Genomic DNA, 97,181 nt, shown 5'->3' on the forward strand with positions numbered 1-97,181 from the left:
GCGAACGGCGAGTACAGCATCGCCAACCTCGTGGCGGGCGACTACACGGTGCAGTTCGATGCGTTCGGCGACGACCTCGTCGACGAGTACTGGGACGGGGCGTTCGATCAGGCCTCCGCGGCGAAGGTGAGTGTCGGCGTCGGCGAGAGCCGTGCCGATATCGATGCGTCGCTGCGTGGAGCGGCGACGATCTCCGGCCACGTGACGCGGGCCTCCGATGGCACGCCGGTCGCCGGCTCCGTCGACATCTCTTCGACGGAGGGCCACTGGAACGTGGCGATCTCTCCCGCCGGGGACTACAAAGCGGTGATCGTCCCCGGAGACGTCACCATGAAGTTCACGCCGTTCGGATCGGGTCTGAGGCCCGAGTACTGGAACGACGCGGTCGCGGAGTCCGACGCGACCGTCCTCACGGTCGCACCAGGACAGAACCTGACCGGGATCGATCCGCAGATCGATCAGGAGGTGGCGATCACCGGCGTGGTGACCGCCGACGGACAACCGCTCGCGGATGCGGTGGTGGAAGCGTACGCCGACGGCGAATCCGCAGGGATGGCCTACACGAACGCGAACGGGGAGTACCGACTCATCGTTCCCGCGGGTGAGTACGTCGTCAGCGCGTGGGGTCTCGCGTACGACCCGGTCTACGCTCGCGAGTACTACTCCGACGCAGACAACCCGGCGGACTCGACGCCCGTGACGCTCGGCGCCGACACGGACCGTCCCGGAGTCGACTTCGACCTGTCGCGGGGTGGGAACATCCGCGGAACGATCGCAGCAGGCGAGGAGGGGCTTCCCGAAGGCGGAGCCATCGTCACCGCGTACCGGCTGGCGGACGACGGGTGGAAGGCGATCGCTTCGGTGGTCACCACCGGCGACTTCATCTTCGGCGGTGTCGACCCGGCCTTCCCCATCGAGGGTGGTCCGCTCCCCGCAGGCACCTACACCTTCGGTGTGGAGGCCGACGGATTCTGCACTCAGTACTACGGAGGGGTCACCTCGCTCGACGACGCCACCCGGTTCCCGCTCGCTTCGGGCGAGACCTTCTCCGCGATGAGAATGACCTTCGCCTCCGAATGCCCTGGGCCCAAGCCGACGCTGACGGTGGCCACGCGTACCGTTCGTGCGGGTGCAGAGATCTCCGTCACCGGAGTCGATTTCGCTCCCGGCGCGGATGTCGTGTTCGAGCTCTACTCCCACCCGGTGTACCTCGGCACCCTGAAGGCCGATCAGAACGGGCGTGTGACGGGGACGGTGAAGATCCCCGCGACCATGCCGGTGGGATCCCACACGTTGGGCGCTCTTGTCGCGGGCTCGCTCCAGGCGACGGTTCCGCTCGAGGTCACTGCTGCCTCCGACGGGCAGACGCCCGGAGGGACGGGCGCTTCCGGCACGGGAGGGGACCGGGCAGGTGGAAAGCTCGCGAGCACCGGTGCCGATCTTCCGATCGCGGCAGGTGTGACGGGTGCGTTCCTGGCAGGTGCGGGATTGCTCCTGCTGGCACGGCGTCGGCGCTCGATGAGCTGAGCGGGAGTGCCCTGCGGGGACGTGCCTTCTCGATGACGCGTGCGGATGCTCGGCTGCCCTCAGCCGAGCATCCGCTCGATCACCCGCGCCACCCCGTCGTCGTCGTTGGATCGTGCGACCTCGTCTGCTGCGTCTCGCACGACATCGTCAGCCCCGGCCATCGCGACCCCGTGGCCGGCCCAGCGGAGCATCTCGACGTCGTTGAGCGCGTCGCCGAAGGCGATGACGTCGGACCGTGCGACGCCGAGATGTGAGCACAGGCGCGCGAGCCCCGTGGCCTTGGTCACGCCCTCGGCCATGACCTCGACGAAAGGGGCACCCGACAGTGTGGCCTCGAAGCCGCTCAGCCCGAGGTCGCGGAGGGTGTCGTACAGCACGGTCGGCGTGAGCTCGGGATGCCGGATCACGAGCTTGAGCGTCGGCGCGGCGAGCACCAGGTCGAGCGGCACCCCGCCCATCGTGAGAGGGTCGCGCTTGTGGTCGGAGTAGTCGGCGACCTCGGCGTAGCCGTGCTGGGCGACGAAGGTCTCGCCGCCCTCGCGCACGCTGGCGAACAGCAGCCCGGGGATGCTGGACCGAAGAGCCTCCGCGAGCGTGCGGATCGTGTCGGGCGGCAGCTCCTCGGCGAACAGCATCCGTCCGTCGGCGAGATGGATCGCGTAGGCCCCGTTGCCGCACAGCGCCCAGCCGTCGAAGCCGGCGTCGGCCGCGATGGCCCGCAGACCGATCGGCTGCCGGGCGGTCACGGGCACGACGTGGATGCCGCGGGCTCGGGCCGCATCGAGAGCCGCGCGCGTGCGCGGAGTGACCGCGGGCGAGGAGTCGAGCAGCGTGCCGTCGAGATCGGTCGCGATCAGTCGGATGGTCATGGACGTCCTTCCTGTCAGCGTGCGTCGTCTCTGCGTTTCGTCTCTGCGTTGCGTCTCTGCGTTTCGTCTCGCTTCGCTCGCTCAACGACCGGGTTGCGAGTCTCGCTCAACGACCGGGTTGCGAGTCTCGCTCAACGACCGGGTTGCGAGTCTCGCTCAACGACCGGGTTGCGAGTCTCGCTCAACGACCGGTGTGGGCGACGACCGGGCGGGTCAGGAGAAGATCATCGGCAGGTCGCCGTCTTCATCGGCCGAGCCGAAGTCGAGGTCGACGACCACCGGGACGTGGTCGCTGGGCTGCTCGCCCTTGCGCTCGTCGCGGTGGATGGAGGCCCCGGTGACGGCATCCGCCAGGGTCTTCGATCCGAGGATGAAGTCGATGCGGATGCCCTCGTTGCGGGGGAACTTGAGGCGCTGGTAGTCCCAGTACGTGTACCCCTCAGGCAGCAGCGGCCGCACGACGTCGGAGACGCCGGCATCCGTCATCGCGAAGAACGCGTCGCGCTCCTGAGGGGAGACGTGCGTCGAGCGGCCCACGACGATGTCGGGGTCTCCGTTGTCGGCGTCGAAGGGGATGATGTTGAAGTCGCCCACGAGCGCCAGCGGCAGCGCCGGATTCGCCTGCAGCTCGGCGGCGGTGGACTTCTTCAGCTCCTCCAGCCAGTGCAGCTTGTAGGCGTAGTGCGGGTCGTCGAGCGCGCGTCCGTTGGGCACGTAGAGGCTCCACACGCGCACCCCGTCGACCATCACGCCGAGCGCGCGGGCCTCGAGCGGAGCATCCGGGCCCTCGTGCCCCTTCGCGAAACCGGGCATCCCGTCGAATGCCGTGCGGACGTCGGTGACGGGCAGGCGGCTCGCGATGGCGACGCCGTTCCACTGGTTCAGGCCGTGGACCTCGACGTGGTACCCGGCCTCTTCGAACGGCCCGTACGGGAACTGCTCGGGCTTGCACTTGATCTCCTGCATCGCCAGCACGTCGATGTCTTCGCGGACGGCGAATTCGACGGTGCGGGTGACGCGGGTGCGGATGGAGTTGACGTTCCAGGTGGCCAAGCGCATGAGAACAGCCTAGTTGCGGTGGCAGACATCGAACTCTCGAGCCGACGTTTTGAACTTTAGTTAGCTTTATGTCATTAAAATAAAGTATAGTAATCTCCGTAACGAGGAGCTCATCATGGACAGCGTGTCGAACCCCTACACCCCGAATGCGGGTGCGTCGCCGGACATCATCGTCGGAAGAAACGAACAGACGAAGGCGTTCGAGACGCTGCTCCGTCGACTCTCGCGAGGACGGACTCACCAATCGATGATCATCACCGGTCTTCGAGGAGTCGGAAAGACCGTCTTGCTCAATGAATTCGGTGATATCGCGCGGGTTGAGAGCTGGGAGGTGCTGGAGCTCGAAGCGAGCAAGCACGACGACGCACGGTTCCGACAGACGATGGCATCCCTGCTCAAGGCTGCGTTGCTGAGATTGTCTCCGCGCGTCAAGTGGACGGAGAGGGCGCGCAAGGCGGCTGCCGTCGTGACATCGTTCGCGCTGTCCGTAGATCAGCAGGGCACGTGGTCGCTGGCCTGGGACGTGGAGCCAGAAGAGGGATTCGCTGACCACGGCGATCTGGGTATGGACCTGACCGATGTCTTGGTGGCGATCGGGGAGATCGCGAAGGAGCGGGAACGCGGGGTCGCGATTCTCATCGACGAGGTGCAGTTCCTCAGCGCCAGGCAGCTGGAGGCTCTGATCCAAGCGATTCACAAGACCGTGCAGCGAAAGCTGCCCGTGACGTTCGTCGGCGCGGGGCTGCCGCAGATCGCCGAACTTGCCGGCGACGCGAAATCGTACGCCGAACGGCTCTTCCAGTTCCCGAAAATTGATTCCTTGGGCGACGACGATGCGGCGGAAGCCCTGACCGAGCCGGCGATGGCCGAAGGAGTCGTGTACGAACCCGATGCAGTGGCATTGGCAGTGGAGATCACGAAGGGATACCCCTTCTTCATTCAGGAGCTGGGCTATCAGGTCTGGGAGATCGCCGAACGCTCGCCCATCACTGCCGAGGACGTCGAGATCGCGCGGGAAGGATACGAAGCCAAGTTGGACAGCTCATTCTTCCGAGTGCGGCTCGATCGGGCCACGCCGCTGCAGACCGCCTACATGCGCGCCATGGCAGAGCTCGGTCCGGATGCGCAGAAGGCGGCGGATGTCGCGCGGATCATGGGGCGGGAGTCGACGCAGCTCGGCCCGACGCGTGCGGAGCTCATCGACATGGGGCTTCTTTACACTCCGGAGCACGGGTACGCGGCGTTCACGGTGCCCGACTTCGACAAGTTCATGCTCCGCGCCGTACCGAGTCTCGTCGTACCGGAAGTGCAGAGACGTAGGAAGAAGACGGCTGGCTGATCGGGTGAGCAGGCCGCGGAAGCGGCGCCGGGCGTAGCGCGCCTTCCGCGCTCGGTACCCCGCGGCTCAGGCCTGCTCGGCCTTCTTTTCGCGACGCAGGCCGTGCAGCAGCGGCTCGGTGTAGCCGCTCGGCTGGGCGGCCCCCTCGACGATCAGGCGGCGGGCCGCCGTGAACGCGATGCCGGGCTCCGCGCCCTCGGCGAACGCCAGCGGCTCGTAGTTCGGGTCTCCGGCGTTCTGCGCGTCGACGACGGGCGCCAGTCGGCGCAGGCTGTCGTCGATCTGCTCCTCGGTGATCACACCGTGGGTGAGCCAGTTGGCGAGCAGCTGGCTGGAGATCCTCAGCGTCGCGCGGTCCTCCATGAGGCCGACGCCGTTGATGTCCGGAACCTTCGAGACGCCGATGCCCTGATCGATCCACCGCACCACGTAGCCGAGGATCGACTGCACGTTGTTGTCGATCTCGTTCGCGACGATCTCCGGGGTGAGGTCGCCATCGCCCGCCAGCGGCGGGACCAGCAGGGCGTCCAGCGCGCTCTCGCCCACGGCGGGCAGCGTCGCGCGCACCGCGAACGCATCGACCCGGTGGTAGTGCAGGGCGTGCAGGGTCGCGGCGGTCGGAGACGGCACCCAGGCGGTGGATGCTCCGGACTGCGGGTGCGCGATCTTCTTCACGAGCATGTCGTGCATGAGGTCGGGCTCCGCCCACATGCCCTTGCCGATCTGCGCGCGCCCGTCGAGACCGGAGGCCAGGCCGATCGCCACGTTGCGGTCTTCGTAGGCCTTCATGAACGGCTGCGCCTTGATCGCTGCCTTCGGCAGGAACGGCCCGGCATGCAGCGAGGTGTGGATCTCGTCGCCGGTGCGGTCGAGGAATCCGGTGTTGATGAACACCACGCGATCGGATGCCGCGGCGATCGAGGCCGCGAGGTTCGCCGAGGTGCGACGCTCCTCGTCCATGATCCCGATCTTCATCGTGAGGGCGGGCAGCCCGAGCAGCTCCTCCACCCGGCCGAAGAGCTCGGCGGCGAAGGCGACCTCCTCCGGCCCGTGCATCTTGGGCTTCACGATGTACATCGACCCGGTGCGGGAGTTGCGCCCGGCATACGCTCCCTCGAGCTCGGGGAGGGAGCCGAGCGCGGTCATGATCGCGTCGAGGATGCCCTCGAAGATGGGGTCGCCGTCGCGGTCCAGCACGGCATCCGTGCGCATGAGGTGACCGACGTTGCGGACGAACAGCACCGAGCGGCCGGGAAGCGTGACCTCGCCGCCGTCGGCGGTGCGATACGTGCGGTCGGCGGCGAGCGTCCTGGTGAACGTGCGTCCGCCCTTGGTGACGGTCTCGGACAGGGTGCCGTCCATGAAGCCGCGCCAGTTGCGGTAGCCGAGCGCCTTGTCGTCGGCGTCCACAGCGGCGACCGAGTCCTCCAGGTCGAGGATCGCGGTCAGAGCGGACTCCAGGATGATGTCCTGCACACCGGCGCCGTCGGTGCGGCCGATGCGTCCGTCGTGGTCGATCACGATCTCGGCGTGCAGGCCGTTGTGCACCAGCAGCACGGCGGAGGGCGCATCCGCGTCGCCGGTGTGCCCGACGAAGGCCGCAGGCGACGCCAGGCGACGATCACCGGATGCCGTCTGCACGATCAGTCCGTCGGCGTCGACGCGATAGCCGGTCGCATCGCGGTGCGAGCCGGTCTCCAGCGGGGCGATCTCGTCGAGGAGCTCGCGGCCGAACGAGACGACGGCGGCGGCGCGGGTGACGTTGAACTCCGCACCGGGCGCGAGGTCTCCGGTCTGATCGATCGCGTCGGTGCCGTACAGCGCGTCGTAGAGGGAGCCCCAGCGGGCGTTGGCGGCGTTGATCGCGAAGCGCGCGTTCAGGAGGGGGACGACCAGCTGCGGGCCGGCGATGGTCGCGATCTCGGGATCCACGTCCACCGTGGTGACCGCGACCTCGGACGGCACGGGAACCAGGTAGCCGATCTCCGTGAGGAGCGCGCGGTACGCATCGCGGTCGGGCACGCCGGGATTCGAGCGGTGGAACTCGTCGATGCGCTGCTGCAGTTGGTCGCGCGTGCGCAGGAGCGCGGCGTTGCGGGGGACGAGGTCGTGCACGATCGCACTCGCCCCGGACCAGAACGCATCGACGTCGCGTCCGGCATCGGAGAGCGACGCCTCGGCGAACTCCACGATCGGGGCGGCCACCGAGAGGTCGGCGCGGGTGAGGTACTCGGTCATGATTCCATTCCTTCTACTCGTGCGCCGAGGCGCCTCAGAGTCTCGAGTGCGATGTCCGCATCCTGGGCGGGGCTGCCGCCGGCGACGCCGAGCCCGCCGACGAGGTCGTCGCCGAAGAAGATCGGCACGCCTCCGTCGATCGTGGTCAGCGCTCCGCCTGTGCCCAGCGGCAGGGTCGTCGTGAGCGCGTCGGGGATCCGCCCGGTCCGCCGGCGCGTGGACGCCGAGGTCGCGGCCTTGCGGCGGCTGGTCTCCGAGCTGTGCGGCGTCGCCCCGTCGGCCATGCCGTACGCGATCAGGGTCATCGACGGGTCGGCGACCGAGACCACGGTCTTCACTCCGTGCCGCTCACCGACCTCCATCGCGATGGACACGGCGCGCACCGCCGTCTCGTAGGTGATGGCGACGATCTGGCGGTGGGTAGACATCGGCGTCTCCTCGTGTCGGGCAGGTCGGGGGCGTGCGTTCTGATTCTTCACATAGCGAATATTTGATTTCGCATGATGGAATCATATGACATGACACCGAATCCTGTCCAGACGCGCGCCGCAGCACCGCCCTGCAGCATCGCATCGGGGCGGATGGGTCGTTCAGCGCTCCGACGGGTCGGCCGTCCCCACGAGGACGCCCCGGGCCAGCGTGTGGAAGTGCCGGTGGAAGCCGAGGGTCCCCGGGGTCTCGTCGCCGGTGAGGTCGAGGTGATCGACATCGAGCGCGTCCACCACGAAGAAGTAGCGGTGCACTCCCGTGCCCGCAGGGGGAGCGGCGCCGATGAAGCGCTGCAGCCGGGCCTCGTTCGGCATGACCTTGGCGCGGGTCGGAAGGCTCGCCGCCGTCCCGTCGATCGAGTCGAGCTCGGTCAGATCGGCGGGGAGGTCGAAGGCCGCCCAGTGCCAGAACCCCGAGCCCGTCGGCGCATCGGGGTCGAAGCAGGAGATCGCGATGCTCTTCGTCCCCGCAGGGGGAGTCGACCACTGCAGCCGCGGCGTGAGATCCGCGCCGCCGCGCTCCGACGACCAGGCGAAGACGGGCAGTGCGCCTCCGCCTACGAAGTCGGGGCTGGACAGTTCCAGGGCGGCGGTCGGACGCAGCTCGGCGAGGGCGGCATAGGGGTCGTATGCGAACACGGGGTCTCCTTCGAGTCGGTCACGGCCACGATAGGCGGATGCCGCCGGCGAATCCATACCCGCCGCATGCGGTTCTCGGCTCCGCTCCTTCTACACTGGATGCCGTGACCGCACTCGACGCAGACCGCCAGACACTTCTCGACCTGATCACGGACGAGGCGGTGTTCCACGGCGACTTCACCCTCTCCAGCGGCAAGAAGGCGACGTACTACGTCGACATGCGCAAGCTCACCCTCGATCACAGGGCCGCGCCCGCGATCGGCCGCATCATGCTCGATCTGATCGGCGACCTCGACGTCGTGGCGGTCGGCGGCCTGACCCTCGGCGCCGACCCGATCGCGAATTCGGTGCTGCACGCGTCGGTCGCCGCCGGAACGCCGCTCGACGCCTTCGTCGTGCGCAAGGAGCCCAAGGACCATGGCCGCGGCCGGCAGATCGAGGGCGCCGATGTCAAGGGCAAGCGCGTGGTCGTGCTGGAAGACACGTCGACCACCGGGCAGTCCGCGCTCAAGGCGGTCGAGGCGCTGCGCAAGGAGGGCGCCGAGATCGTGGCCGTCGCCGTCATCGTCGACCGCAAGACCGGTGCGCAGGCCGCGATCGAGGCCGAGGGCCTGGAATGGCGCGCGGCGTTCGATCTCGACGACCTCGGACTCGACCCCCAGTGACTCGCTACGCGCTGGCCGTCGATGTCGGCGGCACGAAGATGGAGGCCGCCCTCGTCGGCGAGGACGGCACTCTGGTCGACGGCAGCCGCAGCCGTCAGGCGACGGGGCGAGAGGCCACGTTCGCCTCGCTCACGGATGCCGTCTCCGCGATCGTCTCGCATGCGCTCGCCGTACTCCCCGCAGGCGCCGAGCTCGTGGGCGCGGGCGTCGGCAGCGCCGGCCCCATCGACCGCGCAGCGGGGGCGATCATGCCGGTGAACATGCCGCTCGCCCGAGGCTTCGGACTCGCGGAGGCCGTGCACGTCGCGGCATCCCGAGTGCTCGGACGTGAGGTTCCGACCGTGCTCGGGCACGACGGAGGAGCGCTCGCGCTCGCCGAGTCGTGGCTGGGAGCGACCCAGGACGCTGGTGCGTCTCTGTCGATCGTGGTCTCGACCGGGGTCGGCGGGGGGTTCGTCGCGAACGGCGCGTACATCCCCGGGGCCACCGGCAACGCCGGTCATCTCGGTCAGGTGCGCCGCGAGGGCGGGCTCACGCTCGAGGAGATCGCCTCCGGGCCGGCGAGCGCCGCATGGGCGCAGCAGCAGGGCTGGACCGGAGCGACCGGCGAAGACCTCGCCAGGGACGCCGCGGCCGGCGACACCATCGCGCGCGCGGCGATCGAGCGCTCGGCGCGCGCCGTGGGCGATGCGCTGGCGGATGCCGCGACCCTCGTCGACCTCGACACGATCGCGATCGGCGGAGGCTTCTCCCGCGTCTCCGCGGACTACATCGACCTCGTACAGCAGGCCCTCACCGCGAGCGCGGCACACGAGTACTCACGTCGCGCGCGGGTCGTGCGCTCGGGTCTCGGCGACGAGGGTCCACTCATCGGCGCCGCGGCTCTCGTTCTGCGCTAGCGGCTCGCTCGCCGCCGACGGTTCCGGCTCAGCGGCCTGCGACGACGAGGTGCCGTGGCGGGCCTTCGAGGCGCGCGACGGCGATCTTCACCTCGACGACATCGCTCGCGAGCGCATCGATGCGTGCGGTGAGTGTGGTCTCGACGTCGTCGATGCGCGCGGTGAGCTTGCTCTCTACGCCGTCGATGCGTGCGGTGAGTTTGGTCTCGACGTCGTCGATGCGCGCGGTGAGCTTGCTCTCTACGCCGTCGATGCGGTGGGTGAGTTTGCTCTCGACCCCGTCGATGCGGCGGACGATCCATCCCGCGCCGGCGAACATGCTGGCGCCGATGCTCACCACCGCACCTACGGCGCCGATGAGGACAGTCAGGGTGTCGAGGGACATCTTCGCCTCCGTTTCGAGATGGGTGGACGAGGACGAATCTACGGATCCGCGACTCCAGCATCCCTCCGTCTCGCGCCGTCGTCCACGATCTGGGGAGAGATCCGTCAGATCGATCGTTGAGGACGACAGGTCTCATCGGCCGGCGGCGGACGATTCCGTACGCTCTCCTTACAAATTCGTCGTACCCTCGTAGAAGACCCCGGAAGGAAGCGCATGCGCGTACTCGGCCTGCTCTCTGGCACCTCTCATGACGGCATCGACGTCGCCGTCGTCGACTTCGCCGCCGCAGACGGCGCGCTGCACGGCACCGTGCTGCACGAGGACAGCGTCCCGTACAGCCCCGACCTCCGTGCGCGACTCGTCGCCGCGCTCCCGCCGGCGCCCACCACACTGGCGGAGGTGTGCGAGCTCGACACCCTGATCGGGCAGGAGTTCGCAGAGGTCGCGGCATCCGCTGCGGCATCCGTCGGCGGAGTCGACGCCGTGTGCACGCACGGCCAGACGGTCTTCCACTGGGTGGATGCCGGCCACGCCCTCGGCACCCTGCAGATCGGCCAGCCCGCCTGGATCGCAGAGCGTGTCGGGGCGCCGGTCGTCTCCGACGTGCGGATCCGCGACATCACCGCGGGCGGGCACGGCGCGCCCCTCGTGTCGTTCCTCGACGAGCTGCTCCTGCGCGGCCGCCCCGGCGTCTCGGCCGCCGTCAACCTCGGCGGCATCGCGAACATCACCATCACGGGGCCCTCGGGTCTCGTCGCCTACGACATCGGCCCCGCGAACGCCCTGGTCGATGCGGTCGTCGTCGCCGAGGGCTTGAACGAGCGCGGCTACGATGCGGATGCCGAGATCGCCCTCGCCGGCACCGTCGACGAGACTCTCCTGGCCGCGCTCCTCGATGATCCGTACTACGCGCTGCCCACCCCGAAGAGCACGGGCAAGGAGCACTTCCACCTCGACTACGTGCGTGCGCACGTCGGCGACAGGGACATCGCGGACGCCGATCTCGTGCGCACCCTCACGGAGCTGACCGTCCGCACCGTGGCGCACGATGTCAGTGCCGCGGGCATCGGCTACCTCGCGGTGTCGGGCGGCGGGTGCCACAACCCGCTGATCATGAGAGGCCTGCGCGACGCGCTGCCCGGAGTGGAGGTGGTCCTCGCGGACGAGCTCGGGGCATCGGCTGACAGCAAGGAGGCGATCCTCTTCGCACTGATCGGCTGGTGCACCATGCACGGGGTCGCCGCGGTGATCCCCGGCGGCACGGGAGCGCGGGAGCCGCGCATCCTCGGAACGATCACGCCGGGTGCGGGCCCGCTGCGGATGCCGGAGCCGGTCGCCCGCGTGGAGAGTCTGACCCTGAGCTGATCGGCTCGCTCCGGGTCAGCGTCGTCGGTCGTCGTCGTCCCAGGGGCCTTCCCACCAGCCGGCGCGGCCGTCGTCCGACCCTCCGCGTCGTCGTGACCGCGCGAACTGCACGATGATCACCACGAGCGAGGTCACGAGGATCAGCGTGACCACGAGGAACAGCAGATCGCTCTGATTCACGGTCGCCTCCCTTCTGCGGCATCGGCCACGATCTTCGCGATCCGGGCGCGACGGGTCTCGTCCCGCTTGGCCATCGCGATGTTCGTGAGCCCGAGCTTCTTCACCGACTTCGGGAACGCGTCCCAGTTCTCCCTGGCGGCGGGAACGGCGTCCAGCGCCTGGGTGAGCTCGGGCGGCTCGATCCCGGCCTCCGGGCCGTCGAGCACGCTCCACGAGCCGTTCGCCTTCGCCGCCTCCAGCACGCGGATGCCGACCGGGGCGAGCAGCCCCTCGGCCTCGAGCTCTGCGATGCGCGCCTTGTTCGTCGCCGCCCAGCCGCTCGACGGCCGCCGCGGAGAGAACCACTGGCCGACGGTCCGATCGTCGAAGGTCCGCACGGGCCCGTCGATCCAGCCGAAGCAGAGCGCCTGGCGCACCGCGTCTTCATAGCCGACGCCGACGTCGTTGTTGCCCCGCACGCTCAGCAGCCAGACGCCCGCCGCGCGCTCGTGGTTCTCCTGGAGCCACGCGCGCCAGACGACGGCATCGGCTGCGGTGACGCGCTCACCTTCGTCGAGGACGCCCATCGCTCACTTCTTCGTCTTGACCGTCGTGATCGTCTCGGTGATGCGCGGGAGCAGGTCGGCCACCGACTGCACGATCTCATCCGGACGGAACGGGTACTTCTCGATCTCGACCTGGTCGCTGATGCCCGTGAGCACCAGCACCGTGTGCAGCCCCGCCTCGATGCCGGCGACGACATCGGTGTCCATGCGGTCGCCGATCATGCCGGTGCGCTTGGAGTGCGCTCCGATCTTGTTCAGCGCCGAGCGGAACATCATGGGGTTCGGCTTGCCGACGACGTAGGGCTCCTTGCCCGTCGCCTTGGTGATGAGCGCGGCGATCGCGCCGGTCGCCGGGAGCGGTCCGTCGGCGCTGGGGCCTGTGGCATCGGGGTTCGTGACGATGAAGCGCGCACCGTCGTTGATGAGTCGGATCGCCTTGGTGATCGCCTCGAAGGAGTAGTTGCGCGTCTCGCCGACGACGACGAAGTCGGGGTTGGTCTCGGTCATGATGAACCCCGCGTCGTGCAGGGCGGTGAGGATGCCGGCCTCGCCGATCACGAAGGCGGACCCGCCGGGCAGCTGCTGCTTCAGGAAGTCGGCGGTCGCGAGGGCGGACGTCCAGATGCGGTCCTCCGGCACGTTCAGGCCGCTGGTGCGCAGCCGCGCGGAGAGGTCGCGGGCCGTGAAGATCGAGTTGTTGGTCAGCACGAGGTAGGGGATGCCGGAGCTCTCCCATCCGGCGAGCAGTTCTGACGCGCCCGGGATGGCGTCGTTCTCATGGACGAGCACGCCGTCCATGTCGGTGAGCCAGCATTCGATGTCGTCGCGTTGGGCCATGTGCACAGCCTATTGGGCGCGTGTGTCGCGCAGGTGACGAGGTCTGCCGCATCGGGTCGGGGGAGTGCGCGGCGCCCGATGGTCGAAGGCCGCCCTCCGGGGGAGCGGAGGACGGCCTTCGTCGGGGAGGTGCGACGGCGGGCCGGGGTCGGCCGTCGCACCGGCTCAGTCGGCCCTGTTGCGGCGGTGGCGGGCAGCGGCGGCGACCGCTGCGGCGGCGGCGCCGGCGGCGAGGAGTCCTCCGCCGATCAGCAGGGCAGCGGTGGGCGCGGTCCCACCCGTCGTCGCCAGAGCGCCGTCACGGGAGGGCGACGAACCGCCGGCGCCCGTCGCCGGGCCTGCTGGACCCGCGGGATTGACCGGGTCGACCGGATCGACGGGGTCGACGGGGTCGATCGGATCCACCGGGGCGGCGGCGGCGACGGGAAGGCTCTCCACCGCGGCGGCGTCCAGCGCGGTGACGACCCAGGTCTCCCCGGCGGCGGCCGCGACGGTCGGCGGAAGATCGTAGCCCAGCTCGGCGGACCCTCCGGCCCAGAACGTGTCCACGAGCGTGCCGCCGGTCGCGACGACCTGCGCGGGAGTCCCGGTGCCGCGGTAGATCGCGTACTGGCGCGCCTCCGCGGCATCCCCGGCCTTCCAGGTGATCCGACCGTCCTTCAGCGTCACGTCGGTCGGGGCGGCGACGACGCCGTCCGACAGCCAGGGCTTGGCGGGGACGATCGTCGGCCGCGCGAAGGCCTCGGACTTCAGCAGGGCGATCGCATCGTTCTTCGCCTGGTTGCGCGGCTGCTGATCGGCCGGGAGCGCGGCGACGGCGCTCGGCTTCATGTCGTTGTAGCTGAAGAGCACGCTGCCGTCGATCCCGTCGAGGGTCTGGTTGAACCGGATCTGGTTGGGGACCTCTTCGGGGTTCATCCATGCGGGGTCGAAGCCCCCGTTGCTCACGTGCTTGTACAGGGCGTGGCCGGTGTAGATCTGCGTGCGGCTGTCGGCGGTGGTGTTGCTCCACCACTGCGCGAGCTCTCCGTAGGGGGCGGCTGCCTGGTCGAAGCTCCAGTAGATCTGCGGGGTGAGGTAGTCGACGAGCTCGTCCTGCACCCAGCCGCGGGTGTCCGCGAAGATCGACTTGCTGTAGCTCTGGGACGAGCCGGTCGGGGTGTGCGACCCCGCGGGGTCGAGGGCGCTGTGCTCCCAGATCCCGAACGGGCTGACACCGAACTGCACGGCGGTGCCGTCCTGGTCGTTGTGGTCGTCGATCGCATCCCCGACCTCGGTGATCAGCGCCGTGACGTTGTCGCGTCGCCACTGCTCGACGCCGGCGACGGTGTCCGCGTAGCCGGCGGCCAGGCCGTACTGCTCGAACGTCGCCCTGTCCTCCCCGGCGTCGCCGAAGAACACATTCGCTCCGTTGACGCTGATCCGATACGGATAGAAGTAGTCGTCGAAGTGGATCGCGTCGACGTCGTAGTTCGCGACGATCTCCGCCACGGATGCCGCGACGTAGTCCCGGACCTCCGGTCGCCCCGGATTCAGGAAGAGCTTCTCGTCGAACGACAGCACGAGGTCGGGATGCTGCACGGCGAAGTTGTCATCGGCCAGGACTCCGGCCGCGTTGAGCGCGGCGATGTACTCGGTCGTCGTGAGCGCCTTGACCTGATCCGCCGTCAGCTTCAGCGCCGACAGGATGCTCGCCGCCGTCATCTTGGTGTTCGTCACGCGGTAGGGGTTGAGCCAGGCGTGGTACTCCATGCCGCGGGCGTGTGTCGCCTCGACCATCCGGGCCAGCGGGTCGTAGCCGGGGTCCGTGCCCTGGGCGCCCGAGACGAACTCGGACCAGGGGTTGATCTCCGAGGGGTAGTACGCATCGAGGAGCGGGCGCACCTGGAAGATCACGGCGTTCATGTTCCACGCCTCGAAGTCGTCGAGCACCGCGTCGTACTTCGCGTCGAAGTCGGCCGCGCTCGTCGGCTTGCCGAAGTTCAGGTTGCCGATCGTCGCGACCCACGCGCTGGAGAAGCGACGGTTCTCCGGGGTGAGGGCGGTGGGGACCGCGACCTGGGTACCGGAGCCCGGATACGTGTACACCGGCTTGTCGCCGTAGCCGTACGTGCCGTCGGCGTTCTTGACGTAGGAGTAAAGGAGTTCCGTGTCGGGGGCTGCCGCCGCCATGGCAGCGGGCGCTCCGACCATCAGCAGCGCAGCTGTCGCGGCGACGAGGGGGCGTCTCTTCATCGAGTCCTCTTTCGAGCGGGGTGATAATTGTTTTCAGAGTCTTGCACAAAAGTGGAAACAATTGACACCCCCTGACCTGACGGTGCTCGGGGTTCTCGGGCGCGGTCTCAGGACGTGAGCCAGATCACATCGGCCGCGTGCGCGATCTCGGCCTCCGTGCCGTCGACGGAGAAGCCGCCGGCGGTCACCGACACCTCGACCCCCACCGCGACGCCCGCGGCCTCGACCGCGCGCAGGATCTCCGGGTCCTGGTCGCTCACCCGGAGGACGCGACCGACGTGGCCCTCGACGGCATCCGCGAGCAGGACGAACGGTTCGCGGATGACCGCGCCGTCGGCATCCGGGATCGCGTCGCCGTGCGGATCGAACCGCGGGCGTCCGAGCCGCGCATCGATGCCCTCGAGCAGCCGGTCGCTGATCGTGTGCTCGAGCACCTCGGCCTCGTCGTGGACCTCGTCCCAGCCGTAGCCGAACTCCCGCACCAGCCAGGTCTCGATCAGTCGGTGCCTGCGGATGATCGACAGGGCGCGTGCGGTGCCGGCATCGGTCAGCCGCACCGCTCCGTAGGGCACGTGCGAGACGAGGCCCGCCGCCGCGAGCTTCTTGACCATCTCGGTGACGGACGAGGGGGCGATCCCGAGCTTCGCGGCCAGCACCGACGGCGTGATGGGAGCATCCTGCCACTCGGTGTGCGCGTAGACGGTCTTCAGATAGTCGTCAGCTGCCGGGGATGCCACGGTCTCAGCCTACGCGTCGGCGGTCAGTTCGCGACGTCGACGAGGATGCCGAACGCGACCTGTCCGGCGAAGAACACCACGAGGAATCCGAGCAGTGCGGCCGCGAGCGACAGGCGTCCGTCGAAGCCCTCGATGTCGGCGATGCCGATCTTGCGCGCGCGGAACGCCAGCACGAGCGTCGCGATGCCGAGTCCGAGCTGCACCCACGGGCCGCCGACCGGGAGTGTCTTCGGGAAGGCGATGAGGAGTCCTCCGGCCAGGCCGGTCGCGATGCCGATCCAGGTGAGCAGGCGGACCTTGGCTTCGGCAGTCATGGCTTCGAGCCTAACCGCCGTGCGCGAGCCGGACTCACGCCCCCGTGAGCACCAGCCAGAGCAGTGCGCCGTTCAGCGCGATCAGGAGCACGGATGCCGTGACCCCCGCGGCCGTCGTCCACACGCGGTTGGCCCACGGGCCGAGGGTGCGCCGCTGCGCGGTGAGCGCCACCAGGGGGATGAGCGCGAACGGGATGCCGAACGACAGCACCACCTGGCTCAGCACCAGGGCGAGCGTCGGGTCGACCCCCGCCCACAGGATGGCGAGCGCGGGGATGAGCGTGACGAGCCGTCGGGCGAGCAGCGGTACACGCACGTGCAGCAGACCGTGCATGATCTCCGCACCCGCATAGGCGCCGACCGAGGTGGAGGCGAGACCGGAGGCGAGGAGCCCGACCGCGAAGAACGTCGCGACGACGGGGCCGAGGCTCGCGGCGAGGGCGGCGTGCGCTCCCTCGAGGGAGTCGGTTCCTGCGACGCCCGCGAGATTGGCCGCGGCGAGGAGGAGGATGCCGAGGTTCACCGAACCGGCGATCACCATCGCGATCGACACGTCCCAGCGGGTGGCGGTGAGCAGCCGCCGGATGCGCGAGGTCTCGGTCCGGACCGCCTCGGTCTCGGCGTGCGACGCCGCGGAGCCGAACCGGTCGCGGGCGAGGGAGGAGTGCGCGTAGATCGCGTGCGGCATGATCGTCGCGCCGAGGATGGATGCGGCGAGGAGCACCGAGCCCGTGCCCTCGAACCGGGGGACCAGTCCGCCCACGACCCCCGCCGGGTCCGGGGGTGCGACGAACACGCCGGCGACGAAGCCGATGGTGATGATCGCCATGAGGCCGATGATCACGAACTCGAAGTGGCGGGGCCCTCGACGGCTCTGCACCGCGAGCAGGACCATCGAGACCGCGCCGGTGATGAGACCGCCGAGCAGCAGCGGCACGTTGAACAGGAGGTTCAGCGCCACCGCTCCGCCGATGACCTCGGCGAGATCGGTCGCCATCGCCACGAGCTCGGCCTGCAGCCAGTACGCGCGCCGCGCCCACGGTCGACGCAGGCGGGCCCCCAGCATCTCGGGGAGGCTCTGCCCCGTGACGACGCCGAGCTTGGCGGACAGGTACTGGATGAGCCACGCCATCACGTTGCCTGCGATCACGACCCAGACCAACAGGTACCCGTACTGGGCACCCGCGGTCATGTTGCTCGCGACGTTGCCGGGGTCGAGGTACGCGACTCCGGCGACGAAGGCGGGCCCGAGGAGCCAGAGGCTGCGCGGAGCGGTGGTCCGTACGGCGGGGGCATCGTCGATCGCGGAATTTTTAGGCATGCCGAAATCGTAGCGGATTTTTCGGTCCACCTAAATAGTCGGTCGTCGCGGGACGTCGACGGGCTCAGTGCCGGATAGCCTGGCGGGATGGACGAGCAGAGCGCCGAGACGCCGACAGGATCGGCGACGCAGCCGGGATACGGCGTCGGACCGTGGCCGGGTGGCGAGTCGGCGTGGCCGGCGGGGGAGCAGTACGACCCCGAGCTGCTGGCCGTCGGCGACACCCGCAACGTCGTCGACCGCTACCGCTACTGGCGTATGGAGGCGATCGTCGCCGACCTCGACACGCACCGGCATCCGTTCCACGTCGCGATCGAGAACTGGCAGCACGACATGAACATCGGCTCGATCGTGCGCAGCGCCAACGCCTTCCTCGCAGACACCGTGCACATCATCGGACGTCGCCGCTGGAACCGGCGCGGAGCCATGGTCACCGACCGTTACCAGCACGTGGTGCATCACGAGGACGTGCAGGCCTTCACCGCCTGGACCGAGGCCGAGGGCCTCCCGATCATCGCCGTCGACAACGTCGACGGCGCCGTGCCCGTCGACCACGCCGAGCTTCCCGAGCGGTGCGTGCTGCTCTTCGGGCAGGAGGGGCCGGGGCTCTCCGCCGAGGCGCTCGCCGCGGCATCCGCGCACATCGAGATCACCCAGTACGGCTCGACGAGATCGATCAACGCGAGCGCCGCGGCCGCCGTGATCATGTACGAGTGGTGCCGGAGGTACGCGGGCTGAGCCACCTCGCCGGAATCAGTCGCGGTCGATGCCGAAGGTGTTCTTCATGAGCGAGTTGACATCACGGTCGAGGGTGCGGATGTCGCCGCGCAGGGAGGCGATGTCGCCCTTCACCTCGGCGCGGAGCTCGTTCATGTCACCGCGGATCTCGGCGCGGAGCTCGTTCATGTCACCGCGGATCTCGCTGCGGAGTCCGCCGATCTCGGTGCGGATGATGCGGACGAACATCGTGGACATGATCGTCAGCATCCCGAACAGTCCGGCGGCGAAGACGCCGATCAGTGTCCAGACCTGAGGTTCGTTCATCGCGAGCACCCTCCCATTCTGTTGCGCTCACGACGAGCGTGCAGGGATGCGCGGTACACAGATGTGACGGATTCCGGACATCCGCGAGCGTGTGGAGAAGTCGTGCGTCGGCCCCGGCTGTGGGCGAGGAGTCGGGGACTCAGGCGTCCACCGCGACCCAGCGTCCCGACCGCACCCGCCAGCCCAGCGTGCCGAGGCGGGCGAGGAGGTAGACGCCGAAGAACGCGACCGAGAGCCAGACGAGCCCGGCGCTGCCGGCGACACCGCTCGCCGAGATGATCCACAGCGCGGGGAGGAAGGGCACGAGGTTGAGGCCGCCCGCGACCGCCAGATACCTGGCGTCGCCGGCGCCCATCAGCACGCCGTCGAGGACGAAGACCACCCCGGCGATCGGCTGTGCGACGGCGAGCACGATGAGGGCGGGCTGGACCAGGGATGCGACCTCCGGGTCGCCGGTGAACAGGATCCCGAGCACACCGGACAGCGCGCCGATCACGGCGCCGACGATCACGCCGAACCAGGCTCCCCACGCGACGGTGCGCGCGAGCACGCGATGCACCCTGCGGTCGTCTCCGGCGCCGAGCTCCTTGCCGATCAGGGCCTGAGCGGCGATCGCGAGCGCATCGAGAGCGAACGCCGCGGCCGAGAAGATCGTGAAGACGATCTGCCAGCCGGCGAGCTCCGTGGTGCCGATGCCCGTCGCGATGCCCACGGTGGCGAGCAGGGCCACCCGCAGGCTCACCGTTCGCAGGAACAGCCAACCGCCCGACCTGGCCGTGCCGCGGATGCCGTCGCGCTGCGCCCGCAGGGAGGCGCTGTGCCTCGTCGCGAGGCGCCGCACGACCAGCACGTAGGCGGCGACCATCCCCCACTGCGCGGTCACCGTGCCGACGGCCGATCCTGCGATGCCCCAGTTGAAGCCGTAGATGAAGAGGACGTTCAGCAGGGCGTTGGCGCCGAACCCGAGCCCCGCGATCCACAGCGGCGTCACCGTGTCCTGCATGCCGCGCAGCAGCCCGGTCGCGGCGAACACGATCAGCATCGCCGGCAGACCCCACATCGAGATGCGGAGGTAGTCGTCGGCCTGAGCCGCGACGGCGTCGCTCGCCCCGAACAGGGACACCAGCCAGGGCGACGACACGGCGCCGATCACGGCGAGCACGGCTCCGAGTCCGAGGGCCAGCCACATGCCGTTCACGCCCACCGAGACGGCGTCTCCCGGCGCACCAGCGCCGAACCTCCGGGCGACGGCGGGGGTGGTCGAGTAGGCGAGGAAGACCATGAGCCCGACGATCGTCTGCAGGACGGCTCCCGCGATGCCGAGCCCGGCGAGCGGTGTGGTGCCGAGGTGGCCGACGAGGGCGGCGTCGACGATGAGGAAGGCCGGCTCGGCGATCAGCGCGCCCAGCGCGGGCACCGCGAGCCGCAGGATGTCGCGGTTCAGAGAGGCGGGCCTGGTCACCCTCAGAGCCTAGGCGCTGGCGGGGACACCGCATCTCCGCGCCCTGACTGCGCGGCCGTCGTACGCTGGAGAGCAGTCGGAGGTGCGCATGAGCGATCCACGAGAAGCGGCAGCGAGATATCGAGCGCGTCAGCAGAGCGGCGAGGCGGACGCGGATGCCGAGGCTGACACCGGTACGCCCCCCGGAGCCGCCGCGGCGGTCGACCGGGCCGCCTACATCGAGAGCGCGATCCAGGTCGCGATCCGCCGGGGCGACTTCGACGATCTCCCGGGCGCGGGGAAGCCGATCGAGGGCCTCGGCGACCACCACGATCCGGACTGGTGGATCCGCCGGAAGATCGAGACCGAGAACCTCACGGGGCTCGGCCCTCCCGCCATCCTCCTCCGCGCCGAGGACCGCGAGCTGGACGATCAGCTCGACCTCCTCGGCCGCGAGGCCGACGTGCGCGACGTGCTCGCGGACTTCAACCGCCGGGTGCGGGAGGCGAGACGGCAGCTGCAGGGCGGCCCGCCCGTGGTCACGCAGCCGCGGGACATCGATGCGGAGGTCGTCGCGTGGGCGGACCGAAGGGCGGCGCGCCCGATCCCCCAGGCTCCCGCGATGCCGAAGCGCCGCCGCTTCGGCATCCGGCGCAGGGGCTGAGCGCTCAGTCCGGGTTCCGTCGAGAGGCGTTCCGACGTCTCCGCCACCAGCCGTCGACCCCGAACCGTCCCGCCGCCGGCAGCACGAGCACGAGCGCCGACAGCAGCACCATCACGGGATACTGGGCGATCAGCTGGTCCGACGCCCAGTAGAGCATCAGCGTCCCGATCGACGCCAGCGCGACGGGTCTCGTCATCAGGCCGACGAGGAGAAGCGCGCCGAGCAGCGTCTCGAGCGCCGGTATCACCACCCCGAAGAGGCCCGCCGCGCTGTCCATCGCGCCGCCGAGGGGCGCGAACCACCAGGGCGTCCTGCTGTTGCCTGCGGTGCTCCTGGCGACGAGCTCGATATCGGCCGCGCCGAACCCCGCGCGGTACTTCAGGATCCCCTCCAGGAGCCAGAGGACCCCGACGGCGACCCTCGCCGCGCCGCCGAGCAGCGACGAGGCGAGGGCGAAGGGCCGTCCGGCGCCGTTCATGACAGCTTCGCGGCGCCGAACACCGCCTTGGCCTTGTCGCAGTGGATCACGACGTAGGTGTAGTCGGCGACGTCGGCGTCCTTCAGCGTGAAGGTCTGCGATGCGGTGTCGAAGGACACCGCATCGACCATCACCCCTGCCGAGACGGCGGCCTCGTCGGTCCCCTTCGTCAGGTAGACGTGCAGGTCGGGTCCCTCGTCGGAGGAGAAGTCCGACAGGACGAGCATCCCGTCTGACACCGACACCGAGCCCTTCACGGTCTTGTCGTTGAGGCCGGCGAAGTCTCCGGTCCGCTCCATCCCCATGGAGGCGCTCTGCGACATCGAGGGCTCCGGCTTCGTTCCGCTGTCGGCGCCTGGCGAGCTGCAGGCGCTGAGCGAGAGGGCGAGGGCGAGTGCCGCTGTGGCGGCGAGAGCGGTCGTGCGCATGGGATTCTCCTGTTCGCTGTGCGGCGGGTGCCGCGGCTGATTGCACTGCCGAGCACGCTACGGAGCGAGGTCGCGCGAAAGGGGAGTCCTTTCAGGATCGTAAGGAACAGGCTGGCCGTGCTCGCCCCGCGACTAGTGTCGACCGCATGGAGGAGGCCGCCCGCGTCGTCGTCGTGGAGGACGACCCGACCGTCAGAGGAGCGGTCGACGCCTACCTGCGCGCCAACGGGTACGCCGTCGCCGCCTACGGCGACGGGATCGCCGCGAGGAGGGCCATCTCGGCCGGCCCTCCCGACCTCGTGATCGTCGATCGGATGCTGCCGGGCATCAGCGGCGACGAGCTCTGCCGTGAGATCCGCTCGATCTCCGACGTCCCGATCATGATGCTGACCGCGCTGGGGCAGGTGGAGGACCGCATCGACGGGCTCGAGGCCGGCGCCGACGACTACCTCGCGAAGCCGTTCTCCCTGCGAGAGCTGCTGCTGCGCGTGGGCGCGCTCGTGCGTCGCGCTCGCGTCGCGGGATCGGCGGCGGAGATCGTCGCCGGGGATTTCCGGGTCGACCCCGTGCGCCGTCGCGTGTGGGTGCGCGGGGTCGAGGTCGTCCTCACGGCGCGCGAGCACGACCTCCTCGTGTTCCTCGTCCGCAACCCGGACCGCGTGATCGGTCGCGACGAGATCCTGCGCGAGGTGTGGGGGTGGACCGTCGGCGACGGCGCCACCGTCACCGTGCACGTGCGGCGCCTCAGGGAGAAGATCGAGCCCGATCCGCAGAGTCCGCAGCACCTGCACACCGAGTGGGGCGTCGGCTACTTCTTCTCGCCGCAGGGGAGGGCGGGATGATGGGGCTCGCGGCGGGAGACGTCGCCCTCATCGTGATGACCGGCATCCTGTGCGCGGCCGTCGTGGCCGCCGTCGCGCTCCTGGCGCTCCGACTGCTGCGTCGCCGCACCACGACCGCCCAGTTCCTCGTGGTGGCGTGCGCGGGCACGGCGGCGATGACGGCATCCGTCCTCGCGATCTCGATCGAGATGTACATCTCCGTGCACGACCTGACGGTGCTCGTCGTCGTCCTCGGCGTCTCCCTCGCGCTCGCGCTCGCCGTGGGATGGATCGTCGCCCGCGCGGCGCGGTCGTCGCTCGGCAGGTTCGCCGCGTCGCTCGATCGCGTGGGCGGCGGCGACGTGGTGGAGGCGGAGCCGTCGGGGTGGATCGAGATCGACGATCTCTCCGCCCAGCTCGCGGCCGTGTCGGCGAAGGTGGAGGCTGCGCGCACGGAGCTGGAGCAGCTGGACTCAGCGCGGCGACGGTTCTTCGCATGGATCTCGCACGATCTGCGCACGCCGCTGACGGCCGTCCGCGCGCTCGCGGAGTCGGTCGAGGCGGGGGCCGCCGATGCTCCGGAGCGCTTCGCCGGAGAGGTGAGAGCGCAGGTGGAGACGATGAGCCGCATGGTCGACGATCTCTTCGAGCTGTCGAAGCTGACGGCGGGCGCGGTGCAATTGCGCACCGAGCAGGTGGGGCTCCTGGACATCGTGTCGGATGCCGTCGCCGATGTCCGCGCGGCCGCCGAGCGTCGAGGGCTGCGCATCGTCGAGCGGGGGATCGCCGGTCAGGTGCTGTGGGCGGATCCGCACCAGCTGGGGCGGATCATCGGCAATCTGCTCACGAACGCCGTCGCCCACGCCCCCGCAGGGACCGATATCGTCATCACGGCGTCGGAGGGAGCCGGCCGCGGCCTGGTGCTCGGGATCCTCGACCACGGGGCGGGGGTGGCCGTCGAGGATCTGGACCGGATGTTCGACATCGGCTGGCGTGCGGATGCCGCGCGCACGACGTCCGGCGACGGTCTCGTGTCGTCCGGGTCGGGGATCGGGCTCTCGATCGCCCGCGGTCTCGCCCGCGCCCACGGCGGGGACGTCGTCGCCGAGCTGACCGCGGACGGGTTCCGCATGAACGTGCTGCTGCCGTACGGGACGGCGCAGGAGCGGGACTGAACGGCGCCCGATGTCGGCGTCGCCGCATAGGCTGTTCGCATGACAGACGTCCTCCCCTCTGGCCTGGCCACCGAAGAGTTCAGCTCCGACATCCGTCCGCAGGATGACCTGTACCGCCACGTCAACGGCGCGTGGCTGTCCCGCACCGAGATCCCTGGCGACAAGGCGCGGTGGGGGTCCTTCCACCTCCTCGCCGAGCAGGCCGAGAAAGACGTCAGGGCCATCATCGAAGAGTCGCAGGATGCCGCCGACGGCACCCTCGCACGCAAGATCGGCGACCTGTTCGCGAGCTTCATGGACACCGACCGCATCGCCGCGGCGGGCGTGACCCCGCTGGCCGACACCCTCGCCGAGATCGACGCGATCGACGGCATCCCCGCGTTCCTGCGCGTCGCGGGCGCGTACGACCGCGACGGTCGCGCCCACCTGATCGGACTGTACGTCGACGGCGACCCCGGCGACCCCGAGCGCTACGTCCCCGTGCTGCTGCAGGGTGGTCTGTCGCTGCCCGACGAGAGCTACTACCGCCTCGACACCTTCGAAGACACGCGGGCGAAGTACCGCGAGCACCTCGAGCGCCTGCTCGCTCTCGCCGGCGTCTCCGACGCAGCGTCCGAGGCGGAGCGCTCCATCGCCCTCGAGACCGAGCTCGCGGGGCACCACTGGGACAACGTGCGCAGCCGCGATGCCGTGGAGACCTACAACCTCAAGACCTGGGCCGAGCTGCAGGAGCTCGTGGGCGTCGATCTCGGCGCGTGGCGAGACGCGGTCAGCCCGTCCAACCCGGTCGCGCTCGCCGAGGCGGTCGTCTCGCAGCCCAGCTTCTTCGAGGGACTCGGCGCGCTGCTGACCGACGAGCGCCTCGACGACTGGAAGGCGTGGCTGCGTGCGCAGGTCGTGCACGCGGCCGCCCCGTACCTGACCGACGACCTCGTGCAGGAGAACTTCTCCTTCTACGGCACCGAGCTGTCCGGCGTCCCGACGATCCGCGAGCGCTGGAAGCGCGGAGTGTCCGTCACCGAGGGCGCGCTGGGCGAGGCCATCGGCAAGGTCTACGTCGAGCGGCACTACCCGCCGACGGCCAAGGCCGCGATGGACGAGCTGGTCGACAACCTGATCGAGGCGTACCGGCAGAGCATCGCCGAGCTCGAGTGGATGACCGCCGAGACCCGTGAGCGCGCCCTCGCCAAGCTCGACGCCTTCACCCCGAAGATCGGACACCCCGAGGTGTGGCGCGACTACTCCTCCCTCGCGATCGACCGCGCCGACCTGTTCGGCAACGTCCGCCGCGCCGCGATCTTCGAGCACGACCGCCACATCAACAAGGTCGGTACGCCGATCGACCGCACCGAGTGGCACATGCCTCCGCAGATGGTGAACGCGTACTACAACCCGTCGATGAACGAGATCGTGTTCCCCGCGGCGATCCTGCAGTACCCCTTCTTCGACGCCTCGCGCGACGCGGCGGCGAACTACGGCGGCATCGGCGCGGTCATCGGCCACGAGATCGGCCACGGGTTCGACGACCAGGGCAGCCGCTACGACGGCGACGGCAAGCTCGAGGACTGGTGGACGGATGCCGACCGCTCGGCGTTCGAGGAGCGCACCAAGGCCCTCATCGCGCAGTACGACACGCTCGTCCCCGAGGGACTCGACGCCGAGCACCACGTCAACGGGGCGCTCACGATCGGCGAGAACATCGGCGACCTGGGCGGACTCGGCATCGCGCTGAAGGCGTACGAGCTCTCGCTCGGGGGTGCCGAGGCGCCCGTCATCGACGGGTACACCGGCGTGCAGCGACTGCTGCTGTCGTGGGGCCAGGTGTGGCAGCAGAAGAGCCGCGAGGCGGAGACGCTGCGCCTGCTCACGATCGACCCGCACTCGCCGAACGAGTTCCGCTGCAATCAGATCGTGCGCAACATCGACGCGTTCTACGAGGCGTTCGGGGTCACCTCCGACGACGCCCTGTGGCTGCCCGAGGGCGACCGCGTCACCATCTGGTGAACGCCCGCGTGCGCAGCGTCACAGACTTCTGACGCTGCGCGCGCCGCGCATGTGACGATCTGATGACCAATCTCCGGAGTTTGTGAGGGTTCCTCGCTCGCGGGGGTTACGATATCCGTGCTGCGGGGGAGTGCATCCCGCGGCTTCCCGCCAATCCACCCCCCGTAAGGATCACGCGTGGGCGCTCCCGAGCCTGTCGAAGGGCCGTCGCAGGCGATGCTGCGCCGCTCTCAGCGCACCAGTCGGCGCCTGCCGCGTCGTGCCGCCGCCGGTCGGCGGTCGTTCACCTCGACGCTGCGCGCGCTGGAGGCGCTGGCGGATGCCGGGGCGCAGGTGTCGGTGCACGTCGTCGACCTCGACAGCCACGTGCACGTCCTCTCCGGAGACGACCATGTGACGATGCCCGTGGCCGGGCTGGGCGTGGTGCCCCTGCTGATCGAGGTCGCCGCGGGGTTCGAGGCCGGAACGCTCGACCCGCTCGAGATCGTCGATCGCACCGCGGTGGATCAGGTGTCGACCTCGGGGCTGTGGCGTCATCTGCACGCCCCCGCCCTGCCGCTGGAAGACCTCGCCGTGCTCGCCGCCACAGCCGGTGACCCGATCGCCGTGAACGCGCTCCTGCAGAAGGTCGGACACGATCGGGTGCGCGAGCGCATCGAATCGCTGGGGCTGCGTCGCACGGCGCTGCTCGACCGGTTCCGTGATGAGCGGGGCCCCGATGACGCCCCGCATGTGTCCGTCGGCTCGGCGCGCGAGCTCGCCGGGCTCTTCTCGGCTCTCGTGAACTCCCAGGTGGTCGATGCGGCCGTCAGCGCTCAGGTGTCGGAGTGGCTCAGCCTCAACCAGGACCTCAGCCTCGTCGCTGCGTCGACGGGCCTCGACCCGTTCGCCCATGACCACGACGCGCACGGCCTGCTCTTCATCAACAAGACCGGGCGCGATCGCGGCGTCCGCGCCGAGGCCGGAGTCCTCGCGGGGCCCCGCGCCGGCGTCGCCTATTCGCTCATCGTCTGCTTCGACGATCTCTCGATCGCGCACCGGCTGAGGGCGCACGACGCCTTCCGCGTGCTCGGCGTCGAGCTCATGGAGTACACGCACTGACGTTCGGCCGGCCACGGCATCCGCGGATAGCATCGGGAGATGCCCTACGCAGACTGGACCCCGCACCGCCGCGACGACGGCGAGCTCCTCGGATGGATCCACCCCGAGGGAGACGACTGGGTCGCCGTCGACGTGCTGGGGCGCACGGCATCCGATCCCGTCGACTGGCTGGACGCCGAAGTCGCGCTGGAGGACCGGGGGATCGCCTGGCTCGCGGACCCGTGGATGCTGGAGGGCGAAGCCGACCGCCCGCTGCGGGTGCGGATCCTCGAGGTGACACCCGACGAGGAGGGCGCTCCGGGGCGGATCGTCGTGAAGATCGACGACTTCGGCGACATGACCCGTCCGGCGACGGCGCAGTTCACGCTGGCGTGGCCGATCCCCGATCGGCTGCGTCCACCGCGCGACGGCGACCCCGACCCGCGCACGATCGGCTGATCACCGACGCACGGCAGGATCCTTTCAGCCGGGAAGCGACGGATGCCGCTCTGCCGCGCGCTGTCGCGGGATGAACAGGGAGAGCACGACGGCCACGGCTCCGGCGGCGATCGCGAGCCAGAAGCAGACGTCGAAGGCCGCGCGGGTCGGCACCGCGACGCCGTCGACCTGCACGCTCATCGCGGCGAGCACTCCGCCCATCACCGCCGAGGCGCTGGACGTGCCGACCGAGCGGAACAGCGCGTTCAGTCCGTTCGAGGCGCCGGTCTCGTTGGCGGGCACGGAGCGCATGATGATCATCGGCATGGCCGCGAACGTGAAGCCGATGCCCACGCCGATGAGGATGTTCGCGACGAAGATGTGCCAGACCTCGCTCGACCACAGCAGCACGAAGACGTAGGCGAGCACGATCGCGACGGCGCCGACGGTGAAGAGCGGGCGAGGTCCGACGGTGCGTTCGAGCCAGCCGGACAGCGGGGAGATGACCATCATCACGAGACCGGCCGGCATGATCACGAGAGACGCCGCCACCATGTCGAGCCCGAACCCCGAGCCGGAGCCGACCGGCATCTCGAGAAGCTGGGGGAACGTCACGTTCGAGGCGAACAGCGCGAAGCCCATGCCGATCGCGGCGATGTTCGTGAACAGCACCGCCGGGCGGGCGGCGACGCGGAGGTCGAGCAGCGGATCCTTCGTGCGCAGCTGGTACCAGCCCCAGAGGAGCAGTACCAGGACGCCCCCGATGATGCAGGTGAGGGTGAGCGGCGCCGTCCATCCCCACTGCGCGCCGCGGGAGACGAAGAGGAGGATGCCGGTCAACCCGATCGCGAGCCCGACGGCGCCGAGGACGTCGAGTCGACCGGGGAAGCGGAGCACGTCCTGGGGGACCGTGACGAGGACGAGCACGAGGCCGATGGCGCCGAGCGCGGCGGCGAGCCAGAACAGCCAGTGCCAGTCGGCGTTCTCGGCGAGGACCGCGGCGACGGGCATCCCGATCGCGCCGCCCACTCCCATCGTCGCGCTCATCAGAGCCACGGCGGTGCCGAGTCGCTCGGGTGGCAGCGCATCGCGCATGACGGCGATGCCGAGCGGGACGACCCCCGTCACGGCGCCCTGCAGGGCGCGGCCGATGATGACTCCGACGATCGACCCGGACAGGGCGGCGATCGTGGAGCCGATGATGAGGAGGGCGAGCAGCACGATGATGACCCGACGCTTGCCGTACATGTCGCCCAGGCGGCCGGAGATCGGCGTGGCGACGGCGGCGACCAGCAGCGTGATCGTGACGACCCACGTCGTGTCCTCGCGAGAGGAGTTCAGCAGGTGCGGAAGCTCGGCCTGCAGCGGGACGACGAGCGTGAACATGAAGGACGAGCAGAGTCCGGCGAAAGCCAGCACCGCGACGATCGCCCACTTGGGCGGTGTGCGGGAGAGACGTTTTCGCGCGCGGTCGTCGTTCTCTCCCATCGGCTCAGGCTATCGGCGTTCGGCGGGGGCGAGGCGCGTCGTGAGCGAATCCGTCGCGGTCATTCCGGAAGCACGAACGCCCCCGTCTCGCCGGGGTTGACCGCGATCTCCCAGCGGAAGCCGTCGGGGTCGGTGAAGTAGCCGGAGTAGCCGCCCCACACCCGCTGCTGCCCGCGGCTCACCGGGGCGCCGAGAAGCGCGGCCTCGGCGAGCACATCGTCGACCTCGGCGGGCGTGGCGAGGTTGTGCGCGAGGGTGATCGGGGCGACCCCCGCGGCCGGGGCCTCTCCGATCTCGGCGGTGAAGCCCTCGACCGACCACAGCGAGAGGATCACCTTCTCCGCGACCGGGAACATGAGGACGTCGTCTCCGGCGAAGATCGGCTCCCAGCCGAGCCCGTCGACGTAGAACGCCCTGCTGCGGGCGAGATCGGCGACGGCGAGGGTGATGAAGCTGACGCGCTGTTGCATGACACGAGTGTCGCACCGGCATCCGACATCCGCCTGTCGTGTGTGGTCCGACGCTCGACGCGTGCTTGCATGTGGGGATGAGCGCAGACATCGAGCAGCATCCCGCGGACACCCCCTTCCACCGGCGCCTCGTCTACGGCGAGCGGCCGGACGGATCGTGGATGACGCAGGGCCCGGCCGGTGCGTACGAGTCCGTCGTCATGCGCCCGCTCGAGCCGATGCTCGTTCCCGAGAAGCCGCGCAGCGGCGAACTCGATCCGGAGAACTGCGGGAGCTGCAAGGCAGACGAGCACACGATCTGGCACGACGACCTGTGGCAGGTGCGCGCGGGCTGGGAGCCGGGTGGTCTGCCGTTCATCGGCGCCATCTCTCCGCGCGATCACTGGCTGCTGGAGGACGCCCCCGTCGAGGTGCTCGCCGCGCTCGGGCCTCTCCTGCAGCGCATCTCAGAGGCCGTCAAGAGCATCCCCGGTGTCGCGCGGTGCCACTTCAGCCGCTTCAACGACGGCTCGGCGCATCTCCACCTGTGGGCGTTCGCCCGACCGGAGGGCATGATGCAGGGGCGCGGCGCCGTGCTCTCGTTCTGGGACGGCATGCTCCCGGAGATGAGCGTCGAGATGATGGAGGAGTTCCTCGACATCGTCTCGGAGGCGCTCGCGGCGGGTGGCGGCACAGCCTTCCCGCGGGGCGCGGTTCCGCGAACCGCGTGAGAGGGGGCAGACTGGACCCGTGCGCAGCATCCGTGATCTCGACACCGTTGAACTCATCATCGACGCCCAGGGCCTGCTGGACTCCATCAGGGGCCCCGAACGCGTCGTCGACGCGGGCACTCTGCGTGCCCTGCAGCAGTCCGGCAACTACGTCGTCGGCCTCTTCGACGGCGACGGCGACGAGGAGCGCATGGTCGGAGCATCCATCGCCTTCTTCGGCGAGCCCGGTCGGCGCGCGATGCACTCCCACATCACAGCGCTCGTTCCGGAGTACCGCGGTCGTGGGTGGGGGCGCGAGCTCAAGGAGCATCAGCGCCAGTGGGCCTTCTCGCGCGATGTGGGCCGCATCACCTGGACGTTCGATCCGCTGGTCGCGCGCAACGCGCACTTCTTCCTGACCGTCCTCGGCGCCCGTGCGACCGGGTACTCGGTCAACGTGTACGGCATCTTCGGCGGAGGAGACGCGGGCGACGAGAGCGACCGCCTCGACGTCGAGTGGGCGCTCGCCGACATCGCCCGGCCGCCGGCCGCCGAGACCGTCGTCGAGACGCTGGCGATCCCCGCCGACATCGAGGGGCTGCGCGAGTCCGACCCCGCCGCGGCGCACGAGTGGCGTCTGCGTCTGCGCACCGAGATGGAGGCCCTGCTCGGCCGCGGTCTGCGCCTTGCGGGCTTCGACGTCGAGCGCGGCTACCTCTTCACCGCATAGGACTCAGCTGACGCCCTTCATGAGCCGCAGCACGGGCTTCACCGCGAGCAGCAGCCCGAGGCCGACGACGATCGCGATGCCGCCGAGGATCGAGAAGTAGGGCACCTCGTCGCTCGGGTCGTAGAACTGGACGAGCCATCCCGAGATCGCCGTGCCCAGCGCGATCGACAGGAAGAACAGCGCGACCATCTGCGTGTGGAACGCCGCGGGGGCGAGCTTGGTGGCCACCGAGAGCCCGACGGGCGAGATCAGCAGCTCCGCGACGGTGAACACGAACAGGATGCCGACGATCGCGAGCAGCGGCGTGGAGTTCTCGCCGCCCCCGGCGAACGGGAGGAACAGCAGGAACGCGGCGCCCATCACGATCGCCCCGAGCGCGAACTTCACGGGCGTGGAGGGCTGGCGGCTGCCGAGGCGCGTCCAGATCACGGCGAAGACGCCGGACAGGATGATGATGAACACCGGGTTGATCGACTGCACCCACGACACCGGCATCTCCCAGCCGAAGAGCGAGCGGTCGAGCCTCTTGTCGGAGTACACCGTGAGCACCGTGAACTGCTGCTGGTACAGCGACCAGAAGGCGACGCTCGTGACGAAGAGGGGGAGGAACGCCCAGACGCGCGACCGCTCCGTCCCGTCGATGCGGCGGCTGCCGAGGATCACGGCGAAGTACGCGACCGCGGCGATGATCGTGCCGAAGATCACGATCGTCGCGAGGTTGTCCGGCCGGATCGCGCCCACCAGCACCAGCACGACGACGAGCAGGATGCCGGCGCCGCCGATGATCCACATCAGCGGGTAGCGCGAGGCGGGGAGCGGGTTCGGCACGTGCCTGGCCGCGTCGGGGAGCTTCCGGCGTCCGAAGGAGTACTGCACGAGACCGAGGGTCATGCCGATGGCCGCGAGGCCGAAGCCGAAGTGGAAGCCGAGCGACGACTGCAGGATGCCGGTGAGGATCGGGCCCATGAAGGCGCCCAGGTTGATGCCCAGGTAGAAGAGGGAGAACCCGGCATCCCGTCGGGGATCCTCCGCGCTGTACAGGCTGCCGACGACGGACGTGGCGTTCGCCTTGAGCCCGCCGGAGCCGAGCGCGACGAGGACGAGGCCGACCCCCACGCCGAGCACGCCGGGGAGCGCGGCGAGCGCGATGTGTCCCGCGACGATGACGATCGCGCTGAGGAACAGCACGCGCTCGGAGCCGAGCAGGCGGTCGGCGACCCAGGCGCCGAGGATCGTCGACAGGTAGACCGATCCTCCGTAGGCGCCGACGATGCCGCCGGCGACCGCCTCGGGGATGCCGAGACCGCCCTGCGTCGCCGAGTAGTACAGGTAGATGAGCAGGATGCCCTGCATGCCGTAGAAGCTGAACCGCTCCCACATCTCCACGCCGAAGATGTGCACCAGCGCCCAGGGCTGGCCGAAGAAGCGGGTGTCCTCACGGCTGTTCTCGTCGGTCTGCTCTGCGGTGCTCATCCCTCGACGGTACTCCGAGCTCAGAAGCGAGTGCACGCCGGTGGTGGCGAACACGTAAGGATGGAGCGGCGAACACGCACGGATAGAATGGAGTGCCCGTGTTCACGGGCGTCCTCCCGCATCCGACCATTGGAGCCACCGTGGCCGAACAGTCCCGTCTTGACAAGGTCATCGCCCTCGCCCGCCACCGCGGGTTCGTCTTCCAGGCGGGTGAGATCTACGGCGGTTCGCGTTCCGCGTGGGACTACGGACCCCTCGGCACGGAGCTCAAGGAGAACATCCGCCGGCAGTGGTGGCAGACCTTCGTGCGCGGCCGCGGCGACATGGTCGGTCTCGACTCCAGCATCATCCTGCCCAAGCGCGTGTGGGAGGCCTCCGGCCACGTCGCGACCTTCACCGACCCGTTGGTCGAGTGCCTCAGCTGCCACAAGCGCTTCCGTGCCGACAACCTCATCGAGGACTTCGAGGCGCGCAAGGGCCGCAAGGCCGAGAACGGCCTCGCCGACGTGCCCTGCCCCAACTGCGGCACCAAGGGCCAGTACACCGAGCCGAAGGCGTTCTCCGGCCTCGTGAAGACGTACCTCGGCGTCGTCGACGACGAGTCGGGGCTGTACTTCCTGCGCCCCGAGACGGCCCAGGGCATCTTCGTGAACTTCTCCAACGTGCTCACCGCCTCGCGCAAGAAGCCGCCGTTCGGCATCGGCCAGGTCGGCAAGGCGTTCCGCAACGAGATCACCCCCGGCAACTTCATCTTCCGCACGCGGGAGTTCGAGCAGATGGAGATCGAGTACTTCACGCCGCCCGCCGAGGCGCAGGAGTGGTTCGAGCACTGGGTCGAGGCCTGCTGGGACTGGTTCATCGATCTGGGCATCGACGCCGACAACATGCGCCGTTTCGACGTGCCCGAGGAGGACCGCGCGCACTACTCCGCCGGCACCATCGACGTCGAGTACCGCTTCGGCTTCCAGGGCAAGGAGTGGGGCGAGCTCATGGGCGTCGCCAACCGCACCGACTACGACCTGTCGAGCCACAGCGAGGCCTCGGGCTCGTCGCTGTCGTACTTCGACCAGGCGTCCGGCGAGCGGTACACCCCGTACGTCATCGAGCCGTCGTTCGGCCTCACCCGCGCGATGATGGCCTTCCTCGTCGACGCCTACGTCGAGGAGGAGGTGCCGAACGCCAAGGGCGGCACCGATGTGCGCACCGTGCTGCGCCTCGACCCTCGCCTGGCTCCGGTCAAGGTCGCCGTGCTGCCGCTGAGCCGCAACGAGAACCTGTCGCCGTTGGCCCGCGAGGTCGCCGCGACGCTGCGCAGCTCCTGGTCGGTCGACTTCGACGACGCCGGCGCCATCGGCCGCCGCTACCGTCGACAGGACGAGATCGGCACGCCGTTCTGCGTCACGATCGACTTCGACTCCCTCGACGACCGCGCCGTCACGGTGCGCGACCGCGACACCATGGCACAGGAGCGCATCTCGATCGACGAGCTGCACCAGTACCTCGCGGAGCGCCTCAAGGGCGCCTGAGCATCCTCGTCGGGGTCGCCGCGACCCCCGCCCGTCCCGAGACCCCCGCCTGCGTTCACCGCAGGCGGGGGTCTCGTCGTCACGCCGGGGCGTCGACGGCAGGCGGCTTCGGAGAACCCGCGACCGCACGGGCGTAGCGCTCCGAGAGCAGCTGGAGGCGCGGGATCAGCTCCGGCGGACTCTCGACCGTGAAGTCCATCATCAGCATCCCGATGTAGGTCGCGACCGTGTCGAGGCTGTCGGCGCCGGTGACGAGGATGCAGTGGCTGTCGTCGACCGGCTCCACGACGCCGACCGCGGCGTGGATGCGGTCGAGCACCGCCTCGGCCGGCGCGTCGATGCGGAGTCGGGCGTGCACGATCCAGCCGCTCACCGCGATGGTGCGCATCGCGAACGCGGTGTAGTCGCCGCCCGGCAGCGGCTGCGGGGAGAAGCGGCGGTGCGTCGCCATCCGCAGGCGCATCCGGTCGACGCGGTACGTGCTCCACTCGCCCGACTGTGGATCGCGCGCCACGAGGTACCAGCGTCGGTGCCAGGTGAGCAGGCGGTAAGGCTCGACCAGGACCGGCGTGTCGTCGAGGTCGAAGCGCAGCCACTCCTCGTCGCGGATCGCGCGGGCGATGGCCTGCAGCGCCGCGGCGTCGATCTCGGGGTCGGGAGCATCCGTGTCGTTGTTCTCCGGCGCCCTGTCGACGCTCGACCGCAGTGCATCGACGGTCGGGCGCAGGTGCGAGGGCAGCACCTGCTCGAGCTTGGCCAGCGCGCGGGCGCCGGACTCCGCGACCCCGGCGATCCCGGCTGCCGCGCGCAGCCCCACGGTCACCGCGACGGCCTCCTCGTCGTCGAGCAGCAGCGGGGGGAGCTTGCCGCCGGCGCCGAGCCGGTATCCGCCCAGGGAGCCGCGCGTCGCATCGACGGGGTACCCGAGCTCGCGCAGACGATCGATATCGTGACGGATGGTGCGCGTCGAGACGCCGAGTCGGGAGGCGAGCGTGCGTCCGGAGCGCTCCGGCTCGGCCTGCAGCAGAGCCAGGAGTGCGAGCAGACGGGCGGTCGGATCGGCCACAGAGATCCTCCGAAAAGAAGTTCTTCCATTAGGAACGAATCCAGCCTAATGCGTTCTTACAGTCGAGATATGGAAAACAACACCCTCTCCCTCAGCCCCTTCACCGTCACCGTCTCCGCCGCCGAGGTGGCCGATCTCCACGACCGGCTCTCCCGCACGCGCCTTCCCCAGCCGTCGCCCACGGACGACTGGGACGCAGGAACGCCCAACTCCTACCTCCGCGACGCCGTCGCCGCCTGGCGGGCGTTCGACTGGGAGGCCGCGCAGGAGCGGATCAACTCCTTCCCGCACTTCACGACCGAGATCGACGGACAGCGCATCCACTTCATCCACGTCCGCTCCGCTCACGAGGGCGCGACCCCGCTCCTCCTCGCGCACACCTACCCCGGCTCCGCCGTCGACTACCTCGAGCTGATCGACCTGCTCGTCGACCCGGTCGCTCACGGCGGACGCGCCGAGGACGCGTTCGACGTCGTCATCCCGGACGCCCCCGGATACGGGTTCTCCCAGCCGCTGTCCGCCGCAGGATGGACGACGGCGCGGGTCGCCGCGGCCTACGACACGCTCATGCGCGGCCTCGGCTACGACAGCTACGGCATCCACGGCTCGGACAACGGGGCGATGGTCGCCCGAGAGCTCGGCCTGCTGAACCCCGAGGGCTTCCTCGGACTCCACGTGCTGCAGCTGTTCTCGTTCCCCTCCGGTGACCCGAGCGAGTTCGAGCGTCTGGAGCCGCAGGACTACGCGGGGCTCGAGCACATGCAGTGGTTCCAGTCGGTCGGCGGCTACAACACCATGAACGCGTCCCGGCCGCAGACGGTGTCGGTCGGCATCAGCGACTCTCCCGTCGGTCTGCTCGCCTACAGCGAGCTGTTCAACTCCTTCGGCAACGGCACCTCCCTCGTGCCGCTGGAGAAGATCCTGCTCGAAGTCAGCGTGAACTGGTTCGCGAACGCGGCATCCGGCATGTCCCGCAGCTACCTGGAGAACGCACGCGCCGAGGCATCGGATGCCGTCAACGCGGCGCCGACCGGAGTCGCGGTGTTCGCCGACGACTTCCAGACGATCCGGGTGTTCGCCGAGCGCGACAACTCGAACATCGTGCACTGGAGCCGCTTCGACGAGGGCGGGCACTTCGCAGCCCTGGAGCGTCCGGACGTGCTGGCCGGAGACATCCGCGCCTTCTTCGCAGGACTGCGCTGATCATCGACCTGACGCCGAGACCCCCGCGTAGCCGTTCGGTACGCGGGGGTCTCGGCGTCGGATGCTGTGGCTCAGCCGGTGACGGTGAGCTGCACCTCTGGGGTGCCGCCCGCCTCGACCCAGGCGAGCGAGCGCTCCAGGATGCCGCGGAGCACGTCGAGGTCGATCTGCTCGAGGTCCTTGATGTAGAGGCAGCCGGCGCCGGTCGTGTGCGGTCCGAGCTCAGCGAGGGCCTCGGTGTGCGCGGCGACGCCGTCGAACAGGTAGATCGTCGTCGCGGCCTTGCGCGGGGCGAAGCCGAGCAGTCCGCTGTCGCCCTCCGTGCCGGTCGGGTAGCGGTAGTGACAGGAGCCGAAGCCGATGATCGTGCCCCAGGTCGCAGGTTCCCGCCCGGTGATCTCCTGCATCAGCGCGGTGAGGGTCTCGGCATCCCTCCGGCGGATCGCCGGACTGGACCGTGCGATGAGCCCGGCGACGTCGTCGCCTGTCGGCTTCACTTCTCCGCCTCAATGGGTTTCGACGCGCTTCGCTTGCTCAGCCTTGCCTCGGCAGGCATCAACGCTCCTCCGTCGCATTGCTCCGTGCCGCGGCAACCTTCATCGCCTTCTTGTGCTCGCGGACCTTCGTCAGCGACTCGGGCGAGACGATGTCGGCGACGCTGCGGTATGAGCCCTCCTCGCCGTACGGAGCCGACGCCTCGCGCCAGCCGTCGCCGGTGAAGCCGTACTGCTTGCCGAGCAGGGCGAGGAAGATCTTCGCCTTCTGCTCGCCGAAGCCCGGCAGGGTCTTCAGGCGCTTCAGCACCTCGGCGCCCGAAGGGTCTCCCTCGGTCCACAGCGCGGCGGCGTCACCGCCCCAGTGGTCCACGAGCTCCTGGCACAGGGTCTGCACGCGTGCGGCCATCGAACCGGGGAACCGGTGCACGGCGGGTGTCTGCTTGAACGCTTCGAGGAACTCGTCGGGGTTCAGGTGCGCGATGGCGGCGGCATCCGTCGCCCCGGTGCGCTGCTCGATCTTGAGGGGGCCTGCGAACGCGGTCTCCATCGGAACCTGCTGGTCCAGCAGCATCCCGACCAGCAGGGCCAGGGGGTTCTCGGTGAGCAGGGTGTCGGCGGCGGTGTCTCCGGTGATGTGAAGGGCCATGAACCCATCATCCCTCACGGCGGCCGTCGTGGTCAGAGCCGCTGCAGTCGGGGCAGCGGGCCCTCGAGTCGCGCGATGGAGAGCTTCAGGTCGCTCAGCTGACTCTCCAGCTCCTGGAATCGAGCGTCGACCTTCTCGAACCGCTGGTCGACCTTCTCGAACCGCTGGTCGACCTTCTCGAACCGTTCATCGATCTTGTCGAACCGCAGGTCGATCTTCTCGAACCGCGCGTCCAGCTCTCGCGACTGCCGCGCGAGCAGTCCGGCCACTCCGCCGAGCACCGTCAGGGTGAAGGCGAAGAGAGCGATGATCATTCCGATCACGTCCGGGGACACGAGCATCCTCCCATCCTGCGCCGATGACGCGGCGCTGTCACGCATCCGACCGTAGGACCGGCAGGGGTGGGGGAGGAGCGGCGGGCGCCGGGGGGGGGCAGCGGCTCTGTGGAGAACCGGTGCTCTCCCGGTTCCTGTGGAGAGCGGGTGGAGCTCAGGCGCTCGCCGCGTCGGCGATGTCGTCCTGCGCCGGCTCGATGCCGTACAGGGAGGCGAGAGCCGACGTGAACTCGTCGGCCTTGCCCGATGCGGCGAGCTCGTGGGCGCGCACGGTCGGCGTGTGCAGCAGCACCCCGGCGAGATGGCGCAGCGCCTGCTCGACCCTGCCGTCCTCGTCGCCGCGGGCGCGGGCGCGGTCGATCTCGGTGTCGAGCAGGGAGAAGATGTGCGAGCGGAGGGCGACGACCGCCGGAGTCACGCTCTGACGGGAGCCCACGACGTGGAAGGTGTCCGCCGCCTCGCGGACGACGCTGCGCGCGGCATCCGTCGCCTGCAGCTCCTCGAGAGGGGCGTGCAGGCGGATGGTCTCGAGGTCGAGCAGGGCGACGCCCTCGAGCGTCGCGACGGCGGGGTCGACGTTGCGCGGCATGCCGAGGTCGACCACGAGCCGGCTGTGCGAGCCGACAGGGCATCCGACCGCTGCGGCGCCGACCGGCAGCTGCAGGTGCTCGGGGCCGAGGACGGGCTCCGTCGCGGTCGTGCAGGTGATGAGGAGGCTGGAGCGTGCGGCCGTGCGCGCGTAGTCGTCGGCCGACACGGCGCGGATGCCGTGTTTCGCGGCGAAGATCTCGGCGCGCCCCGACGGCGAGTAGACGGAGATGTTCTCGGCGCCGCGCTCACGGAGCGTGGCCAGGGTGACGGCGGCGTAGGCGCCGGTGCCGACGAGCAGCACGCGCTCGGCCGACCAGTCGGCGATGCGGCTGTCGGCGAGCTCCAGAGCGAGGCGGACGAGCGAACGCCCTGCACGGCCCAGGGCGGTGACGTTCTTGACCTTGCGCTGAGCCTGGCTGGCGCGCTGGAACAGGCGCTCGAGCTCGGGAGAGGTCGTGCCGTCCTTGCGGGCGGACTTCAGCGCGCGGCGGACCTGGCCGGCGATCTCGCCCTCGCCGGACACGACGGATTCGAGCCCGGATGCCACGGAGAACAGGTGCTCGGCGACGCGTCGGCCCGAGTGCACGGCGTAGGCGCCGTCGAGCTCGGAGGCGGGAACACCGGTCGCGGACTCGACCGCTTCCAGCACGGCTTCGACGCCGACGGCTCCGGCCGCGGTGACCGGCTCGTCGATCTCCACGTACGCCTCGAACCGGTTGCACGTCGCGAGAACGACCGCACCCTGCACGCACGGCGTCAGCCCCACGAGGGTGGGTGCGACGTCGTCGGGGGTGCGGCTCAGGCGTTCGAGCAGGTCGAAGGAGGCGGTCTTGTGACTCGCCGTCACACACAGCAGCACACGACGATTCTACCCGAGCCGCGGTGGGCCGGGTTCGGCGGTCCTTTCGCGGCTCTCGGCCGGGTCGCGCCAGAACTCCGGAGAACCGTCCGCCCGTACGCCGGACAGCTCCGGGTGGGCGCGGGATCATGCACCCACCCGGGCCGGCACGGCCTCGGATCTCCGGAGTTCCGGAGCGCAGCCGGCCCATAGACCCCGGATGGGAGGATGGACGCATGGCCCTCTCTGACGCTCCGCTGCTGCGCGCCCTCGCCGGACACCGACCCGAGCAGACCCCGGTCTGGTTCATGCGACAGGCGGGTCGGTCCCTGCCCGAGTACCGCGATCTCCGCGTCGGCACGAGGATGCTCGACGCCTGCCTCACTCCGGAGCTCGCGGCGGAGATCACGTTGCAGCCGGTGCGCAGGCACGGCGTCGACGCGGCGGTCTTCTTCAGCGACATCGTCATCCCGCTGCGCCTCGCCGGCGTCGAGGTGGAGATCGAGCCTGGGCGCGGCCCGGTGTTCGCAAACCCCGTGCGGACCGCGGCCGACGTCGAGCGGATCACCGCGATCGACCCCGCCGACCTCGACGGATCCGCCATCGCCGCCGCCGTGGGGATCGTCACGGACGAGCTCGGCGACACCCCCTTGATCGGGTTCGCGGGGGCCCCGTTCACCCTCGCCGCCTACCTCGTGGAGGGAGGGCCGTCGAAGGAGCACCTGCGCGCCAGGGCGATGATGCACGCCGACCCCGAGTCCTGGAACCGCCTCGCCGGCTGGCTCGCCCGGGTCTCGCGCCGCTTCCTGGAGATCCAGAGGGATGCCGGAGCCTCCGTCGTCCAGCTGTTCGACTCGTGGGCGGGGTCCCTCAGCCCGGCGGACTACCGTGCCTTCGTCGCTCCGCACTCGCACGCGGCGCTGGCCGGCATCGGCATCCCGACCATCCACTTCGGCGTCGGCACCGGTCCGTTCCTCGCCGACATGCGCCTGGGTGGTATCGCCGACGGCGTGGGAGTCGACTGGCGCCAGCCGCTCGACGAGGCCGCGGCGATCCTCGGCGACGGCGTCACTGTGCAGGGCAACATCGACCCCGCGCTGCTGGGCGCCCCGTGGCCGGTGCTGGAGGCGCACGTGAGGGAGGTCCTCGAGCGGGGCCGCGCGGCCCGCGCGCACATCCTCAACCTCGGTCACGGCGTGCCTCCGGAGACGGATCCCGACCAGCTCACCCGCATCGTCGAACTGGTGCACGCGGTCTGAGGGGCTCCGCTCCGCCTGCCCGCGCGTCTCCCGGTGCGCGTAGGCGCGGAGCGCCTCGCACGTTCGGGAGGAGTTCGCACGTTCGGGAGGAGCCCTGCGCGTGATTCCTCAGCCCGAACGCGCTTTCTCCTCCCGAACGGCGGCGCGGCGGGGGGTCGGCACGGCGGCGCGACAGAGGTTCAGCACGGCCACGCGACGGGGGATCGGCGCGGCGGCGCGACGGGGATCAGCGGCGACGGGGGAGTGCGATCCTCAGGTCGCTCAGCCCGAACCGGCCCTCCGGGAGCGCGGCGCGGATCCGCTCGTCGGTGAACCCGCGCGACGGACGGATGCCCACGGGTGGCTCCGGTGCCGGCAGGGCGGCCTCGCTCACGCCCTCCGCGAGCATCCGGGCCTGCGCTCTCGCCACGAGCGGCACGACCATGAGCCGCTCCGTGATCCGCGCGAGGAGGCGGATGGTCCACACCGGCACGGGGAGGTAGGCGGGTCTGCGACCGGCGACGCGGGCGATGCGGCGGATCGCCTCGCCCAGAGTCACCTCGTCGACTCCCATCACGGCGACCGTGGGGTCGGGGATGCGGCCTTCGAGGGCCGCGACGAGGACGTCGACCGCGTCGTCCACGGGGACGGGGCGTGCGGTGCGCTCGCGGAAGCCCACGGTCCAGAAGAACGGCAGCGTCCGCACGGCTTTCGTGACGTGGTCGACCATGTGGTCGCCGGGTCCGTAGATCATGCCGGACTTGAGGATCGTGTGCGGGATGCCGGAGCTGCGGACGATCTCCTCGGCCTCCCACTTCGACTCGTGATAGCCGGAGCCGCAGTCGGGGCGCGCGCGCAGGAAGCTGACCATCACGATGCGGCCGACCCCTGCTCGCCGCGCGGCCTCGACGACCGCGCGGGTCCCTTCGACGTGCACGCGGCGGAAGGTCTGGTCGCCGATCTCGCGATTGATGCCCGCGCAGTGCGCGACGGCGTCGCACCCGCGGAACGCCTCGGTGAGCGCGTCGACGTCGGTGACGTCGACGCCGTTGCGACGGGAGACGACGACCGCATCGTCGAGGCGTGCGGCGAGGTTCCTCCCGACGAAGCCGGTGCCTCCGGTGATGGCGACGCGCATCTTCACTCCTTCGCTTGTTAGCTATCTGGCTAAACAGTAGTCACCACGCGTCCGGACGGCAAGAGGGAACGGTTTCCGACGGGCGGCAGCTCTCGTGACGCGCTCGCGATGAGCGAGGATGGAAGGCATGACCGCACGCCCTGAAGACCTCGCCGCCCTCGCCGCAGAGAAGCACGTCATCGTGATCGGCGGCGGCATCGGCGGGCTGATCGCGGCGCGCGAGTGCGTGAAGGTCGGCATGCGCGTGACGGTGCTGGAGGCGGCGGATGCCGTCGGCGGCGCGATCCGTCGGGCTGACCTCGGAGGCATCACGGTCGACGCCGGCGCGGAGAGCTTCGCGACGAGGGGCGGGCACGTCAGGGCGCTGCTCGACGACCTCGGCCTCGCCGACCGCATCGTCGCCCCCGCCGCGGGCGGGGCCTGGCTGGCCGGCATCCCCGGTGTGGGAGCGGCGCCGCTGCCGGTCGGCGGCATCCTCGGCATCCCCGCCAACCCGTTCCAGGACGACGTGCGCCGCATCATCGGCTGGTCCGGCGTCTGGCGCGCCTACCTCGACCGCGTGCGCCCGCCGCTGACGATCGGCCACAACCACAGCCTCGGCAAGCTGGTCTCCTCGCGCATGGGCGCGAAGGTGCGCGACCGCCTGGTCGCCCCGGTGACCACAGGGGTGTACTCGGCGCTCCCCGAAGACGTCGACGTCGACATCGCCGCCCCCGGTCTCAACGCCGCGCTCACCAGCGTCGGCTCGCTCTCGGGCGCCGTGCAGGCGCTGCGCGACGAGGGCGCCGCCCGTTCGGCGAAAGCGCCGGGGTCCGCGGTCGAGGGTCTCGACGGCGGCATGTCAGGGCTGGTCGATGCGCTCGTCGCCGACATCGAGAGCCTCGGTGGGGTGGTCCGCACCGGCGCGGAGGTCTCCGGCGTCTCCCGGTCGGGCGCGACGTGGACGGTGACGGCCGGGATCCCCGCGGCTGATACGGACGCGCTCGCCGCACCCGCCGACGGCACGAGCGAGGAGCCCGCCCTCGAGGAGCTCGACCTCACCGCGGATGCCGTGATCGTCGCGACTCCGGAGGCGACGGCCCGCGAGCTCCTCGCGTCCTCGGCCCCCGCGCTCTCGCGCACCGACGCGGCTGTCGCCCCCGAGATCGAGATCGTGACCCTGCTGCTCGATGCCGCAGAGCTCGCCTCCGCGCCGCGGGGCACCGGGGTGCTGACGGTGCCAGGCTCGCACACCGCGAAGGCGCTCACCCACTCGAGTGCGAAGTGGCGGTGGGTGCGTGAGGCGGCCGGCGAGCGGCAGGTCGTCCGGGTGTCGTTCGGCGCCCAGGGCGAGCCCGCGGCGACGTCGGCGCTGGACGACGCGGATGCGGCGAGGCTCGCGCTGCGTGAGGCATCCGCCCTTCTCGGAGTCCCCCTGGACGAGAGCGCCCTCGTGGCCTCGCATCGCGCCCGGTTCGTGCAGTCGCAGCCGGCGTCGATCATCGGATCGGGCGATCGCCGTGCTGCCGCCCGTGCGGCGGTGCAGGCGGTGCCCGGCCTCGCCGCCGTCGGCGCGTGGCTCGCGGGGACCGGCCTCGCCCAGGTGATCCCCGATGCGAAGGAGGAGGCCGACCGCCTCCGCCGCGCGCTGCTGTGGGGCTGATCGCCCTCCGATGAGGACGTCTTTCGTCATCTGCTTGTCCACCCCCTCACGTGTAGATGCCGAAATCGGCATATGGGGTTACGCTGGGTATCTGGTCGGCGGTTCCGAATCGCCGGTTCGCCCCAGGCGTCCACACCGGAACTACGTAGAGGAGACCCCATGAAGGGGAAGATCGGACTCGTCGTCGGACTCGGCGTCGGATACGTCCTCGGCACGCGAGCCGGGCGCGAGCGCTACGAGCAGATCAAGACGCAGTGGCTCAAGGTCTGGCACCTCGACCCCGTCCAGGAGCAGGTCACCAAGGTCAAGTCCTACGTGGGCGACAAGGCAGCGGCCGTTCCCGGCGCGATCTGGACCGGCGTCGTCAAGATCGCGAAGTCCGCCAGCGGCAACGGCACCCCCGGCCAGCGGCTCGACTCGGCGATCGCCACCGGCAAGGACGCGGCAGACGACCTCGCCAAGGCGACGGAGGATGCGGTGGCCGAGGCCAAGCGCCGAGCGGAGCACGACGCGAAGAGCACGACAGCGAAGAAGCCTGCCGCGGCGAAGAAGCCCGCGGCTCCGAAGAAGGCCGACGACTGACATGCCCCGCGGATATCGGGATCGTGCGGACGACAGTCTGCTGACTCTCATCGGCGACCTCCCCGACCTGGTCACGAACCTCGTCAAGGCCGAGATCGACGCGGCCAAGGCGTGGGTCGCGAAGACCTCGAAGGATGCCGGCATCGGCTCCGTGTGGTTCCTGGTCGCCCTGTTCTTCCTATTCTGGGCCGTGCCCGTGGTCCTGGTTTTCGCCATCGCCGGGCTCTCGTCCTGGTGGCCGGTCTGGCTCTCGGCCATCGCCGTGTTCGGCATCCTGATCCTGGCGGTGCTGTTCTTCGCACTGCTCGGCATCCTGAAGTTCCGCAAGGTGCTGGCGCGGGAGAACCCTGCTCAGGCGGTGGCCGCCGACATCAAGATCGCGAAGGGCTCAGGCGATGACGAACTCTGACAGCACCGGCTCGCTGCCGAAGACGGCGGTCCCGGCCGGCATCGTCGATCCCGTGGCCTCGGCGAGGGCCGAGCTCAAGGCGGCGCTCGCCGCGATCGAGGTCAAGGGCAACTTCCCCCGGCGCATCGAGAAGGCCTCGGTGCGCGCAGCGGCGAAGGCGCGGCGATTCGCCGACCGCAACCCGGTCGGGGCGATCGCGGGCGCCGTCGCCCTCGCCGCCGTCGCGGGCAGTCTCGTGTGGGTCATCGCGCGCGCAGCCTCGCGCTGAGCATCCTTCCCCGCGCCGACGGGGGTCGGGTTCCTCCGCGGGTTCGCACCCGTCCCGCAAAGGGGGCAGACTGGGTGCATGTCCGAAGAGCGCGAAGAGAACCCGTCCGGCTTCACCCTCTGGGCGGTCTGGCGACGCAATCCCGACGTCCCGGTGACCGAATCCGACTCCACTGAGCTCGAGACGATCGTCTCGTACATCGAAGACTCCGGCGTGACCGTGCGGGGCTTCTACGACGTCTCCGGCCTCAAGGCCGACGCCGACCTGATGGTGTGGCTCCACGGCGACACCGCCGAAGACCTGCAGAAGGCGCTGCGTCGTCTTCGTCGCACCGAACTGCTGCGCACCCTCCTGCCCGTGTGGAACGTCATGGGCGTGCACCGCGACGCCGAGTTCAACCGTCAGCACGTGCCCGGGTTCCTCCGCGGCATCGAGCCCAAGGACTGGCTCTGCCTCTACCCGTTCGTGCGCACCCCGGAGTGGTACCTCGCCCCCGAGGAGGAGCGTCGGAAGATGCTCGCCGATCACGGCCGCAAGGGCGCCGCGTTCACCGGGGTCATCGCGAACACGGTCGCCGCGTTCGCCCTCGGCGACTACGAGTGGCTCCTTCCCCTCGAGGCCGACGACGTCACCGAGCTCGTCGACCTGATGCGCGACCTGCGCTACACCGACGCGCGTCTGTACGTGAAGGAGGAGGTGCCCTTCTACACGGGGCGCCGACTGCGGTTCGACGAGATCGCGGACGTGCTGCAGTAGGCCCCGCCATGAGCACCCCGATCAGGTTGGGCACCCGCCGCAGCGCGCTCGCGCAGGCGCAGTCCGGTCATGTCGCCGCCGCCCTCGAGAAGGTCGCCGGCCGTCCTGTCGAGCTCGTTCCGATCACCAGCGAGGGCGACACCAACCGTGCGTCTCTGTCGGAGATCGGCGGACAGGGCATCTTCGCCACCCGTCTTCGTGAGGCTCTCCTCGCCGGGGAGTGCGATCTCCTCGTGCACTCCCTGAAGGACCTGCCGACGGCGATCCCCGAGGGCCTCGTCATCGCCGCCACGCCGGTGCGCGAAGACGCCCGCGACGTCGCGATCACGCGCGACGGCATCCCCCTGCACGAGCTGCCGCCGGGAAGCCTCATCGGCACGGGGTCCCCGCGTCGCATCGCGCAGGTGCGACGGCGGGCTCCGCACGCCAGGGTGGTCGACATCCGCGGCAACGTCGACTCGCGTCTGCAGCGTGTGGCGACGGAGGAGCTGGATGCCGTCATCCTCGCCGCCGCCGGGCTGTCGCGCCTCGGAGCGGATTCGCCCCTGCGGCGCGAGGAGCTCGGTCTCGCCGAGTGGCCGACCGCCCCCGGGCAGGGGGCGCTCGCCGTCGAGACGCGTACGGATGCCGCTCCCGCGCTGCTCGCGGCGCTCGCGGAGCTGGACGACGAGGCGACCCGTGTGGCGGTCACCGTCGAACGCGCGATCCTCGAAGGGCTGGACGCCGGATGCCAGGCGCCGATGGCCGCCCACGCGGTCGTCTCCGGCGCCTCGGTGCGCGTCAGAACGGTCGTCTACGCGGCCGACGGGGGCAGGAGAATCGGCCTCGACGTCACGGAAGACCTGAACGGGGAGTATATTCATCGGAACGGCAGTGGCAATGGAGCGGATGCTGCCGATGGTGCAGACCCGATGCACGCAGCGCGCGAGCTCGGGTTGACTGTTGCCCGTCGGCTGCTCGATCAAGGGGCGGCTGACCTCGTCTCCCGAGAGCATTCCTCATGACTGATTCAAAGCAGGACCGACCGCTGGACGGCTGGCGCATCCTCGTACCCCGCGGCGGACCGTGGGGCGACGGCGTCGCCGCGAGTCTGCGTTCCCAGGGCGCGGTGCCCGTCGTCGCGCCGCTCATCAACTTCGCCCCCACGACCGACCAGGCCGCGCTCGACGTGGCGCTGGAGCAGCTGGCAGCGGGCGTGTACGACTGGCTGACGATCACGAGTGCGACGACCGTCGACGTGATGTTCGCGCATCGCGCCGTCGTCCCCCGCACGACGAGGATCGCCGCGGTCGGCGAGACCACCGCCGCGGCTCTGCAGGCCGTGGGCTACGAGGTCGCGCTGGTGCCCGACGAGGACAACTCCGCCGAGGGCATGGCCGAGCAGCTGATCGGGCTGGAGACGGAGCCCCGTCGCATCCTGGCGCTGCGCAGCGAGATCGCGAAGCCGGTGCTGAGCAAGCTGCTGGAGAAGGCCGGGCACGACGTCGACAGCGTGGTGGCCTATCGCACCGTCGGAGTCCCGGTGACCGATCGCATCATGCGCGACGTGCAGAACGGCCGCATCAACGCGATCCTGATCACCAGCGGCTCCGTCGCTCAGCAGGTGCGCGAGCAGTTCCCCGACATCCCCGACGAGACGCTGCTGGCCGCGATCGGGCCCCGCACCGCCCGCGACGCCCGCAAGGCGGGGCTGCCGATCACGGTGGTCGCCGACCGGCAGACGGTGGATGCCCTCATCGACGCGGTGTCGCATTTCACGCTTCCGCACGCGGCCGACGAGTTCGCGCCGTGAGCTTCCCCGAGACCCGCCTCCGTCGGCTGAGGCAGTCGCCCGCCGTGCGCGACCTCGTGCGCGAGACGTCCCTCGAACCCCGTCAGCTCGTGCTGCCGCTGTTCGTCAGGGAGGGCATCTCCGAGGCCTCGCCGATCGGCTCCATGCCCGGCGTCCTGCAGCACTCCCTCGACTCCCTGCGGGCGGCCGCCGTGGACGCGGCCGAAGCCGGCGTCGGCGGAGTGATGCTGTTCGGCGTGCCCGCGGTGCGCGATGCGCGCGGCTCCGGGGCCGACGATCCCGCCGGCATCCTGAACGTCGCGACCGAGGCGCTGGCCGCCGAGGTGGGCGACGCCCTCGTGGTGCAGACCGATCTGTGTCTCGACGAGTTCACCGACCACGGCCACTGCGGCGTGCTCGCGGCTGACGGCTCCGTGGACAACGACGCGACCCTGGAGCGGTACACCGCGATGGCGCTCGCGCAGGCGCGTGCCGGCTCTCAGCTGCTCGGGCTGTCGGGGATGATGGACGGCCAGGTCGCCGTCATCCGCGCGGCGCTCGACGCCGAGGGCTTCCACTCGACGCTGCTGCTCGCCTACGCCGCGAAGTACGCGAGCGCGTTCTACGGGCCGTTCCGCGAGGCGGTGGACTCCCAGCTCACCGGCGATCGCCGCACCTACCAGCTCGACCCCGGCAACCGCAGGGAGGGCGTGCGCGAGGCGGTCGTCGACGAGGCCGAGGGCGCCGACATCGTGATGGTGAAGCCCGCCATGTCCTTCCTCGACGTGCTCAGGGAGGTGCGCGACACCGTGCATATTCCGGTCTGGGCATATCAGGTGTCCGGCGAGTACGCGATGATCGAGGCCGCCGCCGCGAACGGCTGGATCGATCGTCGGGCCGCCGTGCTGGAGTCGCTGCTGTCGATCCGCCGCGCCGGAGCCGACGCCGTGCTGACCTACTGGGCGACCGAGGCCGCGCGCTGGCTGCGCGGCTGATCGCCCCTTCGCCATCCGGAGGAGTTCTCATGACCGACCGCAATGACGATCTGTTCGCCGCCGCCCGCGCGGTGACCCCCGGCGGAGTGAACTCTCCCGTGCGGGCCTATGGCTCGGTGGGGGGCACTCCGCGCTTCCTGGCTTCGGCCAAGGGAGCGAGGGTGACGGATGCCGCCGGCATCGAGTACGTCGACCTCGTCGCCTCGTGGGGGCCCGCTCTGCTCGGTCACGCGCACCCGGAGGTCGTCGCGGCGGTGCAGGAGGCTGCGACGCGCGGTCTGTCGTTCGGCGCCCCGACGGAGGGCGAGGTGGAGCTCGCGACGCTGATCGCCGACCGTGTGCGGTTCGCCGAGGCGCGCCCGGTCGAGCGCGTCCGTCTCGTGTCGACGGGCACCGAGGCGACGATGACCGCGATCCGACTGGCGCGCGGGGCGACCGGTCGCGACCTGCTCGTGAAGTTCGCCGGCCACTACCACGGCCACTCCGACGGCCTGCTGGCGGAGGCCGGATCGGGGATCGCGACGCTCGCGCTCCCCGGATCCGCGGGCGTCCCCGCCCCGATCGCCGCGCAGACGCTCGTCATCGGCTACAACGATCCCGATGCGTTGGCAGCGGTGTTCGCCGAGCACGGCGACCGCATCGCCGCCGTGATCGTCGAGGCGTCGGCCGCCAACATGGGCGTGGTGGCGCCGGTTCCCGGTTTCAACCGCCTGATCGCCGACACCGCGCACGAGCACGGCGCCCTGATGATCCTCGACGAGGTGCTCACCGGATTCCGCGTGCACCCCGCGGGTTTCTGGGGCCTGCAGGCCGCGGCGGGCGAGGACTACCTCCCCGACATCATCACCTTCGGCAAGGTCGTCGGTGGGGGGATGCCGCTGGCGGCCCTCGGCGGCCGCGCCGAGATCATGGACCTTCTCGCGCCCCTCGGCCCGGTGTACCAGGCGGGAACCCTGTCGGGGAACCCGCTCTCGGTCGCCGCGGGGCTCGCGACGCTGCGCCTCGCGACGCCGGAGGTGTACGAGACGGTGGACGCGGCATCCGCTCGCCTGGTCGCGGCCCTCGAGGGCGCGCTGACGGAGGTCGGGGTCACCCACTCCGTGGCGAAGGCGGGGAACCTGTTCAACGCCTCGTTCCGAGCCTCGGCGCCGCGCGACTACGCGGAGGCCCAGGCGCAGGAGTCGTTCCGGTACGCGCCGTTCTTCCATTCCATGCGCGAGCAGGGAGTGGCGCTCCCGCCGAGCGTGTTCGAGGCCTGGTTCCTCACCGCCGCGCACGGCGACGAAGAGCTCGATCTCATCGAGCAGGCGCTCCCGGCCGCGGCTGCGGCGGCGGCTCGCGCGACTCGCTCCTGACGACTGCCCCTCCGCGCGCCTCGGCGGTCCCCGGACCCACCGAGACTCGAGTATGGTACATATATTCGAATCTCGGCGTGCGGGAAGGGGAGAAGTGGATCAACACGACAAGGGATCGTTGCGTTCCTGTGAGCAAGACCCAGACAACTGGGGGGATGCCGCTGGCAGACTGGTGGCATGGTGACGTTGCTGCTGGACCAGACGCAACTCGAGATCGTGCTCTCGCCGATCGAGCGTGCCGCGAGCTTCCACCGCGACAACATCCGCATCGAGCGCGAGACCATCGCCAAGGTGCAGCTCACCGATGACGCATGGACGTGGCTCCGTGGAGTGCCGAACCCTGGCACGCACATCCCGGGAGTGCTCGCCGCGGGAACGTGGAAGACCGCGGGCAGCCTCGACTTCGTCCTGATCCGCAGACGACGTCCGAGCGTCGTCATCGATCTCGACGGAGACCACGAGTACCGCCGACTCATCCTGACGACGAGCCACGGCCTCGCGCTGACCCAGGCGCTCCGTCTGGACGTGTCCGACGAGCCCGCCGACGTCGAGGAGATCGTCGCCACAGCTCCGGTCCCGGTGTCCAAGGGGAGCCGCCGTCCCGTGATCCGTCCGCGGCCCGCCTGACCTCGTCAGAGACTCCGCTTCACACGACGAACCCCTCCGTGCCCGCAGGCAGGAGGGGTTCGTCGTGTCAGCGGCGTTCAGCCGTGATGATGGTCGTGGTGCTCGCCGTGGCCTTCGCCGTGGTTCTGGCCCTCGTGGTCCTCGTGAGTCTCGCCCTCGTGGTGCTCACCCTCGTGGTGCTCGTGGTGCTCGCCCTCGTGGTGCTCGTGGTGCGCGCCTTCGTGGTGCTCGCCCTCGGGGTGCTCGCCTTCGTGGTGCTCGCCTTCGTGCTCGTGACCCTCGTGCTCGTGGTGGTCGGAGGCCTGGTCGCCCTCGGCGGGGTCGCCCGCGTCATCCGCAGCCTCTTCGGCGGAGCCTCCGCCGTCAGCGGTAGGAACGGTGTCGATCACTCCGGTCGTGGCGACCGCCCAGTGCGCGCCCTCGTCCTGGCCCTGCTCATCGCTGGTCGGCGCGTGCTCATCGCCCGTGGGCGCCTCGGCGAAGGGGTAGTCCTTCGGCTCATCCTCGTAGTAGGCGCGAGCCGCGGCGGCGAGCATCGACGAGACGGCTGCCGCCCGAGGGTCGGCATCCTCTTCGCTCGCGGTTTCCGACGCCTCGGATTCCGTGTCGCCCACAGTCTCCGACGCTTCGTCGCCCGTCGTCTCCGACGCTTCGGACTCCGTTGCTTCGGTGTCGGATGACTCGGACTCGGACTCGGACTCGGACTCGGACTCGGACGACTCGGATTCGGATGCTGCGGTCGTCTCCTCCGAGGAGTCGAGGCCCTCGAAGACCTCGAGGCCGGAGTGCTCGGCGTCCTCACCGGCATCGTGCGGCTCGGTGGCCGTCTCGCCGGTGTCGGCCGACGCGGTGCCGAACAGGATCTCGTCGAACGAGGGTCCTCCGGCGACGTCTGCAGCGGGTGCCTCTTCGGTCTCGGTCGACTCGGCGACCTCGCCCTCCGCCTCTGCGGAGCCGGTGTCAGCGTCGTCGTCTGTCGCGTCGTCGGCCGCATCGGCCGTGTCCTCGGCATCCGCTGCGTCTGCGGCGTACCCGAGCTCAGCGGCCGCGTGATCGACATCTGCCGCGGCATCCTCGGCGTCCGCTGCGGCGTCTACCGCGTCGGAGGCGGCATCGGCCGCATCCTCCGCAGAGGGGGCCTCGGCGATCGCCGCTCCCGCGCCGGCGGTCAGCACGGCGGCGGCCAGCGGGTCTCCGGGAACGGACTCGGCTTCCAGCGGCAGCACGTCCACGGCGGCGGGCGCGTCATCGAGGGGGGCTTCGTCGGTGGACTCCTCCTCGACGGGGGTCTCCTCGACGGAGGCTTCCTCGACCGGGGCTTCCTCGGCGGCGTCGTCCGCGGCCGACGCGGGCGCCTCGGGGAGCACGAGCTGCGAGGCGACGGCCTCGGCGTGCGGCGCGAGCTTGCCTCCGCGCACGAGCTCGATGAACACGTCCTCCAGCGTCGGTCCTCGCTGCACGAGGGTGCTCAGCGCGACGCCGGCGGCCGCTGCGACCGATCCGACGGTCTTGGCGTCTCCGCCGCGCACGGTGAGACCCGAGCGCAGCACCTCGACCTCGAACCCTGCGGCGGCGAGGGCGGAGGTGAGCGCGGCGCGATCCGCGGCATCCACCACCACCGAACCGGCTGCGGGGTCGGCGAGGCTCTCGATGCCGCTGGACAGGACCAGCCGGCCCTTCGACAGCACGAGCACGTGATCGGCGACCTGCTCGACCTCGCTCAGCACGTGCGAGGAGACGAGGACGGTGCGCCCCTCATCGGCCAGACGGCGCATCAGCAGGCGCATCCAGCGGATGCCCTCGGGGTCGAGGCCGTTGGCCGGCTCGTCGAAGACGAGGGTTCCGGCGTCGCCGAGCAGGGCGTGCGCGACGCTGAGGCGCTGCCGCATCCCAAGGGAGAAGCTGCCGATGCGGCCCTCGCCCTCACCGTCGAGGCCCACGAGCGCGAGCACCTCGTCGACACGGGAGAGGGGGATGCCGTTGGCCTTCGCGGCGATGGTCAGCTGCCTGGCCGCCGTGCGCCGAGGGCGGTAGACCGTCTCCTCGAGCACCGAGCCGATCGTGCGCAACGGGGTGCGCAGGTCTGCATAGGGCACGCCGCCGATCGTGGCCGTACCGCTGGTCGGGCGCACCTGGCCGAGCAGGATGCGCAGCGAGGTCGTCTTGCCGGCTCCGTTCGGGCCGAGGAAAGCGGTCACGACACCGGGCTCGACCCGAGCGGAGAAGTCGGACACCGCCGTCACATCGTTGAAACGCTTCGTGACGCGCGTGAACTCGAGCACCTGTCCGTCGGGCATCCGCGACCTCTCCTTGCATGGGCAGTTCTGTCTATCCTGCCGGAAAAGCCGCAGGATCGCGCATTTCCCGGTGAAAAGGCCGCCTCGGAAACGGGAGTAGCCTGGCTCTCGTGACCGATCCCACCGTTGCTCCGCGCGTTCTCGTCCGCACCGAAGGAGCCCTCGGGCGGCTCACACTCAACCGCCCTGAGGCGATCAACGCCCTCGACCACGACATGATCGTGCAGCTGACAGCGGCCCTCGACGCCTGGCGCGACGACACCGATGTGCAGATCGTCGTCCTGGACGGCGAAGGCGAGCGGGGCCTGTGCGCCGGCGGGGACGTCCGTGCGCTGCACGCGCAGATCGTCGCGGGGAGGGCGGAGGAGACCGCGCAGTTCTTCCGGGCCGAGTACGCCCTGAACGCGATGATCGCCGAGTACCCCAAGCCGGTCGTGGCGATCGCCGACGGCATCACGATGGGCGGCGGCATCGGCCTCGCCGGTCACGCGGCGATCCGCATCGTCACCGAGCGCTCGACCCTGGCGATGCCAGAGACTCGCATCGGATTCACTCCCGATGTCGGCGGCACCTGGCTGCTCGGGCGCGCCCCCGGCCGCTTCGGGGAGTACTTCGGCCTCACCGGCGGCACCATGAACGCCGCGGATGCCATCTACCTCGGCTTCGCCGACCACTTCGTGCCCTCCGACCGGCTGGAGGCGCTGCGCGAGGCCCTGGCCTACCGTGCCGATCCGACCGGGCCGGCGGAGATCGTGCTGCTCTTCGACGAGACGCCAGAGCCGTCCGTCCTGCCTGCATCGCGCGAGTGGATCGACGAGGCGTTCTCCGCACCGACGGTCGCCGAGATCGTCGAGCGTCTGAAGGCGCAGGGCACTGCGGATGCCGCAGCGATCGCCGACCTGCTGGAGGGCCTCGCCCCGACCGGTCTCGCCGTCACGCTCGATGCGGTCCGCGAGGCCAGGGACCTTCCTGGTCTGCGCGCGGCGCTGGAGGGCGAGTACCGCAGGGTGCTGTGGTTCGTGAACGAGCACCCCGACCTCGTGGAGGGCATCCGCGCGCAGCTGGTCGACAAGGACCGCAACCCGAAGTGGAACCCGCCGACCATCGCCGAACTGGCACCGGATGCCGGAGCCGACGCGCGGGCGTACGTGCCGGAGCACCCCCTGTTCTGAGTCTGGCCGCGCCTTCAGGTGGCGGCGATGCAGTCGCCCCGATCGTCGGAGTGGCGAGAGCTGCGTCGCGACGGTCGCGAGCGCCAGTCAGTCCTTTCGCATCCCGGACTCCTCCGTGGCGGACGTGACAAGACGCTCCTGCCAGACCGCACGGAGCACGCCTGCGACGTCGTCCGGGGCGGCGCCGTGCTCCTCGGCGGTGGCGATCAACGCGCGCACTTGGCGGAGCACGGGCGTCGGGAGAAGGGCGGCGGATGCCGCGACACGGGTACCGGCGGCCGTGCGGGTCACGACGAGGCCCTCGACCTCGAGCATCTTGTATGCTCTGGCAGCCGTGCCGGGGGCGACCCCAAGGTCACGCGCGGTCTGGCGAACCGTCGGTAGTCGTTCGCCCGCGCCCAGCCGGCCCGCGAGGATCAGTCCGCGCAGCTGCCGGTGGATGTCCTCTGCGGACACCGTGGTCGGTTGCGTGCTCACGATGCGACCGCTACCGCGGCATCCGGTGCCGTGTCGGCGATCCTCGCATTCCGAAGATGCCGAGTCGCCAGAAGGAGGAGCGCGAACGCGACGACCTCCGCCGCCGGTGCGAGCCAGCCGAGAACCGTTGCGATCTCGGAACCCCGCCACAGGATCTCGTACACCTCCAGCCGCCCATCGCCCTCGATGGAGAGTCGTGTCGTCGCCCCGGCATCGGCGATGAGACGCCACGCTCCGGCGAGAGAGAGGAGGGCCGATGCCGTCGCGACGTGCACGATGCCGGAGGCGATGCCGCGCCGCGCGTTCTGCTCCGCGACGACGGTCTCGGGGCGCATGAACGGCCTCGCCGCGTTCGCATGCAGGCACGCGACCGCCATCGCGACGAGTGCGACGAGCGCGACGAGCACCGGACCCCCGTATGCCCAGCCGAAGAACCAATGCCGGATCGGATCGACCGACGGCGCGTTCGGGATCGGAATCTCCAGATACGTGTAGTTGCCGTAGACGTCCACCGAGGAGAGCAGTCCCGCGAGCACGGCGGTCGCCGCCAGTAGCAGGACCACGACGCCTGCTGCCACTGCTCTCGCCCTCGGCGCGAACGTCAGCCAGGTGCGCCGGGCCGCGCCGACGACCGGATGCTGCGGCGCTCCGCTCCCCGTCGTGCAGATGAAGGCGAGCAGCGCCGCGGTGCCGAGGAAGGCGACGAACAGGGGAGCCGCGTAGCGCCACCAGGCGATCGCGCCGTTCATGTTCAGCGCGTAGCCGCGTACGAAATGATCGGCGAGGAAGAGGGCGACGACAGCGACCGCGGTCGCTCCGATTGTGCGCCGTTCCGGCGCGTAGCGGGCGTTCGCGGCGTCATCGTAGGCGGATGCCGGGCGTGCGGCACGGGGCATGGAGAAGGCGAAGGCGACGAGCGCTACGACAGCGCCGATGGTGAGTGTGGCCCATGGCTGCGTTATCGCGTAGCCGATCAGATCGCCCGGGGTGATGTCACGTTCGGACACGTCGCCTCCTCTTCCTCATTTGTGTCATCTTTCTATCACAAGTTGTATCTCTGTGCGGATACAACTTGTTCGCTCGACGATGAAGGCCGATGGGGGTGCGTGTCGGTGTGCGCGTTGTTCTCCCGAGTGCACAAACCGCAGACCGCAGCGAAATAAGGTTCGCTGTGAGCGAAGGTCCCCCCTCAGGGGGATGCGAATGTCCGTGGCACGTGACAATCTGTGATGCGGCTGATTGTCGGTCGGCATCCGCCAGCCGAGAAATCCGCTGTTCCAACCCCTCAAGGAAGTCCGCCTGTGCTGGGAAAAATCCTCGTCCGCTATCTCTCCCGATATCGATGGCTGCTCGTCGGCGTCCTGGTGTTCCAGTTCGCCAGCGCCCTCGCGTCGCTGTACCTGCCGAACCTGAACAAGGACCTCATCGACCAGGGCGTCGCGCAGGGCGATACCGCGTACATCTGGCGCACCGGCCTGTTCATGCTCGTCGTGTCGCTCGGCCAGATCGTCGCGTCGGTCATCGCGACCTACTTCGCCGCCAGGGCCGCCATGGGGGCCGGCCGTGACATCCGCGCCGACGTCTTCGCCAAGGTGAGCGGATTCTCCGAGCGCGAGGTGTCGCAGTTCGGCGCCGGTTCGCTCATCACCCGCAACACGAACGACGTGCAGCAGGTCCAGATGCTCGCCATGATGGGCGCGACGATGTTCGTCACCGCGCCTCTGCTCGCCATCGGCGGCATCATCATGGCCGTCGTGACGAACGCCAGCCTCAGCTGGCTGATCGCCGTCTCCGTCCCGGTCATGCTGATCATCGCCCTCCTGATCATCAGCCGCATGGTGCCGCTGTTCCGGAGCATGCAGAAGAAGATCGACAACGTCAACCGCATCATGCGCGAGCAGCTCACCGGCGTCCGCGTCGTGCGCGCCTTCGTGCGCGAGGAGATCGAAGAAGAGCGCTTCCGCGGCGCGAACACCGACATCATGGTGGTCGGCCGCAAGATCGGCTCCCTCTTCGTGCTCCTGTTCCCGCTGTTCATGCTCGTGCTCAACGTCACGGTCGTCGCGGTGATCTGGTTCGGCGGCATCGAGGTCAACTCGGGCACCGTCGAGATCGGCACGCTCTTCGCGTTCATGCAGTACATCGGCCAGATCATGATGGGCGTCATCATGTCGAGCTTCATGGCGATGATGATCCCGCGCGCCGCCGTCTCGGCCGAGCGCGTCGGCGAGGTCCTCGACTCGACGTCGAGCATGACGCGCCCCGAGCACGGCGTCAGCGACTTCCCCGTCCCCGGAGCCGTGGCCTTCGACGCCGTCGAGTTCACCTACCCCGGTGCGGAGTCGCCTGTCCTGCACGGCATCAGCTTCGCCGCGGAACCGGGGGAGACCGTCGCGATCGTCGGATCCACCGGTGCGGGCAAGACGACGCTCGTCTCCCTGATTCCTCGGCTCTTCGACGTCACCGGAGGCGCCGCCTTCGTGGGCGGGACCGACGTGCGTGAAGCCGACGTCGACGCGCTGTGGCAGAGCATCGGCCTGGTGCCCCAGCGCCCGTTCCTCTTCACGGGCACCGTGGCGTCGAACCTTCGCTACGGCCGTGAGGACGCGACCGATGAAGAACTCTGGCATGCGCTGGAGATCGCACAGGGGCGCGACTTCGTGGAGGAGATGCCCGATGGGCTGAACTCGCGCATCGCCCAGGGCGGCACGAACGTCTCGGGCGGTCAGCGCCAGCGTCTCGCCATCGCACGTGCGATCGTGCACCAGCCGCAGATCCTCGTCTTCGACGACTCGTTCTCGGCGCTCGATCTCACCACAGACGCCCGCCTGAGACAGGCGCTGTGGCGGGAGCTCCCGCACGTCACGAAGATCGTCGTCGCGCAGCGCGTCTCGACGATCACGGATGCCGATCGCATCGTCGTCCTTGAAGGAGGAACCATGGTCGGCGTGGGCACCCACGAGGAGCTGCTCGAGACCAACGACACGTACCGCGAGATCGTCGAGTCGCAGCTGGGGGTGGACGCATGAGCGCGCAGAACCCGTCGACTCCCGAGAAGCCGCAGAGCCGTCGGGAGCGCATGGCGGCGGCCAAGGCCGCCGCGACCGTCGAGCCCGAGCTCACCGAGGAGGAGAAGTACGAGGCCGAGCTCGCCGAGCAGGCCCGTCAGAACTCGGGGGACTGGGACAGCGTCGCGCCCGGCAAGGCCGACAACTTCGGACCGAGCTTCAAGCGGATGATCGGGCTCCTCAAGCCCTCCGCCGTCTGGTTCGTGTTCGTGTCGGTTCTCGGCGCCATCGGCGTCTTCCTCTCCGTGGCGGCCCCGAAGGTCCTCGCCGAGGCGACCAACCTCGTCTACGCGGGCTTCTTCTCCAACGAACTGGGACGCAAGACCGACACGTTCCCCGGGTTCCCCGTCGGGACACCGAAGAGCGAGGTCGTGGAGCAGCTGCGCCAGTTCGGCCAGGACGACTTCGCCAACCAGGTCGCCGCGATGCGCGACTTCAAGGTCGGCGACGGCATCGACTTCGAGGCAATGCGCTGGATCATCCTCGCGGTGCTGGCGATCTACGTTCTCGCCGCACTCCTCAGCTGGATCCAGGGCTACGTCATCAACGTCATCATGGTGCGCACCATGTGGCGCCTGCGCGAAGACGTCGAGGCGAAGATCAACCGTCTGCCCCTGTCGTACTTCGACAAGGTGCAGCGCGGTGAGCTGATCTCGCGGGTCACGAACGACATCGACAACATCACGCAGACCATGCAGCAGTCGCTGTCCGGTGCCCTCACCTCGGTGCTCACGGTGGTCGGTGTGCTGATCATGATGTTCTCGATCTCGTGGCAGCTCGCGCTCGTCGCCCTGATCGCGCTCCCGCTGATGGGTGTCATCTTCGGCGTCATCGGTCCGCGTTCGCAGAAGGCCTTCGGTCAGCAGTGGCGCAAGGTCGGACGCCTGAACGCCCGCGTCGAGGAGGCCTTCTCCGGCCACGCGCTGGTCAAGGTCTTCGGACGCGAGCAGGATGCTCTCGACAAGTTCCAGGTCGAGAACGAGGAGCTGTTCCAGTCGGCGTTCAAGGCGCAGTTCCTCTCGGGCATCATCATGCCCGCGATGACCTTCGTCGGCAGCCTCAGCTACGCCGCCCTCGCGGTGCTGGGCGGCCTCATGGTCGCCAACGGCCAGCTGCGCCTCGGCGACGTGCAGGCGTTCATCCAGTACTCGCAGCAGTTCTCCCAGCCGCTGGCAGAGCTCGGCGGCATGGCGGCGGTCGTGCAGTCGGGAACCGCATCCGCGGAGCGCGTCTTCCAGCTGCTCGACGAAGACGAGCAGGAGCCGGATGCCGCCGACGCCCCCACGGTCGTCGACGGCAAGGGCGTCATCGAGTTCGAGAACGTCGCGTTCTCCTACTCGGAGGACCGTCCGCTCATCACCGACCTGTCGTTCCAGGTCGAGCCAGGGCAGACCGTCGCGATCGTCGGCCCGACCGGCGCGGGAAAGACCACGCTGGTCAACCTGATCATGCGGTTCTACGAGCTCAGCGGCGGACGCATCCTGCTCGACGGGCAGGACATCGCGGACATGACCCGCGACGACCTGCGCTCGCGCACCGGAATGGTGCTGCAGGATCCGTGGCTGTTCGCCGGGAGCATCCGCGAGAACATCCGCTACGGCCGCTCCACGGCGGCCGACGACGAGGTGCTCGCCGCCGCGAAGGCGACATACGTCGACCGGTTCGTGCACGCTCTCCCCGAGGGCTACGACACGGTCCTCGATGAGGACGCGTCGAACGTCTCGGCCGGCGAGCGCCAGCTCATCACCATCGCCAGGGCGTTCGTCGCGCAGCCGTCGATCCTCATCCTCGATGAGGCGACGTCGGCGGTCGACACCCGCACCGAGCTGCTGCTGCAGCACGCGATGGCGGCGCTCCGAGAAGGACGCACGTCCTTCGTCATCGCGCACCGCCTGTCGACCATCCGTGACGCCGACCTCATCCTCGTGATGGAGCACGGCGACATCGTGGAGAAGGGCACGCACGACGAGCTCATTGCCGCGCAGGGCGCCTACTGGCGTCTGTACCAGTCGCAGTTCGAGCAGGCCGCGGCCGACATCGACGCCGAGGCGGCGCTCACCGGAACGACCCCCGTGGTCGTCACCGGCGACGCCGAGGCCGAGGCGGATGCCGCGCGCGTCGGCGCCTCGGTCGGCGCGCAGAGTCCGGCAGCGGAGGTCGCCTCGGCGGAGTCGCTCATCGAGCGATCGGACTCCGGCGACAACAGGGCCTGAGCTCACCGCGAAAGCCCCGCCCCGGTCACTCGGGGCGGGGCTTTCGCGTGCCCTGGGGCCGTGCGCCCTGGGCCTGTGTGCCTGGCTCCGACTAGCGCTTGTCGGAGGTCAGACCGAAGAGCTCCAGGGGGTGGGTGAGACGCCACCAGGCACTGGGCCCCTCGAGCTTCTTCTTCAGAGTGAGCGTCGTCGTCGCCGTGTCGAGGGGGCCGGCGACGGTCAACGTGCCGACCTCGGCGCCCGCCTTGCTCTTCTCGCCCAGGTCGAACTCGGGCGTCGCCTCCGCCGCGGCGGCGTCCCACAGCACGACCTCGGCGTCGGCATCCGTCACGATCTCGGTGGACGCACCCCACAGGGTGTCCACCTCTCCGACGACGGTTCCCTTCGCCACCGCGGGGGTCTCGGCCTGTAGCGCGTCCTCGACCTGCGAGAACAGGGATCGCGTCGACGCGAGACGCATGTCGTCATCGGCCTGCGTGAGCACCGAGGCGTAGAGATGCACGGTCGTGCCGTCGACGACCACGTCCTTCGCGGTGAGCAGATTCCAGCTCTCGTGAAGGGTGCCGGTCTTGATGCCGACCACACCGGAGTCCGACAGCATCCCGTTCGTGTTCTTCACGAGTCCGGCGCCCGGCAACTCGACCGAGGGCGTGCCGACGATCCCTGCGAACACGGGGTTCTGCATCGCCCGCTCCGCCACGGCGATCAGCGCCTCGGGGGTCGCCGTGTTGCGCTCGTCGAATCCGGAGGGCGAGAGGATCGTGATGCCCTGGATGCCGCGATCTCTGAGCCAGGTCGCCGCGGCATCAGCGAAGGCCTTGTCCGAGCCCCAGATCTCCTTCGCGAGGCGGTCGATGTAGTTGTTCGCCGAGCCGAGCAGGATGCCCTGCAGCATCTGGAACTCCGTCAGGGAACCCCCGACGGGCACGTCGAGCGCCGACTGGTCGCTGCGCTTGTACGCGAGATACGACTGACTGTCGGCCTTGGTGAACGAGAAGGACGGGCCCTGCTCGCCGACGGCGAGCGGCATCTGATCCAGCACCATGAGCACGCTGACCACCTTGGTGATGCTGGCGATGACGGCCGGATCCGGCGACGAGGCGACCGTTCCGATGCCCTGGATGCCGACCGCCGCGCTGCCCTGCGTCGGCCACGTGATGGCCGCTGCCGGAGCGGCCGTCGCCTGGAACTCCGCCGTCTTCACGGTCGGCGCGACCTCGTGCAGCGGCCACAGCAGGGTCGTGCCCGCGTAGGAGGCGGCCAGTGCGGCGAGGATGCCGATCGGCACGAGCACGCCTGGACCCGCCGCGGCGGGGCGCAGCCGGGCGCCCGTCCAGAGCGCGGCCCCTGGTTCGCGCACCTGATCGCCGTCGAGCGTCGCCGTCGGAGAGTGGTCGGCGACGGATGCCGCATCCACCCAGGTGAGCGCGGTCGCCGCTCCGCCCTCGCTCGCCCACTGAGCGGCGGGGGCCTCTGCGTCCGCGACCAGCTGCTCCAGTTCGGAGTCGTGAGCCGCGGCATCCGGGATCGCTGGGACCCGGTCGAGCTCCGCGTCGATGGCCGACGTGTCCGCGTCTGCGGCGGCGTCGATCGGGGCATCGCCCAGGGGAGCGGTGGCCTCGGCGGAGTCAGGAGCGGTCACCTGCTTACGGTACCGAACTCTCCCGTGAGAACCGCGGTGCCGCAACAGGGGAGCGCGGAGTGTCGGCACTGGGTATGATCGAGAGCACAACCACGGGAGTCCGGCGAGCCGGGCTGAGAGGGAGCGAATCGCGCTTCGACCGTCGAACCTGATCCGGATCATGCCGGCGCAGGGAGGAGTTCAGATGAGTACGTCCACGCACCGGTCGAGCACCGAAGCGGCATCCACGGCCACAGGCCTGCGCAACGCCCAGCTCTGGCGGTGGCGCGTCGTCGACATCGTCGTGGCCAGCGTCGTCGCCGTCGCCTGCGCGGCGATCTTCCTGCTGTGGAACGTCGGATACGTGACCCCGAGCGGGGCCCTCGAGGCGCTGCTCCCCGGCGTCCAGGGACTGCTCGCCGGTCCGTGGCTGATCGCCGGCGTCCTCGGCGGGCTGATCGTCCGCAAGCCCGGCGCCGCGCTCTACACCGAGCTGGTCGCCGCGATCATCTCGGCGCTGATCGGCAACGCGTGGGGGCCGCTGACCATCGTCTCCGGACTCGTGCAGGGCATCGGCGCCGAGCTGATCTTCCTCGTGTTCCTGTACGGCGTCTGGCGTCTGCCCGTCGCGATGCTGGCCGGCGCCGGCGCGGGGCTCGCGTGCGGCATCAACGACCGCATCCTCTGGTTCCCTGGTGCCGACACGCTCTTCACCGCCGTCTACATCTCCTCGACGACCATCTCCGGTGCGGTGATCGCCGGGCTCGGCGCCTGGCTGATCGCCCGCGGACTCGCCGCCACCGGCGCCCTGAGCCGGTTCGCGGCCGGCCGCGAGGTCACCGCACGAGTGTGATCGCCCGGGTGAACCCAGCCGCGCTCGATGCGCGCGGCTGGGGATGGCGCTACGCCACCCGGCTGCGCTGGGCCGTGCGCGAGGTCGAACTGCGAATCGAGCCGGGGGAGCGGGTGCTTCTGCTCGGCGCCTCCGGCTCGGGCAAGTCCACGCTGCTGCAGGGCTTCGGTGGCGTGCTCGGCGGCGCCGACGAGGGGGAGACGCACGGAGCGCTCCTCGTCGACGGCGTTCCCGCGACGGAGAGCCGGGGCCGCGTCGGGATGGTGCTGCAGGACCCCGACACGCAGACCATGCTCGCCAGGGTCGGCGACGACATCGCCTTCGGATGCGAGAACCTCGGCGTGCCCCGCGAGGAGATCTGGCCGCGGGTGCGCGAGGCGATGGATGCCGTCGAGCTCGACGTGCCCCTCGACCGCTCGACAGCGGCGCTCTCGGGAGGGCAGAAGCAGCGGCTGGCGCTGGCAGGCGTGATCGCCATGCGCCCCGGAGCGATCCTGCTCGACGAGCCGACCGCCAACCTCGACCCCGAGGGGGTGCGGGATGTGCGGGATGCGGTCGCCGCCGCCCTCGACGCGACCGGGGCGACCCTCGTCGTGATCGAGCACCGCATCGACGTGTGGCTGCCCCTGGTCGACCGGGTCATCGTGCTCGGCGCGGAGCCCGAAGGCACCGTCGTCCTGGCAGACGGGACTCCCGACGAGGTGCTCGGCGCGCGCGGCGCCGATCTCGCCGCCTCCGGGGTCTGGGTGCCCGGTCATCCGCCGGCCGTTCCCCCTCCGCCGGCGCACGGACCGGGTGAGCTCCTGCTGCGGGCGCACGCCCTGACTGTGGCGCGCAGCCGCGGCATCCCGGTCGCCGGTCCCTTCGACCTCGACGTGCACGCGGGGGAGGCGATCGGCATCACCGGCCCCAACGGGGCGGGCAAGTCGACCTTCGGGCTCACGCTCGCGGGTCTCATCCCGGCGGAGAGCGGGCGGGTCGTCGCCTCGGCGGCGCTGTCGTCGGGGTCGGGAGACGACCCCTTCCGCTGGACGTCCCGCGCGCTGCTCACCCGCATCGCGACGGTGCTGCAGACCCCCGAGCACCAACTCCTCGCGAAGACCGTTCGGGAGGAGCTCGCCGTGGGCCCCCGCGCTCTGCGGCTGGACGAGGCGGAGATCACCCGACGTGCCGACGAGCTGCTGGAGCGTCTGCGGCTGACCGCGCTCGCCGAGGCGAACCCGTACACGCTGTCGGGTGGGGAGAAGCGTCGTCTCACGGTGGCCGCCGCTCTCGCCACTCGCCCGCAGATGATCGTGCTCGACGAGCCGACGTTCGGGCAGGACGCCACGACCTGGGCCGAGCTCGTCGCGATCATCGCCGGCCTGAGAGACGACGGCGCCGCGATCGTCGCGATCAGCCACGATGAGGCCGTGCTGCGCGCTCTGCACGCCCGCAGGCTCGAGGTGGGCGCATGATCGACCCGCTCACCGCCCGCATCGAGCGCCGCGGTCCCATCGCTCCGCGCTCGGCGCTCGCCAAGCTCGCCGCGGCGCTGCTCATCGCGGTTCCGCTCATCCTCTCGATCGACGTGGTGTCGGCATCCGTCGCCCTGGTCCTGGAGATCCCGCTGCTGCTGCTCGCCGGCCTCGGCGCACGCGAGTTCTGGACCCGCACCGCGGTGCTCTGGATCGCGGCGCCGCTGAGCGCGGTCACGATCGCCCTGTACGGAGCGCAGAGCGGCGAGGTGCACTTCGAGTGGCTGCTGATGAGGGTGAGCGACGGATCGCTCGCGCTCGCCGCCGCCACCGCGGTGCGCGTGCTGGCGATCGGCCTGCCCTCCGTGGTGCTCTTCGTCACGGTCGATCCCACCGACCTCGCCGACGATCTGGCGCAGCGGCTCCGGCTGCCCGCGCGCTTCGTCGTCGGAGCCCTCGCCGGAATGCGGATGCTCGGACTCCTCGCCGACGACTGGCGGGCTCTCGCGCTCGCCAGGAGGGCGCGAGGCGTCGCCGATCAGGGTCGTATCCGCCGCACCCTCGGCATGGCGTTCGCGCTGTTCGTGCTCGCGATCCGCCGCGGCTCCTCGCTCGCCACGGCGATGGAGGCCAGGGGATTCGGGGGAACGGGTCCGCGGTCGTGGGCACGGGAATCGGTGTGGACTCGACGCGACACCGCGCTCCTGCTCGCGTGTGCGGTGATCCCGCTCGTCGCGATCGCCGCCGCCGTCGCGACCGGGTCCTGGAACTTCGTCATCGGCGCGGGCGGGGCGTCGTGACTCAGGTCCTGTTCCACAGCCGCCGGTAGTAGGCGAGCCGTTCCCGGTCGGGCTCCACGCCGTACGCCTCAACGAGGGTGTCGGTCCAGCCCGGGCCGGCGTTCCACTTCGTGCTCATCGCGGCGACGGCGATGTCCGCCCACCGGTCGGCGACTCCGATCGCGGCGAGGTCGACGTGCGCGACGGGGCGGCCCGCATCGTCGAGCAGCGTGTTGGGCATGCAGGCGTCGCCGTGGCACACCACGAGCCTGTCGACCGGAGGGGGCGTCCGCAGCTTCTCCGGCACGATCACACCGCGCGCGGCGGCGCCGCTGATGCGACCTGCGACGCTCCACTCCCACGGGCACTCGTCGACGGGAAGGCTCTCGTGCAGCATCCGGAGGCCCTCGCCGACCGCGCGCACGGCCCGTTCCGGATCGTCATGCCAGCGGGGATCCACGGCGCTGCGTGCATCGAGCGCCACCGTGACGAGCCACTCGTGCTCGGCATCCTGCCCCTGCTCGATCACCTCGGGGACGGTGATCCACCGGCGTGCCCAGCGCATCCGCTCGGCCTCGTCCCGCATGTTCGCCTCGGCGTCGTGCGGTCCCCACTTGATGTAGCGGCCGTCGTCGGTGCGGAAGGTCAGCCCGCCGATGCCGTTCACCCACACCGGTTCGAGACCTGCGCCGCCCGCGAGCTCGCGGACCCGTGCGGGCACGGGGAGATCGAGGGAGGGGATGCTCACGCATCCATCTTGCCCTGCGCCCGCAGCGCCTCCTCGAGCACGACGGCGTGGTTGTGCACCGGGTCGTGCGCCGCGTACACGAGGGTGACGACCGGATGCGGGCGCAGAGCGGCGGCGAGCTCGCGCAGCGCCTCCGCCGACTCGTGCGCGAGCTGCGCGCGGTACCGGTCGGCGTAGACGTCCCACTCGTCGTCGGGAGCCGCGTGCCAGTCGCGGCGGAGGTCGGGACTCGGCGCGGCGTCCTTCGCCCACAGGTCGACGGCGGCGCGCTCCTTCGAGACGCCTCGGGGCCACAGCCGATCGACGAGCACGCGGAAGCCGTCGTCGGCCGAGGCGGTGTCGTAGGCTCGCTTGCGACGCAGTTCCATGCGTCCAGCACACACCACCCACGGTCGCTTCGGCAAGGACGCCGACGACGGATGCCGTGACACTACGAGTCACGTACACTGAGACCGCGTATCACCAGCGGTTGCAACGACGTTCGAAGGAGAACTCCAGATGCAGATCACCGGACAGGGCGCGCTCATCACGGGCGGAGCCTCGGGTCTCGGCCTCGCGACGGCACGGCGTCTCGCCGCGGCCGGCGCCCACGTCACCATCGTCGACCTCGCCTCCTCGAAGGGCGCGGAGCTGGCGGAGGAGCTCGGCGGGCTGTTCGTCGCGGCCGACGTCACGAGCGCCGAGGAGGTGCAGGCCGCTGTCGCCGCCGCGCAGGCCGCTGCGCCGCTGCGCATCGTCGTGAACTGCGCGGGCATCGCTCCGCCGGCCAAGGTGCTCGACCGCGAGGGCAACCCCGCCGTCCTCGCCGACTTCGAACGGGTCGTCCGCATCAACCTCGTCGGCACGTTCAACGTGCTGTCGCAGGCATCCGCGGTCATCGCGAAGAACGAGCCCACCGAGTCCGGAGACCGCGGCGTCATCATCAACACCGCGAGCGTCGCCGCGTTCGACGGCCAGATCGGCCAGCCCGCCTACTCGGCGTCGAAGGGCGGCGTCCACGCGATGACCATCCCGGTCGCCCGCGAGCTCGCCCGCTACGGCATCCGCGTCTGCACCATCGCCCCCGGGATCATGGAGACCCCCATGCTGATGGGCCTGCCGCAGGCCGCGCAGGACTCGCTCGGCCAGCAGGTGCCGTTCCCCTCGCGGCTGGGTCGCCCCGACGAGTACGCCGCCCTCGCGCAGCAGATCATCGAGAACGGCTACCTCAACGGCGAGACGATCCGCCTCGACGGCGCGATCCGGATGGCGCCGAAGTAAACACCCCCAGAAGAGCTGTGCCGGTCGCCAAACCGGTCGACGTTCCTCCGGAACCTCGACCGGGTCTGCGACCGGAATCAGGAATCGAGGAGAGACATGAGCACACTGGCAGGAAAGACCATCCTGATGTCGGGCGGCAGCCGCGGCATCGGGCTCGCCATCGCGCTGAAGGCCGCGGCGGACGGCGCGAACATCGCGATGCTCGCGAAGACCGACACCCCGCACCCGAAGCTCGAGGGCACCGTGCACACGGCGGCGGAGCAGATCCGCGCCGCGGGCGGCCAGGCGCTGCCGATCGTCGGCGACGTGCGCGACGACGACGACATCACCGAGGCGGTGCTGAAGACGCAGGGCGAGTTCGGCGGCATCGACATCGTCATCAACAACGCCAGCGTCATCGACCTGTCGCGCTCGCTCGACCTGAGCGCCAAGAAGTACGACCTCATGCAGGACGTCAACGTGCGCGGAACGTTCATGCTGTCCCGTGCGGCGGTGCCCGTCCTGAAGGACGCCGCGAACCCCCACATCCTCTCCCTCTCGCCGCCCCTGAACCCGACGCCCAAGTGGCTCGGCGCGCACACCGGCTACACGCTCGCGAAGTTCGGCATGACGATGGTCACGCTCGGACTGGCCGCGGAGTTCGCCCGCGACGGCATCGCTGCGAACACGCTGTGGCCGCGCACGACCATCGCCACCGCCGCGGTGCAGAACCTGCTCGGCGGCGACAAGGTCATGGCCGCCAGCCGCACGGCCGACATCTACGCGGATGCCGCGTACGCGGTGCTGCTCAAGCCCGCGGCCGAGTACACCGGACAGACGCTCGTGGTCGAAGACGTGCTGGAGGCGGAGGGCATCACCGACTTCTCGGGATACGCCGCGGTCCCGGGCACCCCGGACGACCGTCTCTTCCCCGACATCTTCCTCTGAGCCTCGCGCTCGAGTGCGTGCGGGCGCGGACGCGCGTTTCTGGTGCTGAGGGGTCAGGAAAGGTTGGATGCAGGCCGCTGAACTCGACCGTATGTGGCCCCTCAGTGCTCGCGCGTGCGGGGCGTGCGAGTGCGCGGCGCGTGCCGGGCGTGCGGGGGCGTGCGAGGCGCGTGCTCGAGCGGGCGCGCTAGAACAGCAGGTACACGGAGCCGACGACCGTCAGGAGGATCACGAGGCGGTCGAACAGCGCCTGCGGAATGCGCCGCGCGATGCGGAGTCCGACCAGCGCGCCGACCACGACCAGCGGCGCGAGGATCAGGTCCATCAGCAGCACGGATGGCGTGAAGAGTCCGAGACCCGCGAGGAACGGCACTTTCACGAGGTTCACGATCGCGAAGAACCACGCGGAGGTGCCGAGGAACACCTGCACCTGGGTGCGCGTGGCCAGGAAATACATCGACATCACCGGGCCGCCCGCGTTCGCGACCATCGTCGTGAAGCCGCCGAGCGCGCCGTAGGTCGATGAGAGCAGGATGCCGCTGCGCGGGGCGGCGACGGCATCCCGGCGGTCCTCCCGCCGACGGCGCCACAGCGTGATCGCGATCATGACCAGCAGGATCACTCCGACGGCCCTGCGCACGAGGCCGTCGCCGGCCAGCGCGAGGAACGCGAAGCCGACGAGGAGACCGGCGATCACCGCGGGGGCGAGGCGCAGCAGCGTCGGCCAGTGCGCGTGCCGGCGGTAGGCGATCAGCGCGAAGACGTCGCCGACGATGAAGAGCAGCAGCATCGCCGCCGTGGAGGTGCGTGCGGGCAGCACTGCGGCGAACAGCACGACGGCCAGGGTGGAGCCGCCGGGGATCGCCGCCTTCGAGAGGCCGGTGATGACCGCGGCGAGACCGAGCGCGGCCCAGGCCCACGCGCTGAGGTCGGTCACCGGTCGATCTCGGCGACGATCGCGTCGTAGCCGCGGGAGGCGGCGAGGTCGCGGGGGAGCACGCCGTCGCCGTCGCGGATCGACACGTCGGCGCCGCCGTCGATGAGCGCCCGCACGACTTCGGCGTAGCGCGCAGAGCCGTCGCCGAGCACGATCGCCTCGTGCAGTGCCGTCCAGTTCAGGTCGTTGACGTGGTTCGGGTCGACCCCCGCGTCGAGCAGGATCTCGACGGTGCGGAGCAGCCCGCGCTCGGACGCGGGGATGAGCGCCGTGCCGCCGAAGCGGTTGGTGCTGCCCAGGTCGGCGCCGTTCTCCAGGGTCAGCTGCAGGATCTCGTCGTGTCCGCGGGCGCCGGCGTAGAGGTAGGCCGAGTCCTGGATGTCGTCTGCGGCGTTCACGTCGGCGCCGGCGTCGATGAGCGCACGGGCGGCCTCCACGTGGTTCTTCTTGGTCGCCGCGACGAGCGCGGTCATGCCGCCGTCGCCGCGGGCCTCGATCTCGGCTCCCGCATCGAGGGCGGCCTGCACGGCGTCGGCATCCCCCTCGGAGGCGGCGGCGAGGAGGTCGTGGGTGGCGGCGGTCATGGCGGATCCTTCGGCGTGCGTCGTGGACGGCGGAGCGGATGCCGTGCACGCCGTCGCGCCGAGGAGTGTCACCGCGGCGATCGTGAACGCCTGCAGCATCCGTCCGGTTCTCATGCTTCTGGTATACCAAATGAAGCTGACGGTGTTACCGTCCGGGAGTCCACGCCTCGATCGCGTCCTTGGCCTCCTTGAGGCCGACCCCGGTGTGCTCGCGGAGAGCCTTGATCGCGGTGATCTTCGCGCCCTCGGCGAGGAGCCTGTCGATGTCCGCCGCGACCGACGCGGGCAGAGAGGCGCGGATCGACGACGGCGTGATCGAGGTGCGGGCCGCGTTCGCGTGCGAGACGGCGGCGGCGTGCGGCGCGGTGGTGCTGATCGACCAGTGGTCGATGCGGTCCTTCGCCTCCTTCAGGCCGACGCCGGTGCTCTGGCGGTAGAGCTTGATCGCCTGGATCTTCTGGTCGGACGCGACGAGCCGGTCGATGTCCGCCACGACCTGCGGAGTGAGGCCCGACGTCGGACTCATCGACGAGGTCGCGGGGGCCGTGCGCGCCGTGGTCGGCGAGGGGCGGTACACCTGCGCCTCCGGCTCCTTCGGGCGCATGCCGCGCAGGGCAGCGGCGACGATGACGATGCCCACCACGACGACGGCCGCGACGACGATGACGACGATGATGGAGTCCACGGGCTCAGTCTATGCAGGCGAGTCTCGCGGCCCCAGGGCCTTCCCACCCGCCACCGCGTACCCTTGAGTCCATGACCGATACTCCCCGCACGCGCCAGACGCGACCGGCATCCGCGTCCCCGCAGGGAGGCATCCGAGAGACGAAGGCTCCGCAGGTGCGCCCCGCGACCGAGGGATGGACCCAGCAGAAGGATGCCGAGGGGCGTCCGCTGCTGCAGTTCGCGAGCCCCAAGCGCGGCAAGCCGCCTGTGCACCTCGCCGACCTCACGCCCGAGGAGCGCGTCGAGAAGGTCAAGGAGCTGGGGCTCCCCGGTTTCCGCGCGAAGCAGCTGGCGACCCACTACTTCCGCCACTACACCTCGGATGCCGAGCAGATGACCGACCTGCCCGCCGGCATCCGCGGCGACCTCGTCGCGGGCATGCTGCCGCCGCTGCTCACCGAGGTGCGCCGCCTGGAGACCGACCGCGGCGACACGATCAAGTTCCTGTGGCGCCTGCACGACGGCGCGCTCGTCGAGTCGGTGCTCATGCGCTACCCGGGCCGCATCACGCTGTGCGTGTCGAGCCAGGCCGGATGCGGCATGAACTGCCCGTTCTGCGCCACCGGTCAGGCCGGACTCACGCGCAACATGTCGACCGCCGAGATCATCGAGCAGATCGTGCGCGCCAACCGTCTGATCGCCGAGGGCGGCCTCGGCGGCAAGAAGGCCGACGACCACTCGATGGAGCGCGTCTCGAACATCGTCTTCATGGGCATGGGGGAGCCGCTCGCGAACTACAAGCGGGTGATGGACGCCGTGCGCATCATGGTCGCGCCGCAGCCCGACGGCCTGGGCATGAGTGCTCGCGGCATCACGGTCTCGACGGTCGGCCTCGTCCCGGCGATCAAGAAGCTCGCCGACGAGGGCATCCCTGTGACGTTCGCGCTCTCGCTGCACGCGCCCGACGACCACCTGCGCGACGAGCTCATCCCGGTGAACTCCCGCTGGAAGGTCGACGAGGCGCTCGACGCCGCGTACGAGTACTACGCCAAGACCGGTCGTCGCGTCTCGATCGAGTACGCGCTCATCAAGGACATGAACGACCACGCGTGGCGTGCCGACCTGCTCGCAGACAAGCTCAACGAGCGCGGTCGCGGCTGGGTGCACGTCAACCCGATCCCGCTGAACCCGACGCCCGGTTCGATCTGGACGTCGTCCGAGCCCTCGGTGCAGAACGAGTTCGTGCGGCGACTCAACGACGCCGGCATCCCGACGACCCTCCGCGACACCCGCGGCAAGGAGATCGACGGCGCCTGCGGTCAGCTCGTCGCGACCACGGAGGACGAAGCCGCGTCGGCCGCGATGGCCTGAGCCACGCGGCATCCCTCCCAGGTGTGCCGACTTCGCATGCAGTCGGCGAGTGCACGGGTCGTGTGCGTCAGGATGCCGTGCGATCGGCGAGTTCGCGTGAACTCGGCGCCGGCCTCGTCGACCCGCCGGTGAGAGGTTCACAACTCCTCAAGAACGGGCCGGATCCTCGCGGATCCGGCCCGTTCTGCGCTCGCACGGCGGAACTGTGAGGAGTTGTGACCCTCTGCGCGTCGTGTCGACGTCAGGATGCCGTGCTCTCGGCCAGTTCGGGTGGCGTCATCGCCGGGACCGTGCCCTGGGCCCGCGCCGCAGTGCGGGCGCCGTCGCGGCGGCCGAGGGCTGAGGCCTGGTCGAGCCAGGCGGAGATGCGGGCGGGTGTCGCGTCCTTGACCCCGAGCATCCGGTGCGTCCGCACCGAGCGGATGCCGCAGAACCGCATCGTGCCGCGGGCGACGTGGGTCTGCGCGGGGAGCCCGGTGAACGGTGCGAGGTACCACGGGGTGTCCGCGAGGAGGAACAGTCGCCCGGACGAGGCGTCGAGCAGCCCCTCCGGCAGGCCGAGCCGCGTGTAGCGGTACTCCTGCTGGGGCAGCAGCGCGCGGTCGAAGAAGCCCTTGAGGATCGCGGGGACCGATCCCCACCACAGCGGGGTGAACACCACGATCGTCTCCGCCGCGTGCAGTGCCTGCTTGGCGTCGACGAGATCGGGCTCGAGGGTCATGCGCTCCCTGTATCCGTAGCGCAGCGACGGGTCGAAGTCGAGGTCGCGCAGCGCGAGCACGCGGGCGTCTCCGTGGGCGGCGGCGTAGCGGCGGGCGAGTTCGGCCGTGAGGGATCGGGCGTCGGGGTGGCCGTCGATCACGAGTGCGGTGGACATCGCGTCTCCTATCTGGACAGTGTCAACTTGCTGGACAGTGTCAAGATAGGAGAGGATGTTGCTCGTGTCAAGTTCTCGGTCGGGTTATCACCACGGGGATCTCGCTCATGCGCTGGAGAGTGCCGCGATGCAGCTGCTCGCCGAGAAGCCGGCGCAGGAGATCAGCCTCCGCGAGGTCGCCCGTGCCGCGGACGTGAGCCACAACGCGCCGTACCACCACTTCGCCGACCGGCGAGGGCTGCTGAAGGTACTCGCCGAGCGCAGCATGGCCGAACTCGTCGACTCCGTCCGTTCCGCCGTCGCCGGTGCTCCGGATCCGGTCGCGGCGCTGATCGCCGGGGGCTCTGCCTACCTGCGCTTCGCGGTGGAGCATCCGCACGGCTTCGACGTCGTCTACGATCCGACCGTCTGCATCCCGGGGGAGCCCAGCGCGACGATGGGCCCGCTGATCGTCGAGCTCGAACAGCTCCTCGGGGCGGCATCCATCGCCGCCGGCCTCGCGGATGCCGAAGACGTCCTCGGCATCTGGGGCCTCGTGCACGGACTCGGCACCCTCTGCGCCGCTGGTCACTTCCCCTTGGACGCGGCGCTCGCCGCCTGCGCCGCCAGCATCCGCCGCATGCTCCCCGCCTGACCGGCCCCCGGGCCCCGGGCCGCGGGAGCTGGGTCAGGCCTCGCCGACCAGCACGCCCCTCACGTCGTCGAGGCGCTCGTGCAGGGCCTCCAGGAAGGCGGCGACGGAGCGCTGCTGCAGGGCGTCGGGCCGTGTGACGAGCCAATAGGGCAGGCGCTGCTCGATCCGCTCCGGCAGCACGCGCACGAGATCGTCGTGCTGATCGGCCAGGAAGACCGGCAGCAGCCCGAACCCGGCACCGCCCCTGGTCGCATCGACGTGCACGTACACGTTGGTGCTGGCGACGGCATCCGTCATCCCGGGCACCACGCGGCGGGCGTCGTCGAGCGAGTCGACGTGCAGCATCGACTCGATGAAGTACACGAGCGGCTGACCGACGAGGTCATCGGGGGAGGCGGGGGTCGGATGCCGGCGGAGGAAGTCCCTGCTCGCGTAGAGGCCGAGCGCGTAGTCGGCGAGGTGCACGGCCTTGGCTCTGTGCACCTGGGGTCGCCCGACCACGACCTCCAGGTCGGCGGCGCCGCGCTGCTGCGAGGCCTGTCGGGTGCCCGTGACGATCTCCAGGGCGATGCCCGGATGGCGCTGCTGCAGCGCCGCCATCGCCGGGGCTGCGACGAAGCCGCTGAAGCCGTCGGTCGCCGAGAGGCGGATGAGGCCCTCGATGCGATCACCGCCGCCGTCGTCGAGCCCGCCCAGCGCCTGCTCCACGGCCTCGGCCGCAGCGAGCGCGCGGGTCCCGAGCGGCGTGACCTCCCAGCTGCCGCCGTCGCGCGAGAGCACGCGGCCGCCCAGCTGCGCCTCGAGTGCGGCGATGCGGCGGGCGATCGTGGTGTGGTTGAGTCCGAGGCGCTGACCGGCGGTGGTGAACCGCCCGCTGCGCGCGACGGCGAGGAGCACGAGGAGGTCGTCAGCGCTCAGCGGCGGTGCAGGGAAATGCGCCATCATCTGTGCAGTTTTGCACATTCGCTGGCCGACGGCACTGAACTACTCTGCACATGTGACGAAGAAGCTGGGGACCGCGCACGGCACCGTTCTGGGCGGGAGGACCGCGCTCGTGACGGGGGCTGCGAGCGGGATCGGTGCCGCGTGCGCGACGGCCCTGGCGGCGGCGGGAGCCCGGGTGATCGTCGTCGACCGGGATGCCGAGGGCGCCGCAGCGGTCGCCGCGGAGATCGGGGGAGAGCCGCTCGCGCTCGACCTCGGCGACCTCGACGGACTCGCAGCGCGGTCGTTCGACGCCGACATCCTCGTCAACAACGCCGGCATCCAGACCGTCGCCCCGATCGTGGACTTCGATCCGGCGACGTTCCGCCGGATGCTCGACATCATGGTCACCGCGCCCTTCCTCCTCACCCGCGCTGTGCTCCCCGGCATGTACGAGCGCGGCTGGGGCCGCATCGTCAACATCAGCTCGGTGCACGGCATCCGAGCCTCCGCGTTCAAGTCGGCGTACGTCACGGCGAAGCATGCGCTGGAGGGGCTGTCCAAGGTCACCGCCCTCGAGGGGGCGGAGCACGGGGTGACCAGCAACTGCATCAACCCCGGCTACGTGCGCACCCCGCTCGTCGAGACGCAGATCGCCGACCAGGCCAGGGCGCACGGCATCCCCGAGTCCGAGGTCATCGAGAAGGTGATGCTCGTCGAGTCCGCGATCAAGCGCCTGCTGGAGCCCGACGAGGTCGCCGACCTCGCACTGTGGCTGTGCGGTGCGACGTCGACGTCGGTCACCGGTTCGTCGTACGTGATGGACGGCGGATGGAGCGCGCGATGAGCGGACTCGCGACCACGTCGTACGGGCGCACGACCGACGAGCGGGCGATGCTGGCCGTGCACGGCATCACCGCGAACGGCCGCTCCTGGGGAGCCGTCGCGGCGCACCTCGACGAGCACACCCTCCTCGCTCCCGACCTGCGAGGGCGCGGACGCAGCAACCGACTGCCAGGGCCCTACGGCCTCCGCCGGCACGCCGAGGACCTCGCCGACCTGCTCGACGCCGACGGCGGCGAGCAGCGGATCGTCCTCGGGCATTCCATGGGGGCGTTCGTCGTCGTGATGCTCGCCGCGCAGCGCCCCGACCTCGTCGAGCGGCTCGTGCTGGTCGACGGAGGGTTCCCGCTCGCGCTCCCGTCCGGTGCGGAGAGCGCCGACGACCTCGACATCGCCGCGCTCCTCGGTCCTGCCGCGCGACGGCTGGAGATGGACTTCGCCGATGCCGACGCCTACCTCGGGTTCTGGCGACAGCATCCGGCCTTCTCGCGCGACTGGTCCGACATCGTGGAGGACTACGCGCGCTACGACCTCGACGGCACCCGTGCATCGACCGTGGCCGCGGCCATGATCGAGGACGGCGCGGAGCTCTACGGACCCACGTGGTACGTCGAGGCGCTCCGATCGCTGCGGATGCCGGTCACGGTGCTGCGGGCTCCGCGCGGTCTGACCGATGCCGAACCGCTGTACGCCCCCGGCGCTCTCGAGGGCTTCCATTCTCTCGTGCCCCAGCTGGAGGTCGTCGAGATCGACGACGTGAACCACTACACGATCCTGTTCGCCGACCGCGGGGCCTCCCGCGTCGCGGCATCCGCCCTGGCCACGCGATCCGCCTGAGCCGAAGACCACCGACGAAGGAGTCGACATGAGCACTGCATTCGAGGGCATCACGGCCCACCGCGTCAAGACCCCGCGCTACGTCGCGAACGTTCTCGAGCGGCCGGGCGAGGGGCCGGCGGTCGTCTTCGTGCACGGCAACGTGTCGTCGGCCGCGTTCTACCAGCCGACCATGCTCGCCCTCCCCGACGGGGTGCGCGCCCTGGCGATCGACCTGCGCGGGTTCGGCGACAGCGAGACGAAGCCGGTCGATGCGACCCGTGGGCTGCGGGACTTCTCCGACGACGTGCTCTCGGTGCTCGACGCCCTCGGGCTCGACGCCGTGCATCTCGTCGGCTGGAGCATGGGCGGCGGCGTCGTGATGCAGGCCGCGCTGGACGCCCCTGAGCGCGTGCTGTCGCTCACCCTGGAGGCTCCGGTGTCGCCCTACGGCTTCGGAGGCACGCACGGTCCTGACGGCATCCGCAACGACGCCGACGGCGCCGGCACCGGCGGCGGGGGCGCCAACCCCGACTTCGTGGCCCGGCTGGAGGCGGGCGACACGAGCGCAGACGAGCAGACCTCGCCGCGCACGGTCTACCGCACCGCGTACGTCGCGAAGCCCGAGCAGCAGGAGGCCCACGAAGACGCCTGGGTCGCCTCGATGCTCACCACGAGGACGGGCGTCGACAACTACCCCGGAGATGCCGCGGCATCCGAGAACTGGCCCGGCTTCGCCGCCGGCACCCGCGGCGTGCTCAACACGATGGCGCCGCAGCACTTCGACGCGTCGGGCATCGTCGACCTCGCGGTGAAGCCGCCGATCCTGTGGATTCACGGCGACAAGGACGCGATCGTCTCGGACGCCTCGTTCTTCGACCTCAACCAGCTCGGCCTGCTCGGGGTGATCCCGGGCTGGCCCGGCGTCGACATCGCCCCGCCGCAGCCCATGATCACGCAGACCAGGGCCGTGCTCGACCGGTACGCGAGTGCGGGCGGCGTCTACCGCGAGGTGGCGCTGGCGGATGCCGGTCACGCCCCGCATCTCGACGAGCCCGAGGTCTTCGTCGCGGAGCTCGTGCGCCACATCGGCGCGTGACGGGCGCGGGCGTTCTTGCGCGTCGACTTCCCGTGATGTCGACGAGTGCACGGCCTTTCGACGTGAACGTCCCGTGCGTTCGGCGGGATCCCGTGCACTCGCGGGGCGTCGTGGCGCGGGGACGGCGGGGCTAGTCGCCGTCGCGAGGGGTGCGCAGGCGCAGCAGGCGACCTGAGCCCTCGACGAGCTCGGCCCACGTGTCGACGTCGACGGCGCACTCCGCGACGGCGCACGTCGGAAGCTCCGCCCCGTCGCCCGTGAGCTCCGCGACCGCGTCGCTCATGCCGGGGTTGTGCCCGACGAGCATCGCGACGCTGCTCTCCTCGGGCAGCGCGGACGCGATCGCGAGGATCGAGCGGACGGATGCCGCGTACAGCAGCGGCTCCTCGATGATGCCGAGTCCGCAGGCCGCGGCGTACTCTGCGGCGGTGCTCCGTGCGCGCACGGCGCTGCTCGACACGACGCGGTCGAGCAGGATGCCCTCGTCGACCAGCCGCCGCGCCATGACGGGCGCGTCGCGGCGACCGCGGGAGTTCAGCGGACGATCGTGGTCGGACAGACCGGGTACGCCCCAGTCGGACTTCGCGTGGCGGGCGAGCAGCAGCGTCTTCACGCATCCAGCCTGGCACCGTCGCGGCCCCGGCGCACTCCCAACCTGAGAGCGCCTCGCAGGTATCGTCCGGGCGATGCACAGGCGGAGTTTCCTACCCTCGAAGGATGGCTTACTCTGCGCATCGCCCCGGGCAGATGGACTCCCAGGGGCGGATCTCGTTCGAGTCCGACGCCCCAGGGGGCTCGGTCACCGACGAGGACCTCGACTTCCTCCGGGCGTTCGAGCCGTCCGGCGGCGGTGCGTCGAGCGACGCCGCAGACACGGCGACGAACCCGACGGCCGTCATCGATCCGGCAGACGCGGAGCCTGAGCGCGACCCGGATGCCGCGGCATCCGCTCCTCGGGAGAAGACGCCGAGGGCCCCGCGGCCGAAGCGGGAGAAGAAGCCGCGCGTGCCCGGATCGCGCATGCGCACGCTCGCGATCCTCGGCGGGGCCGAGGGGGAGATCCTCGACCGGGTCCCCGGTGAGACCCCCCGCTTCGTGCAGATGTTCTTCGTGCTCGCCGGCACCGCCCTGGTCTCGGCGATCTCGATGCTCTTCGCCCTGACCACGGGTGTGCAGGCGGCGATCTGGCTGGCCGTGCCGCTCGCGATCGTGTGGGCGCTCATCATCTTCAACCTCGACCGCTTCCTCACCTCGACCATGGCGTCGACGAAGAACGTCTGGCGGCTCATCGGTCTGGCGATCCCGCGAGTGATCATGGCGGCGATCATCGGCTTCGTCGTCGCCGAACCGCTCGTGCTGCAGATCTTCCACAACGACATCGCCCGCGAGGTCGCGTCGACCAACATCACCCAGGCGCAGTCCGATCAGGACGCCCTGGAGTCCGGGCCTGAGAAGAAGGCGCTCGACGCGGCATCCGACCGCCTCGCCGAGCTGCAGAACCAGGCCGCGACGGGCATCGTCGCCGGCACCGATTCCGCGTCGGCGAGCGAGGCCGCCGCGCAGGCGACCGTCGACGACCTCACCGCCAAGATGACCGCGCAGCAGGCCGTGATCGATCAGGCGCGCGTGCTGTACCAGTGCGAGCTCACGGGCGAGGGCGCCGGCACCGTGCCCGGCTGCACGGGCGTGAACGGGGAGGGCGCGAGCTCGGATGCCGCGAAGGCCCAGCTCGCCGAGGCCCAGCAGACCTACGACGCGCTCGCCGCGCAGCTGCGCACGGCGAACGACGACCTCGCGACCGCGGGCACGTCGGCCAAGGAGAACACCGCGTCCTCCGAGAAGCAGAACCGCGAGGAGGCCGAGTCGCAGCTCCCCGCCGCGCAGAAGAGCTACGACGCCGCGCTCGCCGCCTACAACACGCGGGCGGATGCCGTGGCCCAGGGCAACGCGGGCGCCATCGGCCTACTGAGCCAGATCAGCGGACTGAACCGGCTCAGCGAGAAGGAGCCGACGATCCTGTGGGCGCACTGGCTGATCGCGGCGCTGTTCTTCATGATCGAGCTGCTGCCCGTGCTGGTGAAGGTGCTCACGAGCTACGGCGACCCGACCCTGTACGAGAAGGCCGCGGCGATCCGCAAGCAGGTCGCGCTCGACAAGGTGACGGCGGAGGGCTTCCGCGACCGTGCGGACATCGTGGCCGTGCAGTCCGCGGAGATCGCGACGAGGGCGGATGCCGAGTCCGCGCAGCAGCCGCTGACGCGGGCGGAGCAGCGCCGGGCCGCGCAGGCCGAATCCGAAGGCGCGCGTGCGGCCGAGGCGGCTGCGGAGGCGGTGACCGCGCCGGTGGTGGCGCGCGGGGCTGCGACCGCGCCGGTGGTCGAGTCTGAGACTGCCGTGGCGGGCGATCCGGAAGCCGATCCTGCCGCAGAGGCTGCAGCTCGCGTCGGGTGATCTGTTCCCGCGTCGGGTGATCGGTCTGGCGCGACGGCGTACCGCCTAGGCGACGAGCGACAGCTCCATCGGCGACGGCAGCAGGAGCTGGGTGACCGTGACGGAGCCGCGCGTGCGTGCGGCGGCGGAGATCGAGCGGATCAGGGCGACGGTGGACGGCACTCCCGACCAGGGTTCCGCGGTGAGGGCGCGCTCGATCAGGGAGAGCGGATGCTGCAGGCCGGGGTCGTGCTGGCGGGAGTCGTCGGCGAGCCAATCGACGAGCTCGGCGATGGTCCAATCGGGGCTGATTGGCGCAAGATCCGAGGATGCGGTGGTCAATGATGTGCTCATTGGTCCAGAATCGGGGCTCATGAGCATCGACGGCAGGGCCAATGATCGTCCGGTGGACCACCGATCGGCAGATGGACCCCTCGTGCACGCCGGCGACGTCTCCGCCGAGCGCCTGGCGGCGCGGCTGGGGCGCTGGACGCACGGCGAGGGCACTCTCGCCGCACGACTGTCGCAGGCCGTCGCCGCGCTGATCCACGGCGGCGAGCTGCGGCCGGGCGACCGCCTCCCCGCCGAGCGTGCTCTCGCCGCCACGACGTCCGTGTCGAGGGGCACGGTCGTGGCGGCCTACGCGGATCTCGCCGAGGGCGGTCTCGTCGAGCGCCGGCAGGGCAGCGGCACGCGGGTCGCGGGCGCCGCGGCATCCGCTGTCCCTCCGCACCGACCGGGGCGCGGTGAAGCGCTGTTCTCGGCGCTGCCCAACGCGATCGACCTGCTGCGCACGGTGCCGCAGATCCCGGAGCTCGCCGTGCAGCTCATCACCGAGCACACGCCGCGGCTCGAGCTCGCCCTGCTGCCGGAGACAGATCCGGCGGGGCTGGCCGTGCTGCGCGAGCAGATCGCCGACCTGTTCCGCGCGGAGGGGACGCCGACGACGCCGGAGCAGATCCTCGTCACGCACGGGGCGCAGCAGGCCATCAGCCTCGTCGTCAACGCGCTCGTCGGACCGGGCGACGTCGTGCTCGCGGAGGAGATCACCTGGCCGGGCGTCACCGACTCCGTCGGGCTGCGCGGCGGGACGGTGCACGGCATCCCGATGACCGCCGACGGTCTCGACGTCGACGCGCTCGAGGTGGCGATGGCGCGGCTGCGTCCCGCGCTCCTGGCGGTCAACCCGCACCATCAGAACCCCACGGGCACCCGGCTGCCGCAGGCCGCCAGACACCGCGTCGCCGAGCTCGCCGCCCAGTACGGTGTGCCCGTGATCGAGGATCGCGTGGTCGCCGGGATCTCCTTCGACGGCGTCGTGCCGCCCTCGCTGGCCGCCGAGCGTCCGGACGCCCCGGTGATCGTCGTGGAGTCGGTGTCGAAGTGGGCGTGGGCGGGTCTGCGCATCGGATGGCTGCGGGCCGACCCCGTGCTCGTGCGGCGGCTGCGGGGCGCCAGGCAGCTCGCCGACCAGTCGACGAGCGTGCCGGCGCAGCTGCTCGCGATGGACCTGCTCGCCCATGCCGACGAGCTGAAGCGGCAGAACAGCAGGATCCACCAGGAGCGCCTCCGGCTGCTGCAAGACCTCATGGCGACCCACCTGCCCGACTGGTCGGCCGCACCGCCCAGGGGAGGCCTCTCGCTGTGGGCGCGGCTGCCGGTCGGCTCGGCGGCGGCGCTCGCGAGGGTCGCGGCCACGCACGGCGTCTCCGTCGCGGGAAGCGCGGAGTTCGCGGCATCCGTCTCCCCTGACGATCACATCCGCATCCCCTTCACGGCGCCGGAGGAGGTGCTCGCCGAGGGCATCGCGCGGCTCGGGGCGGCGTGGCGGGAGTACCGCGCGACGCTGTGAGCCGAGCGCGGCGGGGAGCATCGTCGCGACCCGCCCTCGTGTCCCCGGTGGCCGGTAGCGTGGAGACATGGTCAACTATCGCTATCTCGGCAACAGCGGTCTCAAGGTCTCTGAGATCACCTACGGCAACTGGGTCACGCACGCTTCGCAGGTGGGCGACGACGCCGCGGTCAAGACCGTGCACGCCGCTCTGGATGCCGGCATCACCACGTTCGACACCGCCGACACGTACGCCAACACCGCCGCGGAAGTCGTGCTCGGCGACGCGCTCAAGGGCCAGCGTCGCGAGGGCCTGGAGATCTTCACGAAGGTCTACTTCCCGACCGGCCCCAAGGGGCCCAACGACACCGGACTCTCGCGCAAGCACATCATGGAGTCGATCAACGGCTCGCTGAAGCGACTCGGCACCGACTACGTCGACCTGTACCAGGCGCACCGCTACGACCACGAGACGCCCCTGGAAGAAACGTTCCAGGCCTTCGCCGACGTCGTCCGACAGGGCAAGGCGCTCTACATCGGCGTCTCGGAGTGGACGGCAGAGCAGCTGCGCGAGGGTCACGCGCTCGCGAAGCAGCTGGGCGTGCAGCTCATCTCGAACCAGCCGCAGTACTCCATGCTGTGGCGCGTCATCGAGGGCAAGGTCGTGCCGGCCTCCGAAGAGCTCGGCATCTCGCAGATCGTCTGGTCGCCGATGGCGCAGGGCGTGCTCAGCGGCAAGTACCTCCCCGGTCAGCCGGTGCCCGAGGGCTCGCGCGCGACCGACCCGCACAGCGGCGCGCACTTCATCAAGGACCTGCTCCGCGACGACATCCTCGAGGGCGTGCAGCGGCTGAAGCCGATCGCCGCCGAGGCCGGCCTCACGATGCCGCAGCTCGCGATCGCCTGGGTGCTGCAGAACCCGAACATCGCCGCGGCGCTGGTCGGAGCATCCCGCCCGGAGCAGCTCGCCGACACCGTCAAGGCCTCTGGCGTGAAGCTCGACGCCGACACCATGGCCGCGATCGACGTCGCCCTCGGTGACGTCGTGAACCGGGATGCCGAAGACACGTACACCGTGTCGCCGAAGACCCGCCTGGTCTGAGGGCGCGTCCGGCGCGGGGCGCTTCGTCTCTGCGTTTCGTCTCGCTGCGCTCGCTCAACGACCGGGGTTTCTTTCTCGTACCCCGGTCGTTGAGCGAGGAGCAGCGTCGGAGCGAAGCATGTTGACGCTGGCGTGCGCGGTCGGGTCGTTTGTCTCCCGGTCGTTGGGTGAGCGACGCAGCGATGAGGGAAATCGCGGTGACCGTCGCGAGCTTCAGGCGACGGTGATGTCGACCTGGATCTCCGAGGCGAGGCGCTCGAGGTCGGCGCGCAGAGCGTCGAGGTCGACAGATGCCGGCACCCGCGCCCGCACCGACGCCTCGAACAGGCGCCCTCCGGCCATCGCGGCATCCCGGGTCTCCGTCGCGAGCTCTTCGATGCTCAGCGCGTGAGCGTTGAGGACAGCCGATACCTCGCGCACGATGCCCGGGCGGTCGTTGCCCAGAACCTGGAGCTCCAGCACGCGGCCGTCCGCGTGCGCGGCATCCGATCCGGTGTGCACGGCCACGGTCAGCAGACCCTCGAGTCCGCGCAGCGCCTGCTCCAACTCGGCGGAGCGCTCGGCCGCGACCGAGACCTCGATCACACCGGCGAAGGTGCCGGCGAGTTCGGCGAGCTGGCTGTTCTCCCAGTTGCCGTCGTGGGCGTCGACCACATCGGCGACGGCGGCGACGAGGCCGGGGCGGTCGGCGCCGGCGACGGTGAGGATCAGAATCGTCATGGCCACAGCGTAGCCGGAGCGGGGCGGCGGGTCAGCGGCTCAAGCGGGGTCGCCGCGGCTTCAGAACTCCGGAGGAGCGGGGCGGATTCGGACCCACCGGATGCTGTCCGGCCTCTGAGCCCGCGGATCGCCGGAGTTCTGACGCAGGCGCGGTGCACAACTCCTCACAAACCACCCGGATCCCCGCCCAGAACGGCCGAATCGGGCACACGGCGCCGATTCGTGAGGAGTTGTGAACGTGCGACGGCGGTCACTCCACCCAGTCGCCGGTCTCCAGGAACCGTTCGAGCCGCGCGCGGTGCGGGGCGAGGTCCCACCCCTGCTCCGCCACCCAGGCGTCGGAGTAGTACGTGCCGGCATAGCGGATGCCGCTGTCGCAGATGAGCGTCACGACGCTGCCGGTCTCGCCCGCCGCCCGCATGCGGGCGATGAGCTGGAAGGCGCCGTAGAGGTTCGTGCCGGTCGATCCGCCGGCCCAGTGCAGTGTGCGCTCCTTCAGGAGGCGGATGGCCGCGACGGACCCGGCATCCGGGATCCGCAGCATCTCGTCGATGACGCTCGGCACGAACGACGGTTCGACCCGCGGGCGTCCGATGCCCTCGATGCGGCTCGGCCGTCCGGCCGGTGCATCCGGGGTTCCGGCCCAGCCGTCGTAGAACGCGGACCCCTCCGGGTCGACGACCGCGATCCGGGTCTCGTGCCTGCGGTACTTCACGTAGCGGCCGAACGTCGCGCTGGTGCCGCCCGTGCCGGCTCCCACGACGATCCAGTGGGGGATCGGATGCCGTTCCTGCGACAGCTGGCTGAACACGCTCTCGGCGATGTTGTTGTTGCCGCGCCAGTCGGTCGCGCGCTCGGCGAACGTGAACTGGTCGAGGTAGTGGCCGTGGCAGTCGGAGGCCAGGCGCTGCGCCTCGGGGGAGATGTCCTCCGCGCGGTCGACGAAGTGGCAGCGTCCGCCGTAGAACTCGATGAGGTCGATCTTCTCCTGGCTCGTCGAGCGCGGCACGACCGTGATGAACGTCAGCCCCAGCATCCGGGCGAAGTACGCCTCAGAGACGGCGGTCGAACCGCTGGAGGACTCGACGAGCACGGTGTTCTCGTGGATGCGGCCGTTGACCAGTCCGTAGAGGATCAGCGAGCGCGCGAGGCGGTGCTTGAGCGAGCCGGTCGGGTGCACCGACTCGTCTTTCAGGTACAGGTCGATGCCCCACTCAGCGGGCAGCGGGAACAGGTGCAGGTGCGTGTCGGCGCTGCGGTTGGCGTCGGCTTCCAGCAGGGCGATCGCGGTGCTGGTCCAGTCGCTCATGCTTCGAGGGTACCGGGCGGCGTCCGCGGCGTCAGGCGGATGCCGCCTGGCGCAGCCACCGCTCGACGCCGGCGATGTGCGCCGTGGTCAGCGAGGTGGCGAGCGACGGGTCGCGCTGGGCGATGGCGTCGGCGATCGCGCGGTGCTCGGACAGGGTCCGCTCCACGGCGCCGCCCTCGGTGAGCCCGCGCCACACCCGCGCGCGCACGGTCTGGCTGCTGAGGTGCTCGATGAGGCTGGCGAGGTAGGCGTTGCCGGCCATCTGGACGATGTCGCGGTGGAAGCGGATGTCGTGCTCGACGAGCTCCTCGATGCTCACCGAGGCGTCGACGCCGTCGACCTCGCTGATGAGCGCGGCGATCTCCTCGTCGGTGCCGAGGGTCGCGGCGAGACCGGTCGCCTGCGACTCCAGCATCCGCCTGACGGCGAAGATCTCGAGCATCGAGTCGTCGTCGTGCATGTCGACGACGAACGAGATGGCCTCCATCAGCAGGTGCGGTTCGAGGCTCGTCACGTAGGTGCCGTCGCCGCGACGCACGTCGAGCACACGGATGACCTCCAGTGCCTTGACCGCTTCGCGCATGGAGTTGCGGGAGAGTCCCAGCCGTTCGGAGAGCTCCTTCTCGGGAGGGAGCCGGTCGCCGGGGGCGAGCTCGCCCGACACGATCATCGCCTTGATCTTCTCGATCGCCTCGTCTGTCACTGCCATGGCGTCATCCTTGCACATTGATCGGATGTCTGGGGCAGGATGGTGGTATGCGCGTCGTGGACAGTCATCTGCACCTGTGGGATCCGTGGGAACTCGACTACGAGTGGCTCGACGGCGCCCTGCACGGCCGCTTCGCCGAGGAGGAGATCTTCGAGGAGCAGCTGCCCGGCGTCTCCGAGGAGGTGTCGATCTTCGTGCAGGCGGAGACCGTCGAGCGGCGCTTCCTCGACGAGGTGGCGTGGGTCGACCGGATCGCGGACGCCGCGGGAGTCGTCGCGATCGTCGCCGGCGCGCGGCTCGACCGCGGAGCGGCGACCACGGCGCACCTCGAGAGCCTGGCCGCGCACGAGCGGGTCGTCGGCGTGCGCCATCTCCTGCAGGGGGAGCGCACCGGCCTCGCGGCCTCGCCCGACTTCGTGGCGGGCGCGCGCGAGGTCGCCGAGCGCGGCTGGACCTTCGACGCCTGCGTGCGACCCCACCAGCTCTCCGACGTGGCCGCGCTCGCCGCGGCCGTCCCCGAGCTGTTCCTCGCGCTCGACCACCTGGGCAAGCCCGCGATCGGCACGGCGGAGTCGCCGCTGCGCCCCTCGGCCGAGTGGCTGCGCGATCTGCACGCACTCGGACGGCAGCCCCGCGCTCACGTCAAGCTCTCGGGCCTCCCCGCCGAGACCGGCGGGGACTGGACGGATGCGCAGGTCATCCCGTTCCTCGACGCCGCGCTCGAGGCGTTCGGAGCGGAGCGGCTCCTGTGGGGCAGCGACTGGCCGGTGTCGTCGGTCGACACGGCCTACCGGCCCGGTTCCCGCGCTCGCTGGTTCCACACGGTCGCCGACTGGGCGACGTCACGCGGCATCTCGTCGGACGCGCTGTTCTGGTCGACGCCTCTCGCCTTCTACGGCATCCGCTGATCGCCGTCTGAGGCGCTCCCGTCGCAGAAGATCCCGGTATCCAGGGCGGATACCGGGATCTTTCGCGACGGGAACACCCGAGCCGGGCGGGGCGGAGGTCAGCCGATCGGGCGCGCGTCGAAGGCCGGGTACGCGATGGTCCTGGTCTGCGGTGCGCCCGACCCGCGCACGTGGGTCCTCACGGTGGCGGTTCCGGATGCCAGGGCGAGGCCCTCTGCACGGAAGGTCAGCGTGCCGGTGTCTCCCGCGGCCAGCTTCGCGATCCGCTCCGCGCCCAGCGGGGTGGTGACTCGCACGTCGGTCTCGCGTCGGCCGTCGCCCTGCACGTTCACCACGAGCGCTGCTCCCTCGCCTTCGCGTCGGGCCTGGACGGTCACGCCGTCCGATGTCTGAGCAGGGCCCGCATCGGGCCCGTCGAGGAGCAGGCCCCGGTAGATCCGAGGAGCGCCGTCGAGCGTGAGCTGCACCTGCCCGCCGGTCGAGGGGATATGCGCGGTGCGTCCGAAGGAATCGGTCTCCGTGACCGCGGCGGTCGCCGGGAGGGACACCGACGTCTTCGTCGCCCACGGATCCTGCCAGATCTCGGGCTCAGGGAAGCGCCAGTCGACACGGGCGCCCTCGGTGTTCAAGACGTACCCGTCGGCACGGTTCCACAGCACGGCGAGCGGTCCGTCCGGAGTGGAGAACAGGAGTCCGTGGGTGGTGCCGTCGGCCAGATGCACCCAGCGCACGAACTCCGCCTCGTCCAGTGCGCGGGCCGCCGTCGCATAGGCGAGCAGAGACGGCTTGGGGCCGAGGTCGCGGTTCACGAGGCCGAAGTGGTACTCGGTGTCCTCCGGATCGGCCCCCATCGGACTGATCGTGTACGAGTCGAAGAACTGATACCAGCACACCGCGCGAACCCCCTCTGCCTTCGCGAGCGCCAGTGACAGCAGCACGTTCTCCGCCGCGTGCCGGTACGTGTCGTTCCACCATGCGTTCGGCCGCGTGCACGCGTAGGCCTCGGTGAGCCAGATCTCCTTCTCCCCGTACTCCGCCATCAGCGCCTTGAGCTGGCGCAGCCCGCCCAGGAAGTTCCAGTAGGTCCCCGTCGCCCCAGGACTCCACTCACCTCCGTCGCCGGTGGGGATGAAGTCCGGCGTGAAGTTCCCCCGCCCGGGGTGGAACGCGATCCCGTCGACGAGGTCCCACCCGCCCGCGGCGTGGAAAGCCTCGAGCCACGGGCGGTCCATGCCGGCGAGGCCGTTGTTCATGAGCTGGAACGTCCCGCCCTGCGCTGCGCGGGCCGCGTGCACTGGCTTGAGCACCCGCTCCACGTACCCGGGCGCGGCATCGCCGGTGTTGAAGGGCCGGTTGAGCTCGTTGCCGATCTCGAACCAGGACGCGCCCGCCGCGGTCGCCGTGGTGCAGCTCGACGATGCCCATGAGACCAGGGCCGCATCGGATGCCGTGAGGTCGGGCTGCAGTTCGAGGTTGTGGTCCATGCCCCTGGCGTCGTATGCCGAGGGCGGCAGTCCCGGACCGCCGTCGTAGGCGATGCGCACCCACTGGATGCCGATCTTCTGCCAGAGGTCGAGCGTCGCCTGCTCTCCGGCGTTCAGCAGCCAGGGGTAGTTGGCGATGCCGAACATGCTCGCCGACCCGGCCGTGTACGAGAACGGAGCGAGCGCGGCGAGCGTGGTCCTGGCGAATGCGGTGTCGCCCGAAGGGGAGTCGACCGCTGCCTCGAGCAGGACCATGCCCTGGGCGTCCAGCGGAACCGTGATCGTCGCGTCGGCGGTGGACAGCGCGGCGACGGTGAGGTCCGTCGTGCCGGACGACACGGTCGTCCCCTGGTCGGTCCGCGCCCACCAGGACAGCGTGACGACGTCAGCCGTCTCCGTGGCGTTCGTGACGGTCACGTTCACCGCGGCGTCCCCTGCGGCATCCCAGATGTTGTACGGACGCGCGGTGGAGAGCTCCACGGCGATGCCGTCGCCTCGCCCGATCGCGGCCCCCGAAGCGGGGCGCGCCTCGGTCAGGATCAGGCTCGCCCTGGTCACCGCGGTCGTCGCGTCGATCTGAGTGCCGGGGGCGTGCACCCAGGTCGACGTGGTCCAGGCCTTGCGCGAGGAGTCCAGCAGGAGGAGACCGTGCCCCGATGCCCAGGACGACCGGTACACGACACCGGTCGGCTCCTCGTAGGGGATGCCTCCGGCGGGGTCGCGCCTCCACTCCGAGGTGGGGATGTACTCGTCAGGGCCCGTCGGCGCGTTGACGGCGCGGCTGAACATGAATCCGGCCGGGTTGAGGGTCGTGGTGCCCGAGACGGTCCACTCGAGGTGGACCTGGGCGGTCTGCACCGTGATGAGAGCGGAGACGACCGCGCCCCCCGCACTCGCCGGCATCGTGTAGTCCATGCGGATCGCCGACTGGCCGTTCGAGGTGATGAGCGTCGGGGTCCCGCCGGTGGAGGTCTGGATGCCGTGGACGGTGTCCTTCGTCTGGAATCGGGAACCCGCCATGAGGAGGGCGCCGTTCGCAGCGTGCACCGCGATGCGGCCGCCCACCGATGCGACCACGCGGATGCCGTCGGCGGTGAGCGTCACGTCACCGGCGGCGGCCGTGGCGGAGACGGTGCTCGGCGGGAGCACGACGAGCGCGCCAGCGAGGAGTCCGGCGCCGAGGAAGTGGCGGCGGGACATGGTGAGGTGCAGAGGATCAGGGGACATCATCGTCCTTCCGTGATGATAGGGATTATCAGAGCACTATGCACCGGACGTCACTTCCTGCACAAGAGCTTGACAAGCATTCGCCGGGTTCTGTTATCGTCGTGTCAGGATTCTGATAATCCGAACTATCAGGAGAGGTCGATGACGACGAACAAGAACGGGCGAGTCACGCAGCGAGAGATCGCGAAGATCGCCGGAGTGAGCCAGGCGACCGTGTCGATGGTGCTCAACGACAAGGACTACTCCAACGTCCGCATCCCCGCGGCGACGAGGGAGCGCGTGATGCGGGCGATCGAGCAGACCACGTACGTGGCGGACCCCGCCGCGCGCCGGCTGGCAGGCCTCGACAACAAGATCCTCGGGATCTTCACCTACGAACCCGCGCTGTCGGCGGAGAGCATGGACTTCTACGGTCCCCTGCTCAACGGCATCGAGCGGGCGGCCGAACGACTGAGCTGCGACCTGCTCTTCTTCACCGCCTCTCCGCTCGTCGACGGCTCGCGCAGCCTCTTCCACAAGAACACCCGGTTCCGCCTCGCCGACGGCTGCCTGCTGCTCGGACAGCAGATGAACAGCGCAGAACTGGCCCGTCTCGTCGCCGAGGACTTCCCGTTCGTCGCCATCGGGCGCAGGGACGAGCCCGACGTTCCCTACGTGGGAATCGACTACCTCTCCCTCACCGGCGGGATCATCCGCCGACTCGACGAGCGCGGCCATGAGCGCGCCGTCTACCTCCACCGAGGAACCATCGCGCCGGCGGCCGCAGACCGTCGATCGGGGATCGCCCAGGCCGCATCGGGGCTCCGCATCGCGGTCACCTCCGTCGATGTCAGCGGGCTCGACCGCCAGACGATCGCCCGCCGGGTCATCGAGGCCGACGTCACCGCGGTGATCGCGGAGGACGCGTTCCTCGCCGAGGCGGCCGCGGACGCGCTCCGAGAAGCCGCACCGGATGCCGCGCACAGCTACGTGGCGCTCGCCGACGTCGCCGGGCACTCGATCGACGGCGCCGCGCTCAGCGGATTCGATCTGCGCCGCGAAGCCGTCGCCTCGCGGGCGCTCTCCCTGCTGCAGGACATCGTGCTCGCCGAACCGGACGAGCAGGCCGACCTTCAGAAGCAGGTGCTCCTCGCGGGCGAGCTCGTCGACGGGGCGACGCTCCGAGAGGTGCGCCGGTGACCCGTCTGGACACCGACGTCCTCATCGTCGGAGGAGGGCTCGGCGGCGTGGCCGCGGCGCTCGCCTCGCTGCGCCGGGGCCAGCGCGTCGTGCTCACCGAGCAGTACGCCTGGCTCGGGGGCCAGCTCACCTCGCAGATCGTCCCTCCCGACGAGTCCTACTGGGTCGAGCAGTTCGGGATCACCGCCTCATATCGCGCGCTGCGCGACGGCATCCGCGACCACTACCGCCGGCACTACCCGCTCACCGAGACGGCACGGGCCGCACGCGATCTCAACCCCGGTCTGGGCAGGGTCAGCCGGCTCTGCCACGAACCGAGGGTCGCCCTCGCCGTCATCGAATCGATGCTGGCGCCGTACCGCGCCAGCGGGAGACTCACGGTGCTGCAGCCCGCCATCCCGGTCGCGGCGTCGGTCGACGGAGCCGTCGTCACGTCGGTGACCGTCGACCACGCCGGTGCGCGGCACGAGATCGCGGCATCCTACGTCCTCGACGCCACCGAGACCGGTGACCTCCTCCCGCTCACGGGCGCCGAGTACGTGGTCGGCGCAGAGGCGCGTGCCGACACGGGTGAGCCGAGCGCTGCAGAGACCGCAGACCCCCGGAACGTGCAGGCCATCACCTGGTGCTTCGCCTTCGATCACGAGGAGGGCGCAGACCACACCATCGCCCGACCGGGCGGGTACGAGCGCTTCCGGCGGATGCAGCCGGACTTCTGGGGTGCACCGCTGCTGTCCTTCACCGCGCCGGATCCGCGCACCCTCGAACCGATCACCCGGACAATGCGCGTGAACCCGCCGCTCGACGAGCGGACGGCAGTGGATCAGCGCACGGATGCCGGAGACCGCGACCTCTGGGAGTTCCGTCGCATCCTCGCCAGGGAGAACTTCACCGACGGCTTCCTCGACAGCGATGTCGTCGTCGCGAACTGGCCGATGCTCGACTATCTCGACGGCTCCGTCATCGACGACCCGCAGGCGGAGATCCACCGGGAAGGCGCCAAGGAGCTCGCCCGCTCCTACGTCTACTGGCTCCAGACGGAGGCCCCGCGCCCCGACGGAGGCACAGGGTTCCCCGGCCTCCGGCTGCGCCCCGACGTCGCCGGAACCGACGACGGCTTCGCGCAGGCGCCGTACATCCGCGAGTCCCGGCGCATCGTCGCGAAGAGGACGATCGTCGAGCAGGACATCTCCGTGCAACTGCGCGGACACGGCGGCCCCGCCCGATTCGACGACACCGTCGGCGTCGGCATGTACCGCATCGACATCCACCCCTCCACCGGAGGGGACAACTACATCGACGTCGAGTGCGCGCCCTTCGAGATCCCCCTCGGCGCGCTGATACCCGTGCGGATGCGCAACCTGCTCCCCGCTGCGAAGAACATCGGCACCACCCACATCACGAACGGCGCCTACCGGCTGCATCCCGTGGAGTGGAACATCGGCGAATCCGCCGGCGAGCTCGCGGCGTTCTGCGCCGAGCGCGGACTCGCCCCGAGCGACGTCGCCGGCGACGGTCAGCTCGTCGCAGAGCTCCAGTCCCGCCTCGTCGAGGCGGGCATCGAGATCCACTGGCCCGAGATCATCGGCTACTAGAGAAGAGAAGAGCATGACATCAGCAAAGAAGCTGGGTGCGGCCGCTGCGGTGGCCGCGCTGGGCCTGACTCTGGCGGGGTGCGGAGCATCCGCTCCCGAACCCGTCGAGACCACCGCGGCTCCGGGCAGCGTGGACCTGCGCATGTCGGTGTGGACGTCGAACGAGGACCAGCTCGCGCTGTTCGACGAGATCGCCGACGCCTACAAGGCCGATCACCCGGAGATCGGGACGATCACCTACGAGTCCCTGCCGTTCGCGGACTACAACACCACGCTCACGACCCAGATCGCGGGCGGCAACGCACCTGACCTGGCGTGGATGGGCGACCTGTCGCGCGACCTGATCGACGCCGACGCGCTCGTGCCCCTCACCGACGTCCTGAAAGGCACGAAGGGGTGGGGATACGACGATCTCCTGGACAGCGTGACGGCGGAGTTCAGCGCTGACGGCGAGCTCTATGCCTACCCGTTCTCGAACTCCCCGTTCGCTCTCTATGTCAACAAGGACCTCCTGGCTCAGGCCGGAGTCACCCTCGACGCCGACCCCACCTGGGCGGACGTCAGCGAACTCGGCGCCGCCGTGCACAAGGCCACGGGCAGAGCCGGCTTCGTGATCCGCGACTTCGACTACGCCAACTGGGGGCAGCTCGCCACGGTGTGGACCGGGTGGGGAGCGAGCGCGTGGAGCGAAGACGGCGCCACCTGCACGTTCGACAGCCCGGAGATGGTGGAGGCGTTCACCTTCCTGCACGACGCCGCCTTCGTCGACCAGTCGATGCCGGGCCCCGGCACCACCGCGGACTTCTTCGCCGGTGATGCGGCGTTCACCGTCGCCCAGGTCTCCCGCGCGGCTCTGCTCGACGACTCGTTCGCCTACGACGTGATTCCCCTGCCGAACGGGCCCGAGGGGGACTACTCGGTGATCGGCCAGGCCGGTGTGGGCGTGCTCTCCTCGAGCGCGCACGTGCAGGAGGCGACGGACTTCCTCGCCTTCCTCACCGACCCCGAGAACGCCGAGAAGCTCGCCCAGTACTTCCCGCCGCCCCGCGAGTCCCTCCTCACGGGCGAGAAGCTCGCCGCGAACAACCCGAAGCTCGCCGCCGAGCAGCTGCAGACCGTGGTGGTCGATCAGCTGCCCGACGCGGTGACGCTGCCGAACCACACCGGTCCCGCCGAGATCAAAGCGGCAGGCAAGACCGCGCTCGACGCGATGTGGACAGCCGACGCGGATGTGAAGGCCGTGCTCGGCGCGACCTGCGACGCACTCGCGCCGCTGCTGTCGAAGTGACCGCTGCCGACACCGTGGCCGGGTCCCGGGGAGCGCACGCGCCCCGGGACCTGCACCGCCCGTTCTGGACGACGAGGCGCCGCGACCAGCTCACGGGCTACCTCTTCATCGCGCCTCAGCTGGCCGGGGTCGTGCTCTTCGTGCTCGTGCCCGTCGGCCTCGGCATCTGGTACAGCCTGAACGAGTGGAACATCTTCCGCGGCGAGCTCACCTTCGTCGGCGGGGACAACTATGCGGCACTGTTGAGCGACCCGCAGCTGCCGGCCGTGCTCGGCGCGACCGCGATCTTCTCGATCGGCATCGTCGTGTTGAACATCGCGCTCGGGCTCGGTCTCGCCGTCCTGTTGAACAGGCGCTTCCGCGGGGTCACCTTCTTCCGCACGATCTTCTTCTCGCCCGTCGTGGTGTCGGTGGTCGCGTGGACCCTGGTCTGGGGCTTCCTGCTGCAGGACAACGGCGGTATCAACGGGCTGCTGGCCGTCTTCGGCATCGACGGTCCCAACTGGCTGCTGTCGGGAGACACGGCGATGATCTCGGTGATCGTCACGCAGGTCATCCGCAGCGTCGGCGTCAACATGGTGCTCTTCCTCGCCGCGCTCCAGGGGGTGCCGTCCGAGCTGTACGAAGCGGCCCGCATCGACGGCGCAGGGCCGGGGCGTATCTTCTTCCGGATCACCCTGCCCCTGATCTCGCCGACCCTCATGCTCACGGCGGTGATCACGATCGTCGGCGCCCTGCAGGCGTTCGCCAACGTCGCGGTGCTCACCGGGGGAGGCCCGGGGCTGTCGACGACCGTGCTCGTCTACTACGTGTTCCAGCAGGCCTTCGAGTTCAACGACATCGGCTACGGGTCGACGCTCGCGCTCATGCTGCTGACGTTCGTGATGCTGCTGACGCTTCTGCAGTGGCAGCTGCGGAGGAAGTGGGTGTTCTATGAAGACTGAGGCCCGAACCCGCAGCGAGGGCCGCGGCATCCGTCAGGTGATCCTGTTCGCGGCGCTGATCGTCCTCGCCATCCCCTTCGCGATCCCGACGATCTGGATGATCACGTCGTCGTTCAAGCCCCTGGCGGAGATCTTCCGTTCTCCGCCCTCGCTCTTCGCGGAGAATCCGACCTTCGCCGCCTACGCCGAGGCGTTCACGTTCCAGCCCTTCGCGCGGCAGTACTTCAACAGCGTGTACATCGCCGTCGTCGTCACGGCGGTCGTCATGGTCGTGTCGAGCCTCGCCGGTTACGCCTTCGCGCGCATTCGCTTCCGAGGGGCGAACGCGCTGTTCCTCGTCGTGCTCGTCGGGCTCCTCGTGCCGGGGGAGGTGACGATCGTGCCGCTGTTCCAGATGTTCAAGAGCTGGGGGATGATCAACACCCACTGGCCCCTGATCCTGGTGACGGCGCTCGCGGCGCCGTGCGTGCTCGCGACCTTCATCATGCGGCAGTTCTTCCTGTCGCTGCCGGTCGAGCTCGAGGAGGCCGCGCGGATCGACGGACTGGGCAGGCCTGCGATCTGGTGGCGGATCTGCCTTCCGCTCTCCAAGCCCGCGCTCTCGGCCGTCGCCATCCTCACCTTCCTGGCGTCGTGGAACCTCTACCTGGAGCCGACCGTCTACCTGACCTCTCCCGAGCTGTTCACGCTCCCGCAGGCGTTGACGCGGTACACCGACGCCTACGGCGGGCAGATGTGGAACACGCAGCTCGCGGCGGCGACGATGACCGTGGTGCCGATGCTGATCGTGTTCGTCGTGGCGCAGCGTCAGTTCGTCGAGGGTCTCGCCCACTCGGGCCTCAAGGGCTGAGGCCAATCTGAGGCACTCCCGTCGCAGAAGATCCCGGTATCCAGGGCCGATACCGGGATCTTTCGCGACGGGAACACCCGAGCGGGGCGGGGGTCAGCTGCGAGCCCGCAGGGCGGCGCGCACTCGCGCGACGAGCTCGTCGGGAGTGCGGAAGAGGGCGGCGGTCACCTCGATCACGATCCACCCGGCAGCGCGCAGCGCCGCGATGCGCCCGACATCGGCGGCATAGCGATCACGGTGCAGCATCCCGTGATACTCGATCGCGACCTTGCGCTCGGGGTAGGCGAGATCGACGCAGGCGAGGAAACGGCCAGAGCCGTCGTACACGTCGTGGTTGAGCTCGGGCTCGGGGAGACCCGCGAGCACGAGGTGGCAGCGTACGGCGGATTCCCGATGCGACCAGGAATCCGTGCGAATCAACTCGATCGCCTGGCGGAGTCGACGGATGCCGACACGGCGGCCCGAGTCGACCGCGATGCGCAGCTCGTCCGGAGTCGCGGTCGACGGCATGCCTGCGTTCGGGCGGCCGGGGCCAGGGCGCCAGGCTCGGCAGAAGTGGTCTCCGAGTGCCACGAGATCGAGCAGCGCGAGTCCGCCGAGGCCGGCCCATGTGCTCGCGGCGGTCGTCGCGGGCATGCCGTCGATCACCGTGACGGCGGATGTGGCTGCCCGTGCGCGATGCGCCGCGACACCTCGGGTCCTGACCAGAGGCGCAGCGCCGAGGACGCTCACGTGCACGGGGATCTCCTCGCCCGTCGCGAGCCGCGGCCCGATGCGGGCAAGGGGGAGAGGGGCGCGCCAGAGTGCTGCCGCGGTCTCGTGAGAGAAGAACTGCCCAGGGCGAAGCCGCAGCACATACTCGCGTGCTCGGCGGCGGCGCTGCTCCGCCTGCGCCTCGAACGGATCGTCGGACTCCTCGCCATGCTCATGCAGGCGTCGTGCGCGCACCCCGTGGAACGGGGCGCGGAGGTCACTGCGCCCGAGACGCTCGCGGCTCACTCCTGCGGCGAGAGCCTCGGATACGGGGAAGACGTTCCCCAGTCTGTCCGGTAACCCCCGCGGTGCGCGTATCCGAGAACTGTCGCACGACCTGGGTCCGGGCATCCGCCGTTATCCACACCCGGCGCTCCCGCCGCAGACGATCCCGGTATCCAGGGCGGATACCGGGATCTTTCGCGACGGGAGCACCCGGGAGCGGGGCGGAGGTCAGCTGCCGGCGGGGCGGAGGCGCAGCTGCGCCATGCCGCCGTCGACCTCGATGAAGGTGCCGGTGGTCGAGCCCGCGGCGGGGGAGACGAGGTACGCGACGGCGGCGGCGACCTCGTCGGGGCTGACCAGACGCCCGTGCGGCTGTCGGGCCTCCAGGGCCGCGCGTTCGGCGGCGGGGTCGGATGCCGAGTCCAGCAGCCGCCCGACCCACGGGGTGTCGGCGGTACCGGGGTTGACGGCGTTCACACGGATGCCCTCGCGCAGGTGATCGGCCGCCATGGCGCGGGTGAGGGCCGAGACGGCGCCCTTCGATGCGCTGTAGAGGGCGCGCTGCGGGAGGCCGGTGGTGGAGGCGATGGATGCCGTGTTGCAGACCGCCGCGGCGGGCGACTGCCGCAGCCACGGCAGCGCCGCCGACGTCACCCTGGCGATGCCGGTGACGTTGATCGACAGCACGCGCGCCCACTCGTCGTCGTCGTTCGCGGTGATGTCGCCCTGTGCGCCGATGCCGGCGTTGTTCACGACGATGTCGATGCGGCCGAAGCGCTCGGCGACGGCGGCGACGGCGGCATCCACCGATGCGCGGTCGGACACGTCGGCCGTGAACGCGGCGAACGCGGCATCCGCCCCCGACGTGTCACGGTCGAGCACGGCGATGTGCGCGCCCTCGGCGTGCAGGCGGCGGGCGATGGCCGCGCCGATGCCCGACGCCCCGCCCGTGACGATCGCGACGAGTCCGCTCATGCCGGATCCATGCGTTTCGTCTCGCTCCGCTCGCTCAACGACCGTGTCGATGCTCACTTCTGTGCCTCCCATGCCACGAACTCCTGGCGCTGGTGCCCGAGTCCTTCGATCTCGATGTCCACGACGTCCCCGGCCCTCAGGTAGGGGAACTTCCCGCCGAACGCCACGCCCTGCGGGGTGCCGGTGAGGATGAGGTCGCCGGGCTCCAGGGTCACGTACTGCGACAGGTGGTGCACGATGACGCGCACGTCGAAGATCATGTCGTCGGTGTTCGAGTCCTGGCGCGGCTCGCCGTTGACCCAGCTGCGCAGGCGCAGGCGATCGACCTCGACCTCGTCGGGGGTGACCAGCCACGGACCCGTGGGGTTGAAGCCGGGGGCGATCTTGCCCTTCGACCACTGCCCGCCGGAGACCTCCATCTGGTACGCCCGCTCGGAGACGTCGTTGGCGGTGACGTAGCCGGCGATGTGTGCGTCGGCCTCCTCGGGGGAGTCGAGGTAGGACGCGCGGGCGCCGATCACGATGCCGAGCTCGACCTCCCAGTCGGTCTTCTCGCTGCCGCGGGGGATCGTCACCGCATCGTTCGGGCCGACCACGGTGTTGGGGGTCTTCAGGAACATGATCGGGATGGTCGGCGGCTCCGACCCGGACTCGCGTGCGTGCGCGGCGTAGTTCTGGCCGATGCAGATCACGGCGCTGGGGCGCGCGATCGGGGCGCCGATGCGCTGCTCCGCGGCGTCCGCCAGCTCGGGGAGCTCACCGGCGGCCAGGGCCGTCGCGACGCGGTCGCGGAAGTCGGAGGCGAGGAAATCCCCGTTCACATCGGATGTCACTGGGCGGAGGTCGAGGTAGCGGTCGCCGTCTACGAGGACGGGGATCTCTGCACCTGGGGCGCCAAGCCGCGCGAACTTCATGGTTCTCCTGAGTCGTCGGTGTTCGTCTGTCGCGGCCACCGGATGACCGCCTGTCTCGTTGACAGTATAGACATCGGATGTTTACACTCCAAGAGGTCGGTGCGAGAAGTCCGACCCGTGAGAGGAACCCCGTGAGCCGTATCGTCGCCCTCGACACCACCGACATCCGCTTCCCGACGTCCCTGAGCCTGGACGGCTCGGACGCGATGAACCCCGACCCCGACTACTCGGCCGCGTACGTGATCGTGCGGACGGATGCCGAGGACGGCATCGAGGGGCACGCCTTCGTCTTCACGATCGGCCGCGGCAACGACGTGCAGGTCGCGGCGATCGACGCACTGGCCGGACACCTCGTCGGCCGGGAGCTCGAGCCGCTGCTCGACGACATGGGCGGCACTTTCCGCGAGATCATCGGCGACTCGCAGCTGCGCTGGCTCGGCCCCGAGAAGGGCGTCATGCACATGGCCATCGGCGCGGTCGTCAACGCGCTGTGGGACATCAAGGCCAAGCGCGCGGGGCTCCCGCTGTGGCAGCTCCTCGCCCGGATGACGCCGGAGGAGCTCGTCGACCTGGTCGACTTCCGCTACCTCACGAACGCGCTGACCCGCGACGACGCTCTGGAGATCCTCCGCGCCGCCGAGCCCGGCCGCGCCGCGCGCGAGGCGGAGCTGCTCGCCACCGGCTACCCCGGATACACGACGAGCCCCGGCTGGCTCGGCTACTCCGACGAGAAGCTCGAACGGCTCGCTCGCGAGGCCATGGCCGACGGCTTCACGCAGATCAAGCTCAAGGTCGGCGCCGATCTCGACGACGACATCCGCCGCTTCCGCAAGGCCCGTGAGGTGTGCGGGCCGGACTTCCCGATCGCGATCGATGCGAACCAGCGCTGGGAGGTGTCGGAGGCGATCGAGTGGGTGAACGCGCTCGCCGAGTTCCGCCCCGCCTGGATCGAGGAGCCCACGAGCCCCGACGACATCCTCGGCCACGCGGAGATCGCCCGCGGGGTCGCGCCGATCCGTGTCGCGACCGGCGAGCACGCCCAGAACCGCATGATCTTCAAGCAGCTCCTGCAGGCGGAGGCGATCCAGGTCATGCAGATCGACGCCGTGCGCGTCGCCGGCGTGAACGAGAACATCGCGAACCTGCTGCTGGCGGCGAAGTTCGGCGTGCCGGTGTGCCCGCACGCCGGCGGCGTCGGTCTCTGCGAGGCCGTGCAGCACCTGTCGATGTTCGACTTCGTCGCCGTCACCGGCACGCGCGAGGGCCGCATGATCGAGTTCGTCGACCACCTGCACGAGCACTTCGTCACCCCGACCGACATCAGGGGCGGTTCGTACATGCCGCCGATCGCGCCGGGCACCGGCATGGAGATGAAGGCCGACAGCATCATCGACTACACCTGGAGGGGTGAGCATGTCGTCGTCGCCTGAGCAGACCCTGCCGACGCTCGGCTACGGTGCGGCCAACGTCGGCAACCTCTTCCGTCCGCTGACGGATGACGAGGCCTGGGCCGTGCTCGACGCGGCGTGGGATGCCGGCATCCGCCACTACGACACCGCCCCGCACT

At 70.2% G+C, this 97,181-nt stretch carries 97 protein-coding genes and 1 riboswitch (1 of these 98 running past the window's edge); of the genes, 51 read left to right on the forward strand and 46 right to left on the reverse strand.

The window, feature by feature from the left end; all coding sequences use genetic code 11:
- Positions 1-1,527, forward strand: partial view of a carboxypeptidase regulatory-like domain-containing protein gene (locus MRBLWH10_RS18665; RefSeq protein ID WP_341941088.1) — the 3' portion only. It extends 525 nt beyond the left edge of the window; the window shows 1,527 of its 2,052 coding nt (coding positions 526-2,052); the start codon falls outside the window, past its left edge; its stop codon occupies positions 1,525-1,527.
- 59 nt (positions 1,528-1,586) lie between these two features.
- On the opposite strand, the gene MRBLWH10_RS18670 is transcribed toward MRBLWH10_RS18665, so the two are convergent.
- Positions 1,587-2,396 (reverse strand): HAD family hydrolase, encoded by an 810-nt coding sequence (locus MRBLWH10_RS18670; protein ID WP_341941089.1) that lies wholly within the window; start codon positions 2,394-2,396, stop codon positions 1,587-1,589.
- Positions 2,397-2,609: 213 nt separating this feature from the next.
- A complete protein-coding gene (locus MRBLWH10_RS18675) occupies positions 2,610-3,455 on the reverse strand; it encodes an exodeoxyribonuclease III (protein WP_341941090.1) in 846 nt (281 codons plus the stop codon).
- Between the two features lie 115 nt (positions 3,456-3,570).
- On the opposite strand from MRBLWH10_RS18675, the gene MRBLWH10_RS18680 reads away from it, so the two are divergent.
- The gene (locus MRBLWH10_RS18680) at positions 3,571-4,794 is read left to right on the forward strand and encodes an ATP-binding protein (RefSeq protein WP_341941091.1); all 1,224 of its coding nucleotides are present in this window, start codon (positions 3,571-3,573) and stop codon (positions 4,792-4,794) included.
- 66 nt (positions 4,795-4,860) lie between these two features.
- On the opposite strand, the gene MRBLWH10_RS18685 is transcribed toward MRBLWH10_RS18680, so the two are convergent.
- The 3 genes from MRBLWH10_RS18685 to MRBLWH10_RS18695 form a co-directional block, all read right to left on the reverse strand.
- Positions 4,861-7,032 carry a malate synthase G gene (locus MRBLWH10_RS18685; RefSeq protein ID WP_341941092.1) on the reverse strand — a complete coding sequence of 724 codons (2,172 nt, stop codon included), beginning with the start codon at positions 7,030-7,032 and terminating at the stop codon, positions 4,861-4,863.
- Positions 7,029-7,460, reverse strand: a complete 432-nt coding sequence (locus tag MRBLWH10_RS18690; protein ID WP_341941093.1) for a heme-binding protein — start codon at positions 7,458-7,460, stop codon at positions 7,029-7,031. The genes MRBLWH10_RS18685 and MRBLWH10_RS18690 overlap by 4 nt, the downstream gene beginning before the upstream one ends.
- 162 nt (positions 7,461-7,622) lie before the next feature.
- Complete coding sequence (locus MRBLWH10_RS18695; RefSeq protein WP_341941094.1) at positions 7,623-8,159, reverse strand: YbhB/YbcL family Raf kinase inhibitor-like protein; 537 nt, start codon at positions 8,157-8,159, stop codon at positions 7,623-7,625.
- A 104-nt stretch (positions 8,160-8,263) separates the two neighbouring features.
- Here MRBLWH10_RS18695 and pyrE point away from each other — a divergent pair, with 104 nt between their 5' ends.
- Positions 8,264-8,824 carry an orotate phosphoribosyltransferase gene (pyrE, locus tag MRBLWH10_RS18700; RefSeq protein WP_341941095.1) on the forward strand — a complete coding sequence of 187 codons (561 nt, stop codon included), beginning with the start codon at positions 8,264-8,266 and terminating at the stop codon, positions 8,822-8,824.
- Positions 8,821-9,723 (forward strand): ROK family protein, encoded by a 903-nt coding sequence (locus MRBLWH10_RS18705; protein WP_341941096.1) that lies wholly within the window; start codon positions 8,821-8,823, stop codon positions 9,721-9,723. Before pyrE ends, MRBLWH10_RS18705 begins: the two co-directional genes overlap by 4 nt.
- Positions 9,724-9,751: 28 nt before the next feature.
- Here the strand turns inward: MRBLWH10_RS18705 and MRBLWH10_RS18710 are convergent, their stop codons facing one another.
- Positions 9,752-10,108, reverse strand: a complete 357-nt coding sequence (locus MRBLWH10_RS18710) for a hypothetical protein (RefSeq protein WP_341941097.1) — start codon at positions 10,106-10,108, stop codon at positions 9,752-9,754.
- A 213-nt stretch (positions 10,109-10,321) separates the two neighbouring features.
- On the opposite strand from MRBLWH10_RS18710, the gene MRBLWH10_RS18715 reads away from it, so the two are divergent.
- Positions 10,322-11,473: an anhydro-N-acetylmuramic acid kinase gene (locus MRBLWH10_RS18715; protein WP_341941098.1), complete on the forward strand. Its 1,152-nt coding sequence runs from the start codon at positions 10,322-10,324 to the stop codon at positions 11,471-11,473.
- 15 nt (positions 11,474-11,488) lie between these two features.
- On the opposite strand, the gene MRBLWH10_RS18720 is transcribed toward MRBLWH10_RS18715, so the two are convergent.
- The 7 genes from MRBLWH10_RS18720 to MRBLWH10_RS18750 all read right to left on the reverse strand — a co-directional run bounded on the left by MRBLWH10_RS18720 (position 11,489) and on the right by MRBLWH10_RS18750 (position 17,642).
- Positions 11,489-11,653, reverse strand: a complete 165-nt coding sequence (locus MRBLWH10_RS18720) for a hypothetical protein (protein WP_181155886.1) — start codon at positions 11,651-11,653, stop codon at positions 11,489-11,491.
- The gene (locus tag MRBLWH10_RS18725) at positions 11,650-12,219 is read right to left on the reverse strand and encodes a YdeI/OmpD-associated family protein (RefSeq protein ID WP_341941099.1); all 570 of its coding nucleotides are present in this window, start codon (positions 12,217-12,219) and stop codon (positions 11,650-11,652) included. The genes MRBLWH10_RS18720 and MRBLWH10_RS18725 overlap by 4 nt, the downstream gene beginning before the upstream one ends.
- 3 nt (positions 12,220-12,222) lie before the next feature.
- Positions 12,223-13,035, reverse strand: a complete 813-nt coding sequence (locus MRBLWH10_RS18730) for an HAD-IIA family hydrolase (protein ID WP_105674326.1) — start codon at positions 13,033-13,035, stop codon at positions 12,223-12,225.
- A gap of 165 nt (positions 13,036-13,200) precedes the next feature.
- Entirely contained in the window at positions 13,201-15,270 is a 2,070-nt protein-coding gene (locus tag MRBLWH10_RS18735) for a family 10 glycosylhydrolase (protein WP_341941100.1), read from the reverse strand.
- A 107-nt stretch (positions 15,271-15,377) separates the two neighbouring features.
- Complete coding sequence (locus MRBLWH10_RS18740; protein ID WP_105674322.1) at positions 15,378-16,007, reverse strand: metal-dependent transcriptional regulator; 630 nt, start codon at positions 16,005-16,007, stop codon at positions 15,378-15,380.
- 23 nt (positions 16,008-16,030) lie between these two features.
- Positions 16,031-16,321: a hypothetical protein gene (locus tag MRBLWH10_RS18745; RefSeq protein ID WP_105674320.1), complete on the reverse strand. Its 291-nt coding sequence runs from the start codon at positions 16,319-16,321 to the stop codon at positions 16,031-16,033.
- Between the two features lie 34 nt (positions 16,322-16,355).
- Positions 16,356-17,642, reverse strand: a complete 1,287-nt coding sequence (locus MRBLWH10_RS18750; RefSeq protein ID WP_341941101.1) for an Nramp family divalent metal transporter — start codon at positions 17,640-17,642, stop codon at positions 16,356-16,358.
- A gap of 87 nt (positions 17,643-17,729) precedes the next feature.
- Here MRBLWH10_RS18750 and MRBLWH10_RS18755 point away from each other — a divergent pair, with 87 nt between their 5' ends.
- Positions 17,730-18,380, forward strand: coding sequence for a TrmH family RNA methyltransferase (locus MRBLWH10_RS18755; protein ID WP_341941102.1), 651 nt, complete (start codon positions 17,730-17,732; stop codon positions 18,378-18,380).
- A 15-nt stretch (positions 18,381-18,395) separates the two neighbouring features.
- On the opposite strand, the gene MRBLWH10_RS18760 is transcribed toward MRBLWH10_RS18755, so the two are convergent.
- The gene (locus MRBLWH10_RS18760) at positions 18,396-18,686 is read right to left on the reverse strand and encodes a DUF2730 domain-containing protein (protein WP_223585726.1); all 291 of its coding nucleotides are present in this window, start codon (positions 18,684-18,686) and stop codon (positions 18,396-18,398) included.
- 139 nt (positions 18,687-18,825) lie between these two features.
- The gene (locus MRBLWH10_RS18765; protein WP_341941103.1) at positions 18,826-20,148 is read right to left on the reverse strand and encodes an MATE family efflux transporter; all 1,323 of its coding nucleotides are present in this window, start codon (positions 20,146-20,148) and stop codon (positions 18,826-18,828) included.
- 88 nt (positions 20,149-20,236) lie between these two features.
- On the opposite strand from MRBLWH10_RS18765, the gene MRBLWH10_RS18770 reads away from it, so the two are divergent.
- Entirely contained in the window at positions 20,237-20,791 is a 555-nt protein-coding gene (locus MRBLWH10_RS18770) for a DUF1992 domain-containing protein (RefSeq protein WP_341941104.1), read from the forward strand.
- A 4-nt stretch (positions 20,792-20,795) separates the two neighbouring features.
- On the opposite strand, the gene MRBLWH10_RS18775 is transcribed toward MRBLWH10_RS18770, so the two are convergent.
- Both MRBLWH10_RS18775 and MRBLWH10_RS18780 read right to left on the reverse strand, forming a co-directional pair.
- Positions 20,796-21,269, reverse strand: a complete 474-nt coding sequence (locus MRBLWH10_RS18775; protein WP_341941105.1) for a TQO small subunit DoxD — start codon at positions 21,267-21,269, stop codon at positions 20,796-20,798.
- On the reverse strand, positions 21,266-21,697 hold the full coding sequence (locus MRBLWH10_RS18780) for a DM13 domain-containing protein (RefSeq protein ID WP_341941106.1): 432 nt from the start codon (positions 21,695-21,697) through the stop codon (positions 21,266-21,268). Before MRBLWH10_RS18780 ends, MRBLWH10_RS18775 begins: the two co-directional genes overlap by 4 nt.
- A gap of 146 nt (positions 21,698-21,843) precedes the next feature.
- On the opposite strand from MRBLWH10_RS18780, the gene MRBLWH10_RS18785 reads away from it, so the two are divergent.
- The 5 genes from MRBLWH10_RS18785 to MRBLWH10_RS18805 all read left to right on the forward strand — a co-directional run bounded on the left by MRBLWH10_RS18785 (position 21,844) and on the right by MRBLWH10_RS18805 (position 27,236).
- A complete protein-coding gene (locus tag MRBLWH10_RS18785) occupies positions 21,844-22,539 on the forward strand; it encodes a response regulator transcription factor (RefSeq protein WP_341941107.1) in 696 nt (231 codons plus the stop codon).
- A complete protein-coding gene (locus tag MRBLWH10_RS18790; protein ID WP_341941108.1) occupies positions 22,536-23,693 on the forward strand; it encodes a HAMP domain-containing sensor histidine kinase in 1,158 nt (385 codons plus the stop codon). Before MRBLWH10_RS18785 ends, MRBLWH10_RS18790 begins: the two co-directional genes overlap by 4 nt.
- Before the next feature lie 39 nt (positions 23,694-23,732).
- Positions 23,733-25,697, forward strand: coding sequence for a M13-type metalloendopeptidase (locus MRBLWH10_RS18795; protein ID WP_341941109.1), 1,965 nt, complete (start codon positions 23,733-23,735; stop codon positions 25,695-25,697).
- Positions 25,698-25,913: 216 nt separating this feature from the next.
- Positions 25,914-26,798 (forward strand): serine hydrolase, encoded by an 885-nt coding sequence (locus MRBLWH10_RS18800; protein WP_105674378.1) that lies wholly within the window; start codon positions 25,914-25,916, stop codon positions 26,796-26,798.
- A 39-nt stretch (positions 26,799-26,837) separates the two neighbouring features.
- Positions 26,838-27,236, forward strand: a complete 399-nt coding sequence (locus MRBLWH10_RS18805; RefSeq protein WP_341941110.1) for a hypothetical protein — start codon at positions 26,838-26,840, stop codon at positions 27,234-27,236.
- 24 nt (positions 27,237-27,260) lie between these two features.
- Here the strand turns inward: MRBLWH10_RS18805 and MRBLWH10_RS18810 are convergent, their stop codons facing one another.
- Entirely contained in the window at positions 27,261-28,703 is a 1,443-nt protein-coding gene (locus MRBLWH10_RS18810) for an MFS transporter (RefSeq protein WP_341941111.1), read from the reverse strand.
- Between the two features lie 59 nt (positions 28,704-28,762).
- The gene (locus MRBLWH10_RS18815; RefSeq protein WP_105674296.1) at positions 28,763-29,173 is read right to left on the reverse strand and encodes a VOC family protein; all 411 of its coding nucleotides are present in this window, start codon (positions 29,171-29,173) and stop codon (positions 28,763-28,765) included.
- A gap of 77 nt (positions 29,174-29,250) precedes the next feature.
- Between MRBLWH10_RS18815 and MRBLWH10_RS18820 the strand changes: the two genes are divergently transcribed.
- A complete protein-coding gene (locus MRBLWH10_RS18820) occupies positions 29,251-29,883 on the forward strand; it encodes a hypothetical protein (protein ID WP_341941112.1) in 633 nt (210 codons plus the stop codon).
- Positions 29,884-29,902: 19 nt separating this feature from the next.
- Positions 29,903-30,592 carry a GNAT family N-acetyltransferase gene (locus tag MRBLWH10_RS18825; RefSeq protein ID WP_105674292.1) on the forward strand — a complete coding sequence of 230 codons (690 nt, stop codon included), beginning with the start codon at positions 29,903-29,905 and terminating at the stop codon, positions 30,590-30,592.
- 3 nt (positions 30,593-30,595) lie between these two features.
- Here MRBLWH10_RS18825 and MRBLWH10_RS18830 read toward each other — a convergent pair whose 3' ends face one another.
- A complete protein-coding gene (locus MRBLWH10_RS18830; RefSeq protein ID WP_341941113.1) occupies positions 30,596-32,065 on the reverse strand; it encodes a peptide MFS transporter in 1,470 nt (489 codons plus the stop codon).
- A gap of 140 nt (positions 32,066-32,205) precedes the next feature.
- Between MRBLWH10_RS18830 and MRBLWH10_RS18835 the strand changes: the two genes are divergently transcribed.
- Positions 32,206-33,591, forward strand: a complete 1,386-nt coding sequence (locus MRBLWH10_RS18835; RefSeq protein ID WP_341941114.1) for a glycine--tRNA ligase — start codon at positions 32,206-32,208, stop codon at positions 33,589-33,591.
- Positions 33,592-33,670: 79 nt separating this feature from the next.
- On the opposite strand, the gene MRBLWH10_RS18840 is transcribed toward MRBLWH10_RS18835, so the two are convergent.
- Positions 33,671-34,657: a WYL domain-containing protein gene (locus MRBLWH10_RS18840; RefSeq protein ID WP_341941115.1), complete on the reverse strand. Its 987-nt coding sequence runs from the start codon at positions 34,655-34,657 to the stop codon at positions 33,671-33,673.
- A 69-nt stretch (positions 34,658-34,726) separates the two neighbouring features.
- Between MRBLWH10_RS18840 and MRBLWH10_RS18845 the strand changes: the two genes are divergently transcribed.
- Positions 34,727-35,860, forward strand: a complete 1,134-nt coding sequence (locus MRBLWH10_RS18845; RefSeq protein WP_341941116.1) for an epoxide hydrolase family protein — start codon at positions 34,727-34,729, stop codon at positions 35,858-35,860.
- 71 nt (positions 35,861-35,931) lie between these two features.
- Here MRBLWH10_RS18845 and MRBLWH10_RS18850 read toward each other — a convergent pair whose 3' ends face one another.
- The 4 genes from MRBLWH10_RS18850 to MRBLWH10_RS18865 all read right to left on the reverse strand — a co-directional run bounded on the left by MRBLWH10_RS18850 (position 35,932) and on the right by MRBLWH10_RS18865 (position 38,788).
- Positions 35,932-36,357 carry a DUF1801 domain-containing protein gene (locus tag MRBLWH10_RS18850; RefSeq protein WP_341941117.1) on the reverse strand — a complete coding sequence of 142 codons (426 nt, stop codon included), beginning with the start codon at positions 36,355-36,357 and terminating at the stop codon, positions 35,932-35,934.
- A 58-nt stretch (positions 36,358-36,415) separates the two neighbouring features.
- Positions 36,416-37,003, reverse strand: a complete 588-nt coding sequence (locus MRBLWH10_RS18855) for an HhH-GPD-type base excision DNA repair protein (RefSeq protein WP_341941118.1) — start codon at positions 37,001-37,003, stop codon at positions 36,416-36,418.
- A 32-nt stretch (positions 37,004-37,035) separates the two neighbouring features.
- The gene (locus tag MRBLWH10_RS18860) at positions 37,036-37,344 is read right to left on the reverse strand and encodes a hypothetical protein (RefSeq protein WP_341941119.1); all 309 of its coding nucleotides are present in this window, start codon (positions 37,342-37,344) and stop codon (positions 37,036-37,038) included.
- Positions 37,345-37,492: 148 nt separating this feature from the next.
- Entirely contained in the window at positions 37,493-38,788 is a 1,296-nt protein-coding gene (locus MRBLWH10_RS18865; RefSeq protein WP_341941120.1) for a glutamyl-tRNA reductase, read from the reverse strand.
- 215 nt (positions 38,789-39,003) lie between these two features.
- On the opposite strand from MRBLWH10_RS18865, the gene hemE reads away from it, so the two are divergent.
- Positions 39,004-40,026, forward strand: coding sequence for a uroporphyrinogen decarboxylase (hemE, locus tag MRBLWH10_RS18870; RefSeq protein ID WP_341941121.1), 1,023 nt, complete (start codon positions 39,004-39,006; stop codon positions 40,024-40,026).
- Between the two features lie 226 nt (positions 40,027-40,252).
- Here hemE and MRBLWH10_RS18875 read toward each other — a convergent pair whose 3' ends face one another.
- Positions 40,253-41,143: an NAD(P)H-binding protein gene (locus MRBLWH10_RS18875; protein ID WP_341941122.1), complete on the reverse strand. Its 891-nt coding sequence runs from the start codon at positions 41,141-41,143 to the stop codon at positions 40,253-40,255.
- A gap of 127 nt (positions 41,144-41,270) precedes the next feature.
- Between MRBLWH10_RS18875 and MRBLWH10_RS18880 the strand changes: the two genes are divergently transcribed.
- From MRBLWH10_RS18880 to MRBLWH10_RS18925, 10 genes are all read left to right on the forward strand, one after another.
- Entirely contained in the window at positions 41,271-42,785 is a 1,515-nt protein-coding gene (locus MRBLWH10_RS18880) for an FAD-dependent oxidoreductase (RefSeq protein ID WP_341941123.1), read from the forward strand.
- A 159-nt stretch (positions 42,786-42,944) separates the two neighbouring features.
- Positions 42,945-43,367, forward strand: a complete 423-nt coding sequence (locus MRBLWH10_RS18885; RefSeq protein WP_105674264.1) for a hypothetical protein — start codon at positions 42,945-42,947, stop codon at positions 43,365-43,367.
- A 1-nt stretch (position 43,368) separates the two neighbouring features.
- A complete protein-coding gene (locus tag MRBLWH10_RS18890) occupies positions 43,369-43,776 on the forward strand; it encodes a phage holin family protein (protein WP_105674262.1) in 408 nt (135 codons plus the stop codon).
- A complete protein-coding gene (locus tag MRBLWH10_RS18895; RefSeq protein ID WP_341941124.1) occupies positions 43,763-44,044 on the forward strand; it encodes a hypothetical protein in 282 nt (93 codons plus the stop codon). The genes MRBLWH10_RS18890 and MRBLWH10_RS18895 overlap by 14 nt, the downstream gene beginning before the upstream one ends.
- A gap of 78 nt (positions 44,045-44,122) precedes the next feature.
- Positions 44,123-44,800, forward strand: coding sequence for a hydrogen peroxide-dependent heme synthase (gene hemQ / locus MRBLWH10_RS18900; protein ID WP_105674258.1), 678 nt, complete (start codon positions 44,123-44,125; stop codon positions 44,798-44,800).
- 8 nt (positions 44,801-44,808) lie between these two features.
- Positions 44,809-45,804, forward strand: coding sequence for a hydroxymethylbilane synthase (gene hemC, locus MRBLWH10_RS18905; protein ID WP_341941125.1), 996 nt, complete (start codon positions 44,809-44,811; stop codon positions 45,802-45,804).
- Positions 45,801-46,592 carry a uroporphyrinogen-III synthase gene (locus tag MRBLWH10_RS18910; RefSeq protein WP_341941126.1) on the forward strand — a complete coding sequence of 264 codons (792 nt, stop codon included), beginning with the start codon at positions 45,801-45,803 and terminating at the stop codon, positions 46,590-46,592. Before hemC ends, MRBLWH10_RS18910 begins: the two co-directional genes overlap by 4 nt.
- A complete protein-coding gene (gene hemB, locus MRBLWH10_RS18915; RefSeq protein WP_341941127.1) occupies positions 46,589-47,566 on the forward strand; it encodes a porphobilinogen synthase in 978 nt (325 codons plus the stop codon). Before MRBLWH10_RS18910 ends, hemB begins: the two co-directional genes overlap by 4 nt.
- 29 nt (positions 47,567-47,595) lie before the next feature.
- Positions 47,596-48,921, forward strand: coding sequence for a glutamate-1-semialdehyde 2,1-aminomutase (locus tag MRBLWH10_RS18920; RefSeq protein ID WP_341941128.1), 1,326 nt, complete (start codon positions 47,596-47,598; stop codon positions 48,919-48,921).
- A 177-nt stretch (positions 48,922-49,098) separates the two neighbouring features.
- Positions 49,099-49,548, forward strand: a complete 450-nt coding sequence (locus MRBLWH10_RS18925; protein ID WP_105674248.1) for a hypothetical protein — start codon at positions 49,099-49,101, stop codon at positions 49,546-49,548.
- A gap of 77 nt (positions 49,549-49,625) precedes the next feature.
- Here MRBLWH10_RS18925 and MRBLWH10_RS18930 read toward each other — a convergent pair whose 3' ends face one another.
- Positions 49,626-51,845 carry an ATP-binding cassette domain-containing protein gene (locus MRBLWH10_RS18930; RefSeq protein WP_341941129.1) on the reverse strand — a complete coding sequence of 740 codons (2,220 nt, stop codon included), beginning with the start codon at positions 51,843-51,845 and terminating at the stop codon, positions 49,626-49,628.
- Between the two features lie 110 nt (positions 51,846-51,955).
- Here MRBLWH10_RS18930 and MRBLWH10_RS18935 point away from each other — a divergent pair, with 110 nt between their 5' ends.
- Complete coding sequence (locus MRBLWH10_RS18935; protein ID WP_341941130.1) at positions 51,956-53,017, forward strand: enoyl-CoA hydratase/isomerase family protein; 1,062 nt, start codon at positions 51,956-51,958, stop codon at positions 53,015-53,017.
- An 87-nt stretch (positions 53,018-53,104) separates the two neighbouring features.
- Here the strand turns inward: MRBLWH10_RS18935 and MRBLWH10_RS18940 are convergent, their stop codons facing one another.
- Together MRBLWH10_RS18940 and MRBLWH10_RS18945 are read right to left on the reverse strand one after the other, a co-directional pair.
- Positions 53,105-53,494, reverse strand: coding sequence for a GntR family transcriptional regulator (locus MRBLWH10_RS18940; RefSeq protein WP_341941131.1), 390 nt, complete (start codon positions 53,492-53,494; stop codon positions 53,105-53,107).
- The gene (locus MRBLWH10_RS18945) at positions 53,491-54,501 is read right to left on the reverse strand and encodes a hypothetical protein (RefSeq protein WP_341941132.1); all 1,011 of its coding nucleotides are present in this window, start codon (positions 54,499-54,501) and stop codon (positions 53,491-53,493) included. The genes MRBLWH10_RS18940 and MRBLWH10_RS18945 overlap by 4 nt, the downstream gene beginning before the upstream one ends.
- Before the next feature lie 294 nt (positions 54,502-54,795).
- On the opposite strand from MRBLWH10_RS18945, the gene MRBLWH10_RS18950 reads away from it, so the two are divergent.
- Both MRBLWH10_RS18950 and MRBLWH10_RS18955 read left to right on the forward strand, forming a co-directional pair.
- Positions 54,796-56,523: an ABC transporter ATP-binding protein gene (locus MRBLWH10_RS18950; protein ID WP_105674243.1), complete on the forward strand. Its 1,728-nt coding sequence runs from the start codon at positions 54,796-54,798 to the stop codon at positions 56,521-56,523.
- A 50-nt stretch (positions 56,524-56,573) separates the two neighbouring features.
- Entirely contained in the window at positions 56,574-58,775 is a 2,202-nt protein-coding gene (locus MRBLWH10_RS18955; protein WP_341942610.1) for an ABC transporter ATP-binding protein, read from the forward strand.
- A gap of 91 nt (positions 58,776-58,866) precedes the next feature.
- Here the strand turns inward: MRBLWH10_RS18955 and MRBLWH10_RS18960 are convergent, their stop codons facing one another.
- Positions 58,867-60,417, reverse strand: a complete 1,551-nt coding sequence (locus MRBLWH10_RS18960) for a D-alanyl-D-alanine carboxypeptidase (protein ID WP_341941133.1) — start codon at positions 60,415-60,417, stop codon at positions 58,867-58,869.
- Positions 60,418-60,499: 82 nt separating this feature from the next.
- Positions 60,500-60,611: riboswitch (TPP riboswitch) on the forward strand.
- Between MRBLWH10_RS18960 and MRBLWH10_RS18965 the strand changes: the two genes are divergently transcribed.
- The 3 genes from MRBLWH10_RS18965 (at position 60,602) to MRBLWH10_RS18975 (ending at position 63,506) form a co-directional block, all read left to right on the forward strand.
- The gene (locus MRBLWH10_RS18965; RefSeq protein WP_341941134.1) at positions 60,602-61,249 is read left to right on the forward strand and encodes an ECF transporter S component; all 648 of its coding nucleotides are present in this window, start codon (positions 60,602-60,604) and stop codon (positions 61,247-61,249) included. It overlaps the preceding riboswitch by 10 nt.
- 74 nt (positions 61,250-61,323) lie before the next feature.
- Entirely contained in the window at positions 61,324-62,706 is a 1,383-nt protein-coding gene (locus tag MRBLWH10_RS18970; RefSeq protein ID WP_341942611.1) for an ABC transporter ATP-binding protein, read from the forward strand.
- The gene (locus MRBLWH10_RS18975; protein WP_105674237.1) at positions 62,703-63,506 is read left to right on the forward strand and encodes an energy-coupling factor transporter transmembrane component T; all 804 of its coding nucleotides are present in this window, start codon (positions 62,703-62,705) and stop codon (positions 63,504-63,506) included. The genes MRBLWH10_RS18970 and MRBLWH10_RS18975 overlap by 4 nt, the downstream gene beginning before the upstream one ends.
- 1 nt (position 63,507) lies before the next feature.
- On the opposite strand, the gene MRBLWH10_RS18980 is transcribed toward MRBLWH10_RS18975, so the two are convergent.
- Both MRBLWH10_RS18980 and MRBLWH10_RS18985 read right to left on the reverse strand, forming a co-directional pair.
- Positions 63,508-64,233, reverse strand: a complete 726-nt coding sequence (locus MRBLWH10_RS18980; protein WP_341941135.1) for an aminoglycoside 3'-phosphotransferase — start codon at positions 64,231-64,233, stop codon at positions 63,508-63,510.
- Positions 64,230-64,601, reverse strand: coding sequence for a DUF488 family protein (locus MRBLWH10_RS18985; protein ID WP_341941136.1), 372 nt, complete (start codon positions 64,599-64,601; stop codon positions 64,230-64,232). The genes MRBLWH10_RS18980 and MRBLWH10_RS18985 overlap by 4 nt, the downstream gene beginning before the upstream one ends.
- A 130-nt stretch (positions 64,602-64,731) precedes the next feature.
- Between MRBLWH10_RS18985 and MRBLWH10_RS18990 the strand changes: the two genes are divergently transcribed.
- Positions 64,732-65,493 (forward strand): SDR family NAD(P)-dependent oxidoreductase, encoded by a 762-nt coding sequence (locus MRBLWH10_RS18990; RefSeq protein ID WP_341941137.1) that lies wholly within the window; start codon positions 64,732-64,734, stop codon positions 65,491-65,493.
- 96 nt (positions 65,494-65,589) lie between these two features.
- On the forward strand, positions 65,590-66,420 hold the full coding sequence (locus tag MRBLWH10_RS18995; RefSeq protein WP_341941138.1) for an NAD(P)-dependent oxidoreductase: 831 nt from the start codon (positions 65,590-65,592) through the stop codon (positions 66,418-66,420).
- Positions 66,421-66,607: 187 nt separating this feature from the next.
- Here MRBLWH10_RS18995 and MRBLWH10_RS19000 read toward each other — a convergent pair whose 3' ends face one another.
- Genes MRBLWH10_RS19000 through MRBLWH10_RS19010 form a run of 3 tightly spaced genes read right to left on the reverse strand, consistent with a single transcriptional unit; the run spans position 66,608 to position 68,626 of the window.
- Complete coding sequence (locus MRBLWH10_RS19000; protein WP_341941139.1) at positions 66,608-67,357, reverse strand: sulfite exporter TauE/SafE family protein; 750 nt, start codon at positions 67,355-67,357, stop codon at positions 66,608-66,610.
- On the reverse strand, positions 67,354-68,055 hold the full coding sequence (locus MRBLWH10_RS19005; protein WP_223585753.1) for an ankyrin repeat domain-containing protein: 702 nt from the start codon (positions 68,053-68,055) through the stop codon (positions 67,354-67,356). Before MRBLWH10_RS19005 ends, MRBLWH10_RS19000 begins: the two co-directional genes overlap by 4 nt.
- A 31-nt stretch (positions 68,056-68,086) precedes the next feature.
- Positions 68,087-68,626 (reverse strand): ribosomal protein L7/L12, encoded by a 540-nt coding sequence (locus tag MRBLWH10_RS19010; protein ID WP_223585754.1) that lies wholly within the window; start codon positions 68,624-68,626, stop codon positions 68,087-68,089.
- A gap of 71 nt (positions 68,627-68,697) precedes the next feature.
- On the opposite strand from MRBLWH10_RS19010, the gene rlmN reads away from it, so the two are divergent.
- The gene (rlmN, locus tag MRBLWH10_RS19015; protein WP_105674225.1) at positions 68,698-69,978 is read left to right on the forward strand and encodes a 23S rRNA (adenine(2503)-C(2))-methyltransferase RlmN; all 1,281 of its coding nucleotides are present in this window, start codon (positions 68,698-68,700) and stop codon (positions 69,976-69,978) included.
- Positions 69,979-70,219: 241 nt separating this feature from the next.
- Here rlmN and MRBLWH10_RS19020 read toward each other — a convergent pair whose 3' ends face one another.
- Positions 70,220-70,855 (reverse strand): NAD(P)H-dependent oxidoreductase, encoded by a 636-nt coding sequence (locus tag MRBLWH10_RS19020; protein ID WP_341941140.1) that lies wholly within the window; start codon positions 70,853-70,855, stop codon positions 70,220-70,222.
- Between the two features lie 127 nt (positions 70,856-70,982).
- Here MRBLWH10_RS19020 and MRBLWH10_RS19025 point away from each other — a divergent pair, with 127 nt between their 5' ends.
- Positions 70,983-71,489 carry a TetR/AcrR family transcriptional regulator gene (locus tag MRBLWH10_RS19025; protein WP_341941141.1) on the forward strand — a complete coding sequence of 169 codons (507 nt, stop codon included), beginning with the start codon at positions 70,983-70,985 and terminating at the stop codon, positions 71,487-71,489.
- A gap of 33 nt (positions 71,490-71,522) precedes the next feature.
- On the opposite strand, the gene MRBLWH10_RS19030 is transcribed toward MRBLWH10_RS19025, so the two are convergent.
- A complete protein-coding gene (locus MRBLWH10_RS19030) occupies positions 71,523-72,434 on the reverse strand; it encodes a LysR family transcriptional regulator (protein WP_223585757.1) in 912 nt (303 codons plus the stop codon).
- Positions 72,435-72,486: 52 nt separating this feature from the next.
- Between MRBLWH10_RS19030 and MRBLWH10_RS19035 the strand changes: the two genes are divergently transcribed.
- The 3 genes from MRBLWH10_RS19035 to MRBLWH10_RS19045 are packed head-to-tail and all read left to right on the forward strand — an operon-like array spanning position 72,487 to position 75,171.
- Entirely contained in the window at positions 72,487-73,260 is a 774-nt protein-coding gene (locus tag MRBLWH10_RS19035) for a 3-hydroxybutyrate dehydrogenase (protein WP_341941142.1), read from the forward strand.
- Positions 73,257-74,093, forward strand: a complete 837-nt coding sequence (locus tag MRBLWH10_RS19040; protein ID WP_341941143.1) for an alpha/beta hydrolase — start codon at positions 73,257-73,259, stop codon at positions 74,091-74,093. The genes MRBLWH10_RS19035 and MRBLWH10_RS19040 overlap by 4 nt, the downstream gene beginning before the upstream one ends.
- Positions 74,094-74,121: 28 nt before the next feature.
- Positions 74,122-75,171, forward strand: a complete 1,050-nt coding sequence (locus MRBLWH10_RS19045; protein ID WP_341941144.1) for an alpha/beta fold hydrolase — start codon at positions 74,122-74,124, stop codon at positions 75,169-75,171.
- 130 nt (positions 75,172-75,301) lie between these two features.
- Here MRBLWH10_RS19045 and MRBLWH10_RS19050 read toward each other — a convergent pair whose 3' ends face one another.
- Complete coding sequence (locus tag MRBLWH10_RS19050) at positions 75,302-75,784, reverse strand: histidine phosphatase family protein (RefSeq protein WP_341941145.1); 483 nt, start codon at positions 75,782-75,784, stop codon at positions 75,302-75,304.
- 104 nt (positions 75,785-75,888) lie between these two features.
- Here MRBLWH10_RS19050 and MRBLWH10_RS19055 point away from each other — a divergent pair, with 104 nt between their 5' ends.
- Entirely contained in the window at positions 75,889-77,622 is a 1,734-nt protein-coding gene (locus tag MRBLWH10_RS19055; protein ID WP_341941146.1) for a DUF4407 domain-containing protein, read from the forward strand.
- Between the two features lie 45 nt (positions 77,623-77,667).
- Here MRBLWH10_RS19055 and MRBLWH10_RS19060 read toward each other — a convergent pair whose 3' ends face one another.
- On the reverse strand, positions 77,668-77,955 hold the full coding sequence (locus MRBLWH10_RS19060; protein WP_341941147.1) for a hypothetical protein: 288 nt from the start codon (positions 77,953-77,955) through the stop codon (positions 77,668-77,670).
- A 19-nt stretch (positions 77,956-77,974) separates the two neighbouring features.
- On the opposite strand from MRBLWH10_RS19060, the gene MRBLWH10_RS19065 reads away from it, so the two are divergent.
- Together MRBLWH10_RS19065 and MRBLWH10_RS19070 are read left to right on the forward strand one after the other, a co-directional pair.
- Entirely contained in the window at positions 77,975-79,453 is a 1,479-nt protein-coding gene (locus tag MRBLWH10_RS19065) for a PLP-dependent aminotransferase family protein (protein ID WP_181155883.1), read from the forward strand.
- A 67-nt stretch (positions 79,454-79,520) separates the two neighbouring features.
- On the forward strand, positions 79,521-80,534 hold the full coding sequence (locus tag MRBLWH10_RS19070; protein WP_105674207.1) for an aldo/keto reductase family protein: 1,014 nt from the start codon (positions 79,521-79,523) through the stop codon (positions 80,532-80,534).
- A gap of 213 nt (positions 80,535-80,747) precedes the next feature.
- On the opposite strand, the gene MRBLWH10_RS19075 is transcribed toward MRBLWH10_RS19070, so the two are convergent.
- The 3 genes from MRBLWH10_RS19075 to MRBLWH10_RS19085 all read right to left on the reverse strand — a co-directional run bounded on the left by MRBLWH10_RS19075 (position 80,748) and on the right by MRBLWH10_RS19085 (position 83,272).
- Positions 80,748-81,254 carry an ACT domain-containing protein gene (locus MRBLWH10_RS19075; protein WP_341941148.1) on the reverse strand — a complete coding sequence of 169 codons (507 nt, stop codon included), beginning with the start codon at positions 81,252-81,254 and terminating at the stop codon, positions 80,748-80,750.
- Between the two features lie 250 nt (positions 81,255-81,504).
- On the reverse strand, positions 81,505-82,563 hold the full coding sequence (locus MRBLWH10_RS19080) for a PLP-dependent cysteine synthase family protein (RefSeq protein WP_105674199.1): 1,059 nt from the start codon (positions 82,561-82,563) through the stop codon (positions 81,505-81,507).
- A gap of 31 nt (positions 82,564-82,594) precedes the next feature.
- On the reverse strand, positions 82,595-83,272 hold the full coding sequence (locus MRBLWH10_RS19085) for a FadR/GntR family transcriptional regulator (RefSeq protein WP_105674197.1): 678 nt from the start codon (positions 83,270-83,272) through the stop codon (positions 82,595-82,597).
- Between the two features lie 47 nt (positions 83,273-83,319).
- Here MRBLWH10_RS19085 and MRBLWH10_RS19090 point away from each other — a divergent pair, with 47 nt between their 5' ends.
- Positions 83,320-84,180: an amidohydrolase family protein gene (locus MRBLWH10_RS19090; protein ID WP_341941149.1), complete on the forward strand. Its 861-nt coding sequence runs from the start codon at positions 83,320-83,322 to the stop codon at positions 84,178-84,180.
- A gap of 98 nt (positions 84,181-84,278) precedes the next feature.
- On the opposite strand, the gene MRBLWH10_RS19095 is transcribed toward MRBLWH10_RS19090, so the two are convergent.
- On the reverse strand, positions 84,279-86,891 hold the full coding sequence (locus MRBLWH10_RS19095; protein ID WP_341941150.1) for a hypothetical protein: 2,613 nt from the start codon (positions 86,889-86,891) through the stop codon (positions 84,279-84,281).
- Positions 86,892-87,032: 141 nt separating this feature from the next.
- On the opposite strand from MRBLWH10_RS19095, the gene MRBLWH10_RS19100 reads away from it, so the two are divergent.
- From MRBLWH10_RS19100 to MRBLWH10_RS19120, 5 genes are read left to right on the forward strand one after another with little or no spacing between them, the layout of a single operon-like run.
- Positions 87,033-88,070, forward strand: a complete 1,038-nt coding sequence (locus MRBLWH10_RS19100; RefSeq protein WP_105674193.1) for a LacI family DNA-binding transcriptional regulator — start codon at positions 87,033-87,035, stop codon at positions 88,068-88,070.
- Positions 88,067-89,665 carry an FAD-dependent oxidoreductase gene (locus MRBLWH10_RS19105; RefSeq protein WP_341941151.1) on the forward strand — a complete coding sequence of 533 codons (1,599 nt, stop codon included), beginning with the start codon at positions 88,067-88,069 and terminating at the stop codon, positions 89,663-89,665. Before MRBLWH10_RS19100 ends, MRBLWH10_RS19105 begins: the two co-directional genes overlap by 4 nt.
- A 13-nt stretch (positions 89,666-89,678) precedes the next feature.
- Complete coding sequence (locus MRBLWH10_RS19110) at positions 89,679-90,953, forward strand: sugar ABC transporter substrate-binding protein (protein ID WP_105674191.1); 1,275 nt, start codon at positions 89,679-89,681, stop codon at positions 90,951-90,953.
- A complete protein-coding gene (locus MRBLWH10_RS19115) occupies positions 90,950-91,897 on the forward strand; it encodes a sugar ABC transporter permease (RefSeq protein ID WP_105674189.1) in 948 nt (315 codons plus the stop codon). Before MRBLWH10_RS19110 ends, MRBLWH10_RS19115 begins: the two co-directional genes overlap by 4 nt.
- A complete protein-coding gene (locus MRBLWH10_RS19120) occupies positions 91,887-92,747 on the forward strand; it encodes a carbohydrate ABC transporter permease (RefSeq protein WP_105674187.1) in 861 nt (286 codons plus the stop codon). The genes MRBLWH10_RS19115 and MRBLWH10_RS19120 overlap by 11 nt, the downstream gene beginning before the upstream one ends.
- Positions 92,748-92,840: 93 nt before the next feature.
- On the opposite strand, the gene MRBLWH10_RS19125 is transcribed toward MRBLWH10_RS19120, so the two are convergent.
- The 3 genes from MRBLWH10_RS19125 to MRBLWH10_RS19135 all read right to left on the reverse strand — a co-directional run bounded on the left by MRBLWH10_RS19125 (position 92,841) and on the right by MRBLWH10_RS19135 (position 95,614).
- Positions 92,841-93,746 (reverse strand): hypothetical protein, encoded by a 906-nt coding sequence (locus tag MRBLWH10_RS19125; protein ID WP_341941152.1) that lies wholly within the window; start codon positions 93,744-93,746, stop codon positions 92,841-92,843.
- A 207-nt stretch (positions 93,747-93,953) separates the two neighbouring features.
- Positions 93,954-94,700 carry an SDR family oxidoreductase gene (locus tag MRBLWH10_RS19130; protein WP_223585772.1) on the reverse strand — a complete coding sequence of 249 codons (747 nt, stop codon included), beginning with the start codon at positions 94,698-94,700 and terminating at the stop codon, positions 93,954-93,956.
- 53 nt (positions 94,701-94,753) lie between these two features.
- A complete protein-coding gene (locus MRBLWH10_RS19135) occupies positions 94,754-95,614 on the reverse strand; it encodes a fumarylacetoacetate hydrolase family protein (protein ID WP_223585773.1) in 861 nt (286 codons plus the stop codon).
- A gap of 131 nt (positions 95,615-95,745) precedes the next feature.
- Here MRBLWH10_RS19135 and MRBLWH10_RS19140 point away from each other — a divergent pair, with 131 nt between their 5' ends.
- Entirely contained in the window at positions 95,746-97,044 is a 1,299-nt protein-coding gene (locus tag MRBLWH10_RS19140) for an L-fuconate dehydratase (RefSeq protein WP_105677109.1), read from the forward strand.
- The coding region (locus tag MRBLWH10_RS19145) for an aldo/keto reductase (protein ID WP_341942612.1) at positions 97,028-97,181 on the forward strand (154 nt) is incomplete at its 3' end. The genes MRBLWH10_RS19140 and MRBLWH10_RS19145, both read left to right, overlap by 17 nt.

Origin of the sequence: Microbacterium sp. LWH10-1.2 (assembly GCF_038397765.1) — a bacterium.
GTDB classification, from domain to species: Bacteria; Actinomycetota; Actinomycetes; order Actinomycetales; family Microbacteriaceae; genus Microbacterium; species Microbacterium natoriense.

Coding starts and splice junctions, on each gene's coding strand:
- MRBLWH10_RS18670 (WP_341941089.1), bottom strand. CDS start 2,396: ATGACCATCCGACTGATCGCGACCGATCTCGACGGCACGCTGCTCGAC.
- MRBLWH10_RS18820 (WP_341941112.1), top strand. CDS start 29,251: ATGAGCGCAGACATCGAGCAGCATCCCGCGGACACCCCCTTCCACCGG.
- MRBLWH10_RS19055 (WP_341941146.1), top strand. CDS start 75,889: ATGGCTTACTCTGCGCATCGCCCCGGGCAGATGGACTCCCAGGGGCGG.
- MRBLWH10_RS18735 (WP_341941100.1), bottom strand. CDS start 15,270: ATGAAGAGACGCCCCCTCGTCGCCGCGACAGCTGCGCTGCTGATGGTC.
- MRBLWH10_RS18995 (WP_341941138.1), top strand. CDS start 65,590: ATGAGCACACTGGCAGGAAAGACCATCCTGATGTCGGGCGGCAGCCGC.
- MRBLWH10_RS19020 (WP_341941140.1), bottom strand. CDS start 70,855: ATGTCCACCGCACTCGTGATCGACGGCCACCCCGACGCCCGATCCCTC.
- MRBLWH10_RS19040 (WP_341941143.1), top strand. CDS start 73,257: ATGAGCGGACTCGCGACCACGTCGTACGGGCGCACGACCGACGAGCGG.
- MRBLWH10_RS18795 (WP_341941109.1), top strand. CDS start 23,733: ATGACAGACGTCCTCCCCTCTGGCCTGGCCACCGAAGAGTTCAGCTCC.
- MRBLWH10_RS18855 (WP_341941118.1), bottom strand. CDS start 37,003: ATGGCCCTTCACATCACCGGAGACACCGCCGCCGACACCCTGCTCACC.
- MRBLWH10_RS18770 (WP_341941104.1), top strand. CDS start 20,237: ATGAGCGATCCACGAGAAGCGGCAGCGAGATATCGAGCGCGTCAGCAG.
- MRBLWH10_RS19070 (WP_105674207.1), top strand. CDS start 79,521: ATGGTCAACTATCGCTATCTCGGCAACAGCGGTCTCAAGGTCTCTGAG.
- MRBLWH10_RS18755 (WP_341941102.1), top strand. CDS start 17,730: ATGGACGAGCAGAGCGCCGAGACGCCGACAGGATCGGCGACGCAGCCG.
- MRBLWH10_RS18775 (WP_341941105.1), bottom strand. CDS start 21,269: ATGAACGGCGCCGGACGGCCCTTCGCCCTCGCCTCGTCGCTGCTCGGC.
- MRBLWH10_RS18845 (WP_341941116.1), top strand. CDS start 34,727: ATGGAAAACAACACCCTCTCCCTCAGCCCCTTCACCGTCACCGTCTCC.
- MRBLWH10_RS18860 (WP_341941119.1), bottom strand. CDS start 37,344: ATGCTCGTGTCCCCGGACGTGATCGGAATGATCATCGCTCTCTTCGCC.
- MRBLWH10_RS18675 (WP_341941090.1), bottom strand. CDS start 3,455: ATGCGCTTGGCCACCTGGAACGTCAACTCCATCCGCACCCGCGTCACC.
- MRBLWH10_RS19120 (WP_105674187.1), top strand. CDS start 91,887: ATGAAGACTGAGGCCCGAACCCGCAGCGAGGGCCGCGGCATCCGTCAG.
- MRBLWH10_RS19135 (WP_223585773.1), bottom strand. CDS start 95,614: ATGAAGTTCGCGCGGCTTGGCGCCCCAGGTGCAGAGATCCCCGTCCTC.
- MRBLWH10_RS18690 (WP_341941093.1), bottom strand. CDS start 7,460: ATGTCTACCCACCGCCAGATCGTCGCCATCACCTACGAGACGGCGGTG.
- MRBLWH10_RS18885 (WP_105674264.1), top strand. CDS start 42,945: ATGAAGGGGAAGATCGGACTCGTCGTCGGACTCGGCGTCGGATACGTC.
- MRBLWH10_RS19060 (WP_341941147.1), bottom strand. CDS start 77,955: ATGAGCACATCATTGACCACCGCATCCTCGGATCTTGCGCCAATCAGC.
- MRBLWH10_RS19030 (WP_223585757.1), bottom strand. CDS start 72,434: ATGATGGCGCATTTCCCTGCACCGCCGCTGAGCGCTGACGACCTCCTC.
- MRBLWH10_RS19100 (WP_105674193.1), top strand. CDS start 87,033: ATGACGACGAACAAGAACGGGCGAGTCACGCAGCGAGAGATCGCGAAG.
- MRBLWH10_RS19005 (WP_223585753.1), bottom strand. CDS start 68,055: ATGAGAACCGGACGGATGCTGCAGGCGTTCACGATCGCCGCGGTGACA.
- hemC (WP_341941125.1), top strand. CDS start 44,809: ATGAGCACCCCGATCAGGTTGGGCACCCGCCGCAGCGCGCTCGCGCAG.
- MRBLWH10_RS18785 (WP_341941107.1), top strand. CDS start 21,844: ATGGAGGAGGCCGCCCGCGTCGTCGTCGTGGAGGACGACCCGACCGTC.
- MRBLWH10_RS18760 (WP_223585726.1), bottom strand. CDS start 18,686: ATGAACGAACCTCAGGTCTGGACACTGATCGGCGTCTTCGCCGCCGGA.
- MRBLWH10_RS19080 (WP_105674199.1), bottom strand. CDS start 82,563: ATGAGCGACTGGACCAGCACCGCGATCGCCCTGCTGGAAGCCGACGCC.
- MRBLWH10_RS19045 (WP_341941144.1), top strand. CDS start 74,122: ATGAGCACTGCATTCGAGGGCATCACGGCCCACCGCGTCAAGACCCCG.
- MRBLWH10_RS18955 (WP_341942610.1), top strand. CDS start 56,574: ATGGCGGCGGCCAAGGCCGCCGCGACCGTCGAGCCCGAGCTCACCGAG.
- MRBLWH10_RS19090 (WP_341941149.1), top strand. CDS start 83,320: ATGCGCGTCGTGGACAGTCATCTGCACCTGTGGGATCCGTGGGAACTC.
- MRBLWH10_RS18895 (WP_341941124.1), top strand. CDS start 43,763: ATGACGAACTCTGACAGCACCGGCTCGCTGCCGAAGACGGCGGTCCCG.
- MRBLWH10_RS19130 (WP_223585772.1), bottom strand. CDS start 94,700: ATGAGCGGACTCGTCGCGATCGTCACGGGCGGGGCGTCGGGCATCGGC.
- MRBLWH10_RS18730 (WP_105674326.1), bottom strand. CDS start 13,035: ATGGCCCAACGCGACGACATCGAATGCTGGCTCACCGACATGGACGGC.
- MRBLWH10_RS19095 (WP_341941150.1), bottom strand. CDS start 86,891: ATGTCCCCTGATCCTCTGCACCTCACCATGTCCCGCCGCCACTTCCTC.
- MRBLWH10_RS18830 (WP_341941113.1), bottom strand. CDS start 32,065: ATGAGCACCGCAGAGCAGACCGACGAGAACAGCCGTGAGGACACCCGC.
- MRBLWH10_RS18750 (WP_341941101.1), bottom strand. CDS start 17,642: ATGCCTAAAAATTCCGCGATCGACGATGCCCCCGCCGTACGGACCACC.
- MRBLWH10_RS18930 (WP_341941129.1), bottom strand. CDS start 51,845: ATGCCCGACGGACAGGTGCTCGAGTTCACGCGCGTCACGAAGCGTTTC.
- hemQ (WP_105674258.1), top strand. CDS start 44,123: ATGTCCGAAGAGCGCGAAGAGAACCCGTCCGGCTTCACCCTCTGGGCG.
- MRBLWH10_RS19085 (WP_105674197.1), bottom strand. CDS start 83,272: ATGGCAGTGACAGACGAGGCGATCGAGAAGATCAAGGCGATGATCGTG.
- MRBLWH10_RS18780 (WP_341941106.1), bottom strand. CDS start 21,697: ATGCGCACGACCGCTCTCGCCGCCACAGCGGCACTCGCCCTCGCCCTC.
- MRBLWH10_RS18990 (WP_341941137.1), top strand. CDS start 64,732: ATGCAGATCACCGGACAGGGCGCGCTCATCACGGGCGGAGCCTCGGGT.
- MRBLWH10_RS19025 (WP_341941141.1), top strand. CDS start 70,983: ATGCAGCTGCTCGCCGAGAAGCCGGCGCAGGAGATCAGCCTCCGCGAG.
- MRBLWH10_RS18725 (WP_341941099.1), bottom strand. CDS start 12,219: ATGGGCGTCCTCGACGAAGGTGAGCGCGTCACCGCAGCCGATGCCGTC.
- MRBLWH10_RS18985 (WP_341941136.1), bottom strand. CDS start 64,601: ATGGAACTGCGTCGCAAGCGAGCCTACGACACCGCCTCGGCCGACGAC.
- MRBLWH10_RS18805 (WP_341941110.1), top strand. CDS start 26,838: ATGCCCTACGCAGACTGGACCCCGCACCGCCGCGACGACGGCGAGCTC.
- MRBLWH10_RS18790 (WP_341941108.1), top strand. CDS start 22,536: ATGATGGGGCTCGCGGCGGGAGACGTCGCCCTCATCGTGATGACCGGC.
- MRBLWH10_RS18920 (WP_341941128.1), top strand. CDS start 47,596: ATGACCGACCGCAATGACGATCTGTTCGCCGCCGCCCGCGCGGTGACC.
- MRBLWH10_RS19110 (WP_105674191.1), top strand. CDS start 89,679: ATGACATCAGCAAAGAAGCTGGGTGCGGCCGCTGCGGTGGCCGCGCTG.
- MRBLWH10_RS18745 (WP_105674320.1), bottom strand. CDS start 16,321: ATGACTGCCGAAGCCAAGGTCCGCCTGCTCACCTGGATCGGCATCGCG.
- MRBLWH10_RS18880 (WP_341941123.1), top strand. CDS start 41,271: ATGACCGCACGCCCTGAAGACCTCGCCGCCCTCGCCGCAGAGAAGCAC.
- MRBLWH10_RS18890 (WP_105674262.1), top strand. CDS start 43,369: ATGCCCCGCGGATATCGGGATCGTGCGGACGACAGTCTGCTGACTCTC.
- MRBLWH10_RS19065 (WP_181155883.1), top strand. CDS start 77,975: ATGAGCATCGACGGCAGGGCCAATGATCGTCCGGTGGACCACCGATCG.
- MRBLWH10_RS18715 (WP_341941098.1), top strand. CDS start 10,322: ATGCGCGTACTCGGCCTGCTCTCTGGCACCTCTCATGACGGCATCGAC.
- MRBLWH10_RS18800 (WP_105674378.1), top strand. CDS start 25,914: ATGCTGCGCCGCTCTCAGCGCACCAGTCGGCGCCTGCCGCGTCGTGCC.
- MRBLWH10_RS18815 (WP_105674296.1), bottom strand. CDS start 29,173: ATGCAACAGCGCGTCAGCTTCATCACCCTCGCCGTCGCCGATCTCGCC.
- MRBLWH10_RS18910 (WP_341941126.1), top strand. CDS start 45,801: ATGACTGATTCAAAGCAGGACCGACCGCTGGACGGCTGGCGCATCCTC.
- hemE (WP_341941121.1), top strand. CDS start 39,004: ATGGCCCTCTCTGACGCTCCGCTGCTGCGCGCCCTCGCCGGACACCGA.
- rlmN (WP_105674225.1), top strand. CDS start 68,698: ATGACCGATACTCCCCGCACGCGCCAGACGCGACCGGCATCCGCGTCC.
- MRBLWH10_RS18875 (WP_341941122.1), bottom strand. CDS start 41,143: ATGCGCGTCGCCATCACCGGAGGCACCGGCTTCGTCGGGAGGAACCTC.
- MRBLWH10_RS18680 (WP_341941091.1), top strand. CDS start 3,571: ATGGACAGCGTGTCGAACCCCTACACCCCGAATGCGGGTGCGTCGCCG.
- MRBLWH10_RS18975 (WP_105674237.1), top strand. CDS start 62,703: ATGATCGACCCGCTCACCGCCCGCATCGAGCGCCGCGGTCCCATCGCT.
- MRBLWH10_RS18810 (WP_341941111.1), bottom strand. CDS start 28,703: ATGGGAGAGAACGACGACCGCGCGCGAAAACGTCTCTCCCGCACACCG.
- MRBLWH10_RS18965 (WP_341941134.1), top strand. CDS start 60,602: ATGAGTACGTCCACGCACCGGTCGAGCACCGAAGCGGCATCCACGGCC.
- MRBLWH10_RS18685 (WP_341941092.1), bottom strand. CDS start 7,032: ATGACCGAGTACCTCACCCGCGCCGACCTCTCGGTGGCCGCCCCGATC.
- MRBLWH10_RS18925 (WP_105674248.1), top strand. CDS start 49,099: ATGGTGACGTTGCTGCTGGACCAGACGCAACTCGAGATCGTGCTCTCG.
- MRBLWH10_RS19075 (WP_341941148.1), bottom strand. CDS start 81,254: ATGACGATTCTGATCCTCACCGTCGCCGGCGCCGACCGCCCCGGCCTC.
- MRBLWH10_RS18710 (WP_341941097.1), bottom strand. CDS start 10,108: ATGTCCCTCGACACCCTGACTGTCCTCATCGGCGCCGTAGGTGCGGTG.